The following is a 115,343-nucleotide window of genomic DNA, read 5'->3' as shown; positions in this document are numbered from 1 at the left end:
CCTTTTTAAGAAATGAGAATATGCAGCCAATGACTCTAGGAATTTACAATTTTATTGGGAAATACGGGATGCAGTGGAATTCAATATTAGCCTTTGGAACTATCACTGTTTTACCTGTCGTGTTAATATTCATATTTTTGCAGAAATATATTGTCAGTGGAATGACAAGTGGAGCTGTGAAAGAGTAATATTCAAAGATTTGAAAAGAAGGGAGAAGAATTTAATGAAATTTACAAATGGACAATGGCTTTTAAGAAAAGGCATAAATATTTTATATCCCATGCAAGTTTTTGATGAGATTATAGACGACGAAAGTCTTACTGTGTACTCTCCAACATCAATAATAAACGATAGAAGTGATACAATAAACTGTCCGATGATCACCATAAAATTTAGTTCGCCTTTAGAAAATGTCATAAGGGTTCAGATTTATCATTTTAAGGGAACAAAAAAAAGAGCTCCAGATTTTGAAATAAACGAAAATAAAAAAGGAAAAATTACTATTTTTTCAAAAGATGAGTACGTTATTTTTAAGAGTGGTGATTTGTCAGCCAAAGTTTCTAAAAATAAATTTAATATAGAATACTTGTATAAGGATAAGCTAATTACATCAAGCAAATTTAAATCTATAGGTTATATTATGACTGAAAATGGAGATAAATTTATGAGAGAACAATTATCGCTTGGTGTTGGTGAATGTGTGTACGGGTTAGGTGAACATTTTACGCCGTTTGTTAGGAATGGTCAAGTAATTGATATATGGAATGAGGATGGTGGTACTTCAAGTGAACAGGCGTACAAGAGTATACCTTTTTATATTACGAATAAAGGTTATGGTGTATTTGTAAATTACCCCGGCAATGTTTCATTTGAGGTAGCATCAGAAAATACTTCAAAAGTACAATTTAGCGTATCAGAAGAGTATTTAGATTATTTTGTCATAGGTGGAGATACTTTAAAAGATGTTATTGCAAACTATACTGAGTTAACTGGCAAACCAGCGCTCCCACCAGCATGGTCGTTTGGATTATGGTTATCTACATCTTTTACAACTGACTATGATGAAAAAACTGTTACGAGCTTTATCGACGGCATGTTGGACAGGCGTATTCCTATGAAAGTCTTTCATTTCGATTGCTTTTGGATGAAAGCATTTCAATGGTGTGATTTTGAATGGGATAAAACTGTATTCCCCGATGTTAAAAACATGTTAACTCGATTAAAGGATAAGAATCTAAAGATATGCGTTTGGATAAACCCGTACATAGCACAAAAATCACCATTGTTTGATGAAGCAATGGATAATGGTTATCTTCTAACTAAGGAAAATGGCGATGTGTGGCAATGGGATTTATGGCAAGCAGGAATGGGTATAGTTGATTTTACAAACCCTTATGCAAGAGAATGGTACAAAGAAAAACTTAGGTATTTACTGAAGATGGGTGTAGATTGCTTTAAAACGGATTTTGGAGAGAGGATTCCTACTGATGTTTTATACTATGATGGTTCAAATTCTGTGAAAATGCATAATTATTACACTTACTTGTATAATAAAGCGGTTTATGAAGTTATAGCTGAAGAAAAAGGTGAAGCTGATACAGTGCTATTTAGTAGATCTGCAACTGTTGGTAGTCAGAAATTTCCTGTACATTGGGGTGGCGATTGTTGGGCAACTTATGAGTCAATGGCAGAAAGTTTACGTGGTGGATTGTCGTTGTGTCTTTCTGGTTTTGGATTTTGGAGTCATGACATTGGTGGTTTTGAAAATACTGCAACACCAGATTTGTACAAAAGATGGGTAGCTTTTGGATTATTGTCGACTCACAGCCGCTTGCATGGAAGCTCTTCATATAGGGTTCCATGGTTCTTTGATGAAGAATCTGTAGATGTGCTAAGGTTTTTTGCTAATTTAAAGAATAGATTGATGCCATATATTTATAGTGCAGCGTGTAATGCAGCTAATACAGGAATTCCTGTAATGAGAGCAATGGTTTTGGAGTTTACTGATGATCCAGCCTGTGAGTATTTAGATAAACAGTATATGTTGGGTGACTCACTTTTGGTAGCCCCTATTTTTAATGAAGAAGGTATCGTTTCATACTATCTGCCAAAAGGCAGATGGACAAATTTTTTAACTGGAGAGATTGTAGAAGGTGGTTGCTTTAAGAAAGAAAAGCATGGTTATTTAAGTATACCTCTTATGGTACGCCCTAATTCGATAATTCCAGTAGGTAGCAGAGACGATATACCCGATTATGATTATGCTGATAATGTGGAATTCCATGTTTTTGAAATTGAAGGTGAGTCAATTGTTTCAACTTCAGTTTACAATGTACAAGGACAAAAGGAGGTTGAGATATCTGTTATAAGAAATGATAATTGTTATAGAGTGAATATAAAGAACAGTAATAAAAAGTGGAGTGTTATATTAAGAAACTATAAAAATGTAAAAGAAGTAATTAATGGAACATTTGAAGTTGTTGATTTTGGGGTAAAAATTAATCCTGATTTAAAAACTGACAGCGTGACAATATATGTTTAATTTCTAATAAATTATCTAAAAAAGATCCATGTATAATATGTGTATACAAAAATGCATATACTTTTTTATAATCATGACCACCCGTAAAACGGGTGATTTATTCTGAGGCTATAAGCCTCTATCACTAGCCAGCGTCTAAAGGCGCTGGCTTTCACTTTGTTCAAGCCACCATGCATTTGCCACTTTTGCCGCCCCTAAAGAGACTAAAGTACTACGGGCTACCCCTTAAAGGGGTTCTCATATTCTTTTACACTTAATTTGTCCAACATAATATCTCGCTTTTCTTGTTCCTGGATATATTTTTTACTGTTGCCTCATTTAGTCTTACAGTGCTTACATAATATCCTTCCGCCCAAAAATGCCTGTTGCCAAATTTATATTTTAGATTTGCATATCTGTCAAATATCATCAATGCACTCTTCCCCTTTAAGTATCCCATAAAGCTAGACACACTAATTTTTAGTGGTATGCTTCACCAACATGTGTACATAATCCGGCATTAGATGTCTTTCTATAATTTCTACTCCTTTGTATTTACATAGTTCTTTTAATATATCCCTTATACTTTCTTTGTATTGATTAATATATTATTTTTCGTCTATACTTAGGAGTGAACACAATGTGGTATTTGCACATCCATTTTGTGCGTGCCATTTCATCTCGTTTATTAGCCATTAAATCACCTTTCCTTTTGTTATATAGTGGCTTGTACAACTCTATTATAACGGAAAAAGGTGATTTTTTGTATAACTTCTGTCGCGCACCCGCATAGCGGGTGGTTTTTTGTTTCGCTCGCTTTGCGAGCTCAACAGGCTAAAGCCCATAATTTAAAAGCAGCTTTCATAAGCTGCCTTTAAATTCATCCGGCTTTTCATCCATCATACCGAATGCATATTTTATAGCACTTACTATACGCCTTGATGCATTGCCATCTCCATATGGATTTACTGCATTTGCCATCCTGTCGTATTCATTTTTATCTGTAAGTAGAAGTTTTGCTTCACTGTACACTCTATCAAAATCTGTACCTATTATCTTTACAGTACCTGCTTTAACTGCTTCAGGCCTTTCTGTAACATCCCTTAGAACCAAGACAGGTTTCCCTAGTGATGGCACTTCTTCCTGAAGACCGCCTGAATCTGTCATAACCATGTAACATCTTTTTAAAAGATTGTGCATTTCATCTGTGTCAATTGGATTAAGCAGCAATACATTTTCAATATCATCAAGAATACTAAAAACAGCACCCCTTACGATGGGATTTTTGTGAACTGGATATATTATATACGTATCTTTAAAATCCATCGCAATCTTTCTCAATGCATTGCATATACTCTCTATAGGTTCACCCCAGTTCTCTCTCCTATGAGCCGTTACAACAATTATTCTTTTATTTTCATAGTCTATATTGTTTAATCTGTCATCGCGAAATACATAATTATCTTTAACAGTGTATTTCATGGCATCTATGACTGTATTTCCAGTTACGAAAATGTCTTTTTCACATACACCTTCTCTTAATAAATTGTCCTTTGCCGTCTGTGTTGGTGCAAAATGTATATCCGTAAGAACTCCTGTAAGCTTTCTATTCATCTCCTCCGGATATGGAAACCATTTATCGTGAGACCTTAATCCAGCCTCTACATGGCCTACCTTTATCTTCTTGTAAAAAGCCGACAAAGCAGAAACAAAAGTTGTAGTTGTATCACCATGTACGAGAATTAAATCAGGTTTCTCCTTTTCTAAAACTTCGTCAAGGCCTTTTAAGACAGATGACGTTATAGCAGACAGTGATTGATTTTTCTTCATTACATCAAGATCGTACTTAGGATTAATATTAAAAAGCCTCAGCACCTGATCCAGCATGTCCCGGTGCTGAGCTGTAACACAAACTACCGTTTCTATATCGCTGGCACTTTCCAACTCTTTTACAAGTGGTGCCATTTTTATTGCTTCTGGTCTTGTACCAAAAATCGGCATAACTTTTAGCATGTCTTCAGCTCCTTATATTTACACATTCATATTTTTCGCCTTATGTCCATACAATCCCATTTTATCTGCTCCCCATAAAACTGCTAAAATTGCGATAATCAATATTATATAGCCTTTTGCGCCATTGGTAAAAGATATGAGTATTGCGCTTAGCCCTAAGAATAGACTTACACCATACATGACAAAAACAGCTTGTTTTTGTGTAAGACCCAATGCTAAAAGCCTGTGGTGCAGATGTCCTTTATCTGCCTCCATAATAGGCTTTTTATTTGCTATACGCCTTATTATCGCAAATGCTGTATCAAATACAGGAACTCCTAAAGCCAAAATCGGCACAGCAATTGCTATCGCCGCAGCAGATTTTACAGCACCTTGAATAGATACTGCCGATAAAATAAAGCCTAAAAACATGGCACCTGTATCTCCCATAAATATCTTTGCAGGATTAAAATTGTATGGTAAGAATCCCAGTGCAGCACCTGTTACAGCAGCAGTAATAAGGGCAGTCGCATACCGGCCGTTTAAAAGAGACACTACAAATAGGGAGCCAGATGATATGGATGCTATTCCTGCAGCAAGTCCATCAAGCCCGTCAATAAGATTCATAGCATTCGTAATGCCTACTATCCAGAATATACTGAGGGGTATTGCAAAAACTCCTATGTTTATCATGCCATCTCCAAATGGATTCGTTAACCAATCAATTCTAACACCACTTAGGACAACTACAAATGATGCCAAAAGCTGTCCTAAAAGTTTTACTTTCGCCTTTAATTCATATTTATCGTCAAATATTCCAAGTACAACTATAATTGTACTTCCTGCAATTATTCCAAGATTAGTCTGAGATTTTGGCAGAAATAAAAGTATGCTAAGAATTGTACCAAGGTAAATGGCTAATCCGCCGATAAGTGGTACTGGCTTCTTATGAACACGCCTTTTATCCTTTGGTATATCAATGGCTCCAATTTTGTAAGCCAATTTCTTTGCCGCCGGTGTAGCCATAAGTGCAACCACAAAAGCCACAACAAACGACAAGATGTATATTCCCATTTTAACACTCCCCTGAATGTTTATACATACTTATATAATATGCCACAATTGACCTTATTGTCAACTACATCTTATCTATCTATTTTTACTACTTCAATAGTGGCTTCTTTAAAATACTCAAAAGATAGCTTATCAGGGTAATCCCCTTCATAAACCACCCTTTTTATTCCTGCATTTATAATCATCTTAGCACACATAGAGCAAGGACTTGCACTTACATAAATTGTAGCATCTTTAGTGCTGACACCATTTAATGCTGCCTGTATTATGGCATTCTGCTCTGCGTGTGTCCCCCTGCACAGCTCATGTCTTTCACCTGATGGTATGTTTAGGTTTTCTCTCATGCATCCTACTTCTTCACAGTGTTTAAGGCCAGTAGGTGCACCATTGTATCCTGTCGATATGATATGCTTGTCCTTGACGATGACGGCACCTACCTGCCTTCTCAAGCAGGTAGAACGGGTCTTTACCACATCCACCACCATCATAAAGTACTCATCCCATGAAGGCCTCATCATTACATTCCTCTTACTTCGTCCCGAAAAGCCTGTCCCCAGCATCTCCAAGGCCCGGTACTATATAGCCGTGCTCATTTAACCTTTCGTCGATGCAAGCAACATAAATAGGTATATCGGGATGATCTCTGTGAACTGCTTTTATTCCTTCTGGTGCAGCTATGAGATTAACAAGTTTTATGCTTTGTGCACCTCTCTCTTTCAAAAAGTGTATAGCAGCACATGCAGAACCACCTGTTGCCAGCATAGGATCAACAACTATTAAATCTCTCTCATTTATATCTGATGGCAGTTTACAATAATATTCTACAGGTTTCAATGTCTCAGGATCCCTGTATAAACCTATATGCCCTACCTTTGCTGCTGGTATAAGCTTCAGCATACCATCTACCATTCCAAGTCCAGCCCTTAAGATAGGCACTATACCCAGCTTTTTACCAGCGATGACTTTAGTCTTCGCCACAGCAATAGGAGTCTTTACTTCTATCTCTTCAAGCGGAAGATCTCTTGTTACTTCATATGCCATAAGCATAGATATCTCTTCCACAAGCTCTCTGAACTCTTTTGAACCAGTATTCTCATCTCTTATCAAACTGATTTTGTGCTGTATAAGTGGGTGATCTAGAACATAAACATTTTTATACATTTACTTACCTCCTATGTTATTTTGAATACTTCTTTTCAATTTCTGTAATCTTATCAAGTCTTTTTTGATGTCTTCCACCTTGAAATTCCGCATTAAGCCATTCATCAACTAAAACAGCTGCAAGGCCTGGTCCTACAACCCTTCCCCCCATGCAAAGCACATTTGCATTATTGTGCTCTTTTGAGTATCTTGCTGAAAATGCGTCAGATACGTGAGCCGCTCTGATTCCAGGTACCTTATTGGCAGCAATTGAAATGCCCACACCAGTTCCACAGAGAAGTATACCCTTTTCAAACTGGCCACTGGCTACTGCCTCCGCTATTTTTAATGCGTAATCAGGATAATCTACTGATTCCTCGCTAAATGTACCAAAATCTTTGTATTCAATTCCTTTCTCATCCAAATGCTTCTTAATAGCTTCTTTAAGCTCATATCCGCCGTGATCAGAACCTATTGCAATCATTAAAATGCTCCTTTCTACAATTTTTCAATTATGCGCAAGATGGCTTCATATATATCTTCAGCCGTTTTCTTGTACGCATCTTTTCCTCGGCCAAATGGGTCATCTATGTCACCTTTAAGATCTGCAAATTCATTTAACGTAAAAATCTTGTCTGCAAATTCTGGATATTTTGTAATAAGAGATTCTCTCTGCATGTCAGTCATAGCAAACACAAAATCAGCATTTTCCAAATATTCTCTTTTAATACTGCGAGATCTGTGATTTGATATGTCTATATTATATTCCTCTTTTAAAACCTGGATTGCTTCATCTGTAGCAGGCAATCCATCATAAGTCATAATTCCTGCAGACTCTGCTACATGTTCTGTGCCTTTTTCTTTAGCGATGTGGTTAAATATTCCTTCCGCCATGCTGCTTCTGCACGTATTTCCAGTACAGACAAATAACACCTTCATATTAACTATTTGCTCCTTATGCAATGATTTCCTTATATCCTGCAGCTTTTTCAAGCCTGTTCATTATGGCAAGTCCAATTTCATCATAGTCAAATCCCTCGGCGTAGACTACATCAACACCTTTTTTGTCGAATTCCCTAAGACACCTAAACAGATTTTTAGCGATAGTCTCAGGTCTTTCTCTGTCTCCAACTACCAAAACTACCCCATTTTGATATTTTTCACATGTTTGCTCTGTTGCCATTATACCAACTTTTTTACCATTATTCAATTGAAATTCTGTCAACTCTTGTATTTTTTTTATAACATCCCCTAGTTTTCCCTTGACAATGTAAACCTCCGCATCAGGTGAATAGTGTTTATACTTCATGCCAGGAGCTTTTGGCCTTAGATCTTTTGCAGGTTTTTTATATACTATTGGGTCCACCTCAACATGGCCTATGGCATTCATTATCATCTCTTTCGTTATTCCACCTGGCCTTAATATGATTGGAATCTCTCCCGTCATATCTACAACAGTAGACTCCACACCAACATCGCAGCTTCCACCATCTATTATCATATCAACTCTACCATAAAGGTCATTTATAACATGTGAAGCATCAGTTGGGCTTGGTTTTCCAGACAGATTGGCGCTTGGAGCCGATACTGGTATGCCAGCCCTTTTTATTAGAGTATGTGCTATAGTATTTGATGGCATTCTTATTGCTACGGTATCCATCCCAGCAGTATTTATTGGCGGAACAATATCAGATTTCTCAAATATCATAGTAAGGGGCCCTGGCCAAAACATCTCCATCATCTTTAAAGCATTGTCAGGTACATTTTTTGCGTATTTAAAAAGATCCTGAAACTCTGCAATATGCAAAATAAGTGGATTGTCTTGTGGTCTTCCCTTGGCGATAAAAATTTTTGCAACTGCATCTGGATTTAGCGAATTTGCTCCAATGCCATAAACCGTCTCTGTAGGAAAAGCCACAAGGCCTCCACTTATAAGTATATTTGCAGCTTCGTCAATAAGATTTAAGTTTGGATTATCTCTATCAAGTTTAACTACCTTTGTCATTTGTCACAACCCTTTCAATCATTTCATAAAACTCTAGTAATTATTATACCACTAATGATTCCAGCAATCATTCCAAAAACAGAAATCCTTCCTCTATATAAATCTCTCGATTCAGGTATCATTTCGCCACATGTTACATAAAGCATAGCTCCTCCTGCAATCCCTAAATTAAGGGCTATGAAAAAAGGAGATACTTCCCCCATGTAAACACCTGCAATAGTGCCTAAGCCTGTCGGTATACCAGCTAAAATAGCATAAAGCATATTTTTAAAAGGCGTAACACCTCCAATAGATAAAGGTGTAGACATGGCAATCCCTTCAGGTATGTCATGTAAGGCAATAACCAGTGCAATACTTAATCCAAATGAGCTGGATGACATGAATCCTGAACCAACAGCTAGCCCTTCTGGAAAATTGTGTATTGCAATGGCAAAACCCATGATTATTCCCTCTTTTAAATAGTTATTTCTCTTGCCCTTCTCCGGCAGAATATCTTCGAAAAATACAACAATCAACACACCCGCTATAAGTCCCAGCATACCAACGTTTAGCCCACCGATTTCAAATGCATGTGGAAGCAAATCAAAAGTTACCACAGATAGCATAATTCCACCTGCAAAGCCCAGTATCGTGCTTAAAAATCTATTTGTAGGTTTCCTGTAAAGATATGTAATTGCACCCCCAGTGCCTGTACCTATTATGCCGATAAAAAATCCCATCAACACAATATAAAAATTATTCACAATATCACCTCATCTTTTAAAATTTATTCTGCAAATAAGAATAATATGATATGAGGCAAAATAAAATCTACCCGGATGGTAGGAGGTCCATCCGGGTAGAAAAGCGTCCTCAATGAGGACAGCTGGGGGGCAATATTTATAATTTCATAATGTAAATCATTAAAGTGTTTTTATTATTATAAATGAGAAACCAAATATGGGTCAAGTTAAAAAAGTTTAATAATTTAAAAAAATATATAAGTTATCTAAATAGCAGGATTGTACTATTTTTTATTCATTCTACATAAAAATATTTCAATTTAAAGTGGAAAATCAGCAAAATAAAAAGGCTTGTTCACAGCCTTACTGCATGCTTTCAAGCCTTTCTGCCTGATCTTCTGCCAAAAGTGCATCAATTATCTCATCCAAATCGCCGTCAAGTACCATCTGCAATTTATAAAGAGTAAGTCCAATCCTGTGGTCTGTAACTCTGCCTTGAGGGAAATTATACGTTCTGATTCTTTCGCTTCTATCGCCTGTGCCTACCTGCAGCTTTCTAGTCATGGAAATTTCTCTTTCTTTTTCTTCCCGTGCCATCTCATAAAGCTTAGCCCTCAATATCTTCATAGCCCTTTCCCTGTTTTGAAGCTGAGATCTTTCATCCTGACATGATATGACAATACCTGTTGGAATGTGGGTAAGCCTCACTGCTGAGTCAGTCGTATTGACACTTTGCCCGCCATGACCTCCTGACCTAAATACATCTATCTTTATGTCATTTGGGTTTATCTCTACATCTACATCTTCTACTTCCGGCAACACTGCAACAGTGGCCGTCGATGTGTGAATCCTTCCACCTGCTTCTGTGGTAGGAATCCTCTGTACGCGATGAACACCACTTTCAAATTTAAGCCTGCTATATGCACCTTTACCAGCTATGCTAAATATGACTTCCTTAAATCCACCAAGCTCTGTAGCATTGGAGCTCATTATCTCGTACTTCCAATGCTTTTTCTCAGCGTACATTGTGTACATTCTAAAAAGATCATACGCAAAAAGCGCAGCTTCTTCGCCACCAGCCCCTGCCCTTATTTCCATTATGACATCTTTTTCATCATTTGGATCCTTAGGAAGCAGCAAAAGCTTTATCTCATTTAACAACTTATTTTCTTTCTCTTCAAGGCTCTTAAGCTCTTCCTGAGCCATATCTTTAAGATCATCATCCATCTCAATTATCTCTTTTGTAGATTTTATATCATCTAATACTTTTTTATACTCACGATATTTTTGCACAATCTCCTCAATACTGGCATGCTCTTTCGCCATCTTTTTCCATTCGTCCATATCCTTCATGACTTCCGGGTCGCTTAATTTCTGGCTAAGCTCTACATATCTATTTTCAATTGTCTTAAGTTTATCTATCATCATCTCACCTCAAATGCTGATTATACCATATTAATTTAATTTTTAAAAGTATCAAAGCAGTTACAACCGCTTTCCCAAAACTACCCTATCGATTCCCTGCAAGTCCTTCACCACTTCAATATCGGAATAACCACTATCAATGAGAATGTCCTTAACATCCCATGCTTGATTAAATCCAACTTCAAATGCTATAATGCCACCAAATTTTATATAATTTATTGAATCTTTCACAATCCTTCTGTAAAATGTAAGCCCATCTTCACCTCCATCAAGGGCAATTTTAGGCTCCCTTTTTACTTCCTCCTGCAATTCATTTATTTCATTACTTCTTATATAAGGGGGATTGGATACAATTAAATCAAATTTTATATCTTTTGGTATTGAAGAAAATAAATCGCTTTTTATAAAGATAACTTTATCAGAAACACCATTTTCGCAAGCATTTTCTTTTGCAACTTCTAAAGCCTCATCGCTAATATCTACAGCATAGACTTTTACATCTTTGTACTTTGCTATGCTTACTGCAATGGCACCACTGCCTGTCCCTATGTCTAAAACAGTATCACCGCTTTTAAGTCTTTTTAAGACTTCTTCCACAAGTATTTCCGTATCATTTCGCGGTATCAAAACTGAAGGGCTTACATTAAATATAAGCCCCATAAAGTGCTTTTCCCCCACTATATACTGATACGGCATGCCACTTTTTCTCAAATCCAAAACTTCCATGTACTTATTAAAACTATCATCCGTTATTTCCTTATCCCTGTTTATCAGTAAATATTCCTTACTAACTTCTAATGTAAACGATAAAAGTCCTTCTGCCTCCAACCGCGGCTCTGACACATGGGCCTTTAAATATTTTGTGCCAAAATTTACTGCATCAAATATCTTCAAAAGCTTTTCCTCCCTCATCCTCAAGGACGCTTTTTAAAGATGCAATTGCAACCTCCAACTGGCTGTCATCAGGCTCTTTCGTCGTAAGTTTTTGAAGAAGCAAGCCTGGATATACTAATGCTGCAATAACTTTATTGTCGCTATGACCAGCTATCTTTATGACTTCATATGATATACCAGCAACAACAGGTAGTAATAGTATTCTAGATATTATCCTTATATAAAGTGTAGGCCATCTCAAAAATGAAAATACGATAATTGAAACTATCATAACTATAAACAAAAAATTAGTGCCACATCTAGGATGAAGTGTCGTATACTTTCTGGCATTTTCAACAGTAAGTTCCTCTTCATGCTCAAAACAATGTATCGTCTTGTGCTCTGCGCCGTGGTATTCAAAAACCCTTCTTATGTCTTCCATACGAGATATCAGCACGAGATATGCGATAAATATGGCAACTCTAAATACGCCTTCAAATAAATTTATCAAAAACGTATTTTCAGTATACCGTTTTAAAAAACCCGCCACATATGTTGGACCAATAAAAAATATGATTATAGATATGGCCAGCGACAAAGCCACAGAAAAATACATGATTACGTCATCAAGCTTATCGCCAAAAACCTTTTTTAAAAAAAGTTCAAACTTAGTTGGCTCTTCTTCACTTTCACCTTGTACTAATTCTGCAGAGTAAGTTAAGGTTTTGATTCCTATAATTAAAGAATCTATAAGTGCCACCGTGCCTCTTATAAACGGTACAGATAAAATCTTGTATTTTCTTGTCAAAGGCTTTACCATGTCTTTTTTTACAATTATGTCATTTCCACATCTCACAGCCGTCGCAATGCTGTTATGACCTCTCATCATCACACCTTCTATTACTGCTTGACCGCCTATATCAGTTTTTTTCATCGCTACACCTCCTATAAGCAATAAATTATACTACGTACGAGGAACTTCATGACACTTCCTGCACCTTGCTTCGTATGATTCCTTCGCTCCAACCATTATTATGGGATCATCGTAATTTGCCGGTTTCCCATTTATAAGCCTCTGAGTGCGGGTAGCCGGATTGCCGCACTTCATACATATTGCAGTAAGCTTGTCGACAAATTCTGCAATAGCCATCAAATCCGGTGTTGGTCCAAAAGGCTCACCTCTAAAATCCATGTCAAGCCCCGCACAGATTACCCTCTTGCCGCTGTCTGCTATTTCCTTTACAATGTCAACTATTTCGTAATCTAAAAATTGAACTTCATCTATCGCAAATACATCCGTATCTTCTTCCGCATAAGTTAGTATTTCAGATGCCTTTACAATGGCTATAGCATGCATATTATCGCCATTATGTGAAACAACTCTATCTATAGAATACCTGTCATCTATAGCAGGTTTAAAGACTTGGACTTTTTGTTTAGCAATCTTAGCTCTTTTTATCCTTCGAATCAGTTCTTCGCTTTTTCCGCTGAACATTGGGCCTGTAATAATCTCTATGTATCCATGGTCTTTAGGACCGTACATTATAATCCACCTCTTAGATAAATAGTTTAAAACAACAAAAAAGTGCGTTCCATACAATAAAAGGTTAGAGCAACAACTCTAACCACTTCATTATTTTGCATCAATGTTATATTTTCTCTTAAATCTTTCCACTCTACCACCTGTATCAACTAACTTTTGCTGTCCAGTAAATAGTGGATGACATTTTGAGCATATTTCAACTCTAAGTTCTTTCTTTGTAGAGCCTGTCACAAATGTATTGCCACATGCGCATCTTACAACTGCATCATGATAATAAGTTGGATGTATTCCTTCTTTCATCGCCTTCACCTCTTTCAAACCGAAATTACACTTAAATGATTATATCATACATAATATATAATATCAAGATTTATAAAGCTGGGATCTTATGGCCTCTATAAACTCAGCATTTGTCCTTGTCCTCATAAGTCTATCGATTAATACTTCAGTCACTTCATTAGGTGCTATGCTGCTCATTGCCTTTCTAATCATCCACATAGCTTCCAGCTCTTTCTGTGAAAGTAGCAGCTCTTCTTTTCTTGTACCGGATTTGTATATATCAATTGCAGGGAATATACGCCTTTCCTGTAATTTTCTATCAAGATGAAGCTCCATATTACCTGTCCCTTTAAACTCTTCAAATATGACATCATCCATGCGGCTTCCTGTTTCAATAAGTGCAGTTGCAAGAATAGTCAAGCTCCCACCTTCCTCTATATTTCTTGCGGCACCAAAAAATCTCTTTGGTGGATGAAGTGCTGATGGGTCAAGGCCACCAGATAATGTCCTTCCAGATGGTGGTGTAACAAGATTATAAGCTCTTGCAAGCCTTGTTATACTATCCATAAGAATGACAACATCTTTGCCGTATTCTACCAGTCTTTTTGCATATTCCAACACCATCTCTGCCACTTTTGTATGATGCTCTGGAAGTTCATCAAAAGTAGAGTAAACAACTTCACCTTTTATAGATCTTTTCATGTCTGTAACTTCTTCTGGTCTTTCATCAATTAGAAGTACAATCAAATGAACTTCAGGATGATTTATAGATATGCTATTGGCTATTTTCTTCAATAGAGTTGTCTTTCCGGCCTTTGGCGGAGCAACTATCATTCCCCTTTGACCTTTCCCAATAGGCGCAATAATATCCACAAGCCTCATGGCAAGTTCTGTTGGAATCGTTTCAAGTCTTAATTTTTCATCCGGGAAAATAGGTGTAAGCTCGTCGAATGGGATTCTCTTCTTTGCAAGATCTGGACTCTCACCATTTATCGACTCCACATATAAAATTGCAGAATACTTTTCCCCTTCTCTTGGAATCCTTGTAATTCCTTTTACTTTATCACCGACTTTAAGCCCAAAACGCCTAATCTGTGATTGTGATATATAAATATCTTTATTGCCCTGTATAAAATTCTCAACTCTCAAAAATCCATATCCATCAGGCATTATATCAAGGACGCCTTCAGCCACCACGTCTCCCTGCGTCTCTATAAGTTCTTTTAAAGGCTCAGATACATCGCTTATAAGAGGGAGGCCTTCTTTTATAAATATGCTGTGGCCTTTTTTTGTCTCTTTTTCTTTATCTTCAACCTCTTTTTCCTCTTGTACGTCTTCTTCTACTAAATCTTCAGCCACATTTTCTTCATCTTCAACGGCTTCATTTTCATGCTTAACCTTTATCGCCTCATCAATGTCCTCTTTCGCTTCCTGAACAGTTTCTGTAATATTTTCTTTACTTCTTAAGCGCATCCTTAGCTTTCTTCTAAGTTCTTCATAATCTGCATCCGACTTTTCCAGTTCTTCAACAGGTATGCTTATCTTTCCAATGGTCTTTTTCTCTTCTTTTTTTTCTTCTAAATCACTTTTTTCATTCGCTTCATTTGTATCTTCTGAAGCGTCTTTGCTTTCTTCTTCTGAGGCATTATCACTTTTCGCCTCAGTACCACTTATCAGATTTTCTTCACCATTTTCATCACTTTCCTTATCTGATACTTCTGATTCAATCGCTTTTTCAGCAACTCTTAAATTTGATGATTCACCTTTCTCGTCTTTAAGTTTTTCATCAGCCTTTTCATCTAAGTGTAACTCTTTGGCTTCATTTTCTTTATCAATTTTTTCAACAAGCTCAATCTGTTTTGACTTTTCTACAATAAGCTCCTTTAACTGTTGCTTTCTGTACTTTGTAATACTTTTTACACCATATCTTTTCGCTATCTCCCTAAGCTCTGCAAGGGATTTCCCTTCTAAATCATTAAAATCCAAAAAAAGGCACCTCCTGAATGTAATAATTATTTATTTTTAAAATGGGATTTTATTAAAAAATTTATAAATCAATATTTTTAATAAAAAGAATTTGTTTAAGATTGGTCTTAGAATACACGGTTATAATATTTGTAAATAGTCAATGATGTATTCTTGAGCCCTTCAAACGTTATACACTATTTATATTTTATTATACCTTTTAAAAAAGTCAAGTAACATAGTGTAATTTTAATAATTTTTTAACATCCTGTTAATATTATCGACACATTTAATAAAAATATTCAGCATTTGTAATTTTTTTCTTAAATTATATTAAAAAAAGTCAGAGGAAAAATCCTCTGACTCACCTTTATTTCTTTGGAACTGTCTCCCAATCCTTTAAGAATCTCTCAATACCTATGTCTGTCAATGGATGTTTTATCATCTGCATGATTACTTTATATGGAACTGTTGCGATATGTGCTCCAACTTTTGCTGCTTCTAAAACATGCATTGGGTGCCTTATGCTTGCAGCAATTACCTCTGTTTCAATTCCATATATATCAAAAATTTGTACTATATCTGATACAAGTTGCAAGCCATCAGTTGAGATGTCGTCAAGTCTTCCAACAAATGGGCTGACGTATGTAGCACCTGCCCGTGCTGCTAAAAGTGCCTGTGTTGCTGAGAATATAAGTGTTACATTTGTCTTTACGCCTTTTTCTGTAAGTATCTTAACTGCTTTTAGTCCTTCTGCTGTCATAGGTATCTTTATTACGATATTCTTGTGTATTTTGGCAAGCTCTAATGCTTCTTTTACCATTCCGTCATGATCTTCCGATACAACCTCTGCACTTATAGGACCATCTACGATTGTTGTGATCTCTTTCACAACTTCTATGAAGTCTCTGCCTTCCTTTGCTATGAGGGAAGGATTAGTTGTAACGCCACATATAACCCCAAGCTCATTTGCCTCTCTTATCTCATCGACATTGGCAGTGTCAATAAAAAACTTCATATTGCACATCTCCTCCATCACATATTCATCCCATAGGGGCGAAAACCGTCCCTTATGCATCTAAAACTTAAGCTCTTCCTTCTGAGCCAAACATCCTCATCTTATTCTTAACAACTTCTTTCATCGCTTCTTTACATGGACCTAAAATCTTCCTTGGATCGTAGACTTCTCCATCTTCTTTTAAAAGTTCTCTCAACCTTGCAGCAAAAGCTTGTCTTAAATCAGTATCTATGTTGATTTTATTTACACCTAAGCTTACTGCCTTTCTTATATCAGCTTCTGGAACTCCTGATGCACCATGAAGTACAATAGGCATCTTTAGCATCTCTTTTATCTTTTTAAGCCTGTCAAAGTCAAGTTTAGGCTCACCTTTGTATGGACCATGGGCAGTACCGATAGATATTGCTAAGTAGTCAACACCTGTCTCTTTTGCAAACCTGTACGCTTCATCAGGATCCGTCATAGATGCTTCTCTTTCATCAACAGTTACGTTGTCTTCTGTACCGCCAATCTTACCTATCTCAGCCTCTACAGAAACACCCATGCCATGAGCTATCGTTACAACGTTTTTCGTCACTTCTATATTTTTCTCAAGGGGTAACTTAGATGCGTCCATCATGACTGAAGTCCAGCCATTTCTCAAGCATTTCATGACGTTGTTAAAATCTGTACCGTGGTCTAAATGTAATGCGATGGGAACTGATGCTTTAGTTGCCAGTGTTCTTACGATTGCAGAAATTGTCTCAATGCCAGCATATTTTAAACCGCCTTCACTAACCTGAATTATGGCAGGAGATTTCATCTCTTCTGCAGCCTCAACAATGGCTTGGGTTATTTCAAGATTGCTAGTATTAAAAGCACCTACTGCATAGCCTTCTTCATTGGCCTTTTTTAATAATTCTATACCTGTTACTAACATCATAACACCTCCTTAATATATTTTAACCAAATAGCGTATATAAATCAAGAAAAAAAGGTACTATAAAGTACCTTTACACTACCAATCTGTCATTTAAAATTTTATTTATGTATTCCATGACTTTAAAAATGTCAAAAGGCTTTTTTATAAACTTTTGTTCTTTAAAACATTCATCAGGGTCATCCGCTGACATGAAAATGATTTCCATCTGCGGATATAACCGCTTTAGACTTTTTGAAAATTCCAAAACATTGCATTTACCAATATGTATGTCAAAAATGCTTAAATCCGGCTGAAAATTTTCCAGTTTCTCATGAACTTTTTCGATTTCATTGCATGTCTTAGCATAATGGCCTTCCATTGTAAAAATTTCTTTCAGCAGTGAACACACACCTTTGTTGTCATCAACAATCAAAATCCTCCCCAATTTTACACAAGCCCTCCCTCATTACTAACTTCTAAGGGCAATAAAACTACCTAGCAATTCATTCAAACGCTTTTCCCTTGATTACACACACAAATATATATATTCTACATAAATCTAAATATTCCTTTTTTTATTTGAAAAAAATTACACAGTTATGCATAGTAAAACATAATATTTTTTTGAAAAAGGTTTAAAAATAAAACAAGGGCGATATTAATATTATTGCATATTAATTTCGTCCTTGTTTTATAAATGCGCTTAAATATCATTTTTATTTTATTTGTCAATATGTGTCATTATGAAATAGTTGACTTTATTGTTCCATTCTTAAGCTCCGTAAAATATTGAACTAAGCCATTGTAAATGCCCTGCGCAATTTTCCATTGAAAATTGTCATCTGTCAAAAGCTGAGCGTCTGTAGGACTTGTGACAAATCCTGTTTCTACCAAAACTGCTACCATCTTAGTCTGATTTAAAACTACCAAATTAGGTCTTTCAGATAAACCTCTATCTGTTGTATTTATTTCTTTCATCAAATTATCGTGTATAATTTGCGCAAATGTCTTGTCATCTCTCGTATCGCCATTATATCCATTCGGGTAGTAGAGGACTGTCGTTCCGTTTGCAGAGGATGAATCAAAGGCATCACAGTGAATACTTACAAATGCATCTGCACCAGCATTATTCGCTTGATCTGGCCTATCATAAAGTCCTACGTACGTATCAGTAGTCCTAGATATCATCGTCCGAAATCCGCCATTGTCTAAAAGCGTCTTTAACTTTAATCCAATAGCAAGAGCTATGTTTGCTTCATGTATCCCGCCAACACCAATAGCTCCTGGATCAGAACCTCCATGACCGGGATCAATATAGATTAAAGGTCCGTTATTAGAGCTGGAACTATTATTTCCAATGTTAAATGATATATCAAATTCTTTTTTATCTTGTGATTGCGTAATCGTATATGGCAGACTGGTAGTCATGCTTATAACAAGCCTTGTGATGGCAGGCTGAAGCTGATTTTGTCCAATATACGTCATATTAAGACTACCTTGATTTATAACTATTTGCTTATTTGTAACAGCATTTATAGTATTGCTAAAGTCAAAATAAACTCTTACACCAGAGCTATCATTTATCGTACCCTGCTTGTACGTCAATGGTCCATCTGCTTTTACAGTTATTTTATATATGCCGTTTGCATAAGAAGAACTGAAATCCGTAATATTGACATTACTGGATGTAGGAGGAACTGTCACCTTTGATGTAACTTGTATAAGGTATTTATCTCCTATCCACTTTACATCATAGCCTAAGCTTTCAAACAAAAATCGCATAGGAACATATGATGTATTATTATTTATAAGCCTTGCAGGTGCTGGAAGCTGAACCTTACTGCCATCTACAGTCGCATAATTTTTCCCTATAAAAAATTTGAAAACTTTCCCTTTCGTAACAGTTATAGTCTGGGTCGAACCATCCCAGTCAACGCTGGCACCTAAGCCCTGCCCAATTGATCTTAATGGCACAATTGTATTTCCATCCAATATAAGGGGTGGATTATTACCTGTATCGAATTTATTCCCATCTACAGTTATAGTGATATCAGGTACATTGTAATTTACTACTTTGCCATCAACGATAATATTTCCCTTATACGCATATGCAGATACATAAAATGTAGACAATAGAAGCAAAAGAACAAAAAACGTTACGACTTTTTTCAATGCTCTACCCCCCTTTTTCACGTAAATTTTATTATTTTTAAACATAAATATATGATAGTTTACTTTTATTACAGACAAGTTACAAAAACATTACAATTTATTAACTTATTGATTAGATTTGAATTTATAGGCTTTTTATATATACAATTTATCGACATTTTTCGCTATTATGAACAAAAGTAAAACCCTAACAGCGCATGATGTCTTGTCTAACAAGCAGAATAAATTGATGATATAAAGCATTGATAAATTTTTTAGCATTATAAAAAATTATAAAAATTAATATGCTTTCTTATTGGGTATAAAAAATACCTGTTTCCAGGTATCATGATTGAGCAATTATTTTCACTTGCTTAAAAATTTGTATAGAGAAAATGTCATGTCATAGGCATCCTGCCTCTTTACATATCCACTTTTCTCTATATCATTATATGATTCATCAGATATCAATCCCTTTTCATGTGCCAAATTAAATAGCTTTCCACTGTTTCCACTTATTTCATCTCTAAATCCTGCGTATGTCAAAAGCATTTCTGCTGCTTCTTCTTTTGTTAATGGTTTGTCTATAATATATTTTTGCAAATACTGATAATTATCACTTAGAAGCTGTACTTTGCTGGGAATAGCCCTTTCAATCATTTTAGACGTCATGTGATAAAATGAGATACTGGCTAATTTTTCATTAAGCTTGTAATCATTGTTGTATCCAGGTACTATAAGCCCCCAGTGAAGGACAAATTTTAGTCCATCGAAGGCCCAGCTTTTCTCTACACTGTTTTCAGCTTTAAACGGTGTAAGGTATGCTCCCTGGCTTACCAATATGGACTGTATATTCTTTATATCTTCTTCGCTTCCTATTATGTCAGCAAATGATTTATTCTTGGCTATTGAATATGCAGATGCTACACCTGCTGCATCTCCTTCTGCCATACCTATCGGTATTGTCCTGGCAGAGCCTGCTGCTAGATGGCTGTAGGATGCTGACCGTCCAACTACAAGTAGGTTATCTACTTTCTCCGGCACTATGCACCTAAATGGCACTGCATATTCTACAGGCTTCCCATATACAAAGCCAACATCTTCTGGTGATGTTGCTTGTACATCTACAGGATACGACCCTATTGCTATCCTATCTTTAAAATCTCTATTAAATACAACATCGTTTATGTCAAGTGTATAGTATCCTTTTATGTGCCTCGTCTCTCTTACATAAAGTTCGTCTGCTGTGCCGTCAAGCTCTGCTTTCTCAAAGCCAGGGATGTTTTCTCTAAAAAACTGGACTATCCTTGGAAGCTCTTTCTTTGCTAGTTCCATTCCTTTTTCTATTGATGTCTTATTAAGCCCATCTACGCCGTATATCAAAAGGGCATTTACTAATACTGTGCCGTCATCTTGCCTGCCGAGATTAAGACCTCTTAGCCTAAGCATAGGCGTTGAAGGCTTGTATTTTTTTGTTATGGATAAAAATCCACTTGCTGATGTGTCGTTTATATACGTTGCTGGTATCTTTTTTTCGTATTTTATTATTTTTATAAGGTTGTCCCAATCTAATCCTTTTAATCTGAAAATAAGTGTTGATGCTTGTACTTTTCCTTTTACACCCATGTCTTCAGCTGCAACTGTGTATGGTACTCCTGCTGATACTGCAATATCCGCATCCTGCGTTGCGTCGATTATCCTTTTCCCATAGAAATTTACTTCTTTTCCGTCTTTTAAAGCCGTTATGCCTATTATCTTATTTCCATCCATTATGGGCTTTTCAAATACTGTATTGTAAGACTGTGTTATTTTTGGCGAACTTAAAAGCTTTAAAAATACTTCTTTAGCCTTTTTCACATCAAATGAGTTTTTTGAGCCTATGCCTTTAAAAAACTCTTTGAATGTACCTTGTGTAAGCAATGTGCCATCGGGGCCTTTGCTCATATCAATTGTGTTTAACATGCCGTACGTCATAAGGCCGCCAGGACCATCGTGCTTATCAATTATTAAAACTTTTGCATCATTTTTAGCTGCTGATCTTGCAGCAGCAACACCTTCTGGTTCCGCTCCCACAACGATAACATCATATTGGTTGCCATCATCAGGTAGATTAAGCTTAATTGGCTTAGGAAGATTCTGCTTTTCTTCTATGACCTTTGATGTAGTGTTTTGCGGTGCTTTTTTGTACTTCTCCACATAAAAGTAGCCACCTATTGCTGTAATTATTGATACAGATACAATAAAAAGCAAAATAATAATTATCAAATATTTTTTAGGCAAAAAAATCACCTCAACATATTCCTCATATGTTGATTATATCATGATTTTGCTGTTTTTGAATACGCTTTTTAGTAAAAATATTGTTGAACAATGTATATTATGTCATTATCTCTCTCAATCTCTCTTTTACTTTACGATTACGTCTTAATTCCTTTAGCGTATTGTTTTGTATCTGCCGTATCCTTTCCCGTGTCAATCCAAAGATATTCCCAATCTCCGCGAGTGTTTTTAAATTGCAGCCAAATCCAAAACGCATTTTTAATATCATGCTCTCTCTTTCAGGTAAGCTATCCAAAATTTTTCTGACTTCTTCTTTAACCTCTTTTTCTATAGCCATCTCTTCTACATCAATTGTATCATCTTGTATAAAATTGATAAGTTCTGCATCTACTTTTTCATCGTTAACGTATTGATTTAAGCTTATGACATCTGTAGCGTATGCTAGATAACTTTCTACTTCTTCTTCAGTATATCCCGTCAATCTGGATATCTCTTCAGTTGTAGCAAAACATCCTTTTTTCTGCTCTATTGAATACCTTGCTTTTAATATACGGTTTATTTTTTCATTAACATGAATTGGCAGCCTTATGATTTTACCAAAATTTCCTATGTACCTTCTTATGCTTTGCTGTACATACCATGTGGCATACGTAGAAAATTTGTAGCCTTTAGTGTGGTCAAACTTGTCTATTGCTGTAAGCAACCCTATCAATCCTTCTTGAACAAGGTCGTCAAATTCCACGCCAGGCCTTACAAATCCAGCGGCAACTTTGTCAACAAGTCTTATGTTGCATTCCACCAATACTTCTTTGACACTTTCATCGCCATTTCTCAGCCTTTCAAATAAACTTTTCTCTTCTTCTTTCGTCAATAACTTTGGCATAACATTATCCCCCATCATTATCACTTTCTATAATCTTGTAAAAAATACTACAACGGGACTTTATAATTTTGATGTGAAAATTTTGTGAAATTTATGTGAATAATAAAAAATATGGACAATCCAACAGAAATTTCAACTATTCTCACTGAATTGCCCGAATTTATAAGCGCAATATTTAATATTTCTTATTTAAGCTCCTTCGCTCAAAAATCTGTACTGGGACATGTAGAGATCGTAATAAAGGCCTCTAAGATTCATAAGCTCGTCATGCGTCCCTACCTCTACAATTCTGCCACCATCAACAACCATGATTCTATTTGCATCCCTTATAGTTGACAACCTGTGAGCTATGACAAAGGATGTTCTACCTGTTAGAAGCCTTTTTATACCTCTTTGAACAAGCCTTTCTGTTTGAGTATCTATATTAGATGTAGCTTCGTCCAGAATCAATATGCGGGGATTTGCCAAAAGTGCTCTTGCAAATGATATTAGCTGCCTCTGTCCCACAGAAAGCCGTGATCCTCTCTCATTCACTTCTGTATCATAGCCCTTTTCCATCTTCATGATAAAGTCATGGGCATTTACCGCTTTTGCTGCTGCTATAATTTCTTCATCTGTTGCATCCAGCTTTCCGTACCTTATGTTTTCCTTTATTGTAGCTGAAAACAAAAATGTATCTTGCAGCATGATGCCCATCTGACTTCTTAGTGACTCTAGCTCTACGTGTTTTATGTCTTTGCCATCTATTAAGACAGCCCCTTTTGAAGGGTCATAAAAACGACTGATTAAATTGACAATTGTCGTCTTGCCTGCACCTGTAGGACCTACAAGTGCCACAGTTTCTCCTGGATTTACTTTAAAACTGACATTGTCTAGAACTATGTTTCCATCGTCATAGCTGAATGTAACATTTTTAAATTCCACTGTTCCCTTTATCTTGGGCATCTTTATCGCATTTTTTATATCCACTATATCCGGTTCAATGTCCATAATCTCAAATATTCTTTCAGCAGACGCAAAAGACATGACCAAGCTGTTGTAGAAATTGCTTATATCGAGTATAGGTCTCCAAAACATGCCTATATACATTGTAAATGCAATTATTGTTCCTATCGTAAGTCCACTTCCAATAAGCTTTGCACTGAAATAATACAGTATAACCGCACCAAGACCGTAAGATGCATCTACCATCGGCCAAAACAGATCGTTTAATTTTACAGCATGAACAAAACTTCCCATCATGTCTTTAACAAGTTTAAAGAACACTGAAGAAGTCTTATCTTCATTAGCAAATTCCTGTACAACTTTTATCCCTGAAAAATCTTCGTGAGTGTAAGCATTAAACGTAGACCTCTTCCTTCTAAATTCTTGCCATCTTCTTCTTGATAAAGCCTCTATTGAAAAAAGCCCAATCACAAGCAATGGAAGCAGTGTCATAGATGCCAACGCCAATTTGCTGTTTAAATAAAACATCATGGCACCAACACATATTACAGTCAAAATCTGTGGAATAAAGTTTGTAACGCTGTTGTTAAAAAGATCCTGCAGTGAATTAACATCACCTATGACTCTTGCCAAGATTTTACCAACTGGCCTTGAGTCAAAAAACGAAAATGAAAGCTTCTGTATATGGCTGTAAAGTTCATGCCTTATATTGACAAGTATGTCATTTGTGACAGAAGCCATTTTAACTATCCTTGTCCTTGATGCCATCATAGCCAGGAAATTTAGCGATACCATCAAAAGCCCGATTATAAGAAGTCCATTAATATCGCCATTCTTTATATTTTTGTCAATGGCCGTTTTCATAAGAACTGGATTTATGAGACTTACAATCATCTCAAAAATCAAAAGCATTATTACAAGAAATACCCTAAATTTATGTTTCGTAAGGTAACTAAAGAGCCTCTTTAATATGACGAAATTTGACATGTACCTCAAATCTTCATCTTGCTTTACCATATTTTTAGCCATCTTCGTGCCTCCCTTCATCGTACGACAAATATTTTAGCTGCAAACATCTGGAATGCTGTACTCTTCATCACTGAAATCTTTAAACTGTTCTAAGTAAATCTCGTAATACCTTCCTCTTTTTTGAAGAAGTTCCTCATGTGTACCTCTTTCAACGATTCGGCCATCCTCCATATAAAGTATCATGTCTGCATTCTTAACCGCCGATATTCTATGGGCAATGATAAACGTCGTAGCATTTTTCCGCCTTTCGCTTAAATTCTTTAAAAGCCTAAATTCTGTGTCCATATCCAATGCAGATGTGGCATCATCAAGTATCAATATCTTTGCATCCCTTATAAGAGCTCTCGCAATTGATATCCGCTGTTTTTGTCCACCAGATAATCCTATGCCCCTTTCACCCACTATCGTGTCGTACTTGTCGTCAAACTCTTCTACAAAATCATCTGCACAAGCAAGCTTTAATGCTTCTTTCACTTCTTCAAACGTAGCATTTTCCTTTCCAAACTTTACGTTTTCTTCAATGCTTTCTGAAAACAAAAATGTATCCTGCTGCACGACAGCCATCTGGCTTCTCAAATCATGAAGGTTTATGTGTCTTACATCGTATCCATCGATATAGACAGCACCATCCGACACATCATAATACCTGCCGATGAGATTTACCAGCGATGACTTGCCAGAGCCAGTTGTGCCCATTATAGCAACTGTCTTTCCTGCATCAACTTTAAAATTAATATTCTTTAAAACCAATTCATCATTATATTTAAATGAAACGTTTCTAAACTCCACATCACCTTTTAAGTTTTTTATCCTTATTGATTTATCACTATCCCTTATAGACGGCACCACATCCATTATCTTCATTATCTTCTTTGCTGATGCATCAGCTTGAGCTATTAAATTTGTCAAAAATCCTAGCATCCTCATGGGCCATATAAGCATATATATATAACCACTAAAAGCCACCAATTCACCAATAGACAATGAATTTTTTACAACAAGTATGCCGCCAAAAACTACCAGTATGACTATAGAAAAATTCGTCAAAAAATCTATAGGCGGAAAATACTTAGCAACTATCCTGTTTTGCTCCATGCTAAGCTCAAAATTCTCATTATTGAGGTTTAAAAATTTCATTATCTCATACTTTTCTCTCGCAAATGCCTTCACAAGCCTTACGCCTGCTATATTTTCCTGTGCCGCCGTATTCATAAGCACTCCTTGGTCGCTTAACTTGCCATAAGATATGCCGATCTTCTTTTCAAACTGCAGTGCAAGATAGCCAATGATAGGCATACCAAGAAGGCTTACTATTGTAAGCTTCCAGTTTATTAGGAAAAGTATCACTGATGCTGTTATAAAATATATCATGTTTTCAATAAACATCCTTATGCCAAAAGAAACACTTCTCCACACGTTGTCAACGTCTTCCCCTATCCTTGACATAAGCTCACCTGTATTCATACCGTCAAAGTAACTGAAAGGAAGGCTTTGTATGTGATCGAAAAGGTCTTTCTTTATATCTATACTTATCTTTGCTGAAAGTACATCAAATATATACTCCTTCACATATCCAAATATAGCCCTTAAAACCGTAATTGCAATAAATCCCCACAGTATAGGCCATAATAAGCTTTTATCGCCGCCTATAAATACCTTATCGGTAATAAGTTCCTGAAGATATGGATTAAACATATCAAGAGCAATTGCAAGTATCATGGCAATAGTTGGTATTATAACGTGCCACTTGTACCTTAAGACGTATTTTAAAACTCTCCTCAAAAAAATCCCCCCTAAAAATTAAAAGACTGCACAAGAACATAGTCTTATACAGTCTTTTTAAGCAAACTTTGATACACAATAATTAGCGTCAATTATTGCGTATAAAGGCAAAGATCGTGTTGGACCGTGTTCTTAAACAATTTAAAGTATGACAAACAAAGCCAATAAATCATCAGAAATTTACGGTTCAAAACTTAATACGTCATACTTATTCTGCCATTTTTAATCTAATGGCTTATTTAAGAACACCTTTAAGCATCATACTCTTTCCTTTCAAAGAGAAACTATAGATATTATACCATTTAGGACAAAACGATTGCAACAAATTTTAGTAAAAAATTCTTAAAATGTACCAAAGCTTAACAAGCATTAAAAAAGCAGGAATCAAGCCTGCTTTTTTAATTTTTTAGTTTTTATTATTTTTTAATTTAACAATTGGCGGTAAAACATATGGTTGTTTTAACATTTCATTAGTAATAAAGCTAACAATAAAACTCATTTTATCCGCCATAAAATTCAAAATATCTATTATATTTTCTTCAATTTTTTTATTGTTATAGTTTGTTTGAAATTAAATTTTCCTATTAATTCAATTTCAATATTAAATATTGTCTTTGGTTCAAATCCTATTTGACTTATTAATTTTATTTCAGCATAATTATCATCAACATGTAATATTTCATATTCAAATTCTTCTACAGGTTTAATGTCCTCATCATTTTCAAGAATAGTATTAGATACTATTTCACCAGCAACTTTATTAAGTATAATCTCATTGTTTTCAATTTTTTCAATAATACTTTCTTTTTTTTTCTTAGACATAATTTCACCTCATTGCTAATTTTTCTATTATATCAATATTTGAATTTATTCTCTCATGCCATTTATCTTTAGATTTTTTGTTTATTTTACTTGTAACTACTACATTGTAATTTATATTCACGTTTCTTCCTCCTTTTTTATATCCAATAGCAAACGAAAGTAAATTCTGAATTAAGTTATTTAAACTTATTTCTTCTTTTTCGGCCATTTCAGAAAGTATTTTATGCATAGTTTTTGGCATTCTTAAAAGAATTTTCCCACTATAATCATTTTCATCCTTATATTCATCAAATTCAGGAATTGCTCTGTTTAATTCTTTTGCAGTTTCTACCCAGCATTTTATAGCGTCTTGAACGTTTTTTAAAGCTTCTTCTGGAGTCTCACCATCACTCATACAACCCGGCAATTTAGGTACATGCGCTAAATAGCCACCACCATCTTTTTCAGAAAGTTTAACAAGTTCAACTTTATAATTTAATTCGTTTGCCATTATTCTAACACCTCTCCAATCAACACCAATTTAATCATAACATCTAATATCCTGAATCATCTTTAAAGCTTTTTTAACATAGATCTCTTTGACAAAAGGTCTATCTTTAGGCACTGTCAATATATCCACTAATTTAGGATGAAAATATGTTACATGACTAGAACCACTTTTTGGTTCTCGCACACCAAAACCAAAATGCCTCAAAATTTTATCAAGTTGTTCATACCTGACATTCTTAGGATTCTTCTCCATCTTTTCAAAGAGTTTTTCTATTTGACTCATTGAAATCCTCCATATATAAGCATTCCCAAAACGAAATTATCTTATACATCTTGATACTATATATAATATCATTTTTGATTAAGTAATTCAACATTTTTATAAAAAATTCTTGAAATGATTAGAAGCTTAACAAGCATTAAAAAAGCAGACATCAAGCCTGCTTAAAATAAGAAAATAAATTATTAAGATCACTTAATTTTTATATAAATAAATAAACGGATAAATTCCAATACAGAAAACAAGTCTCTCAAACTATAATTAGGCAATCTCTTTTTATCCAATATAGTAGGAATATGAATATGAAAAGGTTCAGTATCTGTTTGATATTTCTTGTCTTTATGGCTTTCACTATGAATCTTTAATATCAAATTCTTATTTTGTGAATACCAATCATAAAAATAATAATCTATTTTTCCATCTTTTAAGTATTCTGTAATTGATAAAGAAGAACCATCTATAAAAACGAATGTTTTTCTTTGGCATATAGAATCCGACTTTCTTCCACTTTGATCACAGTCATAGTCTTCTATAATAATGTCTCTGTATACCCTCTTTAAAAATTGAAAATTTGAAGGGTACAAATTTGTCATTTAAGTTTCCTCTTTAATAAATATTTCCATTCTTCTTTATCTCGTTGCTCTTCATCATTTAGGTCTACTTTATTCTCAAATATTTTTTCATATGTTCCACCATACTTACTTTCAAAATATTTAATTACATTCTCCACTTCACTTATTTCTTCTTGAGGCGAAACATTTCTACGAATATTATTTTGTTTCCATAAATCAACAATTTCTCGTACAGACATCAATTCTCCATTAGGTGAACGCCATTTTGTATTTTCAGATATTTTTATTTTTTCATTAATCGTATTTCGCTTTACACCTATAAATCTATTTTCATTTATCCAATTATTAATGGTTGTAATAGAAACTCCAAAATATTTTGCTAATTGCCCCGTTGTATACATTTTAGGCGGATTTTTTTCAGCAGCAACACTTACCATATATTTAATTAATTCTGCTAAATTGTATTCCATTTCTTTGCTATTATTAGGATGCTTTATTTCTAATCTATTAGTTGGACAGGATTTTTCTACAAAATTAGATATCACTTTATAAAACAATGAACCGTTATTTGTATTTATAAGTAATGAAGCTATATCATCAGCCTGATTAATAGCTTCTTTTTTTTCATATTCACTAATCATAAACATACCTCCTATTTCACCTCCTATTTTAGCACAACTGCAAGTTGACTACAAGTTAATGATATGTATTTAATATAAAAATATTCAGCTAAAAGAAGAGGAAAAATTGGATGGATTTTATGGGAAGTAAAAAAAATGACATTTCAACTACAACTTATTGACAAAAACAAAAAGCCCAAAAGCCTTCATCTTAAAGGCCTTAAAGGCTTTTTTTATCCCTTTTTACTGCAAAAGTCAGGTTATATCATATCAAGCAACTAAATTATGCTTTAATTTATACGCCAACAAAAAATCGCCCCATATTCTGGAGCGATGTTTTGTATCAATCACGATACTTTCTTTTTTAAAAGACCTATCATGAAGGCTGTCACAACCATGCCGACAAGTATAGCAAGGATGTATAAGAGCGGGTTTGATACAGCGATTGGTATTACGAATATCCCGCCGTGGGGTGCTCTAAGTTCAATGTGGAAAAGCATCGAAAGTGCACCGGTTACTGCAGACCCCACCATGATGGATGGGATTACTCTAAATGGATCTGCTGCTGCAAATGGGATAGCACCTTCTGTTATAAATGAAGCACCTAATACCCAAGCTGCTTTTCCTGCTTCTCTTTCTTCTTGTGTAAATCTATTTCTAAAAAGGACTGTAGCAAGTGCCAAGCCTAAAGGTGGTGTCATACCAGCTGCCATTACTGCTGCCATAGGCATAAATACATTTGATGCTAAAAGACCTGTTGCAAATGTATATGCTGTCTTATTGACAGGGCCACCCATATCAAATGCCATCATCAGTCCTAGTAGTGCACCGAATATGACTGCGTTTGTTGAACCCATACCCTTAAGCCAGTTGGTAAGACCTGTCATTATCGTCTTCATAGGCGTACCAACAACGTATATCATAAGAAGTCCAACGATAAGAGTCGACAATACAGGCAATATGAGTACTGGCATGAGACCTTCCATAGTCTTAGGCAACTTTATAATCTTCTTTAGATAGTACACCGTATAACCAGCTAGAAAACCAGATATGATACCGCCTAAAAATCCTGCACCGGTTGAAACAGCCAGCATACCTCCAACCATGCCTGGTACAAGTCCAGGTCTATCTGCTATTGAATATGCCAAAAAGCCTGAAAGAATAGGAACCATCAGTGCAAATGCAGCACCGCTTCCTATCTGCATCAACGCTGCAGGTAGTGTCCCTTGCACCTGAAATGCCTTGTAGCCCCATAGAAATGAAAGTGCTATAGATATACCGCCGGCGACGACAAATGGTATCATGTAAGATACGCCTGTCATCAAGTGCTTATAAGCACCTGTCCTTTGGCTAGTTCTCTCTTCATGAATCTTTTCGACTTTTTCCACATAATTTTTCGGCTTTTCCATCTTTAATGCTTTTTCAATTAGTTCTTTAGGATTTTTAATAGCTTCCTCTACAGGGACCTCCAGTATAGGTTTACCTTCAAAGCGGGACTTGTCAACTTTTGTCGCAGCAGCAATTATTACTGCATCTGCTTCTCTTATGTCGTTTTCTGTCAGTTGATTTTCAGCCCCTATTGACCCCTGTGTTTCAACTTTGATTGCCACATTTAACTCTTTTCCTGCCATTTCAAGATTCTCTGCAGCCATATAGGTATGGGCAATACCTGTAGGACATGCAGTTACGGCAACAATCTTTTTCATCACAGAATCCCCCTTACTCATATTTTTTAAAAGCATTTACAACATCTTCGTAAGTCTCAGCCTTGTTAAGTTCTTCCCTCACCTCCTCATGCATCAGTGACCTTGAAAGCTTAGCTAAAATTTTTAGATGTAGATTGTCTGAATTCTCAGGTGCTGCAATCAGGAAAAACAGATGTGCCGGTTTTCCATCCATCGAATTGTAGTCTATCCCCTCCTTCGACTTTCCAAATACTAAAGAAGCCTTTTTCACCAAGCTGCTTTTCCCATGAGGTATAGCAACTCCCATACCTATTCCAGTTGAGTACTCTTCTTCCCTCTTTAACACCACATCCAAGAATTTATCTTCGTCATCAATTGCACCTTTTGCTGCCAACGGTTTTATAAGTTCTTTCAAGACAGATAATTTATCGTTTGACTTTAAGTCGAAAATCATCATATCTTTATCAAGTATCTCTTCTATCATTATTTATCCCCTTTCAATTATTCCAATTTCAACTTTTTCTTTCAGTTCATTTACATCTTTTAAAGAACACGCTTTTGTACCTTCCCGCATGACAACTGAGGTAGAAGCAGCAGACGCCATCTTTATCGTTTCTTCTATAGCCAGATTATTGTAGATGCCATGAGCGAATCCAGCAACATATGCATCACCTGCACCTACTGTACCTTTTACATCAACTTTTATAGGCTTTACAAAATATATCTTCTCGTCTGTCAAAACAAGGCTGCCTTTGCCGCCCATTGATACAGCAACTATTGAAACACCATTTTCAATAATCTTCATGCCTTCTTCAATTATTTCATCTTTTCTTTCGAGTTTTTTTCCTGCAATTTGTGAAAGCTCATGTACGTTAGGCTTTATCATGTAAGGTTTTGCTTCAATGCCGTATTTCAAAGCATCTCCATCAGCATCCAGTATAACTTTTATGCCTTTTTTCTTGATTTTTTCAATAACATATCCGTAAAACCTTTTGTCGACACTTGGTGGTAAACTACCAGATAAAACAATCACATTTGAGAAATCGACATGCTCATTTATGCTCGAAATTAACTTCTCCACTTCGTCACGAGAAACATCTGGCCCAGCTTCATTTATATCTGTATACGTGTGGTATTTCTCATCAATTATCTTTATATTTATCCTTATATCGCTTTCGATTGGCACGAAGTGAGACTCAATTCCTAATTTATTTAGTACATCTTCAATGTATTTCCCATTTGGCCCCATGAAGCCAAGGCACACCACATCATTGCCCAGATTTTTTAAATTCTTAGCTACATTTATCCCTTTTCCTCCAGCATCGATGATAGACCTTGATACCCTATTTACCGCACCAACCTTAAAGTCATCAATTATCAATGTTCTGTCTATCGCCGGGTTTATGGTCACTGTCGTTATCATCTGCTACATCCTTTCCAAAATTTAATACATCCACATTTACCTGCTCATACTTCTTCACTATCTCATAGTCCAGTTCATCGTCAGTTATAATGGCCGTTATATCACCGATATCGGCAAATTTCACGAAAGACTTCTTGCCAAATTTCGTATGGTCAACAACAGCGTAAACCTCATTCGAAACTTCAATCATGGCCTTTTTTGTATTTGCTTCTATAATGTCAGGAGTCATAAGGCCGTTTTCATAAGATACCGCATTTGCACCAATAAAAGCCTTATCTACTTTGAAATTTCTAATTACCATTTCAGCTATAGGTCCTACAAGCGCCTTTGTATTAAGCCTCTCTATACCACCTGTTACAATAAGTTCAATATTGTGATAACTTGATAATTCTATCGCAATTAACGGCGAATTCGTAACAACCGTAAGATGTATGTCTGGTAAAGATTTTGCAATCATCAATGTGGTAGTGCCAGCGTCCAGTATTATCGAGTCGCCTTCTTCGATTAGAGACGCAGCAATTTTTCCGATTTTCATCTTCGATGGAAGCTCATAATCCTCTTTTTCCACGAAAGATGGCTCATAATGTGTATGCGTATTCAATATGGCACCGCCGTGTGTCCTCTGTATAAAGCCGTCAAGTTCCAGCATTCTGAGATCTCTTCTTATGGTTGACTCTGATACACCTAATATTTCGCTAAGTTCTGACACTGTCATGCTTTTATCTTTGCTTAAGAGCTCTGCTATCTTCATCCTGCGCTCTTCGCCAAACATTTAATCACATCCATTCAAAATAGATGATAATTTTTGATTATTTATGCTCATTTATGATTATATAATGAAAATGTTTTTTTGTCAATTGTTTATATATAACATTTTCACTTTTTTACTATATTATAAGTATAAACTTGGAAAATATTATTAACGCTCACAAATTCCGCTTATCACATATATCATCGATTCTCTTCACTTGTTTGGCTAACGCCGTCTATGCGTTGTGACGGCTTTCGCTTTCGCTCATACGCCAAACTGCGCTACATTCATCGTGATATATTACGAAAGCTTCATTAATTGTTCGCTTTTAATAATATTTTCCAAAATCAAAAAATGAAAATGGGGGTTGAAAAAATGAATGGTTTCTTAGAATTACCAGTAAGTTTTTTTGAAAGTCTATCTTCAATACCTGGCTCACAGTTAAAAATCATAATGTACATTGCAAAGCATACAATAAAGAATGGACGTATTGAACCAGTAAAGCTTACTATCGATGAAATTCAGAAGGGAAAATATGAAAGTGGCAAAAGAATAGACGATGGCACAGGTCTATCAACAGGCATCATAAGTAAAAGCTTGAAAAATGCTATAAAAGATGGGTTTTTAGTCTGTTTCGTCGACAATGAAGATAAATTGCGTCAAAAGAAATATTACATGATAAGACAAAATACATCCATTGATGGCGTCACGTACAAATATGACGAATATGGTAGAATAACAGAATTTTGTGATTGGCAAAAAATGACATGTAGTGATTTTAATGATATTCCTTACATCGACAAAAATGAATATGCGGATAAAAAAACTGAAAGCCGTGTTTCAGATAGTGAAAGAAGAGATGATGCTAAAAACATTGATAAAATTACATTTTCAAAAAGTGAAGGCAATATGATCATATCAGATATGAATGATATGATAGATATTAATTGTGATAGTATATCTATCAATCATATCAATGATATGATGCATCAAAAAAGTGAAAATACGCCTAAGTACATAGACAAAGATATGCTTAAAGACAAGTATCATCTTACAGAAGACGAAATGAGCTTGTGTATAGCCCGCATGAAGGGAAAAGACATAAAATATCCTGCAAAATTCCTAGAAAGAGTCATCCAAAACTACTTAAAAGACAAATCAATACTAAAAGATGCCGCATCGTCAAATACGGCACCAAGAAACTACTTTAATTCATATCCACAGAGGAAATACGACGTAGATGAGCTGGAGAGAAAGCTATTGGAAGTATCAAGAAGGAGGACTAGGCCTTCTTAAATACCCAAAGCTTGCTGCCTACAAAGTTTATCATCATTGAGAACAATGTGGCAATAATCTTAGCAGAAAGTACGCCGACGGCCGGCTTTAGCGGGTACAGAATCGAAAGAGACACCGCTAATGACACAGCATTCACAGCGATAAATTTGAATACTTCGTAGCCATGTGGTGATGATTTGTCGCCAAATGTCCAGTATTTATTCATCACAAAGCTGTTTGCGACACCGCAGCTATACGATATGACTTGTGCTACCATGTAGTACATTCCAAAAAACGTAAGGACGGTAAAAACCGAAAAATCCACTAAAGTATTTACGATGCCTACCAGATTAAACTTTACGAACTGTATTAGCCCCATTTTGCTATTGTCTCTTTTCTCCTGTCTTTCCATCATCAAACCCCACCTTTCTCGCTATAATGTAAAGCGGTCTGTCTCTTACCTCGTCGTATATTCTGCCAATATACTCACCAAATGCACCTAAAACTAAAAAGTTTGCGCCAAATAAAATCATATTTACAGCTATGACTGTGTTTAAGGTTGATACATCAACGCCTGCAATCTTTAAAACAAGCTCTACAATCAAATACACAAAACCCGCCGCTGTCAGGAAAATTCCCAAATTCAACGGTAATTTCAGCGGTACGTAGGAAAACGACGTTATACCGTCCATAGCAAGCTTAAGCATTTTCTTTAGCGTGTACTTGGTCTCACCAGCAAGCCTTGGGTCTCTCACATATTCAACGCCAATCTGCCTAAAGCCTACCCAACTTACAAGACCTCTTATATACCTGTTTTTTTCCCTTATGGAGTTAAGTGAATTCATCACGTCGCAGACTTTCCTGTCAATAAGCCTGAAGTCTCCCGTATCAACTGGTATATCTACATTCGTAAGACTTTTTAAAATCCTATAAAATAATCTGGCTGTAAAGAGCTTAAAGAAAGACTCTCCTTTTCTTTCCGCCCTTTTGCCGTATACGACGTCGTATCCTTCTTTCCACTTCTCAATCATCTTTAGTATCACTTCAGGTGGATCCTGTAGATCTGCATCGATGACAACAACAGCATCACCTTTCGCATTATCCATGCCAGCGGTTATGGCTGTCTGATGCCCAAAGTTCCTTGAAAAGCTTATAAGTTTCACATTTCTATCATTCAGGCTTATCCTACTTAGAATCTCCGCTGACTTGTCATGGCTTCCGTCATCTACAAATATAAGCTCGTAAGTCTCATTAGTTGAGTCCATGACTCTTTTTAGCCGCCTGTACGATTCTTCAATAAGAAGTTCTTCGTTGTACACAGGTATAACAACTGAATACTTTATATCAGACACATCTATCCCTTCTTTCAAAATATTTATACTAAGTGTCAATGTCAGTTGACATTGACACCTTTAAGATCATAAAGCTCTCCAAAATCTCTTCCTCCAAATCCTCCGAAGCCATTGACATTTTGCGTAGCACTTGTGCTGCTCCATTCACTTGTTGGCACAAGCTTTCCATTTTCTCTTACCCAGTTCATTATCTCACTATTGGAGCCTCTATCCATGCCGCCAGTCATCACGTATCTTACTTCACCTTTTTTGACAAGCTCTTTAAATTGACTTAGGGTCAAAATATTGTCTGAGCCTGAAAAGCCTCCTAATGCCATCACAGGTTCGCCTGTCTTTATAATTATGCTATCGGCACCGGCACTTTGTGATGATGATACGACTAAAAGATACTTTGCGCTGCCTTTGTTTTTCTCAAGGAAGCTTATAAGCTTAGAATCTGCATTGCTATTTATATCTCCGCCTCCGAAAACAAACCTATTTCTACCTGTCGCCAGCTCTAATCCTGCAGATGGCATAGTGCCGTTCATTGGATAGAAAAGCGTTGTGGCAGACCAAACTGCAGGTGCTATCAAAAGCCCTATTACACCAACTATAAGCATCGCCTTTTTGACTTTAAATCCGCCATTCTTTGCAAAAGTCATCAATGACAAAACTATCGCTGAACCGATAGAAAGCACTGCAACAGCTAACATGATGTACTTTGTGAGATTAGACGTATTGTAATGATAGTACAATATGAGAAGCTCAACTAACCCGTCAGCTATAAGCGACAGGGGCAAAAGCCATGACTTTGCACCGCCTTCTTGGTACATTTCCCACATTGAAACAATACCTATGCCTGTTAGTGCCGCTATAGGTTGGGCCATCATCGTCAAATAATACGGATGGAACATGCCTGTAGTAAAGCTGAAGTATATAAATACGGGCACAAGCCATGAAATCCACAGTATCAATGAAAGCTTCCTGCCATCATCAAATGGCCTTTTAAGCCTTTTTCTTAAAAGTTCTGCTAAAATTCCGAAGATAGCCATCGGGAAAAGCCATATTATCTGGTCAGACAAGCTGTTGTTTGAAAAAAGCCTCAATATGCTGGCTTTTTCATCTCCACCGAAGGCACCGCCCATGCCACCTCTATTGCCGTTTGGCCTTTCAAAATTGCCACCTGCGAAGTTTGGATTTGTCCCATTTTGCCCGTAGTTGCCTTGGCTTGCAGATGGTGTATTATTTTGACTGCCATTTGAGCCGTTGCCATTCTTAGTAGCGCTTGATACAGCATCTACTGATGTCCTTTGTGTTTGTGTCACTTGTGATGTACCTTGATTAAATTGACCGTTGAAATTGCCAAAATTTCTTCGGAATTCTCCACCATTGAAATTTCCTATGCGACCACCGCCAAAACCTGTATTTCTGCCAAGCCCAAGTCTTTCAAGCCCATTGTGGCCTATTATGAGTTCCAGCTCTGAGTTGTCTGTACTGCTGCCTACATAAGGCCTCATGCTTTGTGGAGTCATGTCAACAATGATAGCCCACGAAAGCGATACAATAAGTAGCACAACAGTAGCCAATGACAAATAACCTATTCTTTTCTTTAAACTTATCTTTGACGCCAAAACGTACGTGATATACACTGCTGGGATTATCATGTATGCCTCCAGCATCTTTACATTAAAACCAACGCCCACTAAAAATAAGCTTAATAGCAAATACTTAAGTTTACCTGTGTCTAAGGCTTTCATAAGCGCTAAAACCGCAAACAAAAGCGTCATAAGCAGCATATTGTCAATGGTATTATTTCTGCTGTCTGCCACAAATACAGGTGTAACAGCCAAAACCAGTGCAGATATAAGCCCCGCTGTCTTGCCAAAATACCTTTTTACTAGGATGTATATAAGCGCTACGGATATGACACCTGCTATAGCCTGCGGAAGCAATATGCTTATGCCATTAAATCCAAATATCTTGACAAAAATAGTCTGTATCCAAAATCCTAATGGCGGCTTGTCTATCGTGACAAATCCAGCCGGATCGTATGAAACGAAGAAAAAGTTTTTAAGGCTCATGCTCATGCTTTTTACGCCTGCAGCGTAATACTGGTTTGCATATCCTTCAATACTTAAATTGGTAAAATTCAATATTGCTGATAATAGTAAAATTAAATATAACCCAATAGAATCTTTGTTAAACTTCAATTTTTTCATAGTCATCCTCCAATCCTTTTTTTGCTGCAATTTAATTAATAAATTTTTCATATTATAAATTCACAATTCTACTCTAAATTCTTGTTGTCTTAAATATACCCTTAAAATATCTTATAAGTTTCAAATAGTTGTGTGAATTTCGTGTGATTTCATGCCTTCATCAGCAGTGTAAATCTTATTTAATACAGCCACATCATAAGATACTTTTGCAAGATAGACTGCCATCACCACATTTGCCAACGAAACTATCATAGGTATAAACCCAAAAGAATTTCTCAAACCTCCAAACAGGACGTAGTACATATTTAGAAAGCTTGTTATGCTAAATAAAACATACAGCCCAAATAGCCTTATGTCTTTTACATATAAAAATGCTAATATAGCTAATGCTGCAGCAGGAAATAAGTACCTCTCATGCATCCCTGTTGAAAATGTAAATACACCTGCGATCTGAATTAAAGCTGATAAAAATGACAATTTGCTGTTTTTTCCTTTAATGTATATAAACCACGAAAATGCAGTCGTTAAAACTATGAAGATAAATCCCCAAGTGCTGTAGCTAAACACAAACAATTTTGTACCAGAATTCACATAGTTTGCTCCCAGCAATCCATAGAAGTTGAAGCCATTTACTGATGCGTATGGATACTCTGAAATAGTCTTTTCATACAGCTTAAATATCCACAAAGGATCTTGACCTATGGCAAACGGCACTAATACTATAACTGCCGTAACCAGTGACGCCACAAAAGCTTTTAAGAAATTTTTCAAACTTCTCTCATTTACAATCTCAAAAAACAGGACTGGCGCAAATATGATTCCCTGTGGCTTCATAAGCACTGCCGCGGTGAAAAACACTGATGAAAGCCACAACTTTTTCTCTGACAAAAAGTACACCGCTATTATTACAAGCATTGTGAAAAATGAGTCTACCTGTCCCCACGCAGATGAATTTATAAATACGGCCGGATTGAAAATGTACAAAGCCGATATGAATGCACTGATGTTTTTGGAAAAGTATCTTTTAGCTATTTTATATATAATGTACGATGTGGTAATATCAGCCACAATGGACGGAAGCTTTAAAAGTACCGTGTAGAAATGAGAAAGATTGCCGATTGCAGCTATTTTGCCTACAATGTAAAGCACATAGATGTAAAGTGGTGGGTAATCACAGCTTGGAGTATTTTTATAAAAGTTTAAGAGGTCTTGTGCCGCTGACTGTGCCCAGCTTCTAAAAAGCCCTATATCTCCTGAAAAACCTTCAATAGTTGCAGCTATGTAAAGCCGCATAAAAAATCCTATCAAAAATAGTGCTATTATTATGAATTTGTCGCTTTGAAAGTCAAGCTTAAATTTTTTATTCTCCAAAGCGTAGTAGCTTAAAATAAACAGCAAAAACACGATTGCCGCGTATGCCATTATATACACGCCGTACTTTGATGATGTTCCCCTAAATCCCCCAAAATCTCCTCTACTGCGGGGCATCTGCCATTGGGATTGCCCACTTTGTGCATTTCCTTGAGGAAAGTTGCCTCTCTGCCAAAGACCTTGATTTGTGTTTCCACTTCCCCAACTTCTGTTTGTGCTGCCTTGTGTAAAATTATGCTGAAAATTTCCTCTAAACCCCTCTGTACTTCCACTGTAATTGTATAGTGAGTATATGCTTAGAATCACTGACAAAGCCAAGACAAATGCCAAGCTGTATTTTAGCACCTTTTTACCCATCGCCTTTTCTCCTTTTCTTTTAATGTGTCTATAAAAATTATAAGACTTAAATGTTGCAAAAAAATTAAAAAAATGTGTGATTTCTGTGTGAAAAAAAAGCAATCAGCATATGCTGATTGCTTTTTTTAAAGGAATATACAATCATATTTCAACAAACATCAGATAATTTCCCCTTGACATAGTCGTACATAGCTAATTCTTTTATAAAATCATCCATAGACTCTTATGCCTTCTTTCTGAACATTTTTGTAGAATGGAAGCATCTTCACATACTTATTATAATTCTGAACACTTTGAACATATAAGGAAATGACAATATCATATTTTAATGATAAATCAACCATAATATCCGTTATTTTATCATCATGCTTTTTAAGATCGTCCTCTTTTTCATCAACTAACACCATAATATCTACATCAGAATCATACGTAAAATCTCCGCGAGCATAAGAACCGTACAAAATAATTGCATCGAGCTTTTGATAAAATAAATCTCTCATTCTTTTCTCAACATCAGCAAGCATTTGCTTTATTTTTTTATCATCATATACATTCTTCACAAAAACCACACCTTACATTTAATTCTGAAAGATATCCTTCAATTGGATTTCCAATGATTTAAAAATCCTGACCTTTATATTATCTTCTTCTGAATATACTTCAGGTCTTTTGTATTTGCCATCTTCACCTAAATAGTAAGACAGTACAGTTTTTTCATCAGCAAATACGATCCAATACTCTTTTACCCCTGCTTTTTCATACAAATAGAATTTTTCCTTTAAGTCTCTCTTTAATGTTGAAGGAGAAACTACCTCTATAATCATATCTGGGCTTCCTTTACAGCCTTTATCATCCAGCTTACTTGGATCACACACTATCACTATGTCAGGCTGAACTACATTTGTCACATCATCATCACTAACGTTTTCAGCAAACAATCTTACATCAAATGGAGCGCTGTAAACTTCACAAGTTTTTCCTTTTAGATAATTATGGATAGAGGCAAACAATTCTCCTACAACTTTCTGATGTTTCCGCGTCGGTGATGGACTCATATTATACGGAACTCCATCTATAAGCTCCCATCTCTCATCATTAGCCCAGCTCAAATAATCTTTATATGTGTATTTTATATGTTCATCTTTATCTGCAACTGCCATTTTTTTCACCTCTTTTAATAACAAAACTATCCGAATACTTTATAATAATTATACCACTTATCGTAAATTATATAATAAAAAAGCATGATGATTTCTTACCTATTACACATCATGCTTTTTAAAAGCATAGTAAAATATTTCTAATTCATCAATTTTTTTATCTCATCTTCTGATAATTCTGTGATCTCTGCTATCTTGTCGATAGGCATACCATTTTTTAATAATTTTTTAGCTATTGCAATTTTCTCTTCCTTTGCACCCTTTTTAATACCTTCTTCTATACCTCTTTCAATGCCTTCTTTGATACCTTTCTCTATGCCTTTTTCTATGCCTTTCTCAATTATCATTTTGTATGTTTCTGATTCTTCAATCCTAAACATCTTTACCACCTCCGAAAAAACTCTCTCAATAACTTCTTTTTTAAATATTATCCCTGACAATATCTCTGCTTTAAACGCTATGTCTTTCTTCTTGTTTATGTCTATAGGAATATCTTTAATTGCTTCAACACACCTTTCAAGATATTTTTCTCCTTCTTCCTTCCTTCTATTTTGGTCCATCAATGGTAGAAGTGAATATAAATCATAATAATCTGTCTTTAAAACATCAGTAAATTTAATGTCACCAACGTTTATTATCTTGTATTTATAGTCTAATGTGTTTTGCTCTCCAAAGTTGTAGCTTAAGCCATTTTCCATTTTCATATTGTCTTTTCCTATATATATGACTACTTGATATGGTAAGAGATTATGCTTTTCCATTATCTCCAGGGAATATCTAAGCATTCTGTAAGGCATTTTTCCGTCATTTTCTGATTGAAATTCTATGTGAACAGCCACATTTCCTTTGTCAGTAGTGCATTTGAATATCATGTCGCTGTCTCTTCTCTCGACTCTTGCAAATTCTATATTTAGTTCATCAATCTTTGTGTATTGTAGCCCCAGAAAATAACTCATTATGTCATCTGCCATATCCGAAAAAATATTTTTCATCGTAATATCGTATTTTTGGCTCATATTCTTCCTTCCATTTCTTTAGTTTCTCATAATCATTATATCATATAAAACTAAAGAAGAATAGATTTGCATCAAACTCCATTTTTTATTTTAGAGGATATTTTATTATGAAGCTTACACCTTTTTCTCTATTTACTGCTTTTATCTCACCTTTATAGAAGTCAACAATTTTTTTCGATATAGCAAGTCCTAAACCAAAGTTTCCCGTCTTGTCCTTGTACATTCTGTCAAATATACGGCCTACATGCTTTTCATCTATATTAGGTCCATCATTGTATATGTCCAGCACCGCATACTTATTATCTTTCTTTAAAGTTATTCGTATCAACTCATTTGCATACCTTATAGCGTTGTCAAGTATGTTTTCGATGCATACCTCAATCTTATCCCTGTCACCTTTTATTATTATATCATCTACATCCAAATCCCACTCTATACTGCTTTTTATGATTTCAAACCTGCTTATTATTTGCGTCAAAAGATCCTTCATATTTATATAATCATTTCTGCTGTTATTTTCCAGTACATAATCAAGTGTATTCAGGTAAAGCATCTGATTTATTTTCTTCTGAAGCCGTATCGCCTCATCTTTTATTATCTCAGCCGTCTTCTCCAAAGACTCTATATACACACCATCTATTATGGCATCCGCATGGCTCATAATAACCATTACTGGCGTCTTTAAGTCATGTGATATGCTTTGCAAAAACATCTTTTCTTCTTCGTCTGCCAGCTTCAATTCCTTCTGCATCTTATTCATTGATCTTGCTAGCATGCCTATCTCATCATCACTTTTAACTTCTATAGGCTCTTTCCAGTCTTTGTGTGCTATCCTGACTGTGTATTCCTCTAGTTCCTTTAAAGGCTTCGAAATATGACCTGCAACTATTATCAAAGCAAAAAAGCCAATGATTATAAATATGATTCCTATTGCTATAACCAAATAAAGAATAGTATTGTCAACAATGTTTGGTACATATGATACAAGATAAGCTTTATTAAATGAATCATAATTTACAGTGCTTATTATGAAGAAATATTGCATATTGTTGTAGACTTCTTTATACAGCTTCTCTTTAATAGTACCACCTTTTATGAAGCTGGACATCCAAAGCTTTACGCTCATTGTATTAAATGAAGGCGAATGTGGATCAGGTGGAGGTTCTCTGTGGTTTATGTCTATGATTAAAGGTCTGTTGGCTGTATCAAAATCTACAATGAAGTTGTCTCCGCCTCTTAGATTTCTAAGCCTTGAAAAATTGTTGTAGTTGCCGCTGAAATTATCATTTTTGAGAAGCATCTCATGTGAAACCTTTAAATCCTGTATCTTATTGTTTTCTTCAACTCTCCTGTAGGCAAAGATGTAAAGCATCGATAAACTGCACACTATGATAAGTATGACAGCAGTAAATGTCATCCATATTCTCATTGCCAGCGAACGAAATCTAAATATCTTTTTCATGATTTACACACCAGTTTATAACCGTAACCATATACGGTCTCTATATTTAACTTATCTACTTTCTTCCGAAGCCTTCTTATGGTGTCGTCAACAACCCTGTCAGAGCCAAAGTAGTCTTCACCCCAGACATTGTTCAAAATCTGGTCTCTCGACACGACGATATTTTTATTCTTCACAAGGTAGCAGAAAAGCTCATATTCCTTATTTGTAAGCTGTATCTCGTCTTCACCTAAATAAACAGTCCTTTGCTTCTCACTCAATGTATAATCGCCTACTTGTATAATGTCATCGCTGCCATCCTCTTCTATTCCGTGTATCCTCTCCATAAGCTTGTTTGTCCTAATGACAAGCTCCCGAGGCAGAAATGGCTTAGAAAGATAATCATCACTTCCAAGCTCTAAGCCTACTACCCTGTCAAGCTCTTCATTTCTGGCAGACATGAATATGACAGGCGTCGATTTGTTATGGTCCTTTATAGCTTTTATAAGCTCATATCCATCTACATCAGGAAGCATTATATCAAGTATCCATAGATCTGGCAAATCTTTTATCCTATCCATAGCAGTACTTCCATCAAAAAATGTCATAACGTCGTATCCTTCCCTCTCGAGGTACTTCTGCAAGAGAAGGTTTAGGCTCTTCTCATCCTCTACAAGATATATATTTCTTGACAATTTTACCACCTCATGACTATAAGCCATATCTGTAAAGACACATTACATCTTATTTTAATTACTATTTTATCATAAAATTATTGAGAATTTTTAAAGAGATTATGTGAAAGATATGTGAAACATTAAAACTCTCAAAATTTAACGTTAGCTTATCACCCTTTTTAAAATATGACTTATGAAATTTAGCGCCTCTTTTAAAACATCAAACTTTGATGTATCTTTAAAATATCTAAAAGCTAAAAATGTCACCATCATTAGAAATAATAGCCCTAATAAATTATCTACAATTCTCAATTTCATTTGCTAATCCCTTTCTCAATATATAAAATTTCGATGATTATCTTATTTAATTAATCTATAAACATCATGTTGCTTACCATTATATACTAACGTAAACTTTCTGTCATTTCTTAGGTACTTATTATAAATTGAACCCTTGGCAACTATTGCGTAATCAATTTTATTTTTATCAATGTATTCTTTAAACGATGATTCATTTTTAACATTACCTAGATAGAAAAGGTTATTTGAAAGCCTTTCACCATATAATGGATAAATATATGCGTGAAGAAAATATGCAATATTTTTGTTTCTCACGCCTTTTAAAAATGACATATCATTCCCATAAAATGGGTTTGCCATATAAGTGCTTCTATCAAGAATAGGTGTTTTTCTCAATTCATAAAATGTCTCTCTTGATGATATATTTACTGGCAAATAACCTTTTATAGAAACTACAAAGCTAAACGTAACTAGCGCAATGATTATCGGCACAACAATTCTCGTAAATTTAACATTTTGTACAATATAAGATATAGCAACATATCCTAGTGCAACAATAAATATAACATATCTAGACCACCAGTTTTCTGATGAAGCTAAAAATAGTATTACGGTAGAAATAGCGAAAAAAATATTAACCCATTTTCTATCTATTATTGATTTTAAAATAAATATCAAAATGGCAGGCATCACTATAATGTACCATATCGCCCCAAATCCTCCTATACGAGTATCGTAAGAATATCCCTTTAAAAAATTGAAATTTTCATACCAAGAAAAATATATTCGCTTGAAATACCCCATATCCTTCATCTGCGGCAACAGATTTGGGTCAAATATGATTTGCTTAGCTGTGCCAAGACCTTTAAATATCGTTATCCCGTGAAAACTTAGTGTAAATGGATAAATAGGATTTTCGTAAAAATACCATGTCCTGTAGTACCAAAATGCACCAAGCGTTATTGAAAACAATATGTATATAGATAGACCGTATGCTAAGTCCTTAAAGCTAACATCATATCTATGTTTGATTAAGACCACAAATAATAAAGTCAATAGAATAACTGCGTAAATAGGTCCAGAACCTTTCATGCCGCTCATAAATGCAACAGTCAGTGAAAACAAGTATACATACTTTAGGCTAAATTCCTTATACAAATGTATAAGAAAATTTAAAGACAAAATCACCATAACCGAAAATGCAACATCAATATAAGCTGTTTTTGATTGTATAAATACAATCGGTGTCAAGAAAAATAATAACCCTGCACATAATGAGTAATATTTATTAAGTCCAATTTTTCTTCCTATCCCATAAATTCCTATAATACCAATCAGTGCAAATATTAGTTGCGTTCCATCAACAATAACATCGTTTTTAAAGAATATCATATTCCATAAGAATAATATCTCCGTATTTTTTGGATACCAATTTATCCACTGAGATATGTAATCTTGATGAATATTGAATATCATGCCGTGTTTCATCCATTCAACAGGACCTACAAGATGATACATAAGCTCATCTGTGCCATATGGCGGATAAATCAATGTAATATAAACCACCCATATCACACCGATTATTGTCATAAATGATAATATTATTAGAAGAGGTCCAAATTTGACATCCCTAAAAAAATTTATTATGGATTTTAGCTTTATATTAAAAGACCAATCCTTCAAATAGAAGCATGTAGCTATAAATAAAACTGCAACAAAAATAAATAAGTATATGGGATAAAGCATTTTAAGCAATATTCCTAGAACTATATTTATTAAAAGAATTTCTGTTATTGAAAAAAGAAAAGACGTAAGTATTTCATCAGAAGTATTACTTAATTTAATCCATTTCGTCCATTTAACAGATGTCATTGTTACCAGCAACGTCGAAACAACGTATAATATAAGGCCTAATGTAAAGCTCATGATATCCTCCTTTTTAGATATACAATATCAAAATAACAGTAATGCAATATAAAATCCCATTTATAAGAAAAGGTTTGTCCTCAAAAAATGCCAATTCTGGACTGCCTCCAAATGTTTTACTGTCAACAAGATACTGATATCTGAATATACCATATATCACAAAAAGTATCGTTATCATCATGTAATAACCCTTTTCAGCATAAAAAGTATAAAGGGAATACGCTATTATGGTTGATGACGTCACTATAGATAACATATTGTCAAGAAGTTTCACACTGTATTCATCAAGAACATTTCTATGGCTTTTTGCATTATTATCAAGGACGATAACCTCATTTTTCCTCTTGGTAATTGCAAGAAATAATGACAATAGAAGTGTACATAGCAGCAACCACGGTGAACTTGCAACGCCTATTGCCTCTGCACCAGCAATTACCCTCAGTACAAACCCAATAGCAATAACCATTACGTCAATAATGATAATGTTTTTAAGATAAAATGTATAAGCAATGTTAATTATGAAATAACTTAAAACAATTATGCCAAAATTTACATTAAGCATAAATGATAATGCTGATGATGTTAAAACAAGTATTAAAAACAGAATAGCTGCATCTTGCTTTTTTACAAGTCCTGACGGCAATGGCCTTAATCTCTTTTTCGGATGTTTCCGGTCTTTTTCAATATCAACTATATCATTTATTATATAGACGCTAGAGGATATTCCGCAAAATATGAGGAAAGCAATTAAAGCTTCCTTAAGTGATAAAACATCAAGCATTCTTTTGCTGAAAATAAGTGCCGCTAAAACAAATACATTTTTAATCCACTGCTTCGGCCTCATAAGCTTTATTAAACCCTTATATTTGTCTATTGTAGAATACTTTACAGTATGTTCCAATCTCATTTCACCCTTCTTTTAACTTAATAATTAATAATGCACATATTACTATATATGCAGTGAACATAAGGTTACGGCATTTAATATATAGGCAAAAAATATTTCGGTATTTTCATTATGCTATGAATTGAATCTAATTATTAGTCTTAGATCTAAATAATTTATTATAATACTTCTTGCCCTTTGTAAAAAAGTGCACATAAATACCACTTCTTTCAAAATGTAATTTTGCATCATTTAGATTATCTAAGAACCCATTTGGATCTTTAAAATCCTCCAATTCTACATAGGTATGCCCTATCTCAAATAAAGTATGTGCATCTGTACCACATATCTTCAGTTTACCGTATTTGTCTGCAAAATCATGTGCAAGATTATCATCGTGTGAAAATATATTCCTAGCATTAAATACTTCGACTATATCTATATCATCTATTATCCTGTACAATGCATCTAAGTGTATTTTTGACTTTCTCATCCTGTCAAATGGATGCGGGACACATACAAGTCCTCCCTGATCTTTTATGCATCTTATCGTTTTATCCATAGGAAGAAGCGGTGGTATCTCTTCACTTAAAAAAAGCCCTATAATTTCACCTTCCTGTGTTTTTATTTCTTCACATTTGATGACTCTTAAGTCTCCGCCAAACACTTTTTCCGCTTCTATCGCACCCTTTAATGTATTATGATCACTTATTGCAACTATATTAATACCCTTCTTCATAAGGCTTTTTTTTAAATCTGGAACCTTTGAAAAACCATCATTTGAATAATTTGTGTGAACATGAAATTCCAGCTTCATAATGGACATTCAATCCTTTCATAAGTCATCTATTACTAATCCTTTAATTAAGCGTATTCAAAATCTATTTTCCTCTTGCAATAAGTATTATTCCTAATGCTATAAAAAGTGTCCCTGCTATCTTAAAAGTATTTATATTCTCACCGAATAAGATTATACTAAAAAGCATCACTAAGACAAATCCGAGGCTCGTAAATGAATAAGCATAACCTACATCCACTTTTGTAAGTACATATAGCCATATAATCATACTCCCAATATAGCTCATTATCCCCAATAATACATATATATTGATATATTGTACCAATATATGAAAAACGCTACCTGTTATGCTTATATTTTTTACGCCATATTTTAAAAGGATCTGTGCCGATGCGCTTAATATAACGCTTATTATGATCAAAATAGTTACCATGATGCCCTCCATCATATCAATGTTCAACATATATTAATATTATATCATATAATAATAAAAAAAGACTTACATGCATCAATATTGTAAAAAAATGCATGTAAGTCAAAAAATTTATGTCGTACCATTTGTCACTAAAGCTACAGACATAGGGATACTTACCTTCTGTCCATTTTTCGTCACTTCTATATCGTATATATTTGAAATAGGTGTCAAATTATTTATCTTTTGTGATGTACCTTTATTAGTAATTTTAATCGATATATACCCATTCACGTTATCAATATTTAACAAATCTTTTAAGATTGTGATCTTCAAATCGTCTGTATTAATAACCAAATTTCTTTGAGCCATCTTTAATTCATTTATGACTGACACAGGTATGATAATCTCTTTTAGACGTGTATTCTCATTGCTATTAAAATTAATCACAACATCACTTTCCGCATTTTTTATTACATCTAATGATTTCGCCTCATCTACTCTATATAGTGCAATATTCCCATATGCACTAGCAGTGCCGCTTAGATAAATATAATTGTTTTTACTATCATTAGATTTTGTCGTGACACTTATCATATTGCTTGTATCCAATATTCCACCAGATGTATCAAATGCTTCTATTTTGTAAGTATAAGATTCTCCAGGTGCGCATGTCATATCTTTATAGCTCGTATTGTTGACCCTTGCTATCTCTTCGCCATTTCTTTCGACAATATAACCTGCTATATTCGGATTTACAGTACTACCGCTCCAATCTAGCAATACGCCATTGCCATCAAGATTTACTGCTCTTAACCTGCCATTTAAAGCTGTAGCTACTTGATCTAGTGAATTTGTATCAATAATAAAATTAAACTTTGTGTTAATGCCTTCTTTTATATTCAGACCTTCCTTTATATTAACTGATATATTCGCTTTTCCAAGCCCATTTATTTTTACACCACCTTTTGTAGCTTGTGCTATAGAAGCATTATCTGATGATATATCGTATTGAGATGGGTCAAGATAAATACAGTCAAGTTTATTATCACTATAAGAAGCCTCCACTTTTATAGGAACTATATTACCAATTTTCAAATCCATAGATGGTATTTCCACCTTAATATCATCTATCACATGATTTGCTTTAAAACTCTGATCAGCTATAAAACTATTAAGAATACTTTTGCATCTATTCAACTCATTAGCCATTTGGGATATGATGTTAATACTAATACCTTTTTCCAAATATATTTTATTGATAGTGCTCTCAATATCACTCATAATCCCCTTGGCATTATCTATTGTCATCGGTGAGATCGCAGAATCCGCAATGCTGTTCATCATATTTTTATATAAATCTGCCTGGCCTTTTGTCATTCCGCCAAGTTTCACATACACACCATCAATATTTGACGTTATTTCACTTAATATTGCTTTTACCGATTCAGCTGGATCTTTATCAGGGATAACTGCTGGGATGCTGAATATGCTTGATTTGAGTGCTGTATCATAACCATTTTTTAAAAGTGATTCGTATTCAAAAAGGCCTATACCGCTGGCACCGTTATTTCTCAATGATTCTATCTGATTAAGTAGGGTCACTTTATCCGTACCAACATTGGTACCAATCGCAAGTACTATATTAGAATGACCATTTGCGAAATTCATTGTATTTCTCAAATCCATAGCAACTGGTGTAACCGTAGTATAATATGACATTGGGTTCAACGTATTGATGTAGTTTTTAACTACCCAATCTTTAGAATCCTGAAAAATATCTGATGGAGCGGTATCATAATTTGGCCATACATCTGCAGCTATTTTTAGCTCTGGCTTTATCATTTTAAGCTCCGATATAGCGCTATAGGCAAATGAATTAATTATATTCATCCTGAAATAATTCCATAACCGCCACATTTCACCATCGACATTCAGATATCTCGGATCAACTCCCGCATATTGTTTAAAAAGATTTCTTGTATAATCATCATATCCGAAATCATTAGAATAATCATTTGAGTTTGGATATCTCATGTAGTCAAACTGTATGCCATCGATATCGTATTTTGATGCTATCTCTTTGTATAGATCTAACAGAAAATCCCTTGCATCGGGTATTATAGGATTAAGATAGTAATATTTTATCCCATATTTATCTAATGTGTAATTATAGCCTTTGCGACTTACCATTAGCCATTCAGGCTTTTCTTTTTTTATAGGTCCACCATTAAAGATATCAGATGTCCCTATTAAGAAATTTTCTGTCCAAGCATATACAGCCATACCTCTTTTATGGGCTTCTTTTATATATGCGTCAAGTACATCAAAACCGCCATATATAGGATTCTGACTTGTATATTTACTGCTTGTAGGATATATGGTATATCCAGACCAAAATGTATCAAGATATATAGTATTTATGTTTATACTTTTCAACATATCCAGATTTCTCACAACTTCATCAAGATTTTTCTCTTTTGGCCTTATCCATATAGCTCGACTCTCTACTTTCTCTGATGGAAAGAACATATATGCGGCTTTGTTGATGTCATCTTCAAGTGATTTTAACATATCTTCTGCATCTTTGTATGATCCTTTGTTTAAGTAATTCTTTGCATTGTCGAGCTTTATCTTCCCATTATCTATTATCGACTGTATATCATCATAGGAAATATTCTTAAACTCTTTCTTGGCATTTGCAAGATTGTCTTCAAGCATACTGAGCTTGTACTCTACTTCATCTATGTATGACACGTTAGAATGCTTAATTATTATCTCTTTATTTGTCTTGTCTATCGTGACGGTGGACCCCAGATATGCATATTTCTTAAGCCATTCTGCGCCTTTCCCATGTCCTGATATGACATAACCTCCATATGGTATCTCAGAGTCATTACCACCTGCAGAAATGATTTTCCCATCTTCACCTACAATAACTTCATATCCATAACCGTTAGTCTCTGTTCTACTACCATATGACCTGTCATATACAACAAGTTGGTCATAACCTCTAATGCTAGGATTTAACGCGTAATATTTTGTCTTCCAAACCGTAGTAGTATCGAAATTATCTAAGACAACCTCTATTTTGTCACCTTCATTTATACTCTCAAGGAGCTTATTAAAAACAGGGTTTGAATAATGTATCGATATGACTAATCCATTCTCCGGTATATATGAATTATTTGGAGTTATATAATCAGGCTTAGTGAGTTTTGTTATGACATTATCTACAACCGTTATCTCCAACCCCCACTTATTAGTCTTTGTGTATTTGCCGTATGACGGTGTATATGCTACAACTGTACCTTCTTGTCTCTCTACATTTACATCATCTATTGGCACTACCATATCGTCAATCTTAAAATATTTCTCAGGAAGATATACATCATTCATAGATGCATTTGTATCATTTACTGATGGTGTATTTGTGTCGGTTGCCGCTATCGTCAAAGCAGTATCTGCTAATATATTGCTAATACTAAAACCTAAAATAATTGATACAGAAAGAAAAAGTGATAATAATCTTCTCATTTGCTTCAAAAAAAATCACATCCTTTGTTGTTATTTTTGTATAATATATTTTAGGTTTTTATATTATTCGACAACTTTTGATAATCTTTAAGTTAAAAAAATTCCGGTATCATACGATACCGGAATTTTTCTTAATTTTTTATTGAGCGTTTGTTACTGTAACAGTACCTGTTGTTGCATCGTAGTTAACTGTATATCCTAAAGCTTCTGCTAGATATCTAGCTGGGATATATGTTCTTCCTACTGGTTTGCCATTCTGGTCATTTACTGTTGCTTGAACATCCATTGTATCAGTAACAGTTACGCCGTTCTTTGTTATTGTAACTTGGTTTGTACCAAGTACAAACTTAACAACCGTTGTACCTTTTACAAATGTTACAACTGAATGTCCATCTGCACTGTATGCAAAATAGCTTTCTGCACCAAGTGCATCTGCAAGGAATCTAGCTGGTACTACTGTACGACCTGTTGATGTAATGTATGGAGCAGCATCAGCTGTCTTGTCAACACCATTTACTGTGTATGTTGTTGAACCTGGTGTAAATACTACTGTTGCTGGTGTAGCATTACCAACTGTTAATGTCAGATCATTTGTAACACCTGAATCACTAACAGTTATTGAAGCTGGGAATGCTGAGTACAATGTAGCAGTAACTTTACCATTTGAATCAGTTTTTACTGTATTAGTTACATTTGATGCTGTTGAACCAGTACCACCTAAGAATACAACAGGTGAATTAAATGTCAATGTTGTATCGCTTATTGGATTTTTGTGTACATCATATACTGAGAATGTAACGTTCTGATAGTCATCAGCATTTAATGCTGTCTTATCAGCCGTTATTGTGCCTAATTTTGCTTGTAAATCTGCAACTACAAATGTCTTTTCATATCCTAAATCCTTTAAAGTTTTATCGTCGGCACCGATTACTCCATCGCCATTGAAGTCAAACTTATCCTCATACTTATTACCAACATAATCTGTATATGCTGCTTCAACTTTTAGATAATCATCTTTAGGAATATTAACAGTAACAGTTATCTTTCCAGTTGTTTTATCATAAGTTCCACTTATAGCACCATTGCTTGAACCAGCAAGTTTCAATCCATCATCAGTTACAGCATACCATACACCAGTTTGAATATTATGATCTGTATCAATATAACCATTGTTATTAGTATCTTTATTGACTGTATCTGATGTCGAATTATCTGATTTTAACACTGTAAATCTTACATACTTTGCAAGATCTACTTTCAAATTGCTATTTACTGATTGTGTATTGCCATTCGGCAATTTATCATCAAGTGTAAAAGTTACTGTATCATTTATACCAGCTGCTAAAGCATTGTCAGTCGGTTTTACAAGTGTTGATTTAGCTGCTTGTGGTTTTAATTCAATTGAACCCGAAGCAAAATATGTTGCCGTTTGACCTGTATAATAATTATAGTATCTTGCAGGGCCATATACTCTTAATGTATATTTGTTTGATGCAGACATAGGTGGAAGAACTTCTGAATTATACCCTGTTGCATTTGAATTTGGTGTTAATGTAAATGTAGCAATTAAATTACCATTTTCAAACAATTCAGCATTAGCAGGTTGTGTATAATCAGCATTTGATGCTGTTATCGTAGCTGTTTCTGGATATGATTCCAATGGTGCACTATCCCCACTTGCAAAGCTTACAGATGGTGTTAAGCCATTGAAATATAACTGTGCTAATGAATAATCAACTTTTTTTCCATTAATTAATGTAGCACCTATTAATTGAACCTTACCATATTTAGCTACATAAAAGCTTGGTACAGTTGTGCTCCATCCACTTGTGGATACAACTGCCAAAGAACCTGTTGAATTAGGATCTAAACCAATTTTATAAGTATCAGTAGTATAAACAGCATTATAAACGGCATTTGATGTTGTAACTTGAGTTAAAGCCTGAGTACCACCTACATTGCTGAATACCAATGTATTCTCATCAGATGTTAATGTCATTGTATCAGCTAGAGATTTTAAAAATGTAGCATCCTTTACTATATTGCCTTGATTGTCTACAACTTTAATCTCCAATGTAGTTGTAGAACCTGGTGTTACTGTATCATTTACAAATTTTACTTGATAATCCCAACTTGGAGTTGTAGTTCCTTTGTTAAGACCCGTATTAGACGATGATGTTGAAGTATTTGCTCCACCTACATAGGTGAAAGCAAAGCCAGTAACCATTGATGCCATTACCATTACGAATGTGAGCAATACTGCTACTAACTTTCTGCCTTTTAACATTTACTATACCTCCTATTTATATAAGTGTGTTTTTGAAAAAACTTAAACATATTCTTGGCCTGCCTGCCTTATCTTGCAGAACATCACTCCCCTTCCCGGTTCCTATTATGTAAGGATAACCTTTTATTCGCTATATTGTGCCTATCCTGTAGTCAACTTACAGGTGACTACGGAAAAAGCCTCTTTATCCAAAAGGCTTCTCCTGTAGTCACCTATTATCATCATGCTAAAGCTGATTATAATAAGTTACCTAGGAGGTTATGATCTACTCCTGGTTAACATTTGTGTTTTTTGTTAGTAGCAGTAGACCAATATAGACTCATCTACCTGATAAGCCGTTTGTCAAGGTTCAACTTGTAAAGCTATCTTCCTGATATAACCACAAGTTTATTATAACAGGTCATTCTCTATAGGTCAATAAGTGTTACCAATTTGTAATAAAACTGTAATATTCGCTTAACATTAGCTTCGTTACTACATTTATCCATTCATAATTTTACATTAGTGTAGATGATTTTCTATTGCACCTTCAAAAAAAGAGCTCTATACATTATGACAGCTAAATTCTCCCTTGTTATAACATCATCAGGTTTATAAGGCATATCATTTGTAAGACCAAGCTCATCTGCTTTTTGCAAGACACCATCAGGCCATTTTAAATTCTTATAATTAAGAGCATTCAATATAAAGCCTAAAGCTTGTAAATAAGTGACTTTTCCTTCAGGGTTAAACAGATTATTAGCTACTCCATGTGTAAATCCAAGCTTTGCAGCTAAATTTATGTCTCCCAATGCCCAATAATTTTTTGGTACATCTTTGAAAGTTGATGGGGTTGTCTTTAACTTTTGGGCAGCGCTGCTGTATCCCGTAAGTCTATTTATGAATACCGTCATCATGGCTCTTGTGACTGGTTGACCAACTCCAAATAGACCATTGCCGACGCCTTGTGTTATATTGAGATCTGCCAGATAATTGACAGCTTCTGCATACGGTGCATCTTGCTTGACGTCTGAAAAAGAGGCAGCGTATAAAGCATCTGCAAAGCAAATATTTATTAATATAGAAGCGATAATCATTGATAAAAGAAAATTTTTTAAAAACTTCACATTTTTCATCCTCCTTAACTACCTAGTTCAACACGAGGGATGACTTCTACCTCAAACATCCTGTCCCACGGATACGCAACATTAGCTTCAACTTTTTTTATTTTCTTTCCCAATATCATTTTGCCTTTGTATTTCATTGACAGCATGTCTAATATTGGCTTCATTTTAGTTGACAATTCATTATTTGATGATTCTACATTTATATAGTCTTTATTTATGCTATTTGCTTCAGCCCACTTATACATCTCATTTCTAACTACTGCCTGATACCCATAGTCATCAGCCATGCGTATGAAGGAAAAAGACACAAAGCTTTTTACAGCTTCATCTCTTTTGTCGTAAGGTACAAGCTTCTTATCAAGTATCTCTTTAATAGGCATCTCAGATATAACTGTGCCTAAGGCATTGCTGGGAGTATTCCACCCTGCATACATTATATCAATCGGATCATCTTTAAGCACAGCATCAACAACATTTGAATCCGCCATATTTGTATACGCCACATCAGCTATCCCGAAATTTTGTCCTATATTTTTATATTTATCTATGTCGCTTTTTATTCCTAAATTTTTATTTGTATGTATGTATAGTATTAATTCGCCATTGCTATCCGTTTTTCCTCCTATAAAATTAATTTTTTCCTCAACAATTTTTTTAAGGTCTGCACCTTCATATGGCAGTATGATATTTTCAGGATTTTTTACATCGTATATGACTCGAAAAGAAGGCTTCTGCTTGCAGTACTCGTTTGCAAGCCTTGATATTATCTCCATCCCAATTTCGTCTGCACCATGAAGTATAAACACTTTATCCATTGCGCCACGACTTTTTAGATATTGGCTCAACCTTCGTGATGTCATGTTTGTCATGCTGTACTGGGATGTATCATCATTGCCAATGACTAATGTGTTTATGTACCCATCTTTTGTCCAATCTATAAGCTTTTGGTTTATATCAGTATTCAGCCTAAAAAGAGTGTCATAATTATCTACAAGACTTTTAGGTATGCTTTTTTCTATCTGCTCTAGCTTGATCTCATCGCTTTTCCTGTGGTACAGGTCAATCATATCTTGTAACTCTGAAAACTCCACAATCTGCTGGCTGTATTTTAGATATTCTGGATCACTGAATTGTGTGGGTTTAAGCCTTGGCACTACGGAAAACACGATTAGATTTTTCTTCTTATTTTTTTTAATAAATTCATATAGATCTCTAAGCTTTTTTTGGTAGTCTGCGTAATATTTGGTATCTCTTGATGCTATAAGTCCGCCATTTATGTACTGCTGCACCGATATGACTATCGCATAGACATTATCTTTAGAGGCTTCCTCATTAAGCCATTTTTTAAGTGCCTCATGATTACCTGGCTTCGTATAATCATCAAGCACATTTTTAGGCGGCAAAATCAAGTTTTTGCCCCACATTTTTGTGAGTATTGAAACATTTTGTGTATTTACAGGTCTACTGTCCAATGGAACAAATATTATATTATCATCCAAAGCAAAACTCTTTCTAATATAGTTACAACCAGATGACAAAAGCAAAGTGCTAAAGATGAGAAAAATTGCAATTATCTTTTTCAACACGCAAATCCCTACCTATTTTTACCTAACATTATAATGTCACAAAAAATAAATTTCAACAACTTTTATTTAACATCCAATATCATAGCATCATTTGCCTATGACAACAGTCGCAAATTTGTGCTTTTTAAGAAACTTCGCAAAGAAATACGATATTGCATAGATCATAATAAATATAAACAATATATAAATATCGTATAGATATTGATTGCCTGTATTTAAAAAGTGGTTTAGCACATCTAAAAAGAGCGGATGGGACAGATATATACCAAACGAAAGCTTACCTGTGCTTGCCAATAAACCGCTTAAAGCATGGTAATTCAATATTTTCGTTGACAGCGCAAAAAAGAATAATGATGCTAAAAGCGTAAATGCATAATAATAAATATTGTACAGATTAGAATCTATCTGTTTATTTGCAAATGCCTTAAGTGATATATCAACAAAAAGATAGCCAAATACAATTACGGCAAAAAACAAATTAAGCAATTTTTTATCGTAATATTTTCCCCACTCACGCATATTTTCACCAATATACATACCTGCAATTATGAATGATATATATGTTATAAAAAGAAGGCTAGAATTTTGGTAATATCTACTTATGACATATTTAAACAAAAATATATCTGCTATCTGAAATATTACAATAGACATTAAAATTGTGTATCTGTTTTTGTTTATAAGCTTGTATATATAAAGCAGTACAGGAAACAAAACGTACAGTTGTACTATTATGACTATAAAATACAGATGGTAGAACATACCTCCAAAGAAGAGATTTTCTACTGTCAATATAGATTTCAAAGGCTCATTATATATTACATACAAGTAAATGCCATATATCATTGTCCAAACAATATATGGCAATAATACGTTTTTAAACCGTTTCTTGTAAAATAATTTCCAATTATCCCCATCGCTATAATTGTACATAAGAAGCATAGATGACGCAAATATAAATGCTGGGACAGCAAACTGTGAAAACCTATTTAGCACAGCAAATACGATATAAGATAAAGATGATTTGTCGAGATCAGATACAGCAATGCCTGTCGTATGTATGATAAGTACCGCTATAATGGATATACCTTTCAATACATCAATCTCGTCTATCCGTGATTTTGTCATTAATCTCTCTCCTTGATTTTTATCTCATTCAGTCCTTTCAAATAATCGTCGTAAAAAAATTTCATTGTTATTCCATAATCGCCGTAAAACTTAAAAACATTTTCTTTAAAATCAGCTAATTTTAAATAATCTCTGCAATACAATAGATCTCCTGTATAGATTACTTTATGTTTAAACTCAAGGGATGCTTTGTTGAGGTTTATTAAATCTATATCATCTGTGCCTAATATTTCCGAAAATTTTACTTCTAATGAAAGCTCATCATTAAGGCTTGGCATACGTTCATATAAAACGGCAAAATCAATGTCACTATTTTCATTTTGATATTCCGTACCATACGATCCAAAGATATACAAAGCTAATATATTATGATTTTCTTTTACATAATCTACAAGTAAATCAATCTGTTTTTTTATATTTGTTAAATTTCTCATAACTATCACCGTTTACTAATTTTCATTGTCATTATATCACAAAAAAGGTGCAAATCAAAAAAAGGACCCGAAAGCGGATCCTTTTATTTCATCGATAATGCTGCGGCTATAAAATCCCTGAATAATGGGTGCGGTCTTAATGGCCTCGATTTAAACTCTGGATGGAATTGTGATGCCACAAAGTATGGATGGTCTTTTACTTCTATTATTTCTACAAGTCTATCATCTGGCGACAAACCTGACAGTATAAGCCCTTTTGATGTTAGAAGCTCCCTATATTCGTTGTTAAACTCGTACCTATGTCTGTGGCGTTCATATACAAGCTCGTCTTTGTACGCTTCATAAGCCTTTGTGCCTTCCTTTAACTTGCAAGGGTATACGCCAAGCCTCATTGTGCCACCCTTCTCGTCTATATCCTTCTGCTCAGGCATAAGGTCTATGACAGGGTATGGCGTAGCGCCGTTAAACTCTGTAGAGTGGGCGTTTTTAAGTCCTGCTACATTTCTGGCAAATTCTATTACTGCACACTGCATTCCTAAGCAAAGCCCTAAGTACGGTATCTTGTTTTCCCTGGCATACTGGGCAGCCCTTATTTTTCCTTCTACACCTCTATCGCCAAATCCGCCGGGCACAAGGATGCCTTTTGCACCTCTTAAAAGCTCATCAACCGTATCGTCATTTACATTTTCAGAGTTTACCCACCTTATCTTGACATTGGCGTCGTTGTATATACCGGCATGTCTCAATGATTCTACAACGCTTATATACGCGTCGTGCAGCTCAACGTATTTACCGACTAAAGCTATCTCTACTTCTCTTTTTAGATTTTTCTCTTTTTCAACAAATGCTCTCCATTCTTTAAGATCAGGCTCACCTGCTGGCAGATTAAGCCTATTTATGACGTATTCATCTACTTTTTGCCTGTCAAGCTCCAATGGGACTTCATAGATGGAGTCTACATCGATATTTTCGATGACGGCATCTGGTTTTACATTGCAAAACATGCCTATTTTTTCTTTTATATCTTCTGTCAGAGGAAATTCTGTCCTGCAGACGATCATGTCAGGCTGTATGCCAATAGATCTCAATTCTTTTACGCTGTGCTGCGTCGGCTTTGTCTTAAGCTCACCGGTCTTGCCGAGATGTGGCACAAGAGTCACGTGTATAAACATGACATTGTCTTTACCTTCTTCAACGCTTATTTGTCTTATTGCTTCCAAAAACGGCAGGCTTTCTATGTCTCCTACAGTGCCTCCTATCTCCACAATGACGCAATCCACATTCTGTTCTTTTCCTACTCGCCTTATCCTGTCTTTTATCTCATTTGTAATGTGTGGTATTACCTGAACTGTAGCTCCTAAATAATCGCCTTTCCTCTCCTTTGATATTACTGACCAGTACACCTTTCCTGTCGTTATATTGCTGCTTTTTGTAAGGTTTATGTCTATAAATCTTTCATAATGGCCAAGATCTAAGTCCGTCTCTGCACCGTCTTCTGTAACAAATACTTCGCCGTGCTGGTATGGACTCATTGTCCCCGGATCTATGTTTATATACGGATCGCATTTTATCACCGCCACACTAATTCCGCGGCTTTTTAACAGTCTTCCTAATGACGCTGCTGTTATTCCTTTCCCTAAGGATGACACAACACCGCCCGTTACAAATATATACTTCGACATCGTCTCACCTCATCTTTTATTTTATCTTATATCGAACACAAAATGCGTTTAATTAAGTGAAAGGCATTAAAAAAATCTCTATTTCTTAAAAATAGAGACTCTTATCCCTTTAATTTTTTGATGGCTTTTTAAATTTTCTTCGATAATGACTCATTCAAAACACCCCAAAAAAATAAATACTTTTTTATTATATATGAGATTTTTTTGAATGTAAAGGGGGGGGAGTAAATTAATCATTGCTTTCCCTAACCTCATGTATTAACTCATCTATATTCTCTTCATTATATCCAAGTTCGTTTAATTTTCTCTTAGTATTGTCTAATATCTTTAGCACCTTATCTAATTTTTGTTCTCTCCTATTTATTAAAGACTTAACAAAATCATAAACCTCCACTTTCTCGTTATCTGGCATACACTTTAGCATCTCATATGTTAAATCTTCAATTTTTTTGCTTTGCATCTGCTTCACCTCAATTAGATAAAATTTTATTACATCATTTATATTATATCATGTTTGAAAAATAAAATAATATGGTATAATATATATAGACAAATTTAAAACCTGTGGACACTTTGCAAAGAAAAAGGTGAGGACGGTACCCTCACCTTTTTCTCGACTATGTACATATCACTTCGTGTACCACTTAATTATTATCTCTAATAACTTAAGCAGTATTTCTGTGACCTTGTACCAGTCTATTTGGCGGTTTTCTCTCCGCCTTTTGCTGCCTGTGGACACTTTGTCACCTCCTTTCTTGGAGGCTAATACTATTATATCATACGTTTTTACCTGTTATTGCAATGTTTTTACTAAAAAATGTTTGAAAAATAAAATAATGTGGTATAATATATATAGACAAATTTGCCACCTGTGGTCACAATGCAAAGAAAAAGGTGAGGACGCTACCCTCACCTTTTTCTCGACTATGTACATATCACTTTGTGTACCACTTAATTATTATCTCTAATAATTTAAGCAGTATTTCCATGACTTTGTACCAGTCTATTTGGCGGCTTCTTTTCCGCCTTCTTTTGCCACCAATGGTCACAATGTTCACCTCCTTTCTTGGAGGCTAATACTATTATATCATACGTTTTCTTCAGTTATTGCAATGTTTTTACTGAAAAATGTTTGAAAAATAAAATAATATGGTATAATATATGTAGACAAATTTAAAACCAGTGGTCATTGTTTATAGAAAAAGGTGAGGCTGCTGCCCTCACCTTTTTCTCGACTATGTACATATCACTTCGTGTACCACTTAATTATTATCTCTAATAACTTAAGCAGTATTTCCGTGATTTTGTACCAGTCTATTTGGCGGTTTTCTCTCCGCCTTTTGCCGCCAGTGGTCATTGTTTCACCTCCCTTCTTGGAGGCTATCTTTATTATATCATACGTTTTCTTCAGTTATTGCAATGTTTTTGTTTTGATATTATAATTAGTTTATCAATGTAAAGGGGGAAAATATATGCCATCAGATTATCACGTACACATAGAAAGAGGACCGTACACGATTGATTGGCTTAAAAAATTCGTAGATAATGCGCAAAAAAAAGGCCTTACAGAGATAGGTATATCAGAGCATGGATACAGATTTGATAAAGGATACGACGCATTTGGAAGCGACGGTTTTAGAGGTAAATGGGTCAAAGACTACAGTGGGCAAGACATCGATGAATATGTATCGCTTATAAATGAGGCAAAGGCCATGGGGCTTCCTGTAAAATTAGGTATAGAAGCAGACTATATACCAGGTAAAGAAAAAGAGCTTATGGATTTCTTAAAGCCTTATCCTTGGGATTATGTGATAGGCTCTATACACTGGATAGGTGACTGGGGTATAGATCTTGATGAATGTCTTGATATTTGGGAGTCATGTGATGTGGATTCTGTGTATTTAGAGTATTTTAATATGATTGAAAAGATGGCTGAAACAGGTATTTTTGACTTCATAGGCCATATCGATTTGGTTAAAATATTTAAGTACAGACCAACAATGATGGTTTATGATAAAATAGAAGAAAATATTAAGAATATAGCAAAGACGGGAATTGCTGTAGAAGTTTCAACAGCAGGTTGGAGGAAACCTGTAGGAGAGATATATCCATCTAAAGAGATAATGTCTATGATTAAAAAATACGATATACCTATAGTTGTAAACTCTGATGCACATACACCAGAAGATGTTGCAAGAGATTTTGACAAAGCATATGAATACGTGAAATCTTTTGGGATTGACACACTTAATTATTTTGACAAGAGAAAGAGAATACCGTATAAGATATAAAAACATAAGCTAAAAGGATAAGCGCAAGCTTATCCTTTTGCCGTATTTAAACCCCTATCCCCATTTAAAAATTAAAAAACCGCAGTATAAAGATACTACGGCCGGTTGCACCACTATCTCCGCATAACCCAGGTGCCCAAATACAGGTTATACATCATAGAATCCTATTTTATCTATTTTATTTTATATTATATTCGACATAAAACATAATTTTCCTGCATTGGTGAAAAAATTTTTATATCAAATTTTTTACTGCCTTTGCCCTCAATATGCTGTTTAGTTTGTTTAATGACTCTACAGCCTCATTAGGGATTTCTCTATCTGTGTTTACAATCATGAGAGCCGTCCCGTCATTTTTATTAGGGCTTACATGCATAGATGATATGTTTATGCCGAAATCACCCAGCACATTTCCGATGTGTCCTATTACACCAGGTATATCTTTGTTTCTAACAAACAACATGTACTCAGTCGGTTCAAAGTTAACTCTATGGCCTAAATATTCTACAATCCTTATCTCATCTCCATAAGTCGTCCCTGAAAACTTATAAGACTCTCCTTTTGTGTCAATTACATTTATTGTGACAAGGCTTGAATAATGATCTATCTCCTCTATTTTGCCTTCTATTACTTCTATGCCCATTTCCTTTGCTCTAAGCCTTGCATTCACTATGCTTATGCCTTCTTTCAATGCCGGTCTTAAAAGCCCTTTCAAGGCATGAAGTGTCACAACCTCGGTGTTTAGATTTGATATTTCACCTCTATATATTATCTCTACGGTCTTTGCAGGTACATCGTTTATCTGGTAATAAAGTGAGCCCATTGCTTCACACAGCTTCATATATGGCTTTAATTCTCCAAATTCATCAGCTTTTATATCTGGTAGGTTTACTATGTTTCCATACAGTTTGCCGTTTAAAGCAGTTATCACTTCTTTTGCAACAGAAATGCCGACATTATTTTGGGCTTCAATAGTTGAAGCACCTAAATGCGGAGTCACAACTACATTTGGAAGCTCTAAAAGCTTATTGTGGAAGTCCTGTTTTTCCCTGTCGTATGATGGCTCTACTTTAAATACGTCTAGTGCTGCTGCAGCAACAATCCCTTCTTTGACTGCATTGTAAAGAGCTTCCTCATTTATAAGACCGCCTCTTGCACAATTTACTATCCTGACGCCTTTTTTGACCTTTTTAAATTCTTCATAGCTGATTATGTCTATTGTCTCTTCTGTCTTAGGCGTATGAATCGTGATAAAGTCAGATTCACTTAAGAGTTCATCAAATGAAACTTTTTTTGCACCGAACTTTTCGAAGCGGCTATCTGGAATGTATGGATCGTAAGCAATGACTTTCATGCCAAATGCTGCAAGCCTTGTTGCAACTAATGACCCTATCCTACCAAGTCCGATTATGCCTACTGTCTTTCCATTTAGCTCGACACCTTTAAACTTGTTTCTCCTGAAATCGCCATTTAAAGCGCCATTGTAAGCCTGTGGTATATTTCTCGCTATAGATAGCATAAGCCCAATCGTATGTTCCGCGGCTGATATGATATTTCCTTCAGGTGTATTTACAACTATTATGCCCTTTTCTGTAGCAGCTAAAAGATCTATATTATCGACGCCATTGCCAGCTCTTCCTATGACTTTTAAATTCTTTCCCTTTGAGATAAGTTCTTTGTCAACTTTTGTTACACTTCTTACGACGATTGCATCATAGTCTCCTATGATTTCTAAAAGCTCCTCTCGCGGCAAATCCAATTTGAAATCAACATCAGCGTGATTTTTAAGGTACTCTATGCCGCTTTCGGCAATTCTCTCCGTCACCAATATCCTCACAATAAATCCCCCTCAAAAAATTATTTAAAACTATGATAAATCTGATAGTGCACCTTTTAGTGCATCAAATGTCAAATTAAGCATTTCATCTGTGACATATCCCATATGCCCGATTCTTATTATCTTGCCCTTCAAGTGAGCTTGGCCTCCTGTTATAAGTATTCCACGTTCTGACATGTAGTTTATTATATCTCCTGCTTTATATCCTTCAGGCACTTTTACTGCAGTCAAAAGATCTGACGATATTGATTCATCAGGGAAGAGTTTAAGTCCCATCTCTTTGATGGTTTTTCTTACCCTTTCACCGATTAAGTGCTGATTATTGTATACTGTGTCCATACCCATATTAAGAAGCATGTCTGTAGCCTTCTTTACGGCCATAATTGTGGAAACTGCAGGTGTATACGGATTGTCCGGCTTTTCCTTTTGCACACCTTTCCTCGCTTTTTTAAGGTCAAAATAGTACTTAGGAAGATTAGATTCCTCTGCCATCTGCCATGCCCTTTCGCTTAAAGCTACAAAGCTTAAGCCCGGTGGTGACATAAGGCATTTTTGAGAGCATGTTACAACCGCATCAAGTCCCCATTCATCCATCTCTAGAGGTATACCACCCAAAGAGCTTACGGCATCCACAATGACTGGCGTATTATACCTCTTTGCTACATCTGCCACCGCTTTTATGTCGTTTGTGACGCCTGTTGATGTCTCATTTTGTGTCACAATCAATGCTTTGTATTGATTTTTCTTCAATACATCTTCTAATTTGTTCAGATCGACTGCATTGCCCCATCCAAAATCGATCATATCTGAATCAAGTCCATACGCCTTTGTAATATCATAGAACCTTTCTCCAAAATGTCCGATGCTTGCAATCAGTACTTTATCTCCTCTTTTAAAGAGATTTGCAACAACGGCTTCCATGCCGCCTGTACCTGATGAAGTTAGCGTCATGACTTCCATATTTGTTTTAAATATCTTTTTAAGATTTGAATTAAGACATGAAAAAAGTTCATAAAATTCCGGCGTCCTATGGTGATACGGCTGCAGATGACACTCATCCAAAACTTCCTTCGGCACCATAGTAGGCCCCGGAGTCATAAGAATTTTGTCACTCATCATCTTCACACCTTTTTAAATATTTATTTAATATGATAAACTATTAAAGAAAAAAATGCAATAGGAAAAAACATATGTCTACTATAAATAGACATTATGGTTAATATAAGAATTTTCTTATATATCAAAAAATATTACCTCGTATAATTCTTTTTTCAACAGATTCAATAAATTGAGCTTCTAAAAATTAAAAAGATAGATAAAAAGCCTTATGTAATGAATTTGAATTACATAAGGCTTAGCTAAAAGTGTAATATGTTTCGCATCTTACGCTTTTACAGATATTTATGGTCTAAAGGCTATGCCATCAGTATGATTTATATTTTTCCGAGCTGTTTTAGCATCCTCAAAATCATTGCTGCCGCCATGGCCCTTGTTGATGTCCCTTCAGGCAACAGTGTTTCAGAATCAGTACCTTGGATAAGGCCATTCTTAACACCTATTGCCATTGAGTCCTTCGCCCAATCCTGTACTTTCCCATTGTCTCTAAACTTGTTAAGTTCTGCCGCATTTCCTGTTGGTAAAAACTGAGCTACTTTATTGACTCTTAATGCATTAACTATCATAGCGGTCATTTCTTGTCTTGATATTTCTGCATTTGGCCTAAATGTCCCATCTTCATAACCTGATGTTAATCCGACTTGTTTTGCAGCTTCAACTGCACCATAATACCAGTCACTGGATTTTACATCTTTAAAAGATGGTATATTTGCATTATTCCCATCTATGGCAAGAGCTCTAGTAAGCATTGATATGAATTCTGCTCTTGTAACAGCTTTATCTGGCTTAAATGTATTATCTTCATATCCTGATATTATGTCACGGGATGCAAGTACTTTAATATCATCCTTGGCCCAATTTAACGCAGTATCAGAGAAATTAATATCTTTTGCCATCAAAGCGTATTTTGAAAAATGAGTAAGATTTACAGTCACTGTATTATTTGTTGCATCAACTACTCCACCTACAGATTCCCAGTTTCCATCTTTATAAGTAAATACAGATATCAATCTCTCATCTATGCCATTTAAGTTTTTGTCATCATACTTAAATACTGCTTTTACAGGCTTACTTGGTTGTACACCATTTGTATCTATTTCATAGGCACTTCCTATTAATTTAATATTTGAGGTCTTATTTATATCTTCTGCTTTCAATGGTGTTATTTTTAATGTCACTTCACTGTTGAATGTGCCGTCAGTAAAAGTCATTGATAAATCTTTTGCAGCTGTTTCAACGGAAGCACCGTCAATAGGAACTTTTACAGTTTTGCTTTCTGTTGAGGTATTATCACCTGTTGTTGGTATTTCCTCTGTACCACTTGATGGTGGGTTTGTACTTCCGCCACTTGAAGGTAGTGTCGAACCGCCGCCCCCTCCACCTGGTTGTGATACTTCATTTACCTTTATATTGACAGTTGTTGAAACACTGCCATATGTTATGTCAAGGACTGTTTCACCTTTGCTTAAGCCTTTTACTAGGCCTTTATCAACAGAGGCAATACTTGAATCTTTTACAACGTATGTCGCATCATTTGTGACATCTACTGTTGTTCCATCGGAATAATTTGCGGTAATTTTTAGCTGAACTGTATCACCTTTATTCAATTCTACTTTTTCATGATCTGAAACTATATTATTCAGTGTCACACTCTTTGGTAATGCATTTACACTGACATTTATCCTCGTTAACATATTACCATCTTTGTCATTTACCACAATTAACCCTGCATAATTTGACGGTGTTTCAGGTACAGTCATCTTTGCACTCATATTACCTGTTTCATTTTGCTTTATTGTTTCGCTGCCAGTTACAGTCATATCTGACCCTTTAACAGCATCACTTGCATACAGTGCTTTCTTTGAAAGATTTACAGTTGCTTTACCAGATGGCACTGCAAATGCATTCACATCAAGTATATATGTCCCTGCTGGCAAGGCTTTAAGCTTTATACTTTCATTAGAATCTCCATCTGCGTCCATTGCATATTGTGATAGCGACTTACCATCGTCATTTAACTTAAATAGATACAAGTCAAGGTCATCAGCAGGATTGTCATCGCTAATAGATACTTCATAGACAAAATTAGGATTATCTTTTGTTACTTTAAAAATCTCAATATATCCATGTCCAAAAAGATCTGTGTCATTATCACTATTAACATCTATCACAGGATGTGTAACTTCAGGCGGTGTATTTAAATCAACCAGACCTGTTCCTACATATTCCACATCTTGATCTGCATCAGTTAAATTTGTAAGACTAAACTGCTTTTCAAGATTTGTACCTACTTCACCTGATTCACTCCAAGTATCAGGTTTTGGAACAAGTCCTGTCAGCATGAATTTCAAATCATACTGTGCAACTGGGACTGACGATGCAAAACTTTCATATACATTTACTTCCCAAACACCTGGAAGTGGATTATATACCGATCTTGTAACAGTTGGCGTATCAGGTGTTGTATATAATATTTCGTTAGGATTATATTCTATGCCATTTGGATCAAATAGTGTTGCTCTGATCCTTCCAACACCTTTTTCTGTTTCAAGTGATGTCAAATCGATCTTAAAACTCTTTACACCGTCAGGTACTCTATAGAAATGCCTTGTATAATGTGATACAGGTACTTCTCCTTTTGTATCGCTTAAATACAATGAATCTTTATCAAGGTTAGTTGGAACAACAATTGTAACGGGTATCGAACCATCTATCAACTTTGTAGCTGGATCATCAAGTGTAATTACACCACTATTTAATCCAGGCTGTAATTTTGATTTATCTATTGATAAAACTACATTACCAATCTGACCCGCTGGTATATTTAATGTAGATTTATCTAATGATATATACCCTATACTATTTGAAATGTTAAGGGTAATATCAGTGCTTCCATCGTTTTTGATATATGCATTAACAGTATCAGGTATATTGCCGTTTCTTACGTATACACCTGTTGTGTTTGTGATTTTTTCCTTGTAATCTGTAGCAACTTCTATGTCGTCCTTAGTAGCACCAAGTTTATTCTTAATATAATCATATGCGGCAACAACATCGGGAAGTCCACCACCTTCTTCGACAGGTGCATAATCGCCGATATGTCTAGCCGTCTTGATCAAGGCTTCACTTACAAGTTCTGGATCTAACCTGTCATTAGGTTCAATTAGTTTGTCTTTTCTGGCTGCTGATAATAGAAGTGCTGATAAACCAGATGTCTGTGGTGCTGCCATACTTGTTCCCTGATATAGATCATATGGTCCTCTGTATTGGCCTCCTGCCCACACATCCCATTCCGGTACACTTGATATAGCAGAACCAGGTGTTATGATAGTAGGCTTTAATCCACCATCTTCTCTTGGACCAACAGATGAGAAATACCAAAGTCCATCACCTGGAACATTATATCCATATTCGAGCCATGTATCGTGTGAAATATATGCGCCAGAGGTAATTGCCTCTGTACTGTCGCCAGGTGCACCAATTGTATTTATCCCAGGTCCTTCATTACCCGCTGATATAGAAAATATTATATGATATTTTTTTGAAAGTTCATTTGCAAGCTGTGATTCTGGTGATGTTCCATCGTTTATATCTGGTGATGATCCAAGGCTCATATTCACTATATCTGCGCCATTCTTAGCTGCATACTCCATAGCAGCCATAATGCCTGATGTTGCGCCACCGACATTCGTGCCAAGTGCTTTTAATGCCATCACCTTTGCACCTGGAGCTAATCCTCTTAAGCTTCCACTACCAGTAGATATACCTGCAACATGTGTGCCATGTGAGCCACCTGGAAAACCTAAGTTTGCAATGTAACCACCATTGTCTCCTTTGAATATGCCTGTTAAGACAAAATTCATCTTTGCTGGTGGCGCACCTTCTGGTACATTTGGATCATTCGGAAATGAAGCTACAAAGGGTGTATTAAGCTTTTCTATTCCATCTTTATATGGTATAAGAAGTGTATCATCAGCAATGTTGTTGTTTTGATTTGTGTCAACAGCTACTATATCGGGTGAACCATTTCCATCGATGTCGATACCTAAGACATAATAATTGTCAGTCTTATCACCATCTCGGTTGAAATCAAAACCTGTATTAGCTCCAGGTCTATATCCAAAATATATTTCATTAGGAAATATATTTTCATGGAGCTCTCCTACATAAACCTTTGCTCCGTCAGGAATGACGTCAGGCATCTTAATATATGTACCTGTATCTGGGATGTATACTTCTTTGTAGACTTCATTATATACTTCACCATATACAGATTGATTAACAGTATTAATAGTAGTTAGTTTTAAAGCATTTAAAATATCATTGTATGCCTTATTTTCTACATTTGGCTTTATTGTAATTGCTGGGCTACCATAGACATCACTATATACTGATTGAACTGTTGTCTCAATATTTAATGAAACATCTCCCTCTCCAGTGAAGTCCTGCCAATCGATCACCTTTATATCTCCATCTGCATTTTGAAGCATCTCATGGATAGGATCTACGCCAGTATCTATTATAGCAATTGTTACACCTTTCCCATCATATCCCATTTGGTAGAATTTATCTGCATTTGTATCATCCTCTGTTGATTCAACATCTGGTTTAAATGGAAGGTTATTTACATAATTTATTGGATTTTTTTCTTTTGGATCAACATTATAGATATTATCAAGCGATATGCCTTTGATGCCTGTCACATTCAATAACTTTGATAGGTTATTCTCATTTATATCCAATGTGAATATATTGTCGCCTATCTTTTTGGATGTACCAATTTTATTTAATTGGCTTGTCAAATCTGTTCCATCGGATAAAATAACTAAGTTATATGAATGTGAAGTAGGTAATAGACTATTCGTCAATGGACCATTTTGTTTTGCATTTTGTGGCAACCTAATTCCATTTAGAGAATTGATAAAATTAGTTACTTCTTGTTTATCATTTGAGAAAAATTTTATTGCATATTGATTTGTATTAAATGTCTGGGCATTAGCATTTGTACTAATTGTCCCAAATATCATGAGAAACGTGATGACCAGTACTAAAAGTTTTTTCCCCATTATCTTAACCCCCTTTTTATATGTTATTTGTAAAAACTATCCTCCTTTCCCTAAAATATATATGTCAAGGCATATGCCATGATATCTGTTTAATTATACTTTATTTTTTTACTGATATTGAAAGAGATAACTTTAAATATATTAATATTTATTAACCATTTATTTCCTATTTATGATTCATATTCTATAACATAAACTAATATTATGCAATAGGCATTATTAAAATTTTACTTTTTTGATTTTTCTATTATTTACATAAATAATTTTATCTATAATATATTTTTATTGTTACAACTTTTTCATAATTATACATTTTATTGAGATATACAAAAAAGCCGTCCCTAATTCTCTATTAAAAAGGGACGGTTCTTTTTGTATTATATTATATAAAAGCTAATATAGTTCGAATTATATCTTCTGCCCTATCAGATATAAGCTTTCTAGCATTTATCATCGCTTCTCGAAGCGTCATAGGTTTATCTACGATGCTGAACATTGATGTGACACCTACATCATAGAGTTCTTTATAGTTTTTACCTAGACCACCTGATAGTATCACGACAGGTTTTCCGTACTTTTTAGCTATCCTTGCTATTCCCGCTGGAGCCTTGCCGTATGCAGTCTGAAAATCTGTATTGCCTTCACCCGTTATCACAATATCACATGACTTTATCTTTTCATCTATATTTGAAGCCTCCATCACAATGTCTATTCCAGATTTTATCTTAGCATTTAAAAACGCCATTAAGGAAAAGCCCAGTCCGCCCGCCGCACCAGCACCGGGAACATCTGAAAAGTCTTTGCCTAATGTCTCTTTTACTACACTGGCATAGCGCCTTAAATTGTTGTCAAGAATTTCCACCATCTCTGGTGTTGCACCTTTCTGCGGTCCATAAACGTAAGATGCACCGTTTTCACCACAGAGAGGATTTGTTACATCAGATGCCACTATGAAGCTGCTTTCACGCACCCTTTTATCAATACTGCTTATGTCAACTTTTTTGAGCCTATATAGATTTCCTCCTCCATAAGATATGTCTTTGCCGTCTTCATCTAAGAGCTTTACACCTAATGCTTGAACCATTCCGGCGCCGCCGTCATTTGTGGCACTTCCTCCTACTCCTATTATGAATTTGCGACATCCTGCGTCAAGGGCTTCCTTTATAAGCTGACCAACACCGTAAGTCGTAGTGATTAAAGGATTTCTCATGTCATTTGGCACAAGGTTTAAGCCAGATGATGCAGCCATCTCTATAACTGCAGTGCCATCATTAAGTACGCCAAAGTAGCCTTTGACCACATTTCCAAGCGGTCCTACTACATCTACATCTATGATTTTTCCTCCTAAAGACATAATTAATGCATCTACTGTACCTTCTCCTCCGTCAGCTATAGGCACCTTTAGAATCTCAGCATCTACAACCCTTCTTATGCCTTCTGTCATTGCCTCTATGACTTCTCTCGATGACAAACTTCCTTTGTAGGAGTCAGGCGCAACTAATATCCTCACTGTCTCACCACCTGTTTAAATAGTGAAATATCTTTTTTGCTTTCGTTCGTCGATCTCGCTAAGTTTAGTTATCGCTTTCCAACAATTCGCTCACTCATGCAAAATTGTTTTCTCTCTATAATAGCACATCAATGATTTATGATATCATCTATTCCTGATTTAAAAGTTCAATGGCCTTATCAAGCTGTGCATCGTTTTTAAGTGTCAAACCATAGAAATACGAAAGGGCATCAGCAGTGCCCCTATCAAGGACGCCCGTTGCTGGTATTCCTGCGTATTTTTGAAAGCTCACAATAGCATCATACGTGTCATTGCCGAAATACCCGTTTGGCTCACCTTTGTAATACCCTAAAAGGCTTAAGTAAGACTGTAACAGTTTTACGCTATTTCCTGTATCGCCTTTTTTTATATCTTTTGTATACACCAATTCCGGCAAAGTCACCCTGCTGTCTTTTACCTCTACATCAGGTTTGAGACCTGTCCCGTCAATCCATCTTCCTGATGGAAGCAAGTATTTGGCTATAGTAAGCTTCATTCCACTGCCATCAGAAAATGAAAACACTTCTTGCACTGTTCCTTTTCCGTATGAATTTTCGCCTACTAGTACTCCTGCTTTAGTATCCTGTATGGCACCTGCCAGTATTTCGGCTGCTGACGCAGTTCCATTGTTTATGAGAACTGCAATCTTGTACTTCTGATTTTTCAAGAAAGAATAATACGTCTGATTATTTCCACCGTTCATAGCCACTGTCACAACAGGACCTGCCGGTACAAAAAAATTTGAAACAGCTACAGCTTCAGACAAGTATCCGCCGGGATTATCCCTTAAATCGATGACAAGTTTCTTTATATTGTTTTGATCCATATAGTCAAGGGCTTTTGCAACATTGTCTTCAGTATTTCCATTAAACTCACTTATGTCTATATAGCCTATACCGTTTATTATTTTATACGATACCGGGTTTATCTTTATGACATCCCTCGTTATCTCGTATTCGACTGTCTTCCCATTTACCAAAAAACCTATCTTCACTTTTGTTCCTTTTTCGCCTTTGATGAGATTTGTCACGTCGTTTACGCTCATCCCTGTCACATCTTTGCCATCGACAGATACGACAATATATCCGCTTTTTACTCCAGCTCTTTCCGCCGGCGAACCGTCAACCGTAGACACGACTACTATGTCGTTGTCCCTTTGTTCAACTACCATTCCTACGCCGGTGAAAGTGCCTGATGTAGATTCTGTAAATGAATCCATCTCATCTTTTGTGAAATATGTACTGTATTTATCAAGGGATGATAGTATCCCTTTTATTGCCCCTTCCTCCATTTGATCGTATGTTATGTCTCCTGCATAGTTGTCTTTAATAAATTGCATAATAGAGCCTAAATCATCTAAATAACTGCTTATATTGTCGCTCTCCACCGTATTCGTTGCAGCATATGTAACTGAAGCTACAGAAAAAACAAGAGTCAATACGATTACAAATGCCATAAAAATTGATAAATGCCTCTTCATAAAATAAGCCTCCTTAAGAATAATTTACCTTAATTATATCACAAAATTTTAAATACTCTTATATAAACACAAAATAAAGGCCTAATAATAGACCTTTATAAGATTCTAGCACCAGTATTATCGCATTTTAATTCGTAAATACGGCATTTAATGTTTTTTTCTTCGTAAACTTTTTTTACTGACTCTCTCACTTTGTCGGCAACGCTGACATCCGCCATTACCATCATAGTTGGCCCGGCACCGCTTAAAAATGACGCATAAGCTCCATTATCAAGCGCTTTTTCTATTACGTAGTACATCTCAGGTATAAATTCCTTGCGGTAAACCTGATGAAGCATGTCTTGTGATGCAACTTTTAATAAATCGTACCTGCCTGAAAAAATAGATGCTGTAAGTAGTGATGCTCTCCCAACATTAAAGACTCCATTTCTAAACTCTATCATTGATGGCAGTACGCCTCTGGCTTTTGACGTTAAAAGCTCTCTCTCTGGATAAAACGCCAAAAACCTTAAATTGTCATCTAATTCTTTTTTTACACAGTACGTCTTTTTGCCGTCAAATGTGGCTACATTAAAGCCCCCATTTAAAGCAGGGGCTACATTGTCCGCATGGCCTTCCATTGAAGATGCTATATCGAGAATGTCATCGCGACTTAATGAGTTCCCGCAGATGGCATTTGCTGCAACGAGACCACCTATTATGGCAGATGCACTGCTTCCCAGGCCGCTTCCTGTCGGTATATTGTTGGTAGACTTTATATAGAGGCCATTTACGGTTATGTTTAACTTATCAAAAACCTTCTTTGCTGCCTTATATATGAGGTTTTTTTCATCCCGATCTATATTTAAAATGCCTTCCCCTTCAACATCAATCACAAGTCTACTGCCTTTAAGTTCCATGTATATATCATTGTAAAGATTGAGAGCAACACCTAGTGAGTCAAATCCAGGGCCTAAATTTGCCGTTGATGCCGGAACTCTCACAAGGACAGACTTATCCATATATTGCACCTTCCAGTGAGTTCAAATCAGCATCAACAGTCTTTACACTGCTTCCTCCAAGTTTTATAGCAGTATCAGGATCTTTTAAGCCATTCCCTGTAAGTATACAGACTACCGTATCTCCCTCTTTAAATAGCCCCTCTCTGTACTTCTTTATGACGCCTGCGATAGGTGCGCATGATGCAGGCTCAGCAAATATTCCTTCGCTTTTGGCAAGGTATGAGTATGCTTCAAGTATCTCATCATCCGTAACCTTGTCGATAAGTCCCCCTGATTCATCTCTTGCTGCTACGGCCTTTTGCCAACTGGCAGGATTTCCGATTCTTATGGCTGTGGCAATCGTTTCAGGATGCTCAATTACTCTGTTTTCTACAATAGGAGCTGCACCTGCTGCTTGAAACCCTATCATCTTAGGAAGCTTATTTATAATGCCAACGCTGTAATACTCTTTAAATCCCATCCAATATGCAGTTATATTCCCTGCATTTCCTACAGGAAGTGCCAGATAATCTGGAGCTTTTTTCAGTGTATCGCATATTTCAAATGATGATGACTTCTGCCCTTCAAGCCTATACGGATTTATAGAATTAACGACAGTTATAGGATGCTTCTTTGATATTTCCCTCACTAAATTTAAGGCATCATCAAAGTTGCCATTTATTGCAATTACTTCTGCACCGTAGGCGATGGCTTGTGCCAATTTGCCTAATGCAATTTTTCCCCCTGGAATAAGCACAACGCACTTAAGCCCTGCCTTTGCAGCGTATGCAGCCGCTGATGCAGATGTGTTGCCTGTTGATGCACACACAACAGCCTGTGACCCTTCCTGCTTTGCCATGGATACAGCCACAGTCATACCTCTGTCTTTGAATGAACCTGTAGGGTTTAACCCCTCGTACTTCAAGTATATCTTAAGCCCCGGAAATTTTTTTTCAAGGTTTGTGGCTTCTATAAGGGGCGTATTTCCTTCTTTCAATGTAATTATATTTTCATCATCTATTTTAGGCATGTATTTTCTATATGATTTGATTATTCCATTCCATTCCATCATTCGTCCCCCTCCACTCTTATTACACTTGCCACTTTGTCTATCTCTTTTAAATTGCCTATCTCGTCTAAGGCCTTAAATAAATTTTTAGTCAATGCATTATGTGTAATCAAAACTATCTCTGCATACTCACCCATGACTTCTTTCTGAACGACAGACACAAGGCTTATGCCTTCTGCCCCCAGCACACCTGTTATTTTGCTCATTACACCAGGCTTATCTAGTGCTATAAGCCTTATATAATATTTGGATACAGTATCCACAATATCCTTCATCTTGGCATCTTCATAGCCATTTTGAACAGGTATGTGATTTACCACATCGATCACATCGGCAACAACCGCACTGGCTGTAGGCATCATACCTGCTCCTTGCCCATAAAACATAAGCTTTCCTACTGCATTTCCTTCCACAAGTATAGCGTTGTAAACACCATTTACTCCATTTAACGGATTTTTCTTAGATATCATGACAGGATGTACCCATGCCTCCAGCTTTCCATCATCATCAAGCCTGCCGTATGCTATAAGCTTTATAGTGAATCCCAGTTCATCTGCGTACTGAATGTCTTCTTTAGAGATGGTCCTTATTCCTTTTGTGTATATATCATCAGGCACCACGTATTTATTAAATGACAATGTGCAGAGGATGGCCAGTTTTCTTGCAGCATCAAATCCGTCCACATCATCAGTTGGATCAAGCTCCGCATATCCCTTTTGCTGTGCCTCTTTTAAGACACCTTCAAAGCTCATGCCTCTCATCTTCATTTCTGTCAGGATATAATTCGTTGTACCGTTTAGTATACCTTTTATCTCGTATATCTTATTTGCTGCAAGGCAGCTTTTTAAAGGTCTAATTATCGGTATACCACCTCCTACAGAAGCTTCATAAAGGAGGTTTACATTGTTTTCATTTGCAAGCTTTATAAGCTCCTTCCCATGTTTTGCGATGACTTCCTTATTTGCCGTAACTACATTTTTCCCTTTTAAAATAGCTTCTTTCATGTACTCCAGCGCCGGATGTTCTTTTCCCATCACTTCTACTACTACGTCTATTTCAGGATCATCCAAGATGTCTTCTGGCACTATCGTTATCTTTCCTTGTGCCTCTTTAATCCTCTTTTTTTCAGGATCTTTAACTAGTATCTTTTTAATCTCTATTTTTTGGCCTATCTTCTTCTCAATGGCATCCCCATTTTCTTCTATCAGGTGTACGACACCCGAACCGACAGTTCCAAGACCCATTAAACCTATCTTCACAGTAAAACCCTTCCTCTCCAAATAATATAAAGCTTAATATATATATAAATTTATTCGCCAAGTATCTCTACCTTCCTGACACCATGCTCCTCCTCAATCTTTTTTATAAGTGCTTCAATACTTTTAGTCATGTATTGAGTGTCTATGGAGATAGAAACACTGGCAACACCAAGGGACGGCATGCTTTGATTTATCGTAATAACATTTCCTTTCATCATAGCTATGATATCAAGTATCGACGACAGGATACCTGGCATATGCTCCAAAAGCAGCGACAAAGTTATTATCTTTCCCTTGGAAAACTTCGAATACGGAAAGATGTAATCTTTGTACTTGTAAAACGCACTTCTGGATATGCCAACTTTCTTTACTGCATCGTTTATTGTCTTTGCCTCTCCTGTTTCGATGAGCTCCTTTGCCATGAGAGTTTTTTTAAGTGCATCAGACAAGATCTCTTCTCTGATGATGTAAAACTTGCTTTCTTCCTTCAAAATTCCGCCCCCTTTCTTGTGTATCTATATGGAATACATTTATCCGTGTAATGTGTACATTTTATCACAGTAAACTAAAAAAATCAAGTACATAAAATGCACTTTAGACATAATTATACCTTAAAAAATTTATAATTTTGTAACGAATTAGTATTTCATTTGTTATATAATATAGGTAAATGTTTTTAAAGGAGAGATGAATTTGAAGAAGTTTTTGCTTTTGTTTTGTGTTTTATTGACGATATTTATGACTGCCTGTTCAAGTGGACAGTTCAATGCATATAGAGAAGATACGAAGTTTTTATTGAAGTACGGCTTTAGCCCTGAAAAAGAATCATCTTACTTCAATGTGACAATTCCATCTGATTGGAATATTCAAGGTACTTCTATGCCTGTTGGGCTTTATTGGACTGAAGTGAATTTTCTATCAAGGGATATAGGGTATAATATTGAAAAATACAAAGGCAAAAGTGTAGAAGCCGTAATATACAGATTAAATGAGAAACTGCCAGGATTAGGAGAAAGCAGCAAATACACATATCCTGTAAACGCTGTAATCTTGAGAGATGGACAGAATATAATAGGTGCATGGCTTGAGTTTAATGCATCAACACCTCTATCTCTTAAAAAGAACTACATTGAAACGCTTACGGAAAGGCCTTGGATTGACTGGGTAGCAGCCCACGGTTTTTTAAAGCAAATGTCATCTCCAGCTACAGATAGTCTTACACCTGAAGAGCTTATATACGCATTTTTTAACGGGATAAATAAAGAGGACAAAAGCTTAATATATTCAACTCTATCTATTGATATGCTGCACGACATGCTTTACATCAATAGACCAGCAAAAACCCTTTACAATACCGACTTTGAGCAAAATAGCCTCGAACTAAATACAAAAGCGGCAACTGTATTAAGCACAGAGGAAAACAAAAGTTACACGCCTATAAAAAACAAAAATATTTATGAAAGCAGAGAATTTATGGTAATAGTAAACATGACGTTAAAAAGTGAAGATAATATTTCCATAAAAAGCGGAAAAAACACATTCTTCTTCATCATATCAAAGTCTACAAAAGACTCACCTTGGAAAATAGAATCAATAGGAACAGGGCCATAAGGCCCTTTTATATTTCTACAACGTCGCTCTCTGTATACCTTAAAGCCATATTTATCTCATAATCTATTCCTTCTTCTTTCAGCACATCTGTAACCGTCTTGTATGCTATCTCAGGTTTATTGTTGTTATGGCTTAAATGCCCCAGGTACACGATTCCGATTGATTTCATCTTTATAAATTTTTTAATAGCTTCTGCTGCATCTTTGTTTGATAGATGGCCATGTTCTGAAAGAATTCTCTTCTTTAAAGGCCATGGATAAGAACCGTGTATAAGCATATCGATGTCGTGGTTGGACTCCAGCAAAACAATATCGGAATCCATTATATTTGCTGCCACGCCTCTACTTATATACCCTAAATCAGTGGCTATGGTGGCTTTATTCTGGCCACAGAAAAATGAAAAGCCTACAGGTTCCGCCGCATCATGGGATTTTTTGAAAGGCCTTATTCTGACATCTCCCAATGTAAAATCTTCACCGGTTTTGAAAAAACGCTTGTTGTCACAGTCTATCTCACCAAGAAGGTTTTCCATGGAAGCCCACGTTGCTTCATTGGCATATATGGGGATGTTGTACCTCCTTGACAGTACTCCGGCCCCTTTTATGTGGTCATTATGCTCATGTGTTATGAGTATCGCCGTAATGTCTCTAGGTGAGACATCTATATTTTCAAGACTTTTTTCAATCATGCTGCCGCTTAAACCTGCATCCACCAGTATATGTACATCTTTGTATCCAATGTATGCGGCATTTCCACTGCTTCCGGACCTCAATGAACAAAATTTCATCTCAAATACCCAAAAACGGGGATACCCCCTTTCACATCTTGCCTGTTATAATTTAAAAAGTCCCTTAATATTATATAACAATGGAGGATTATTTGCTATGGTAATTCACATAAAAGTCTGTTTTCATAACTTATCAACAGTCTTTCTGTGAGCAACTCTTTTTCATAAATAACATTAGTTGATTTTCGTCTAAAAATAGTATATCTTGAAATAAAATTTTTCACACAGGAGTTATCCACATATGCACATTTACATGTGGATAACTTTTGGAATGCTTGTAAATTGTAATGCACAGGAATTTTCATATGTAAAATATACTTATTTATAAATAATACTTTATTTTTGTTGATAATTATTTCCTATCATTAAAATAAAATACGGTCCTAATTTTCCGTTTTGGAACAATAGGGCCGTAACCACGTATCATTTTAGCTTGCTATTTCTTCATCTTCAAACTGGCTTAAGTAGAGTTTAGCGTAGAATCCACCTTTTGCCAGAAGCTCTTCGTGAGTACCTTGCTCTACAATGTCGCCATGATCCATTACAAGTATAAGATCAGCATCTCTTATGGTAGACAACCTGTGGGCGATTATAAAGCTTGTGCGGTTTTTCATAAGGTTATCCATGGCCTTCTGTATAAGGATCTCTGTACGTGTATCGACAGAGCTTGTAGCTTCATCCAGTATAAGTATCTTTGGGTCAGCAAGTATTGCTCTGGCTATAGTAATAAGCTGCTTCTGACCTTGAGATACGTTTGAAGCTTCCTCATTTAAGACCATATTGTAGCCGTCAGGCAGCATATGAACGAAGTGGTCAACGTGTGCTGCTTTTGCGGCTTTTATGACTTCCTCATCTGTAGCATTTAGCTTTCCATACCTTATATTGTCCATTATCGTACCATTGTAAAGCCATGTATCCTGCAATACCATTCCAAACAATGACCTTAGATCGCTTCGCGTAAATTCCCTTATGTCGTGGCCATCTATCAGTATCCTTCCTTCATTTACATCGTAGAACCTCATCAAAAGCTTTACTATCGTAGTCTTACCAGCACCAGTCGGCCCTACAATAGCTACCTTTTGCCCCGGCTTTATGTCTGCAGAGAAGTCATTTATGATTATCTTATCTGGATTGTACCCAAAGTGTACATGATCAAATTGCACATGTCCTTCTACATTCTCCAGTTTTATAGGATGCTCTGTCTCAGGCACTTCCTCTTCTTCATCCAAGAACTCAAATACACGCTCAGCACATGCTGCCGTCTGCTGAAGTATGTTGGAGATATTGGCAATCTGCGCCAGCGGCTGAGTAAATGACCTTACATACTGTATAAACGCCTGTATATCTCCTACTTCAATCGTCCCTTTTATAGCAAGGTAGCTTCCTAAAACGACGACACCTACATAGCCTAAATTGCTTACAGAGTTCATTATAGGCATCATAAGTCCCGTTAAAAATTGGGATTTCCAGGCAACTTTGTAAAGTTCATCATTGTACTCGTCAAATTTCTCTATGCTTCTCTTTTCATAGTTAAATGCCTTCATGACTATATGGCCGCCGTACATCTCCTCAACGTGACCATTGACGTGGCCGAGATAATCTTGCTGCTCTTTAAAGTACTTCTGTGAAAATTTTATTATTACAGCTATTATACCCATCGATATAGGTATCATCAGAAATGTCACAGCTGTCATGGATACACTGATAGTCAGCATCATAACCAATGCACCGATTACCGTGGTAACCGATGTGATTATCTGGGTCATGCTTTGGTTTAGTGTCTGGCTTATTGTATCAACATCGTTTGTTATGCGGGACAAGATTTCACCGTGATTTGTGCCGTCAAAGTATTTAAGAGGCATGCGGTTTATCTTCTCCATTATGTCTTTTCTGAATTTATAGGTCACTTTCATGGCTACATTCGTCATTATCCAACCCTGTATATAACCAAGACCTGAGCTTAAAAGGTACAAACCAATGAGAATAAGAATTATCTTGCCGATGTAGTCAAAATCTATATTGCCGGTGCCTGCTATCTTTGCCATGACACCTTCATAAAGTTTTGTTATGGCTTTGCTGAGTATTTTAGGTCCAACTATGGAAAGTGCTGCACTTCCCGCAGCAAATATTATCACAAATAGTATTGAAAATTTATAGTCGCCAAGGTATGACATAAGCTTCTTCATAGTCCCTTTAAAATCGTTGGCCTTTTCCCCGCCTACCATAGGACCGTGGCCACCCATAGGACCATGTCTTCTCATGACAGGCCGCCTTGGAGTATTTACGTTTTTTCCATCCATTATGCCAATTCCTCCTTTGAAAGCTGCGAATAAGCGATCTCTCTATATGTCTCACAGTTTTTCATAAGCTCTTCATGTGTGCCTATCCCAGCTATTTTACCATCGTCCAATACGATAATCTGATCTGCATTCATTATTGTTGAGATACGCTGTGCAACTATTATGACTGTGCTATTTCCTGTATACTCTTTCAATGCCTTCCTCAATGCCCTATCTGTCTTAAAGTCAAGTGCGGAAAAACTGTCATCAAATATATAAATCTCCGGCTTTTTGACAAGGGCACGTGCGATAGACAGCCTTTGTTTCTGTCCCCCTGAGATATTTGTGGCATCCTGAGATATTTCACTGTCATAACCATCTGGAAGCCTTTCAATAAACTCTGCTGCTTGAGCCACCTCTGCAGCCTTTTTAACTTCTTCATCTGTAGCATTTTCATTGCCAAACTTTATGTTTGACATGACAGTGCCTTTAAATAAAGAAATCTTCTGAGGTACATATCCAATCTTCTCTCTCAAATCGTGCTGCTTCACATCCCTCACATCTACACCATCTACTAAAACCTGTCCTTCTGTTGCATCGTAAAATCTCGGAATCAAGTTTACAAGTGTAGATTTCCCGGATCCTGTTGAACCAATGATAGCCGTCGTCTTCCCAGGCTCAGCCTTAAATGTTATATTCTTTATAGCATCTTCTTCTGCACCAGGGTACCTGTATGAAACATTTCTGAATTCAACGACACCTTTTTGGCTTTCATCAAACTTTTTACTTTCCTTAGGATCAACTACAGTAGGTTCAGTTTCCAGCACTTCAGCTATACGGGATGCTGATACAGATGCCCTCGGTATCATGATAAACATCATAGACATCATGAGAAATGCAAAGATTATCTGTATAGCGTACTGCATAAATGCCATCATGTCGCCAACCTGCATCGATGAATTGGCAATATCATGAGCACCTACCCACACAATAAGAAGAGTAACTCCATTCATTATAAGCATCATTGCAGGAAACATTGTTATCATGACGCGGTTTATAAAAAGCATCGTGTCTGTGATGTCGCGGTTCGCCTTGTCAAACCGGTTCTCCTCAAACTCCTGCGTATTAAATGCCCTTATAACCATCATTCCTGCTAGGTTTTCACGTGCTACAAGATTTAGCCTGTCGACTAATTTCTGCACAGACTTGAATTTAGGCAGCGCAATGGAAAACACAATTGACACAAGTCCTAAAAGTACTATGACAGCTAGTGCTATTATCCATGACATTGACGCACTCTTACCTATAGCTCTTATTACACCGCCAATCCCTATCATAGGTGCATAGAATATCATCCTTATCATAAAGACTATTAACATCTGTATCTGCGTTATATCGTTTGTTGTCCTTGTTATCAAAGATGCTGTCGAAAACTTATCAAATTCTTCACTTGAAAAGCTCTCAACTCTGGTGAACAAGCTCTTTCTAATGTCTCTTGAAAATCCTGCTGCAACTCTAGAGCCCAAGAAACCTACCAGTATCGAACAAGCTGCGCTTAAAATTGTTATCAAAAGCATGATTAAACCTGTAGTCAAAATATAATTCATCTGAATCTTGTCGGTATTTACACCAAGAGCTTTATATTCTGCTTTAACTTCTGCTGCCGCAGCCTGTATAACCATGTTGTCGCCAAGGGATGTAAACTTCTTATTCATATCGTCTGCTATCTTCTGCCTCTCAGACTCTGGAAGCTTTGCAAATAGCGCAAATAGATCCATATTTGCAGGAATCTTTGTATTATTAAATGTAATAAATCCATCTTTTACACTGGACTTCATTTTGTCAACGGCAGAAACAGCCAGAAAAGCCTTACCCATCACAGGGTTTATCTTGTCCACTTCGGATTTATCGATATTTTTAAGTACGTAAATCGGTTCTTTTTTCAAAGTTGGATATTGTTTTACGTATTTATCGTAATCTGAACTATTTTTATCTATCAATGTGTAATCATTCAAAACCTCTTTTTTGTCATCATCACTCATAAATAGCGTGAGTTTATCCATCGTGCTTTGCCTTACTGCAGAAGGCACAGCATTTACTATTCCTCCCTGCTGTATGCCTTGGTTTACTATGTTGGACATATAGTCAGGAAGGGCCAGGTCGCTCATGGCCTGAATAAATATGAACAGTATTGCAATAATAGTTATAAAGATGTAAGGCTTAAAATATTTTCGTAATTTAAGCATTAACCAAAACCACCTTTCCTTAAATATCTAGTTATAACATCTACTGCTTGTTTGACTCAATCAATCTCTTTAAAGTGTTTAATCCTTTTACTATTTCGTCGTGTTCTTCCTTTGTGGCCTTATTCATCATATCTCTAAATTTATCTTCTATTTTTTTGAAAACCTCTTTTGATTTTTCCCTAAATTCCTCATCTATACTAACATAGACAACCCGCCTGTCATCACTACTTCTCTCTCTTTTAACCATGCCTTGCTTTTCCAGCCTGTCTATTATGCCTGAGACAGTGCTGCTTGTAAGTCCCATTTTTTCACTTAAATCGCTTATTTTCATTTTTTTATGCCGCATAAGAATACCTATGATCATCCCTTGAGGCCCCGTTATGTTCAGTTCTCTAAATTCGTCTTCCATGCTTTTATGGATCATATTCATAATAAACTTTAAAGTCTTTAAAACATCTATTCTTTCGTTAAATTCATTCAAATATTGTTCACCCTCTTTCAAAATATTTCGTAATTGTATATTTAGTATGCAAACATTTCGGATGCTAAATAATTATATTCCCGCAAAGAAAAAAAGTCAATAGGTTTTTTAAAAATCCTATCGACTTTTTCATTTGTAATATTTAACTTATATTTCAGTCATCTTTCTTATGTTATTTTTTATATCAACAACTTCATTTTCGTTCCCCAGCAATACAATATAATCTCCAGATAATATTTTTGTATTCCCTTTAGGAATTATCTCTTTTCCACCTCTTTTTATCCCAACTACAAGACAATTACGAGGCCACTCTATGTCTTTTAATTTTTTCCCGTCTACAAAAGATCCGACGGCAACAGGCATCTCAAACAAAATTTTGCCAGATTCATCATAATCGTTAATATTCTCGTTCTTAGTATTTTTTATTATCCTATCAAGCAATGATTCATATATTGGCTTATTTCCATAAAAGCCTGATACAATGTAAGCAGTTATTGATACAGTGCTTAATGCAAGTAAATGACTAAACGAACCTGTCATCTCTGTAACTAAAAGACTACCAGTAATAGGAGCCCTGACAATGGCAGCAAAATACCCGGCCATAGCTAATACAATAAAATCTTTTAAGTACAATTGATCAATATTAAAAATATGTATAATTATTATGCCGTATAAATTTCCAATCAATGCCCCAATGGCTAGAAGTGGCATGAATATGCCGCCTGGTACTCCAGACCCATAGCTTACAATTGTAAACAAAAATTTTGATATAAACAGCAAAAGGACAAATGCAAAACCTAAATTTACACTGCTTATCTTATCTACGAGGCTTTCACCGCCCCCCAGCACCATAGGTATAGAAAGCCCTATAATAACCGATAGAAAAAGAGGAATAAATATCTTTAATTGAGGTATCTTTACATATTTATCATATAAGTCTTGTGATTTTAGGAGTGATTTGTTGAATAAAATTCCTCCAAACCCGATTATAACACCCAGCACTAAAAGATATATATATTGAGAAAACGGAACAATCGGAATATTGGTAATATCAAATACCGTCTTTAAACCTAAAAAAGTATCTGTAATGTATGTGGCAGTAAGTGATGATACCATTGATGATACAAGAACGATAGGGGAAAAATTTTTGTGAAGCTCTTCCAATGAAAATATAACACCTGCTAAAGGCGCATTAAATGCCGCCGCTAAGCCTGCACCAGCACCGCACGTTATAAGGTACTTCTCCTCAAAGCGCATCCTTTTTAATAACCTGCTGATACCTTGTCCTAAAGATGAACCAAGCTGGACACATGGACCTTCTCTCCCTAAAGACAGTCCAACACCTATCATCAATATAGTACCTACAAACTTCAATATAAATATTTTTAGCCAATTTAATTTAAAATAGCCTATAATCGTCCCTTCCACCTGCGGTATACCGCTGCCACTGATCATAGGCTCCAATTTAAGTATATAGTTTGTAAATATACCTACTACAGCTAAAAACAAAAACCATATAGGCAAGAGATAAATCTTCGATTCTAAAACTTTATATAAAACCAGAAGGTACATGACAGTTTTTTCTAATATAAACCTTAAAGTTGATACGACAAATCCTATAAAAATTCCAACAATTATTCCTTCTAATATCAATCTATCTTTGAAGTTTTCCCTGTTTTTAAACATTTCATATATGTGACTGTTGCCGTTCATATGACTACCTCCCATAAGCCTCATAAAAAAATTATACAACAAATTCATGTATAAGTTAAGTTATTGTAGCATTTTACCTTTATATATCTATAATATTTTAATTAACTTATCTTTTAAGTCACTGTTCATTGACTATAGATTCTTTGTAATATATAATTTAATCAAATCTTAAACAGGAGGCTTTCTTATGTCAGCAGTGGAAAAGCCAAAATATCACCAAATATCCCTTGATATAGCTCGAAAGATAATAAATGGCGATATAAAAGAGGGTGAAAAGATCTATGGGAGATCAGAACTTGCAGCCATATACAATGTATCACCAGAGACCATAAGAAGAGCTATAGCAGTGCTTAAGGACATGGGTGTAGTATCTGTGATGCATGGAAGCGGTATTATCGTAAAATCAAGAGAACTTGCATACAAATACGTAGACAGATTTAATGAAACAGACTCAATAGAGCATCTTCAAAAAAAACTAGAAAAACTTATAGATGTAAAAAGAAAGATCGATGATGATCTTAATTCTACAATAGAAAGAATAATAGAATACACCTTAAGCCTTAAAAACATAAACCCTTTTAACCCATTTGAAATAGAGATAAAAAGAGGGGCAAAAGCCATCGGAAAAACATTATCAGAACTAAACTTCTGGCAGAACACTGGAGGTACTATAATCGGCATAAGGCGCAATGGGAAAATAATATTGTCACCTGGACCATACGCTGAAATAAAACTTGGGGATATACTAGTGATCGTTGGTGATGGCGATGTACCCATGAAGACTAATCATTTCTTATACAATGATTAGTCTTTTTTATTCTATTATTTTACAAGTGACAACTTTTATGTTATAATTGAGTTGTTACTTTTAGTTTATTAACATTTGAAAATTATGCTAATCAGTATTGAAGGGAGGCTTCTCATGATAGAATTCAAAGATGTAAGAAAGTCATATGATGACGGAAAAGAAATTATAAAGGGTATAAATTTCACTATAAATTCCGGTGAACTGTTCGTCCTAATAGGCCCCAGCGGCTGTGGAAAGACAACAACTCTCAAGATGATAAATAGGCTTATTGAACCAACTTCTGGTAAAATTCTTATCGATGGAGAAGATATTACAAAAGGTGATCCTATAGAACTTAGAAGAAATATCGGTTATGTAATACAGCAAACAGGGCTTTTCCCAAACATGACTATAGGTCAAAATATAGAAATAGTCCCATATCTTAAAAAATGGCCGCAACAAAAGAGAAGAGAGAGAACTATGGAACTTTTAAGATTAGTTGGCATGGAACCAGAAGAATTTATAAATAGGTATCCAAATGAACTAAGCGGCGGCCAAAAGCAAAGAATTGGTGTCATAAGAGCATTAGCAACTAATCCAGACGTAATATTAATGGATGAACCATTTAGTGCACTTGATCCTATTACAAGAAACCAACTTCAAGATGAATTGTTTGACTTGCAGCAGAAATTAAATAAGACTATCGTCTTTGTAACACATGATATGGATGAAGCACTAAAACTGGGAGACAGAATATGTATAATGAAGGACGGCAATATAATCCAGTTGGACACGCCTGAAGAGATATTAAAGAATCCTGCTCATGGATTTGTCGAAAATTTCATAGGCAAAAACAGGATATGGAGCAATCCAGATTACATCAAAGCAGAAGATATAATGATAAATAATCCAGTCAAAGCAAACCCAAAGCGAACAGTTCTACAAGCAATAGAAATAATGAAAAGCAACAAAGTCGACAGCATATTAGTTGTAGATGGTGATGAAAAGCTCCTTGGTATTGCAACTTCAAAGGATATGTCAAAAAAAGAAGGAAGCAAAAAGTTAGAAGAAATAATGGAAACGGATGTAATAACTGCTTATAATGACGATACCATTTCAGAAATATTAAAAATAATGGATGAGAAAGGTGTAGGTTTGCTACCTATAATAAACAAAGAAAAAAGATTAGTCGGGCTAATAACAAAAAGCAGTCTTATCACAGTTTTTTCAAAATTGTACAGTTAAAGGAGTGATGATATGTCAGATTTTATTAATTTTTTCCTTTCAAGATCTAATCAAATAGGAAATCTTACGCTTCAGCATATTGAGCTTACTATAGTAGCAGTCATTGCAGCAATCGTAATTGGTGTGCCAATCGGCATCATTATAACCAGGTTTAAAAGTCTTTCAAAATATATAATAGGACTTGCAAATGTCGTTCAGGCAATACCAAGCCTTGCTTTAATGGGCTTTTTAATACCTCTTTTCGGCATAGGCAGTACACCAGCAATAGTAATGGTATTTCTGTATTCACTTCTGCCAATAATAAAAAATACATTTACCGGTATAACAAATATTGATAGTGAAATACTTGAAGCTGGTAAAGGAATGGGTATGACAAACTCACAGCTTTTAAGGCTTATAGAGCTTCCTCTATCGCTGCCTGTAATAATGGCTGGCATTAGAATAGCAGCCGTAACTGCTGTCGGGCTTATGACTATCGCCGCATTCATCGGCGCTGGTGGACTAGGTTATATGATATTTACAGGAATACAAATGTACAATACACAGATGGTACTTGCCGGTGCTATACCTGCTGCGATATTAGCATTGCTCATAGATTTTATAATCGAAAAAATTGAAATCAAAGTTACACCAAAGGGAATAAAAAAATAGAAAGGAGCATGATAATGAGAAAAAAAATTATTTCTGCTATTCTGACACTTGTAATAATATCTGCATTAATCTCTGGATGCGGAAAATCAAGCGGCACAGTCGTAATAGGATCAAAAAATTTTACAGAACAAATAATAATGGGTAACATGTTAGCAACACTTATAGAAAAAAATACAAATTTGAAAGTTGTAAGAAAATTAAATTTAGGAGGCACTGATGTTGCTTTTAATGCTCTAAAATCAGGCGATATTGACATGTACGTAGAATATACAGGTACAGGTCTTGTAAATATATTGAAAAAGCCTACCCAAAATAATTCAGATGCTGTATATAATGAGGTTAAAAAAGATTTTAAAGAAAAGTATAATCTCGATTGGTTAGAACCGATAGGATTTAACAACACTTATACTTTAGCAGTATCGCCGTCTGTAGAAGAAAAATATCACCCTAAAACAATATCAGATCTCAAAAAGATTTCAAACAATCTAGTATTAGGATGTACAATGGAATTTACAGAAAGACCTGATGGATATCCTGGACTTAAGAAAACTTACGACATCGAGTTTAAATCAGTAAAAGGGATGGACTCAGGCCTTAGATATCCAGCTATAGAAAAGGGAGATGTTGACGTAATTGATGCATTTTCAACAGATGGAATGCTTAAAGCGTACAATTTGACAGTTTTAGAAGATGATAAAAATTTCTTCCCTCCATACTATGCAGCACCTCTTGTAAGAGATGATACATTAAAAAAATATCCTGAACTAAAAGACGTATTAAACAAGCTTGCTGGCCAGATAAATGATGAAACCATGAGAGAACTTAATTATAAGGTAGATAAACTTGGCGAAGATCCACGAACTGTTGCTGATGACTTCTTAAAATCAAAAGGTTTAATAAAATAAAAGGTCCTAAATTAGGGCCTTTTTTATATAAATAGGCTTTCCCCACCTTTTTCAAGGCCTATTATCTCTCTATCAGAATACTTAGTAGTCCGCAAAGTATAGATAATAACCGAATCTTCATCTTTATTAATTATCCTTGAGATCTCACTCTTTAACTTTCTAAAATTTGCATCCGATATTTCGCCTTCTAAAACTGAATTTTGTACCCAATTAAGGTACTTCCTGCAGGTCTTTAAAACTTTATTTACTCGCTTCTCATTGACATCATATACTAGTATGATAAACATAATATCACCCTTTTACCATTGAGCAACAAATGGCTGATATTCTTCTTCACCCATAAGATGTTTTTCCAGTTTATAAAGCTCAAGCCGTATAAGCCTGCGGTATGAGACATTATTGCCTAGAGTCCTGTGCTTTATCGTCGTCTTAAGCTTATCTTCGTATTCCTCTATAAATGCCATCTTTGCCTTATCTTTAAGCACCAGCCCTTCTGCATCACCGTCAAAATCGTCTTTTTTAATAATACTTTTCCCCACAACTGTAAATATCACCCTGTCTACCACGATTGGCTTAAATATTTCTGATACATCTAGATTTAGAGTAAATCTCCTAAAGTTTGTAGAGTGTAAATACCCTATTCTAGGGTCCAAATGTGTCTTATAAACTTCGCTTAATACTGTTGTATACATAAGAGAATTTCCAAAACTTATAAGAACATTTAAAGAATTTTTCGGTGGCCTTTTGCTTCTTACATCAAACTCAAAATCACTATTTCCCAATATTTCATCAAATGATTTATAGTAATACTCCCTTATATTTCCTTCAATAGCCATAAGCTCATTTACATCGGATGTTCCAACTATTAAATCCCCCAATCTTTCTATAGCATAAATAATATCGTCTAAATTTTTGCCTCTGTTTTGATAGTATTTTAAAACTTGACGGATGTTTCTATATGCACCTTCTACAAATTTTTGCGCGATATATAACCGTTTCTTCTCGTCAATATAATTTTCTGCTTGCTTTAAAATCATATACCCAGAATTCAAATGCTCTCTTGGGTAAAATGACCCTACGTAGTAGCCGTAATGGTTGAAGAAGTGAAGTATTATCTCTGATTGAGAAATAAACTCAAGGAATCTTTTATTGAGATTGACTTCACCAAAAATCATTATTTCTGAAGTATTTTCAACCGGGATAAATTTCCTTCCATTTTCACCCTCAAAATACAACGTGTTGTCTTTTCTATGTAATTCACCATCTGAAAAAATATAAACAGGCTTTTTCATGATAAGCAAAACTCCTTATATCCACAATTTTTGCAGTAAGGTATCTTTTCAAAACTAGGCGCTTTGTCTTTGCTCATAATATCGGTTATATCTTTCATAGCATTAATAATTTCTAACTCTGCTTCACTAGTAAGATATACATCCACCTTTTTCCTCTCCTCAGGAAAGAAAAGCTGCCCTTTTGCTACTATACCGTTTTGTTTCAGCTTATATAAATAAAAGAGAAGTTGCATCTTTGCGCTCTTTTCAGCCTTGGAGCTCTTCTTTACTTCCCCAACTAGCAGGTTGCCATTGTCATTTCTCACAAGATCTATGACGACATTTTCAAAGTTTAGCTTCTTTCTATCCCTGTCATAAGATATGTCATCGATCAAGCGTCCCATCTCAATGTATGGATGCTCTTGATCAGGAATTATCTGGTGGGCCATAAGCCACACCTGCCTTTTGCATATATTATAACTTTGCATCAATGAACCTGTTACTTCTTCGTACATAAGAACACCTTCTTGTAATTACAGCTATTAAAATTGCTCTTATTCCATCAGATACATCATTTTTTAATTTAAGTCCATCTTGATCTAATATATGGAATAAATTCTTCCCTTAAGTGCGACATAATTTTCGTTTTAACAACTCTCCTAGCAATTGTATCTTAAATTTCTTAATATATATGCTAAAAACATATAGATATATTATTTTTGTTATAGCAATACATTTTATTATTAATCTAATTCATAATTTAGTGCTAAGTCAACTATTTGATTCCACATTGATGAATCAATAATCGACATCGAATATGCATTTAGAAATAAATCTTTGTATTTTTCCCCACCATCATCTTTTGTAATATCATTTGCATAAGCATCTATAAGTTTACTTTCTAACAAATACAATTTTAAATTTAATTTATTATACTCTTTTATAGATATGTTTTCGTCATTAAGAATTGATTTTAAAGCTAGATACTGTTTTTTGAGCTTTTCGTATTCAACACTATTCATAGCAATAATCCACCTCACATTTTATAAATGTTTTAATACCTTATAGGTAGGCTAAAAACAGGGATATGAACTGTGTAATTTAAGGCAGATTTTAGAGTTTCAATTCCTTATAGGTAGGCTAAAAACTTCTCTGTTTTCAAAAATCTCCTTTGCATCACTGTTGTTTCAATTCCTGATAGGTAGGCTAAAAACTTTATTGTGTCTCTCATAGTCTACTTTTTGCTTCGCAAGTTTCAATTCCTTATAGGTAGGCTAAAAACAGTATTTGCGTATTCCGAATATTAGTTTTGCCAAGGTTTCAATTCCTTATAGGTAGGCTAAAAACAGATGAATTGAACGGTGAAGAAATAAATAGTGAAAGTTTCAATTCCTTATAGGTAGGCTAAAAACGAAGGAACGCCAAGACAAAGGCTTAATGCTATGATACGGTTTCAATTCCTTATAGGTAGGCTAAAAACAAGGTACAGGTGGGGATTCAAAGTGGCATAATGACAGGTTTCAATTCCTTATAGGTAGGCTAAAAACCCCATTCTATACAGCCATATATAAGGGAGCTTGATGAGTTTCAATTCCTTATAGGTAGGCTAAAAACTTAAAATAAGGGCATGCACAAAAGACAAAGACAGCAGTTTCAATTCCTTATAGGTAGGCTAAAAACGATAATAAAAAAATTTTTAAAATACCTATTGACATGTTACCAAACATATACTAGTTTCAATTCCTTATAGGTAGGCTAAAAACTTCATCAATAGTTCTTGGATTGTATGGTGCGTTTTTGTTTCAATTCCTTATAGGTAGGCTAAAAACTCTTTACCACCTGAGTATGAAACTAATACTTTGTTTGGTTTCAATTCCTTATAGGTAGGCTAAAAACCCGCAAATAGAATTTGCAATTAAAAACAAATAGAAAGTTTCAATTCCTTATAGGTAGGCTAAAAACGAGAAAATCGAGGCAATCAAAATAGAGATAGACACGCGTTTCAATTCCTTATAGGTAGGCTAAAAACTATGAAAATGGGATGAGGGAGCCAGACATTGAAACATGTTTCAATTCCTTATAGGTAGGCTAAAAACGGAACAACAAAGGCAACTTTATCACGATATGAAAAGTTTCAATTCCTTATAGGTAGGCTAAAAACGTATATAGTACCAGGGTTGAGTTTTCAAGAAGAGTTTAGTTTCAATTCCTTATAGGTAGGCTAAAAACTTGTTATTGCTGACAACATCTCCGGTGTGTATGGAAGTTTCAATTCCTTATAGGTAGGCTAAAAACTCGTTACCTAATGCTTTTGCATCGTTCGGATTATCTAGTTTCAATTCCTTATAGGTAGGCTAAAAACGTACATGGTATCGTTGGTTAGAAAAGGGAGAACGTAGTTTCAATTCCTTATAGGTAGGCTAAAAACACTGAAAGTTTACATATGCTGTGCACTTCTTATCTTCGTTTCAATTCCTTATAGGTAGGCTAAAAACTCTATCTCTACTTTGTGCTTTTTCTCTTGTCTGCAAGTTTCAATTCCTTATAGGTAGGCTAAAAACTCGTTTGGAATAACAGATATAGAAGGAGAAGAATAGAGTTTCAATTCCTTATAGGTAGGCTAAAAACACTTTAAGGCTATTTTTAACGTTATGTCTTTTTCACGGTTTCAATTCCTTATAGGTAGGCTAAAAACCCAACGTCCTCCTTTTTTTATCCTTTTTTTGTTGTTGTAGTTTCAATTCCTTATAGGTAGGCTAAAAACTTGAGGGAAAGCGGGAATATAGAACAGGATTTCGAGTTTCAATTCCTTATAGGTAGGCTAAAAACGAATTTAGTCCAGATGACTTTATGGCAAAAGAAGCATGTTTCAATTCCTTATAGGTAGGCTAAAAACGTACTACCTCATTTACTACCCAATTAAGAATTGCTCTAGTTTCAATTCCTTATAGGTAGGCTAAAAACCCTTGATGCTGTAAATATGGTTGCACTGCATTATATAGTTTCAATTCCTGATAGGTAGGCTAAAAACGGTGCCCTAAAGGTGCCCTAATCTACAAAAACGTGCGTTTCAATTCCTGATAGGTAGGCTAAAAACTCTTTATAACACCACAAACAAAAGAAGAAAAAATGGGTTTCAATTCCTGATAGGTAGGCTAAAAACTAGCCCTCTGCATCATAAATTTTTAAATACGGAAGGGTTTCAATTCCTGATAGGTAGGCTAAAAACGTTTTAGACCCGTTCGGGAAAAAGAGAACTCCCTTCCTGTTTCAATTCCTGATAGGTAGGCTAAAAACACAAGGTAAAACTATAGGCAACAACACAAATCCAGCAAAGTTTCAATTCCTGATAGGTAGGCTAAAAACATCTACATGTGCTGGGAAGTTTGATAACATTTGTAAGTTTCAATTCCTGATAGGTAGGCTAAAAACTTTTGCAAACAAAAACAAGTGTAGAGGAGGTAAAAGTTTCAATTCCTGATAGGTAGGCTAAAAACATTTCAGGCATATCGGCTATGCCTAAACTGTGACTTGTTTCAATTCCTGATAGGTAGGCTAAAAACTAAAATTCAAGTCTGCATTGCAATATAGAAATAGAACGTTTCAATTCCTGATAGGTAGGCTAAAAACTGCCACGATAGATATTACTGACAATGGAGGGTATTGTTTCAATTCCTGATAGGTAGGCTAAAAACCTCTATCCAATTCTGATTTCTGAAAACTCAAAATACGTTTCAATTCCTGATAGGTAGGCTAAAAACCTTGGCAGAAAAATACTCTTTGATGAAGCCAAACTGTTTCAATTCCTGATAGGTAGGCTAAAAACCAGGACAACGTTGGCCAAAAGGTGTATATTTAAAATGTTTCAATTCCTGATAGGTAGGCTAAAAACTCCACAAGACGATAAAGGAATATACCTCTATGATTAGTTTCAATTCCTGATAGGTAGGCTAAAAACGCAACAGAAGGAAAGACATATGTAGACCCCACGTTGTTTCAATTCCTGATAGGTAGGCTAAAAACGCATTTTGGTATCTAGGATTTAATAATGTATTTGCAGTTTCAATTCCTGATAGGTAGGCTAAAAACTTCATTTATTGATTACCTCCTGTATTAATTTTACCTATGTTTCAATTCCTGATAGGTAGGCTAAAAACCGCCCAGGGTGCCACGAACTTGGACAGTCATGATTTCGCGTTTCAATTCCTGATAGGTAGGCTAAAAACGCTTGGAACAATCCAGAAGCGATTATGGCAAGAGCATGTTTCAATTCCTGATAGGTAGGCTAAAAACAAATGCCTGCGCTTTTTGTGCACTGCCTAACATTGTCGGTTTCAATTCCTGATAGGTAGGCTAAAAACAGTATAGCAAAGACTGGCGGAATATTTGCAGAATAGTTTCAATTCCTGATAGGTAGGCTAAAAACTATAGTCAGTCCTACTTCTATATTGCAGCGGTTGTTGTTTCAATTCCTGATAGGTAGGCTAAAAACGAGGAAAATGCATATTATTCGCAACAAGTTACGCCAGAGTTTCAATTCCTGATAGGTAGGCTAAAAACTTCTTTTTTAATTTCTTCTTTATGTTTTTCCATCTCTTGTTTCAATTCCTGATAGGTAGGCTAAAAACTATGGAAAAGATATTCTTGAATTTATTACTTCTAATAGTTTCAATTCCTGATAGGTAGGCTAAAAACAGGTGTAAAAAATGGATCTATTAAAATAGATAACAAGTTTCAATTCCTGATAGGTAGGCTAAAAACTGATGATTTAAAGTCAATATTGAATAAAGGATATTTGGGTTTCAATTCCTGATAGGTAGGCTAAAAACTCATTCTCGGGAACAAGCGCACCGCATTGCCTACATAGTTTCAATTCCTGATAGGTAGGCTAAAAACGCTTAAACTATATTTCATAAATATACCTCCTTAAAATTTGTTTCAATTCCTGATAGGTAGGCTAAAAACCACCCAACTTGTAATCATCAACAAATCCGCTTTTTTCGTTTCAATTCCTGATAGGTAGGCTAAAAACTTTATGATATTTTATAGTGGGAAGGAGATATTGAAAGTTTCAATTCCTGATAGGTAGGCTAAAAACGGATAATCTGCCTGATTAAATACAAGTTGAAAATTATGTTTCAATTCCTGATAGGTAGGCTAAAAACCGTGCCTGCAGATATGCTCCCGGAATTGAGTATGGAGTTTCAATTCCTGATAGGTAGGCTAAAAACTACAATTAGAAAGAAAAGCATACGCAGGTGGACGGAAGTTTCAATTCCTGATAGGTAGGCTAAAAACTTGGAGAAACCGAAAAAGTCGATAATAGCGAGAATTGTTTCAATTCCTGATAGGTAGGCTAAAAACCAGGCAAATAAGTTAAATATAATAATAAAACAATATAAGTTTCAATTCCTGATAGGTAGGCTAAAAACGTATTGGGTTATTAATCCTAGTTTTTTTAGTTGTGAGGTTTCAATTCCTGATAGGTAGGCTAAAAACGATCAAATAATTCAATGGTTAATGACATTAGTAATGTGTTTCAATTCCTGATAGGTAGGCTAAAAACAAGTTGCACAAGAAACAGATGATCCAGTTAAATTTGCGTTTCAATTCCTGATAGGTAGGCTAAAAACTATCGTTAAACACATAATCTTTACACCCATGTATTATGTTTCAATTCCTGATAGGTAGGCTAAAAACTTAATAGGTATGGCTTTTATGTATACTAGAAAGTAGTTTCAATTCCTGATAGGTAGGCTAAAAACTCTATTTTGTAAATCGATCAAATAGCACAAGAACAATGTTTCAATTCCTGATAGGTAGGCTAAAAACTTATATGATTACACAATAAAAGGATGTGTTTTATAGTTTCAATTCCTGATAGGTAGGCTAAAAACCGTAATATTGATTGATTGGTCCATAAACGGGTCTGTGGTTTCAATTCCTGATAGGTAGGCTAAAAACTTGTAATGCCTCTATTAAAGAAGAAAGGCATAGATATGTTTCAATTCCTGATAGGTAGGCTAAAAACATACTTTCTATTTCTGTGACATTAACGTTTTTATATTGGTTTCAATTCCTGATAGGTAGGCTAAAAACAGGTTGATTGATTTTCCACCTCCAATCACCTATGGTTGTTTCAATTCCTGATAGGTAGGCTAAAAACCCCAGTATCATCTGCAATGCAGCTTCAATTAATTTTGGGTTTCAATTCCTGATAGGTAGGCTAAAAACAAGGACGTCAACGTGTCGGATATACTGTCCGAGCTGGTGTTTCAATTCCTGATAGGTAGGCTAAAAACCCGCAACGCTCAACCTGCAAAAGCAGGAAATAAAATGTTTCAATTCCTGATAGGTAGGCTAAAAACTGTCTCAGAGAATTAGAACACAAATATATTAGAGAGTTTCAATTCCTGATAGGTAGGCTAAAAACGGCCCTAAACGGCGAATCGTGGGTAGATTTTGGAAATTGTTTCAATTCCTGATAGGTAGGCTAAAAACCAATTAGCTGCGGTAAAGCCTGTGTCAACCCCTGTACGTTTCAATTCCTGATAGGTAGGCTAAAAACTTTACTATGTCATCATTCATATATGTTTCTTGTATGTTTCAATTCCTGATAGGTAGGCTAAAAACCCAGTTACGGCAGGCAAAAACAGCATAGCTTCAGCAAGTTTCAATTCCTGATAGGTAGGCTAAAAACCAATTCATTTACTATCGCATTTAATTCCGAGCTCGTGTTTCAATTCCTGATAGGTAGGCTAAAAACCTCTTTTGTTTGAAGCCAATATTCAATATATTTGCCGTTTCAATTCCTGATAGGTAGGCTAAAAACTATGCTTGCGTTAGTGTGCCTTAGACCGTGTATCGGTTTCAATTCCTGATAGGTAGGCTAAAAACTTATCATGGCAGAAGAAAAAAAGAAAAAGCCTTTTTAGTTTCAATTCCTGATAGGTAGGCTAAAAACCCTGATGGCGTACGTTTCAAAGGGTGCCCTTGTAGTGTTTCAATTCCTGATAGGTAGGCTAAAAACTGGTACAGTCAAGGCTTACATAGGAAGGGGATAAAAAGTTTCAATTCCTGATAGGTAGGCTAAAAACCATACAAGCGGTGAATGGATAGAAAGCAGTCCACTTAGTTTCAATTCCTGATAGGTAGGCTAAAAACCACCCAACCTTTTCTTTTTTATACCCATATGTAATCGTTGTTTCAATTCCTGATAGGTAGGCTAAAAACGTGTCCAATATTTGTATTGGACGCAAGAACTTTAAATAAGTTTCAATTCCTGATAGGTAGGCTAAAAACAATACTCATGTCTATATGCTTTCTCATTAACTTTTTGTTTCAATTCCTGATAGGTAGGCTAAAAACAAGCACAGGCAGCATTGCAAACTATGGACGCCAAGGGTTTCAATTCCTGATAGGTAGGCTAAAAACTGACGAAGATTTACCATTCTAAGGAGGTAAGAACAAAGTTTCAATTCCTGATAGGTAGGCTAAAAACCCCCTCCGAGCACGCCAATAACATAATTTTACAATGGTTTCAATTCCTGATAGGTAGGCTAAAAACGAACACAGCCAAAGGGATTCACGAATTATAAAGACTTGTTTCAATTCCTGATAGGTAGGCTAAAAACTCTTGACGCACAAAAGGCATATTAAAAAATACAACGGTTTCAATTCCTGATAGGTAGGCTAAAAACTGACTTTTAAAATTTTATTATGTATAATAAGTGTATAAGTTTCAATTCCTGATAGGTAGGCTAAAAACTTATTTTTGCTACTAGGCGTTTACTTGGAGGTGCTGAAGTTTCAATTCCTGATAGGTAGGCTAAAAACCTCTGCCTTTGTAGATACTGCCGTCTTTTCGCACATAGGTTTCAATTCCTGATAGGTAGGCTAAAAACAATCGAATTGATTGAGTTTATCGAAAAGGTAAAAAAGTTTCAATTCCTGATAGGTAGGCTAAAAACCGGGTATCAGAAAGAAAAAGATAGAAAAGGAAAGTAAGTTTCAATTCCTGATAGGTAGGCTAAAAACAAAGACGCTGGAACACTTTTTATACAACTACTACAAGTTTCAATTCCTGATAGGTAGGCTAAAAACACGAAAGTTTAGTTTCGTATAATAGAGGTGATGATAGTTTCAATTCCTGATAGGTAGGCTAAAAACTTCCAATATTGCGTCCACTGGCCTTTTGCCTCTTTCGTTTCAATTCCTGATAGGTAGGCTAAAAACGCAGAAAGGCTCTCCCAATCAAATACTTTTGAGGAGGGTTTCAATTCCTGATAGGTAGGCTAAAAACTTTTGAATTGGCCCAAGCGATTGTCGACACTTTGGGCGTTTCAATTCCTGATAGGTAGGCTAAAAACAATCGTGATTATGAAGGCGAGATAAGAGCATACGGGTTTCAATTCCTGATAGGTAGGCTAAAAACATTCCCCCTTTTAATTTTTCGCCTTATTAATACCTAGTTTCAATTCCTGATAGGTAGGCTAAAAACTTTACTTTTGCTGAAAATATGATTGATATTGTTTATGCGTTTCAATTCCTGATAGGTAGGCTAAAAACTTTTTGTAGTCGTGGCTTATATAAACCTATAGAAATATAGTTTCAATTCCTGATAGGTAGGCTAAAAACATATAAACCTATAGAAATATATGATTCAAATAAAATAGAGTTTCAATTCCTGATAGGTAGGCTAAAAACGGTATTGGCACATTAGGTGTCGATATTTTTTTAGGCAGTTTCAATTCCTGATAGGTAGGCTAAAAACCAGTGGCAAAGGAAAATGGCATCTTAAAGCAAAGGGCTGCGTTTCAATTCCTGATAGGTAGGCTAAAAACATATGTTGGCTTCCCGTATGCGTCTTGACCTGTTTTTGTTTCAATTCCTGATAGGTAGGCTAAAAACATTTCATAAGAGCGAACTGGAATATATTTGGGCCATGTTTCAATTCCTGATAGGTAGGCTAAAAACCTAAAGGCCAGTATCTGTATGCCGTATTTGTCACCGTTTCAATTCCTGATAGGTAGGCTAAAAACTTGTTTTGGCGCACAGATTTCGCATGTTGGATAATGAAAGTTTCAATTCCTGATAGGTAGGCTAAAAACGTTTGTTCTATCCATTGCTGTGTATTGCTATCGAGTGTTTCAATTCCTGATAGGTAGGCTAAAAACTATTCTCTTAATGTATTTTGGCATCTTTCTTTAACAAGTTTCAATTCCTGATAGGTAGGCTAAAAACTCTTACCCAAATTTACTATCATTTGCCACAGATTATGCGTTTCAATTCCTGATAGGTAGGCTAAAAACTTATAAAACTATAACATTAGAACCAAATACACCATTGTTTCAATTCCTGATAGGTAGGCTAAAAACTAACTGCATACGCCAGAATGCGTTTATGGAATTTTAGTTTCAATTCCTGATAGGTAGGCTAAAAACAAACTGCCATTAAGGAGATGGTAAAATGAAAGGATTGTTTCAATTCCTGATAGGTAGGCTAAAAACTCGTTAAAATGCCTAAAATTCAACAAAGTCTTAAAATATAAAATACTTTTTATGTAAAGTTTACAACCTTATTATATCATAAAACACAGATAATTCAACGTGTCTAAAAAATAAAAATGTCGTCGATCTCCAGCACTTTTTGCACTATTGGACATCGACGACATCTTATTACCAGATGCTTAAAACACCTTTTGTTATAAATCCCATCTCCTTATCATAATATTCATTTATTGAATCACTGTTTACATATTTAAAACCTTCTACATCCGCCGGCATGTTTTCAGTTTTCTCTGGAATTGAAATTACATATTTATAAAAATCAGCTTTAAACTCATTAAATATGTTTCTTCTTTTAAAAAGATTTTTTACATTTTTAAGTTCTAAATATCTTTGCCATAGTTCAATTGCCTCATCATTATATTCTATATATGCATCAACTTTGTAATATCCGTCATCAATAAGCTTAAATTTGCTTATGCTGGGTGTACCGTCATCACTATCATATTTTAATTTGTATACCGCATTTAAAATATCAATTGCTGCATCTGATGAAAGATTCTCTGATATAGCGGTATAATAGCGATCTATTATATTTAAAAAATCTTTCTCACATATTTCACCATATTGGGACAGTATTTTTTCAGTGATGTTAATCATCACTTTATCATAGATTCTAGAAGAATATTTTTTATCATTTTCATCAATTAATGATACTACATATACTTCCCCTGATCTTTGCCAATTCCTATTGCATCTTCCGGCTGATTGATTTATTGAGTCAAGCGGAGCTATATCTCTAACCACCACATCAAAATCAATATCAACACCTGCTTCTACCAGCTGTGTTGTAACTGCGTATTTGACCTTTTTACTCTTTATCATTTCTATTCTTTCAAGCCTTTCAAATGGAACGATGTGTGTAGACATGTATACTATTTCTTCATCTGGCAATTTTTGTTTTAATAATTCATAGAATTGTTTTGCAGATGCTATTGTATTCAATATAAATAAGTAACTTCTCCCGTCTTTTAAATCAAACATATCCACAAGTTCACTTAGATGAATATTTTTATCTAAAACTGGTTTTATTACGACTCTGTCCATTTGGTTAAAATATTTTCTTTTGTCAGTAAGCTGCTTTATCTCGTCATTTCCAAATATCATTGGCTGTGTAGCTGTTACAAATATCACGTATGAATTCAATTTAAATGCAACAGCCTGCAATATTTCTTTTACAAGTTTCCAATAGTAAAATGGTATTGATTGTATTTCATCAAGTATGATTATAGAATTGGCAATTCTATGAAACTTCCTCAATGATTTGTTTTTGTTAGATAAAAGTGTATGAAAAAGCTGAATAAATGTAGTCACTATGATTTCAGAATTCCAACCCTCAATCATAATCTTTGAGCTGTCTGTATCAAATTCGGTATCATCGTCTGTATACTTCATCTCAGAAAGATGGTGATGTTTAAGTAATACATTCGTGCTGGTATTTATGTTATTTCCCTTTAATATCTTTTCAAATTCTTGAAAGTTCTGTTCTATTATGCTTAAAAATGGTAGTGAATATATTATCCTGTAATTTTTGTTAAAAGTCTTATAAAGTTTTTCTCTCAATCTTAAAGCAAATGATATCGACGTCAATGTCTTTCCAAGTCCAGTCGGCAAATTTATTGATAAAATTCTATCGTCAAAATTTATTTCACTGCTATTTACTTCTCTATACGCATCTTCCCTTAAAGAATTAATTTTGTTTTCTTTGTACAGCATTTGCGATTTGTATTTATCAACTAAATCTGATGACAATTCTACATAAGATCGCGAAAAGTCGCTGCCAATTACGACTTCGCTTTTATCCGAATCGATAAGCAGTGAAAATATGTAATTTATAAGTATGTAATAAGATAAATCGTTTTTTTCATTGATTCTCCTAATATATCTTTTAACATTTCTCAATTCGTTTTTTATGTTTTCTATGTAGTAATTAATAGTGTTTTTATCTAGTTTGACATCAAGACCTGCTTTTACCAAATTATCACTTAAAATGCTGAACCTTTTTTCATCTATGCTTTGAAGCTGAGACTTCATCGTATCAATGTCGCTATCGTCTAAAGACGCTTCAGTTACAACATCATTGAGATTTCCATGATGTTTTTTAACAACTATATATGCAATAAATGGCAACAATGTTTTAACATCATTATAAGCGGCATGTTTACTTATTTCTTCTTTTATGACGAAAAAAGCTATCACCGCCGATATCAGCGAATGGTGAGTTTCTTTCATTGATTTCATGTCCTTCTTTTTACTGTCATCAGCAAACAAATAATCTTGAAAATAGCGTGTCGACTTACCAAGGTCATGGCATAAAGCTATGACTTTGGTAAGTCTTGATATTAATTTATCGTCTAAGAGATAAGTACTGCTCTCATCCGAAAACTTCTCTATCAAATGTGCACTGCCTGATAGATGGTCTTCTAAATACTTATTAGGATGAGAATAAAGGCTAGAAAAACATGACGTATTCATCATCGATCACCCAACTTTTTGATACGTATGACCTAATGCTTTTGCCATTTGCCTCATAGACCACATCTGAATAGTCTAGCACGACTCTATCTTCGTCCATATCAAAAGGTATCTTTTCTTTAAAATATTTCTTTCCGTCTTCAAAAACTATTTTATTGTCTAAAATGTACTTATATGGCAACACTGATGATATCTCAGTCTCAACATCTCCCGTCTCAAAAGCATCTTTGACGTCAACAAATCTGTAATCTGCTATCATTTCGCTTAAGCCTAAAGATAATGTGTAAACATTGTGATGGTTTCTCACTTTTTCAACAATGTCATTAAAAAGTTCGTCATCGTCATGAGAGAAGTATATCCTGTACATAGGATCTTTTAAAAGCTCCATCTTCACCTGTGTACGTGCCTCGTGATTCTTCTTTTTAAACGGAATCCAAAAATTGTCCTTTGTATTTATAAGGTTAAGACCCATCCTTATCTTTTTTACTGGTCTTAGAATTCTAACAGCGATTTTGCACTTATCAGATCTAAAAGTCTTTAAATATTCTGTTTTGCTTATGCCACCTATTGCCCCTAGCATCCCTTTGATTGTAGGAGGTGGCGGAAATGAAAATGTAAGCGGTGACGATGTGGTATAATACTTCTTAAAATGTCCAAAATCGCCATATATATCGAATATCAATGATTTCATCTTAAAAACATTCCTTTCTCAAGAACTCTGTCCATATAATATGTCCTGAGACTTCCTACATATCACTAATGTTATTTAAAAGCTTAATTTCTCGGCGTAGAAGCCTTTTAGCACATCGTCGATATCACAAACTTCACCATTTAAAGAGAAAACTGCCCTTTCATCGGCCACATACCTTACCGCGCTTATCTTGTCTTTGTTTGCATTTAGGCTTTCGACTAATTCTTTTATTTCAATCTTGCCATCTTTAATGTCCCTCAATTCCTCATCTTCTACATCGTGAACAAATTTTATCCTTTTATTTAACTCACCTATCTGGTAATTTTTTTCTTTCATAACTACTTGAAGCAAAAATCTCGGCATATGGCCCATCTTTGAATTTGACATGAGGTTTTTGGTGCCATTCCACATTGCTTCCAGCATCAAGTCTATGTCTTCATCTGTAAGTGGTATATTTTGATTTTTTGCTGCATTTTCATTTACAATTCCATAAAATGATATAAGTGAATATGGAAGTATATATTTCTCTGTAAATGTGCCCTGCTCTTTTCCAACTCCTGCAGGCATTACAGTTGTACCTTTTATATACGTCATATTAACCTTGTGAAGTGACCTTCCGTATCCAAATTGAACAGGCCCTGTCAAAGTCATGGTTTTATCTTTTACCGCTGTTGTAGCACCAAACAGTCTTACATCTATGCATCTATTTATGATGTCTTCATTAGAACCAAAGTCGCGCATCCTGTCATCCTTTGTGCGCAGTTTACCACTTTCATCCCTTGTCTCCAGTATGAAGACATCTTTTCCCTTGTATTCTGCCAGGTAATCTCTTATAGTCCTTTTAAGTCTTACATCTGTCACAATGTTTATACCTGTCTCTTCGTCGATCCTTGGCTTGTTTTCATCTACAGGATCTCCATTTGGATTTGCAAAGCTTACATCATAAAGGAAAAGTATCTCTGAGCGATTTTTTATTGTGTTATTCATTGTAATTCCCCCTCTTTATTATAAATTATAGCTGCTATCTCATCTGTGAGATTTATGCCGCAGGCAAAATAGAAGTTTATTTCATCTACTGGCATGTGCCAATTGTCTCCAGCTAGAAGGAGATAATTTGATACTTCTTTAGCCAGTAGCCTTTTACCTTTGTCAAACGAGTCGTACTCTTCAAGTTTATTTTGTACTTTTGGAAGAAGTCCTTTTATGTCCTTTTCATCCATCTTAAGGCTTTTTAAATTTTTCATGAAAGGCTTAGCCCCTCTATCCTTATACTGCTTTCTCAAAAGCAACTCTGTAAGGGCGCCTAATAGTACAAGCCCTCTTTTTATGGGTGTCTCAAAGTTTTTGTCGTACTTCTTGAAGAAATCTGATAATTGTCTTTCTTCCATTTCATGAACCTCCATCTCTATTAAACCTAATTTTTCTAAAAATGTTATTGCCATAATTCCGTCCTTTGTGGCACTTGCATAATAACGGTCTTGAATAAATTCATCTCTCACCCGCTTCATGATAAATTTTAAAAGTAGATTTAAATCAACTTTTCTTCCTCTAAAGATTCTGTCTGTTATGTCCAGAAAGTATCCGTCAAGGTCGCTGTCTCTCTTATTTATATCTGACTTTGATAAAAAGTTTCGTATATTCCTAAATGTAAAGTTATCTCCAAACATCTTTTCAACAAAGTCTTTAGCGCTGAATATCTCTCTTAAATGGGATGGAAATACATCTTCTATCAGTAACAAAATTCTCTCAGCTGAATTTTGTTTTTGTATAAAAAGATAATTTAAAGACAGGGAATCGTCAGCATCTTTTAAAAAGTACGTTATATCATCTTCATCGCCAATGACTCTCTTCGCTGTGCTGTCTTTTAATGTTACAAGCTTAGTCGTATCCTTAAATATGTTGATGATATCTTCTCTTATGAAATCTTCACCTATCAAAAATTTTGGTATTAATTGATATCTAAGTCCATAAAATCTAAACGTCAAATTGTTTTCTATATACTTTTTCCCTTCCTCAAGTTTAAGCCTGCAGTCAGGACATACCGGGAAATTGCGCCATGACTTTTTCTCGTCAAAGCCGCCTACTATATATCCAATTTTATCAATGGTGTAAAATGCATATGTATCAACCTTTCCAAAGACTAAGTCCTTTTTCTCCCCACATATGGAACACACTTTATCCGTGGCAGACAACTTATTGTACTTATCATTGTCAGAATCGATAAGGAGTTTTCTAAATACAGGAATATCGCCAATGTACTTGTTCACATTGTTCTCTATGAATTTAATCATCAGCACAAGGCCTTCTTTTTTAGGGAATTCCCCTCTAAACTTTATAATGTCATCTAGTATCCTATCTTTATTTTCTTGAAGCGACTTATTGAGATTTTCTAAAAATTTCTTCTCATCGTTGTCAATTTTTAAGCCTTTTTTGCTTAAGATCTTAAACCAGCTTAATATCTTCCCATTAAATGTCTTTTCAGGTTCTGTTATCTTTGCAACCGGCATGTACCCAGGTCCATTTCCGCCAGAGCTGGAATAAAGATACCTCGCTACCTTTGAGCTGTCTGTCTGTTCAATTGTAACATCTCTAAATGTTACATCATTTCCATCAATCATAAAATTTATTGCTATGATGTTTTTGTATGCTCCATTTTGATTAGGATCTTCTATTAAAACATCTAAAAGACTTTTGTTCGCGGCCTTTATAGCCATCTCTCCTATTTCTTTTACAGCATCCAGCATTATCTGCACCTCCTTCTACAATATTTCAAAGCAGCCAAACCCTTGCGAGTTTTTAGCTCCAAGGCCTGAGTAGTATGCAACCTTCAAAAGATCAGGGTTGCATTCAACATCATAAATCCCCATCCAGCCCTTTATGACTGTGTTTTTGTACTTCATAACTTTTTGATACTTCATATTTTCTCTGCCTATGGGATAAAGTTTAAAATATGGATCTCTTACACCCTCCCCATATATGACTTCATACTTCTTAATAAGGTTATTAAGCAAAAGATCAGAAAAGTTGTCATTCCAAGGGGAATAGTAATAAGTATACTTAATCCCTTTATCTTCAATAGTAGAATACATTACTACAGGCGACAAAAACTTTATCCTAGCCCTATCTCTAAATACAGGAGGATTTTCTATATTTATAGAGCTTAGCTGAAATGTTTGACTGTTAAAAGTGCAGAAATCCTTCTTAAACATATTTTGAGAAATATCAAATATGAATTCGTCAATTGGAGATGATATTGTAAGCCTGAAAGGCGGCTTTAATACAATCTTTTCTTCCTTTTTTAGAAGCCTAAATTCTCCTTCTAACCTAGAATACGTAAATAATTTAAACTTCCTTTTGCCATGCTTAAATCCTTCATCGTGCATAAATGCGCTAAAATCTCCATCTGTCATGTTGTTGTATATGAATCCCTGCACTATGTGGTTGTACTGTATCGGAAGATGTAAGTCTTTGTCACCTATAAACTCCAAAACTACCCTCATTTTCATGCCTCCATAACTTTATACTAACACAATATATTTCCATAATATGTCCTCTAACAAAAAATCTTTTTAAATCTTTTTAAGTAATATATTCTTCAAAGCCCTACATTTTCCTTCTAAACTTTTATAAATAATTTTAAAAACTTTTAGAAAAAACTTTAGTATTTGTAAACTAAAATAACAAAATAATAAGCGGCAAAGCCGCTTTTCTATTGATTATTAAGTTAAATTACACTTTATATATCTATTTGCCAATCCTAATACGTAAAGCATCTCATCTGGTGTAAGACTTGCAAACTCTCTATTGTGGCATTCTGCATTTTTAAACTTAAATACTATGGATAAATAACCTTCTACAAACTTTTTAAACGCTATTTTATATGAGTTTCCACCAGCCAACATAAAAGGATTTTTGTTGGCAAGATAAAGCATATTAAAAAATTTCATTTTTGCTTCTTTTTCATGGTTGCTTACTTCCTTCGCACTTTCGCAAAAATTTATAACTGTATCTAATACATTGGTCATTCTGTTTTTTACAAAGTATTTTCCTATTTTAACTGCCATATCATAGAGACCATCTTTCACATTATCACCGCCTTCAATATCCTCTTTGATTGTTTACAGTACGCCATACACTCTTTGTATGCCTCTTGTCCCATGAAAGCAACTCTTTCAACCTTTTTACATTTTTAGCTACGTCATTATCATTCATTCCATACCTGCTGGCTCTTTTTGATGCATCAATCTTATCGTCTATTGATCTCATTTTTACAGAACCATAATAAGCAGGCTTTCCATAACCTAACTTAAGATAGATGTCTCCACCTAATCCCAGAGAAAAACAGAGGAGATCTAATTGATTATCGTCTAAATCTTCGTAAAACACGTTTCCCTCAAAAATGCTTCCGGGCATCACAAATTCACACGGCATTGTACCTTTTTCTATTATATTTTCATCTCCATGGCTGTAAAATTTTATGCCCTTAAATTTTCCATCGGCAGCATAATAGTTCTCGTTCTCTGGCCTTGGTCCGTAAAATGTTGGAATATTTATTATATCTACACCGTTATTTTTCACAAGCTCCAAATCAGCAAACCTTAACCTGCTTTTCTTGCCTAATGAGCCAAACATGTCGCAAATTATGCAGTCATTTCTGTCCCTTACGTTCTTGCCAATCTTATACAAGTTCTGGCTGGTGCTTATACAGCTCCTTGAAACACTTTCAGCTATCGTCCTTACACATCCTTTCAAAGATGAACCAGGTATGATGTATTTGCCATTGTATTTTACAAATTCTTTATATACCATATTCCCATTTTCGTTGTAATACCCTGAAAATATATGAACTGGTGTCACTACCTCAATGCTTATTCTAAGCTTACCACTTTTTACATCTGGCGATTTTATATATGTTTTAGCACCTAATATAGGTACGAAGTTATAAGGTTTCATCAAACTCCACCTTCCCAAAACACTCATCATCCAATGCCAACTTGGACAACTTTTCTCTTAACATTTCCCTGTCAAACTTTCTTTCTATGTAAAATCCATAATCTTCATAACCTGATATGTTTTTTCTATCGTAGTATCTCATTGTAAACTGAACATTTTGTACAGCCATACGGCCAAAACCCCTGGATGTTATGCCTCCAAAGACCACATACCCATCGTCAATTTCATCTAATATTTCCATCAGTACCTTGATCTGCCAGTTAAATATGTTTTCCATTTTTATTTCACATTCAAATGTACCATCTTCTACAACTTCAGGCTCAAATAACGCATTTCTTTTCGATGCCCCTGTTATTCTATCAATAGCTACATTCTTTCTTTTGCCCATCTTAACTTCCCCTATTGGATAAGCATCTTTAAACAGAATTCGGCTCTTTAAAGCAGTATTGCCAAACATTTTACATGCAGGACAGCTTTCTTTATACCGCTCTTTTCCATCCATACTGCTACTAAGCTTCTTTCCGCAATATTCAGATCCAAATATATCACAGCCTTTTAACTTTTTCTCTGCCCTACTTCTAAATACACCTTTTATACTGCTACCAGGCATTACTACCGACAACTTACCATCTTTATAAGACCTTAAAAATTTGTTATCAGGCACCGTTGGATCAAAATCATTGTTGTCAGCCGCTTTTATTGAAAGAGGGCTCATGGTCTTTAAATAAAATTTGAAATATCCTTCATTGTGTAGTTCTTTAAACATCATTCCACCTCATTTCTTCACTTAAACCATTAGATACGTACTCTTTTAGATTGGATTTATCGACTTTGTAGATCTTCTCGTCAATAAGCTTAATAGTTCCTAAACCTCTGCTTGTCATTCCTCCTACTGATATCTGCCCATTTTTAAGCACATTTAGGCAAAGTTTTAAAAGTTCTAAATCGTCGTCATCCAAATTATCCCCTGTCATATAAAGCTCGAACTTCGTACCTGATGGAGTGATCTCGTAATTGTACTTCTTTCCATCTTTTGCAGTGCCTGTATCTCTGTCTATCCCAACGCCATCCCTCATGTCAAAAAAAGTCTTTTCATCTATCGAGTTTAAATCTTTTATAGTAAGTTTTGCTGCTAAATTGTTTGAGCCAAACAGTCTGCAAACATTGCACGACCTTTCATATATTTCTTCAGCAATTTTTTTATAATCTTTGTCGTACTTATCTTTTAACTTTTTAACATAATCACCATTTACACAAGGTTCATCATTAACTATTAGACATGACCTGTAACCTTCAAAAGCACCGCTTGAAAGCACTCTTTCAACAAAGCTTCTAAGGACTCCTTTTAAACTTGAGCCAGGTATTAAAGGTCGCCCATTTTCATCTTTTATTACTGGTGAATCAACTTCAGTCGGATCCATGCTTTCTTGGCCTTTACCTATGTGAATAGGCTTTAAAGCTACAATTGTACCTTTCACAATGTATCTATTTTCAAATTTATCAAACATACAAATCACCTCTCATTGCCGTTATAGTTATTTATTCCCATTTTTCGAATTCTTGTTTTGTTTTCCAAATCCATTGTTCTTTTGACTTGCATCAGATCTTATTAGCTTTACTCTGTAGGATGATTGCCAGTACAAATACCCGAAAAATAGGCTTAAAGCCTTTGGCAAAATATCTTCAGTTGCATCATTTTTTATTTTCCTCATGTATTCTATTATCTTGTCTCCATACTTCATGCCATCAAAGATGTTATCCCAGCCATTGCGCCTTGATTCCTTGTACTTTATGTAAAGTTCAAATTCATCATAAGAATCAATATTTGAGGCAATCTCAGCTAATGTCCTGTATTGGGATATGCCAATCTTGTCTTTTTCTCTACCTTTTTCATCATTTGTGTGAATCGATAAAAAGTCTTTTTTTGACGCTATTTCGTCTGAATATTTAATGAGCTTTTGTTTTAACTCTTTACTTATATTCATGGCTTAATTACCCCCATTCAAACGTATTTCATCGCAAATCTTCACATAGCCATATCCATTTGCAGTATTTTGGCCAATGCCTGACTTCTCCACAGAATACAGCTTATCTTTAATATCATTAATATCTTCATCTGTACCGATTAAAACAACAGAGCCTTTTTCTATATAAACTGATGGGCTTTCCCTCATGTCTTCCACTGGCTTTGATGTATCATAACCTCTGTATAAATTGCTTTCTGAGTAAACTTTTATCACGTCATAATCAAACCCAAGATTTAATATTTTCTTCCACAATTCTTTGTAATCATCTGTCGTCTTTAAAGGAATATTATAGTCTATATCAGGTATCATGTCTGAATAAAAATCAAGTGTTATAAGCGACTTATATGTCTTACCACCGTACTGCCTTTTGCCAACAATTTTATTTAACTTTTCGATTCTTTCTATCAAATCAACTTCATTCCTTGCACCTTCACTGCATATTTCGATCTCGCATTTACCGAATCCACTTGAAGTATCTGCACCAATCCTAAGCATTTTGAATTCTTCAAGTTCATTTGTTCCATCTACATACCCTTCAAATGTTGAGCCTTCCTCTATTGCTAATATGCTGTACAATCCTCCATCTCTTGCTGTCTTCGTATACGGATCGATTGCTGTTCTTGTAAAAAGTCTTTTAGGAACATCTACCATTTTCCCATCTTTATAATACCCAGTGGCAAACTCTATTCTCTCTTTGCATCTTGGACATTCACTCTTTCTATCAAAAAGCACATCTACAAGACCATGGTCATTGTGATACTTGCATTTCATTGCAGAAAGTGGAAACGGCCTTGCACCATCATAATAGAAGTTGTAAAATCTTATATTGCTAAAATTCCTACACCAATCTTTATACTTACATCTGCTGCACTTTTCATCATCTCTTATGTATATCCAGTTGTACCTGCCATCTTTATCTGGTTTATCTACATCGTACAGTGGACAATTCCTCAAAATCTCCCTTGCAATAGCTGCCCTTATAACGTCACCAGGAATATAATCCTTAGTGCTTAGAAAATTGCCGACTAAGTTTCTGCCACCTACTATAAGAGGTGAAATCAGGTTTAGCTTTACCTTTACCATTCATCCCCCTCCTTAACATCAACATGGACCCATCCATATCCTCTGCTTTTACCTGCCCCAATGCTTTCTATAATTTTTAAAGATATCAAAATGAGTTCTTCATATTTCTCTGTACTTTCATCCAAGTATAAGTCCATTGTCCCTTTGAATATACCGCCTTCATAGACTTCCATTGAGGTTAACGAATTGTCTTTTGCCACTTTTCTATACCTATCAACAGACGTTGAATGCCTTACAGTTCTACTGCCAATGTTAGCCACATCATCATCTAATAATAAGTCATCTATATATAATTTAGATGGGTTATACCCAGGTGAACCAAAAACCTTGCATACAGGACACATGCACTTCATATCATCATGATGCTCTTCATCGACTAAAGACATGAAGTTTTGCCTCATGATTCCCTTTATTGTGGATGCAGGTATATAAGGTTTTCCACTTCTATCTTTTACAAAGTATTTATCTACAAGACTACCAATGCTACTGCCTGTAGCAATGCACATTGGAGATTTTAATTTTACGACTATATCAAATCTCTTTTTCAAAATATCACCTCAATCCTATACATAATCCCAAATCTCGGTAATGTCATACCACGGTGAGTGGTATTCCATGCCGTTTTCACCTGAAAGCCTAAAAAGACCCTCTTCAAAACAGCCATTGGCAATCTCCACAAGTCCTTTTTCAATATCTTCTATATTTGACCTTGACCTGTCGTACATGTAAAAAAGCTTAAACTCCAATGGCAACATCATGCTTGCAGCATCCCTAAGTTTGTATATGTAGTTTTTCATCATCTTTTTGCTTTCTTTCATTTTCAGTACCAAGTTTATAAGCTTAGTCATGTCAATCCACGTGTAATTTAAAATACCTTGATGTATAAAGTCATAATTGCTGCCTTTATCCCTATCCAATTCCAAATACATATTGCTTTCTAAAACTGCAAATGAAACAGTCCCAATTTTGTTGTCCATCTTTTTTGAATATGATTTAGCTTTTTTCAAAAGCTTATTGGCCAATTCAAACATATTTCTTATAGGTGTGGAATATTTGCTTATTGCAACACCAATAGACATTGTCACATTTGCACTTTTGTTAATATCCGACTTGTTTTGAAATTCTTTATCAAATGTTTCAATAAGCTTTGACGCCATTGCTAAACTGGATTTTGCAGGGGTTATTATAAATATATCATCGCCTCCAAGCTCAATAACTTCAAATGGGATCTCCTCTCCCTCTGCCTCATACCCTTTACGTATAGCCTCCAATGTTGATTTAAAGGCAGAACTTTCCGCTTTTCTGCTAAAATACATCATCTCGTATACATTTTTTATATTCTTTATTATGTTTCCAAAATTATTGCCATCTCCGTATATTAAAGCCATGTATCCATTGTTTTTAAAGGCCCCAATCTCGTCTAAGCCTTGAACTTTTTTGCCACCGTATTGTCCTTGTCCAAATTTTTTTAAATGCATTCTTTGAAAATCTTCATGAAATCCACTTTTAGCATGAGTTCCTGCTTCAATTTTGTGAAGGCAGCTTAAGCATACACCTTTCTCTCCTTCACTTGTCTGAATTGTATAGTGTGCATCTCTCAAATTACAGAATTTACATATCAATTTGGCTCCGCTTTCTATCGGTTTGTGCATTATCTCATTTATCACCATGTCTTTGTCTTCTATTCCTTTATTTATATCACCATTATGCGGATCAACATTTAAGTATAGTTTTAATTTTTTCCTATCTTCCAGCATTTCTTCACAATCTCTTATGACATCTTTATAATCATTCAGTAGATCTTTTAAAGTTGTTTTATACGATATAAAGGCGCTCTGAGCTGTTATCGTCACATCTTCATAAAGTCTTTCTAAATCATACTCTATATCAATATCATTATCAGGCACCACGGCAAAGACATTTCCTCCACCACAGTAGATAATGGCCTCTGGTATAAACTTCTCTTTGAAGTAATCAGGTATCCTTACTCTGTTTATGTTATCTAAAAGATAGCTAGAACCTCTCAAGCACTTTATATCATTGTTCTCAACGATATACTTTTTTGTCTTATATACACCGCCTTTTATTATCTTTATATCTGCATTTCTGATGGAATCTTCAAATTTTTCCCCAAGGGCAAGCATGTCTACCATTTTTAATGCGGTATTTATGCTTTCACTTTGAGATTTTTCTATCTCAAAAAAGTGATGATACATCTCGAGCCTTACATCATTTGAATTGTCCATGGCATATGCAAAGCAAACGGCCAACGTAGCAGCATCTTTTAAAGAAGGTGCCTTAACATCTTTTTTGTCTTTGTATGGTCTAATGTACGGTATTTCATCTACCTCGTTTTTCAAGTACTCGTATATTTCGTCACTATTCATCACGGATATATTTTGAGCTATCTTCTTAAATTTCTTTTCATAATCATCCATCTTCATGCAGTAATTTGTGCCAGTAACAATGTCTACCCAGCTTATATATCCACCGGGAAGTTTCTCATATCTAACTTTTTCATCTGCAAAATCTATATACACGTTATCACCTCACTCTATAATTTTTTCTACATCATCTATAAAGGCATTAAGCTTTTTTACAAAAGTGTCATACGACATGCTGTTATTTCTCCATCCAGCATGATTTATGTCATTTCTGACATTTTTTATATCGTAAATCAATTTAGCCAATTTCTCACTATCTTCTCTATCTAATATTTTATTTACAATATCTTCATGAAGTCTTGCTTCATCTTTCCATTCATCCTTGGGAGCATTTTTAATCTTTATGTAAAATGCTTGTCCTATAGCAGTTCTGATTTCTTTATTATATTTGTCAACTCCAAACTTGTTGCAGAAATATGTTATTATGCCTTCCTCCAGTATCGTAAGCCCTTGCTGTATCATGTTGTGGTCTCTGCACCATTTCACCACCTGTATCATGTTTTTGTCTTCATCATCAGTAAAATTATCAAAGTGATTCTTTATATTCTCTATTAATGGTGTCATTGGCTTTATGTAACTTTCTTCTGATATATTAAGAGCATTATTTACATTTTCTTTTAGCTCTATGCCATCGTCTGATATTGATTTCCCTCTGCATACAGCTAGATTATTTGTATACTTTTTTATTGATTTGCCAAGCTTTTCTAAAATATCTTTATCATCTTTCATGCCTTTTTTAAATAATTCATTTTTCCCATGCTCTATAAGCTTATTTATATACCTTGAATCGCCATCTTCTATGAAACGATCGATTCCAACTGTCCAATCAAGAAGGTTGACAAAAGGAGTGAGATTAAATATAGGCGCATTTCTATCTTCCAATTTTAATTTTTTTTCAATTTCATTTGATGGGACTCCAAGAGCCTCTATAGCCCCGTAGTACATGCCTTTTATCTCGCATTTCTTTACGAATTTGGCGTAATTCAATATTATAAGTGCTAAGACAGGCAGTGATCTAAATGAATGCGTTATGTCAAAGATTATCTCATCTTTGTAGTTTATCTTTCCTAATACTTTGTCAAATATATCCCAAAGTTCTTCTTCTATTTCCCCAGATGGGATATCTACGGCTTCAATAGTATTTACTATGCCTTCGTATTTTTTAAGCACACCAGAAAGCCCACTTTTCTCAGGATGCTTTGCATTTGAAAGCCAATTAGCTGTAGTCGCTTCTTTTGTCTTGAAGATATAAATGCCATCTATTTTGATGCCTTTTTTTAAAAAAATATCTATAAGTGCTTCTTGAACATAGCAAATCGCGTCGATTTTTATGCCATCCAGCGAATAATTGCATTCAGCATATTTGCCTGTACCTAAAAAT

At 35.2% G+C, this 115,343-nt stretch carries 94 protein-coding genes, 1 pseudogene, 1 CRISPR repeat array and 1 riboswitch (2 of these 97 cut by a window edge); of the genes and pseudogenes, 9 read left to right on the top strand and 86 right to left on the bottom strand.

Going from position 1 to position 115,343, the window contains the following annotated elements; translation table 11 throughout:
- On the top strand, nucleotides 1-188 hold the 3' portion of the coding sequence (locus Q2T46_RS09680) for a carbohydrate ABC transporter permease (RefSeq protein WP_303265657.1). Its footprint begins 658 nt before the window's first position; 188 of the gene's 846 nt are visible here — the last part of the coding sequence; its start codon lies beyond the left edge, outside the window; it ends in the stop codon at nucleotides 186-188.
- Between the two features lie 35 nt (nucleotides 189-223).
- A complete protein-coding gene (yicI, locus tag Q2T46_RS09675) occupies nucleotides 224-2,542 on the top strand; it encodes an alpha-xylosidase (RefSeq protein ID WP_303265658.1) in 2,319 nt (772 codons plus the stop codon).
- 218 nt (nucleotides 2,543-2,760) lie between these two features.
- Here yicI and tnpA read toward each other — a convergent pair.
- The 32 genes and pseudogenes from tnpA to Q2T46_RS09515 form a co-directional block, all read right to left on the bottom strand.
- A pseudogene (gene tnpA / locus Q2T46_RS09670) lies at nucleotides 2,761-3,217 on the bottom strand (IS200/IS605 family transposase).
- A 165-nt stretch (nucleotides 3,218-3,382) separates the two neighbouring features.
- Nucleotides 3,383-4,534 (bottom strand): non-hydrolyzing UDP-N-acetylglucosamine 2-epimerase, encoded by a 1,152-nt coding sequence (gene wecB / locus Q2T46_RS09665; RefSeq protein ID WP_303265659.1) that lies wholly within the window; start codon nucleotides 4,532-4,534, stop codon nucleotides 3,383-3,385.
- Nucleotides 4,535-4,552: 18 nt separating this feature from the next.
- The gene (locus tag Q2T46_RS09660) at nucleotides 4,553-5,587 is read right to left on the bottom strand and encodes an MraY family glycosyltransferase (protein WP_303265660.1); all 1,035 of its coding nucleotides are present in this window, start codon (nucleotides 5,585-5,587) and stop codon (nucleotides 4,553-4,555) included.
- Between the two features lie 71 nt (nucleotides 5,588-5,658).
- A complete protein-coding gene (locus Q2T46_RS09655) occupies nucleotides 5,659-6,102 on the bottom strand; it encodes a dCMP deaminase family protein (RefSeq protein ID WP_013298941.1) in 444 nt (147 codons plus the stop codon).
- 13 nt (nucleotides 6,103-6,115) lie between these two features.
- Entirely contained in the window at nucleotides 6,116-6,748 is a 633-nt protein-coding gene (gene upp, locus Q2T46_RS09650; RefSeq protein WP_303265661.1) for a uracil phosphoribosyltransferase, read from the bottom strand.
- A 16-nt stretch (nucleotides 6,749-6,764) separates the two neighbouring features.
- Nucleotides 6,765-7,211: a ribose 5-phosphate isomerase B gene (gene rpiB / locus Q2T46_RS09645; RefSeq protein WP_303265662.1), complete on the bottom strand. Its 447-nt coding sequence runs from the start codon at nucleotides 7,209-7,211 to the stop codon at nucleotides 6,765-6,767.
- A 14-nt stretch (nucleotides 7,212-7,225) separates the two neighbouring features.
- Nucleotides 7,226-7,666: a low molecular weight protein arginine phosphatase gene (locus Q2T46_RS09640; protein WP_303265663.1), complete on the bottom strand. Its 441-nt coding sequence runs from the start codon at nucleotides 7,664-7,666 to the stop codon at nucleotides 7,226-7,228.
- Between the two features lie 16 nt (nucleotides 7,667-7,682).
- Complete coding sequence (locus Q2T46_RS09635; protein ID WP_303265664.1) at nucleotides 7,683-8,732, bottom strand: L-threonylcarbamoyladenylate synthase; 1,050 nt, start codon at nucleotides 8,730-8,732, stop codon at nucleotides 7,683-7,685.
- A gap of 23 nt (nucleotides 8,733-8,755) precedes the next feature.
- Nucleotides 8,756-9,475: a ZIP family metal transporter gene (locus tag Q2T46_RS09630; RefSeq protein ID WP_150201477.1), complete on the bottom strand. Its 720-nt coding sequence runs from the start codon at nucleotides 9,473-9,475 to the stop codon at nucleotides 8,756-8,758.
- Nucleotides 9,476-9,817: 342 nt separating this feature from the next.
- The gene (gene prfA / locus Q2T46_RS09625) at nucleotides 9,818-10,879 is read right to left on the bottom strand and encodes a peptide chain release factor 1 (RefSeq protein ID WP_303265778.1); all 1,062 of its coding nucleotides are present in this window, start codon (nucleotides 10,877-10,879) and stop codon (nucleotides 9,818-9,820) included.
- A 60-nt stretch (nucleotides 10,880-10,939) separates the two neighbouring features.
- A complete protein-coding gene (gene prmC, locus Q2T46_RS09620; protein ID WP_303265665.1) occupies nucleotides 10,940-11,773 on the bottom strand; it encodes a peptide chain release factor N(5)-glutamine methyltransferase in 834 nt (277 codons plus the stop codon).
- Nucleotides 11,760-12,686, bottom strand: a complete 927-nt coding sequence (locus Q2T46_RS09615) for a DUF1385 domain-containing protein (RefSeq protein WP_303265666.1) — start codon at nucleotides 12,684-12,686, stop codon at nucleotides 11,760-11,762. Before Q2T46_RS09615 ends, prmC begins: the two co-directional genes overlap by 14 nt.
- Before the next feature lie 30 nt (nucleotides 12,687-12,716).
- Entirely contained in the window at nucleotides 12,717-13,295 is a 579-nt protein-coding gene (locus tag Q2T46_RS09610) for a thymidine kinase (protein ID WP_303265667.1), read from the bottom strand.
- Nucleotides 13,296-13,385: 90 nt separating this feature from the next.
- Nucleotides 13,386-13,595, bottom strand: coding sequence for a 50S ribosomal protein L31 (gene rpmE / locus Q2T46_RS09605; RefSeq protein ID WP_013298951.1), 210 nt, complete (start codon nucleotides 13,593-13,595; stop codon nucleotides 13,386-13,388).
- Nucleotides 13,596-13,658: 63 nt separating this feature from the next.
- Nucleotides 13,659-15,560 (bottom strand): transcription termination factor Rho, encoded by a 1,902-nt coding sequence (gene rho, locus Q2T46_RS09600; RefSeq protein WP_303265668.1) that lies wholly within the window; start codon nucleotides 15,558-15,560, stop codon nucleotides 13,659-13,661.
- Nucleotides 15,561-15,909: 349 nt separating this feature from the next.
- Nucleotides 15,910-16,557: a fructose-6-phosphate aldolase gene (gene fsa / locus Q2T46_RS09595; protein WP_013298953.1), complete on the bottom strand. Its 648-nt coding sequence runs from the start codon at nucleotides 16,555-16,557 to the stop codon at nucleotides 15,910-15,912.
- A 67-nt stretch (nucleotides 16,558-16,624) separates the two neighbouring features.
- A complete protein-coding gene (locus Q2T46_RS09590; protein WP_209453482.1) occupies nucleotides 16,625-17,476 on the bottom strand; it encodes a class II fructose-1,6-bisphosphate aldolase in 852 nt (283 codons plus the stop codon).
- 73 nt (nucleotides 17,477-17,549) lie between these two features.
- Nucleotides 17,550-17,903: a response regulator gene (locus tag Q2T46_RS09585; RefSeq protein WP_303265669.1), complete on the bottom strand. Its 354-nt coding sequence runs from the start codon at nucleotides 17,901-17,903 to the stop codon at nucleotides 17,550-17,552.
- A gap of 296 nt (nucleotides 17,904-18,199) precedes the next feature.
- Nucleotides 18,200-19,630 carry an N-acetylmuramoyl-L-alanine amidase gene (locus tag Q2T46_RS09580; RefSeq protein WP_303265670.1) on the bottom strand — a complete coding sequence of 477 codons (1,431 nt, stop codon included), beginning with the start codon at nucleotides 19,628-19,630 and terminating at the stop codon, nucleotides 18,200-18,202.
- A gap of 345 nt (nucleotides 19,631-19,975) precedes the next feature.
- The gene (locus Q2T46_RS09575) at nucleotides 19,976-21,889 is read right to left on the bottom strand and encodes an FAD-dependent oxidoreductase (protein ID WP_303265671.1); all 1,914 of its coding nucleotides are present in this window, start codon (nucleotides 21,887-21,889) and stop codon (nucleotides 19,976-19,978) included.
- A gap of 97 nt (nucleotides 21,890-21,986) precedes the next feature.
- Entirely contained in the window at nucleotides 21,987-22,772 is a 786-nt protein-coding gene (locus tag Q2T46_RS09570; RefSeq protein WP_303265672.1) for an RNA polymerase sigma factor RpoD/SigA, read from the bottom strand.
- 189 nt (nucleotides 22,773-22,961) lie between these two features.
- A complete protein-coding gene (locus Q2T46_RS09565; RefSeq protein WP_303265673.1) occupies nucleotides 22,962-24,746 on the bottom strand; it encodes an ABC transporter ATP-binding protein in 1,785 nt (594 codons plus the stop codon).
- A gap of 33 nt (nucleotides 24,747-24,779) precedes the next feature.
- Nucleotides 24,780-26,528, bottom strand: a complete 1,749-nt coding sequence (locus Q2T46_RS09560; RefSeq protein WP_132775406.1) for an ABC transporter ATP-binding protein — start codon at nucleotides 26,526-26,528, stop codon at nucleotides 24,780-24,782.
- A 528-nt stretch (nucleotides 26,529-27,056) separates the two neighbouring features.
- Nucleotides 27,057-27,350: a hypothetical protein gene (locus Q2T46_RS09555; protein ID WP_303265674.1), complete on the bottom strand. Its 294-nt coding sequence runs from the start codon at nucleotides 27,348-27,350 to the stop codon at nucleotides 27,057-27,059.
- Between the two features lie 4 nt (nucleotides 27,351-27,354).
- Nucleotides 27,355-27,840 (bottom strand): type II toxin-antitoxin system HicB family antitoxin, encoded by a 486-nt coding sequence (locus Q2T46_RS09550; RefSeq protein WP_132775405.1) that lies wholly within the window; start codon nucleotides 27,838-27,840, stop codon nucleotides 27,355-27,357.
- Nucleotides 27,841-27,870: 30 nt separating this feature from the next.
- The gene (locus tag Q2T46_RS09545) at nucleotides 27,871-28,122 is read right to left on the bottom strand and encodes a type II toxin-antitoxin system HicA family toxin (RefSeq protein ID WP_132775404.1); all 252 of its coding nucleotides are present in this window, start codon (nucleotides 28,120-28,122) and stop codon (nucleotides 27,871-27,873) included.
- A gap of 188 nt (nucleotides 28,123-28,310) precedes the next feature.
- Nucleotides 28,311-28,712 carry a DUF6516 family protein gene (locus Q2T46_RS09540; protein ID WP_132775403.1) on the bottom strand — a complete coding sequence of 134 codons (402 nt, stop codon included), beginning with the start codon at nucleotides 28,710-28,712 and terminating at the stop codon, nucleotides 28,311-28,313.
- Nucleotides 28,709-29,332, bottom strand: a complete 624-nt coding sequence (locus Q2T46_RS09535) for a helix-turn-helix domain-containing protein (protein WP_303265675.1) — start codon at nucleotides 29,330-29,332, stop codon at nucleotides 28,709-28,711. Before Q2T46_RS09535 ends, Q2T46_RS09540 begins: the two co-directional genes overlap by 4 nt.
- Before the next feature lie 326 nt (nucleotides 29,333-29,658).
- Entirely contained in the window at nucleotides 29,659-31,017 is a 1,359-nt protein-coding gene (locus Q2T46_RS09530) for a PTS fructose transporter subunit IIC (RefSeq protein WP_303265676.1), read from the bottom strand.
- A gap of 13 nt (nucleotides 31,018-31,030) precedes the next feature.
- Complete coding sequence (locus tag Q2T46_RS09525; protein WP_094397132.1) at nucleotides 31,031-31,480, bottom strand: PTS sugar transporter subunit IIA; 450 nt, start codon at nucleotides 31,478-31,480, stop codon at nucleotides 31,031-31,033.
- A gap of 3 nt (nucleotides 31,481-31,483) precedes the next feature.
- Nucleotides 31,484-32,419: a 1-phosphofructokinase gene (gene pfkB, locus Q2T46_RS09520; protein ID WP_013298964.1), complete on the bottom strand. Its 936-nt coding sequence runs from the start codon at nucleotides 32,417-32,419 to the stop codon at nucleotides 31,484-31,486.
- Nucleotides 32,367-33,191 carry a DeoR/GlpR family DNA-binding transcription regulator gene (locus Q2T46_RS09515; protein WP_099252941.1) on the bottom strand — a complete coding sequence of 275 codons (825 nt, stop codon included), beginning with the start codon at nucleotides 33,189-33,191 and terminating at the stop codon, nucleotides 32,367-32,369. The genes pfkB and Q2T46_RS09515 overlap by 53 nt, the downstream gene beginning before the upstream one ends.
- 354 nt (nucleotides 33,192-33,545) lie before the next feature.
- Here Q2T46_RS09515 and Q2T46_RS09510 point away from each other — a divergent pair, with 354 nt between their 5' ends.
- Complete coding sequence (locus Q2T46_RS09510) at nucleotides 33,546-34,466, top strand: hypothetical protein (RefSeq protein WP_303265677.1); 921 nt, start codon at nucleotides 33,546-33,548, stop codon at nucleotides 34,464-34,466.
- Here the strand turns inward: Q2T46_RS09510 and Q2T46_RS09505 are convergent.
- From Q2T46_RS09505 to Q2T46_RS09400, 22 genes are all read right to left on the bottom strand, one after another.
- On the bottom strand, nucleotides 34,453-34,860 hold the full coding sequence (locus Q2T46_RS09505) for a GtrA family protein (protein ID WP_303265678.1): 408 nt from the start codon (nucleotides 34,858-34,860) through the stop codon (nucleotides 34,453-34,455). The two genes, Q2T46_RS09510 and Q2T46_RS09505, sit on opposite strands and share 14 nt — an antisense overlap.
- Nucleotides 34,829-35,797, bottom strand: coding sequence for a glycosyltransferase family 2 protein (locus Q2T46_RS09500; RefSeq protein ID WP_303265679.1), 969 nt, complete (start codon nucleotides 35,795-35,797; stop codon nucleotides 34,829-34,831). Before Q2T46_RS09500 ends, Q2T46_RS09505 begins: the two co-directional genes overlap by 32 nt.
- Nucleotides 35,798-35,838: 41 nt before the next feature.
- Nucleotides 35,839-37,995, bottom strand: a complete 2,157-nt coding sequence (locus Q2T46_RS09495) for a glycosyltransferase family 39 protein (protein ID WP_303265680.1) — start codon at nucleotides 37,993-37,995, stop codon at nucleotides 35,839-35,841.
- A gap of 120 nt (nucleotides 37,996-38,115) precedes the next feature.
- Complete coding sequence (locus Q2T46_RS09490) at nucleotides 38,116-39,723, bottom strand: glycosyltransferase family 39 protein (protein WP_303265681.1); 1,608 nt, start codon at nucleotides 39,721-39,723, stop codon at nucleotides 38,116-38,118.
- Nucleotides 39,724-39,932: 209 nt separating this feature from the next.
- The gene (locus Q2T46_RS09485) at nucleotides 39,933-40,283 is read right to left on the bottom strand and encodes a nucleotidyltransferase domain-containing protein (protein WP_094046331.1); all 351 of its coding nucleotides are present in this window, start codon (nucleotides 40,281-40,283) and stop codon (nucleotides 39,933-39,935) included.
- 18 nt (nucleotides 40,284-40,301) lie between these two features.
- On the bottom strand, nucleotides 40,302-40,883 hold the full coding sequence (locus Q2T46_RS09480; protein ID WP_013298972.1) for a Uma2 family endonuclease: 582 nt from the start codon (nucleotides 40,881-40,883) through the stop codon (nucleotides 40,302-40,304).
- A 140-nt stretch (nucleotides 40,884-41,023) separates the two neighbouring features.
- Entirely contained in the window at nucleotides 41,024-41,899 is an 876-nt protein-coding gene (locus tag Q2T46_RS09475; RefSeq protein ID WP_015312612.1) for an Rpn family recombination-promoting nuclease/putative transposase, read from the bottom strand.
- 85 nt (nucleotides 41,900-41,984) lie between these two features.
- Nucleotides 41,985-43,361 carry a HAMP domain-containing sensor histidine kinase gene (locus Q2T46_RS09470; RefSeq protein WP_303265682.1) on the bottom strand — a complete coding sequence of 459 codons (1,377 nt, stop codon included), beginning with the start codon at nucleotides 43,359-43,361 and terminating at the stop codon, nucleotides 41,985-41,987.
- Nucleotides 43,358-44,035 (bottom strand): response regulator transcription factor, encoded by a 678-nt coding sequence (locus tag Q2T46_RS09465; RefSeq protein ID WP_303265683.1) that lies wholly within the window; start codon nucleotides 44,033-44,035, stop codon nucleotides 43,358-43,360. Before Q2T46_RS09465 ends, Q2T46_RS09470 begins: the two co-directional genes overlap by 4 nt.
- Nucleotides 44,036-44,179: 144 nt before the next feature.
- Nucleotides 44,180-44,335, bottom strand: a complete 156-nt coding sequence (locus tag Q2T46_RS09460) for a hypothetical protein (protein ID WP_013298975.1) — start codon at nucleotides 44,333-44,335, stop codon at nucleotides 44,180-44,182.
- A 42-nt stretch (nucleotides 44,336-44,377) separates the two neighbouring features.
- Nucleotides 44,378-46,243: a hypothetical protein gene (locus Q2T46_RS09455; protein ID WP_303265684.1), complete on the bottom strand. Its 1,866-nt coding sequence runs from the start codon at nucleotides 46,241-46,243 to the stop codon at nucleotides 44,378-44,380.
- 13 nt (nucleotides 46,244-46,256) lie between these two features.
- Nucleotides 46,257-47,150 carry a decaprenyl-phosphate phosphoribosyltransferase gene (locus tag Q2T46_RS09450; protein WP_303265685.1) on the bottom strand — a complete coding sequence of 298 codons (894 nt, stop codon included), beginning with the start codon at nucleotides 47,148-47,150 and terminating at the stop codon, nucleotides 46,257-46,259.
- A gap of 127 nt (nucleotides 47,151-47,277) precedes the next feature.
- Nucleotides 47,278-47,946: a PHP domain-containing protein gene (locus Q2T46_RS09445; RefSeq protein ID WP_303265686.1), complete on the bottom strand. Its 669-nt coding sequence runs from the start codon at nucleotides 47,944-47,946 to the stop codon at nucleotides 47,278-47,280.
- A 64-nt stretch (nucleotides 47,947-48,010) separates the two neighbouring features.
- On the bottom strand, nucleotides 48,011-48,361 hold the full coding sequence (locus tag Q2T46_RS09440; RefSeq protein WP_303265687.1) for an EamA family transporter: 351 nt from the start codon (nucleotides 48,359-48,361) through the stop codon (nucleotides 48,011-48,013).
- A 111-nt stretch (nucleotides 48,362-48,472) separates the two neighbouring features.
- The gene (locus tag Q2T46_RS09435) at nucleotides 48,473-51,877 is read right to left on the bottom strand and encodes a glycoside hydrolase family 10 protein (RefSeq protein ID WP_303265779.1); all 3,405 of its coding nucleotides are present in this window, start codon (nucleotides 51,875-51,877) and stop codon (nucleotides 48,473-48,475) included.
- Between the two features lie 139 nt (nucleotides 51,878-52,016).
- Nucleotides 52,017-54,164 carry a stalk domain-containing protein gene (locus Q2T46_RS09430; protein ID WP_303265688.1) on the bottom strand — a complete coding sequence of 716 codons (2,148 nt, stop codon included), beginning with the start codon at nucleotides 54,162-54,164 and terminating at the stop codon, nucleotides 52,017-52,019.
- 518 nt (nucleotides 54,165-54,682) lie between these two features.
- Nucleotides 54,683-55,270 carry an S-layer homology domain-containing protein gene (locus Q2T46_RS09425; RefSeq protein WP_303265689.1) on the bottom strand — a complete coding sequence of 196 codons (588 nt, stop codon included), beginning with the start codon at nucleotides 55,268-55,270 and terminating at the stop codon, nucleotides 54,683-54,685.
- Nucleotides 55,271-55,284: 14 nt separating this feature from the next.
- Nucleotides 55,285-56,856, bottom strand: a complete 1,572-nt coding sequence (locus Q2T46_RS09420) for a DUF4127 family protein (protein ID WP_303265690.1) — start codon at nucleotides 56,854-56,856, stop codon at nucleotides 55,285-55,287.
- An 87-nt stretch (nucleotides 56,857-56,943) separates the two neighbouring features.
- Nucleotides 56,944-57,984, bottom strand: a complete 1,041-nt coding sequence (locus Q2T46_RS09415; RefSeq protein ID WP_013298994.1) for an acyltransferase — start codon at nucleotides 57,982-57,984, stop codon at nucleotides 56,944-56,946.
- Complete coding sequence (locus Q2T46_RS09410) at nucleotides 57,984-58,418, bottom strand: type VII toxin-antitoxin system MntA family adenylyltransferase antitoxin (protein WP_303265691.1); 435 nt, start codon at nucleotides 58,416-58,418, stop codon at nucleotides 57,984-57,986. Before Q2T46_RS09410 ends, Q2T46_RS09415 begins: the two co-directional genes overlap by 1 nt.
- Before the next feature lie 83 nt (nucleotides 58,419-58,501).
- Nucleotides 58,502-60,100 (bottom strand): CTP synthase, encoded by a 1,599-nt coding sequence (locus Q2T46_RS09405; RefSeq protein WP_303265692.1) that lies wholly within the window; start codon nucleotides 60,098-60,100, stop codon nucleotides 58,502-58,504.
- 229 nt (nucleotides 60,101-60,329) lie between these two features.
- Complete coding sequence (locus Q2T46_RS09400; protein WP_303265693.1) at nucleotides 60,330-60,560, bottom strand: hypothetical protein; 231 nt, start codon at nucleotides 60,558-60,560, stop codon at nucleotides 60,330-60,332.
- A gap of 1,012 nt (nucleotides 60,561-61,572) precedes the next feature.
- Between Q2T46_RS09400 and Q2T46_RS09395 the strand changes: the two genes are divergently transcribed.
- On the top strand, nucleotides 61,573-62,391 hold the full coding sequence (locus Q2T46_RS09395; RefSeq protein ID WP_303265694.1) for a histidinol-phosphatase: 819 nt from the start codon (nucleotides 61,573-61,575) through the stop codon (nucleotides 62,389-62,391).
- A 91-nt stretch (nucleotides 62,392-62,482) separates the two neighbouring features.
- Nucleotides 62,483-62,565, bottom strand: a riboswitch (cyclic di-GMP riboswitch).
- Nucleotides 62,566-62,626: 61 nt separating this feature from the next.
- Here Q2T46_RS09395 and serA read toward each other — a convergent pair.
- From serA to Q2T46_RS09350, 9 genes are all read right to left on the bottom strand, one after another.
- The gene (serA, locus tag Q2T46_RS09390; protein WP_303265695.1) at nucleotides 62,627-64,228 is read right to left on the bottom strand and encodes a phosphoglycerate dehydrogenase; all 1,602 of its coding nucleotides are present in this window, start codon (nucleotides 64,226-64,228) and stop codon (nucleotides 62,627-62,629) included.
- Nucleotides 64,229-64,258: 30 nt separating this feature from the next.
- A complete protein-coding gene (locus Q2T46_RS09385) occupies nucleotides 64,259-65,344 on the bottom strand; it encodes an alanine--glyoxylate aminotransferase family protein (protein WP_303265780.1) in 1,086 nt (361 codons plus the stop codon).
- Between the two features lie 317 nt (nucleotides 65,345-65,661).
- The gene (locus Q2T46_RS09380) at nucleotides 65,662-70,410 is read right to left on the bottom strand and encodes a S8 family serine peptidase (RefSeq protein ID WP_303265696.1); all 4,749 of its coding nucleotides are present in this window, start codon (nucleotides 70,408-70,410) and stop codon (nucleotides 65,662-65,664) included.
- A 382-nt stretch (nucleotides 70,411-70,792) separates the two neighbouring features.
- Nucleotides 70,793-71,920 (bottom strand): glycerate kinase, encoded by a 1,128-nt coding sequence (locus Q2T46_RS09375; protein ID WP_303265697.1) that lies wholly within the window; start codon nucleotides 71,918-71,920, stop codon nucleotides 70,793-70,795.
- Nucleotides 71,921-72,068: 148 nt separating this feature from the next.
- A complete protein-coding gene (locus Q2T46_RS09370) occupies nucleotides 72,069-73,439 on the bottom strand; it encodes a S41 family peptidase (RefSeq protein WP_303265698.1) in 1,371 nt (456 codons plus the stop codon).
- Between the two features lie 95 nt (nucleotides 73,440-73,534).
- Nucleotides 73,535-74,440: a homoserine kinase gene (gene thrB, locus Q2T46_RS09365; RefSeq protein WP_303265699.1), complete on the bottom strand. Its 906-nt coding sequence runs from the start codon at nucleotides 74,438-74,440 to the stop codon at nucleotides 73,535-73,537.
- The gene (thrC, locus tag Q2T46_RS09360) at nucleotides 74,433-75,488 is read right to left on the bottom strand and encodes a threonine synthase (protein WP_303265781.1); all 1,056 of its coding nucleotides are present in this window, start codon (nucleotides 75,486-75,488) and stop codon (nucleotides 74,433-74,435) included. Before thrC ends, thrB begins: the two co-directional genes overlap by 8 nt.
- Complete coding sequence (locus Q2T46_RS09355) at nucleotides 75,488-76,747, bottom strand: homoserine dehydrogenase (protein WP_303265700.1); 1,260 nt, start codon at nucleotides 76,745-76,747, stop codon at nucleotides 75,488-75,490. Before Q2T46_RS09355 ends, thrC begins: the two co-directional genes overlap by 1 nt.
- A gap of 50 nt (nucleotides 76,748-76,797) precedes the next feature.
- Nucleotides 76,798-77,238 (bottom strand): ACT domain-containing protein, encoded by a 441-nt coding sequence (locus Q2T46_RS09350; RefSeq protein WP_303265701.1) that lies wholly within the window; start codon nucleotides 77,236-77,238, stop codon nucleotides 76,798-76,800.
- Between the two features lie 202 nt (nucleotides 77,239-77,440).
- Here Q2T46_RS09350 and Q2T46_RS09345 point away from each other — a divergent pair, with 202 nt between their 5' ends.
- A complete protein-coding gene (locus Q2T46_RS09345; RefSeq protein ID WP_311062234.1) occupies nucleotides 77,441-78,358 on the top strand; it encodes a DUF4830 domain-containing protein in 918 nt (305 codons plus the stop codon).
- Between the two features lie 7 nt (nucleotides 78,359-78,365).
- Here Q2T46_RS09345 and Q2T46_RS09340 read toward each other — a convergent pair whose 3' ends face one another.
- From Q2T46_RS09340 to Q2T46_RS09320, 5 genes are all read right to left on the bottom strand, one after another.
- Complete coding sequence (locus Q2T46_RS09340) at nucleotides 78,366-79,145, bottom strand: MBL fold metallo-hydrolase (protein WP_303265703.1); 780 nt, start codon at nucleotides 79,143-79,145, stop codon at nucleotides 78,366-78,368.
- Nucleotides 79,146-79,573: 428 nt separating this feature from the next.
- Nucleotides 79,574-81,445: an ABC transporter ATP-binding protein gene (locus Q2T46_RS09335; protein WP_303265704.1), complete on the bottom strand. Its 1,872-nt coding sequence runs from the start codon at nucleotides 81,443-81,445 to the stop codon at nucleotides 79,574-79,576.
- Nucleotides 81,445-83,670, bottom strand: a complete 2,226-nt coding sequence (locus Q2T46_RS09330; protein ID WP_303265705.1) for an ABC transporter ATP-binding protein — start codon at nucleotides 83,668-83,670, stop codon at nucleotides 81,445-81,447. Before Q2T46_RS09330 ends, Q2T46_RS09335 begins: the two co-directional genes overlap by 1 nt.
- Nucleotides 83,671-83,710: 40 nt before the next feature.
- Nucleotides 83,711-84,151, bottom strand: a complete 441-nt coding sequence (locus tag Q2T46_RS09325) for a MarR family winged helix-turn-helix transcriptional regulator (protein WP_303265706.1) — start codon at nucleotides 84,149-84,151, stop codon at nucleotides 83,711-83,713.
- A 147-nt stretch (nucleotides 84,152-84,298) separates the two neighbouring features.
- Nucleotides 84,299-85,864 carry a ClC family H(+)/Cl(-) exchange transporter gene (locus Q2T46_RS09320; protein WP_303265707.1) on the bottom strand — a complete coding sequence of 522 codons (1,566 nt, stop codon included), beginning with the start codon at nucleotides 85,862-85,864 and terminating at the stop codon, nucleotides 84,299-84,301.
- Nucleotides 85,865-86,051: 187 nt separating this feature from the next.
- On the opposite strand from Q2T46_RS09320, the gene Q2T46_RS09315 reads away from it, so the two are divergent.
- The 4 genes from Q2T46_RS09315 (at nucleotide 86,052) to Q2T46_RS09300 (ending at nucleotide 89,452) form a co-directional block, all read left to right on the top strand.
- Nucleotides 86,052-86,672, top strand: a complete 621-nt coding sequence (locus Q2T46_RS09315) for a TrkA C-terminal domain-containing protein (RefSeq protein ID WP_303265708.1) — start codon at nucleotides 86,052-86,054, stop codon at nucleotides 86,670-86,672.
- A gap of 114 nt (nucleotides 86,673-86,786) precedes the next feature.
- Nucleotides 86,787-87,896 carry an ABC transporter ATP-binding protein gene (locus Q2T46_RS09310; protein WP_303265709.1) on the top strand — a complete coding sequence of 370 codons (1,110 nt, stop codon included), beginning with the start codon at nucleotides 86,787-86,789 and terminating at the stop codon, nucleotides 87,894-87,896.
- Between the two features lie 12 nt (nucleotides 87,897-87,908).
- Nucleotides 87,909-88,547, top strand: coding sequence for an ABC transporter permease (locus Q2T46_RS09305; RefSeq protein WP_209453529.1), 639 nt, complete (start codon nucleotides 87,909-87,911; stop codon nucleotides 88,545-88,547).
- A 14-nt stretch (nucleotides 88,548-88,561) separates the two neighbouring features.
- Nucleotides 88,562-89,452 (top strand): glycine betaine ABC transporter substrate-binding protein, encoded by an 891-nt coding sequence (locus tag Q2T46_RS09300; protein WP_303265710.1) that lies wholly within the window; start codon nucleotides 88,562-88,564, stop codon nucleotides 89,450-89,452.
- A gap of 23 nt (nucleotides 89,453-89,475) precedes the next feature.
- Here the strand turns inward: Q2T46_RS09300 and cas2 are convergent, their stop codons facing one another.
- From cas2 to csx2, 18 genes are all read right to left on the bottom strand, one after another.
- Nucleotides 89,476-89,739, bottom strand: a complete 264-nt coding sequence (gene cas2 / locus Q2T46_RS09295) for a CRISPR-associated endonuclease Cas2 (RefSeq protein ID WP_209453531.1) — start codon at nucleotides 89,737-89,739, stop codon at nucleotides 89,476-89,478.
- A gap of 12 nt (nucleotides 89,740-89,751) precedes the next feature.
- Nucleotides 89,752-90,744, bottom strand: a complete 993-nt coding sequence (cas1b, locus tag Q2T46_RS09290) for a type I-B CRISPR-associated endonuclease Cas1b (protein WP_303265711.1) — start codon at nucleotides 90,742-90,744, stop codon at nucleotides 89,752-89,754.
- Entirely contained in the window at nucleotides 90,741-91,238 is a 498-nt protein-coding gene (gene cas4 / locus Q2T46_RS09285) for a CRISPR-associated protein Cas4 (RefSeq protein WP_303265712.1), read from the bottom strand. The genes cas1b and cas4 overlap by 4 nt, the downstream gene beginning before the upstream one ends.
- Before the next feature lie 228 nt (nucleotides 91,239-91,466).
- Nucleotides 91,467-91,745 (bottom strand): hypothetical protein, encoded by a 279-nt coding sequence (locus Q2T46_RS09280; protein WP_303265713.1) that lies wholly within the window; start codon nucleotides 91,743-91,745, stop codon nucleotides 91,467-91,469.
- 29 nt (nucleotides 91,746-91,774) lie between these two features.
- Nucleotides 91,775-100,232: direct repeats of the CRISPR family, unit length 30 nt; unit sequence GTTTCAATTCCTGATAGGTAGGCTAAAAAC.
- 168 nt (nucleotides 100,233-100,400) lie between these two features.
- A complete protein-coding gene (gene cas3 / locus Q2T46_RS09275; RefSeq protein WP_303265782.1) occupies nucleotides 100,401-102,764 on the bottom strand; it encodes a CRISPR-associated helicase Cas3' in 2,364 nt (787 codons plus the stop codon).
- A complete protein-coding gene (cas5b, locus tag Q2T46_RS09270) occupies nucleotides 102,742-103,455 on the bottom strand; it encodes a type I-B CRISPR-associated protein Cas5b (RefSeq protein WP_015312651.1) in 714 nt (237 codons plus the stop codon). The genes cas3 and cas5b overlap by 23 nt, the downstream gene beginning before the upstream one ends.
- Nucleotides 103,456-103,530: 75 nt before the next feature.
- Nucleotides 103,531-104,442 carry a type I-B CRISPR-associated protein Cas7/Csh2 gene (cas7b, locus tag Q2T46_RS09265; protein ID WP_303265714.1) on the bottom strand — a complete coding sequence of 304 codons (912 nt, stop codon included), beginning with the start codon at nucleotides 104,440-104,442 and terminating at the stop codon, nucleotides 103,531-103,533.
- The gene (locus tag Q2T46_RS09260; protein ID WP_303265715.1) at nucleotides 104,439-106,199 is read right to left on the bottom strand and encodes a TIGR02556 family CRISPR-associated protein; all 1,761 of its coding nucleotides are present in this window, start codon (nucleotides 106,197-106,199) and stop codon (nucleotides 104,439-104,441) included. Before Q2T46_RS09260 ends, cas7b begins: the two co-directional genes overlap by 4 nt.
- A 15-nt stretch (nucleotides 106,200-106,214) precedes the next feature.
- Nucleotides 106,215-106,955, bottom strand: coding sequence for a CRISPR-associated endoribonuclease Cas6 (gene cas6 / locus Q2T46_RS09255; RefSeq protein WP_303265716.1), 741 nt, complete (start codon nucleotides 106,953-106,955; stop codon nucleotides 106,215-106,217).
- 219 nt (nucleotides 106,956-107,174) lie between these two features.
- On the bottom strand, nucleotides 107,175-107,540 hold the full coding sequence (locus tag Q2T46_RS09250; RefSeq protein WP_303265717.1) for a hypothetical protein: 366 nt from the start codon (nucleotides 107,538-107,540) through the stop codon (nucleotides 107,175-107,177).
- 13 nt (nucleotides 107,541-107,553) lie between these two features.
- A complete protein-coding gene (locus tag Q2T46_RS09245; RefSeq protein WP_303265718.1) occupies nucleotides 107,554-108,408 on the bottom strand; it encodes an RAMP superfamily CRISPR-associated protein in 855 nt (284 codons plus the stop codon).
- Nucleotides 108,395-109,174, bottom strand: coding sequence for a CRISPR-associated RAMP protein Csx7 (gene csx7, locus Q2T46_RS09240; RefSeq protein ID WP_303265719.1), 780 nt, complete (start codon nucleotides 109,172-109,174; stop codon nucleotides 108,395-108,397). Before csx7 (Q2T46_RS09240) ends, Q2T46_RS09245 begins: the two co-directional genes overlap by 14 nt.
- On the bottom strand, nucleotides 109,167-109,916 hold the full coding sequence (csx7, locus tag Q2T46_RS09235; RefSeq protein WP_013299035.1) for a CRISPR-associated RAMP protein Csx7: 750 nt from the start codon (nucleotides 109,914-109,916) through the stop codon (nucleotides 109,167-109,169). The genes csx7 (Q2T46_RS09240) and csx7 (Q2T46_RS09235) overlap by 8 nt, the downstream gene beginning before the upstream one ends.
- A 27-nt stretch (nucleotides 109,917-109,943) precedes the next feature.
- Nucleotides 109,944-110,393, bottom strand: a complete 450-nt coding sequence (locus Q2T46_RS09230; protein WP_303263192.1) for a hypothetical protein — start codon at nucleotides 110,391-110,393, stop codon at nucleotides 109,944-109,946.
- A gap of 3 nt (nucleotides 110,394-110,396) precedes the next feature.
- Nucleotides 110,397-111,518 (bottom strand): RAMP superfamily CRISPR-associated protein, encoded by a 1,122-nt coding sequence (locus tag Q2T46_RS09225; RefSeq protein ID WP_303263194.1) that lies wholly within the window; start codon nucleotides 111,516-111,518, stop codon nucleotides 110,397-110,399.
- Nucleotides 111,512-112,066, bottom strand: a complete 555-nt coding sequence (locus Q2T46_RS09220) for an RAMP superfamily CRISPR-associated protein (RefSeq protein WP_303263196.1) — start codon at nucleotides 112,064-112,066, stop codon at nucleotides 111,512-111,514. Before Q2T46_RS09220 ends, Q2T46_RS09225 begins: the two co-directional genes overlap by 7 nt.
- 15 nt (nucleotides 112,067-112,081) lie before the next feature.
- Nucleotides 112,082-114,058: a Cas10/Cmr2 second palm domain-containing protein gene (locus Q2T46_RS09215; protein WP_303263197.1), complete on the bottom strand. Its 1,977-nt coding sequence runs from the start codon at nucleotides 114,056-114,058 to the stop codon at nucleotides 112,082-112,084.
- Nucleotides 114,059-114,067: 9 nt separating this feature from the next.
- A protein-coding gene (gene csx2 / locus Q2T46_RS09210; protein ID WP_303263198.1) for a TIGR02221 family CRISPR-associated protein crosses the window boundary here: on the bottom strand, nucleotides 114,068-115,343 show its 3' portion. It continues 20 nt past the right edge of the window; 1,276 of the gene's 1,296 nt are visible here — the last part of the coding sequence; the start codon falls outside the window, past its right edge; it ends in the stop codon at nucleotides 114,068-114,070.

This window comes from Thermoanaerobacterium sp. CMT5567-10, assembly GCF_030534315.2.
Taxonomy (GTDB): Bacteria; Bacillota; Thermoanaerobacteria; order Thermoanaerobacterales; family Thermoanaerobacteraceae; genus Thermoanaerobacterium.
The sequence above is the reverse complement of the archived record's forward strand: the minus strand, read 5'-3'. Positions and strand labels throughout refer to the sequence as shown.

Excerpts from the sequence above, each read along its gene's own strand:
- yicI (WP_303265658.1), top strand. The coding sequence starts at position 224 with ATGAAATTTACAAATGGACAATGGCTTTTAAGAAAAGGCATAAATATT.
- wecB (WP_303265659.1), bottom strand. The coding sequence starts at position 4,534 with ATGCTAAAAGTTATGCCGATTTTTGGTACAAGACCAGAAGCAATAAAA.
- Q2T46_RS09660 (WP_303265660.1), bottom strand. The coding sequence starts at position 5,587 with ATGGGAATATACATCTTGTCGTTTGTTGTGGCTTTTGTGGTTGCACTT.
- Q2T46_RS09655 (WP_013298941.1), bottom strand. The coding sequence starts at position 6,102 with ATGAGGCCTTCATGGGATGAGTACTTTATGATGGTGGTGGATGTGGTA.
- upp (WP_303265661.1), bottom strand. The coding sequence starts at position 6,748 with ATGTATAAAAATGTTTATGTTCTAGATCACCCACTTATACAGCACAAA.
- rpiB (WP_303265662.1), bottom strand. The coding sequence starts at position 7,211 with ATGATTGCAATAGGTTCTGATCACGGCGGATATGAGCTTAAAGAAGCT.
- Q2T46_RS09640 (WP_303265663.1), bottom strand. The coding sequence starts at position 7,666 with ATGAAGGTGTTATTTGTCTGTACTGGAAATACGTGCAGAAGCAGCATG.
- Q2T46_RS09635 (WP_303265664.1), bottom strand. The coding sequence starts at position 8,732 with ATGACAAAGGTAGTTAAACTTGATAGAGATAATCCAAACTTAAATCTT.
- prfA (WP_303265778.1), bottom strand. The coding sequence starts at position 10,879 with ATGATAGATAAACTTAAGACAATTGAAAATAGATATGTAGAGCTTAGC.
- Q2T46_RS09615 (WP_303265666.1), bottom strand. The coding sequence starts at position 12,686 with ATGAAAAAAACTGATATAGGCGGTCAAGCAGTAATAGAAGGTGTGATG.
- Q2T46_RS09610 (WP_303265667.1), bottom strand. The coding sequence starts at position 13,295 with ATGTACGGTCCTAAAGACCATGGATACATAGAGATTATTACAGGCCCA.
- rpmE (WP_013298951.1), bottom strand. The coding sequence starts at position 13,595 with ATGAAAGAAGGAATACATCCAACTTATTATCATGATGCAGTTGTAAGA.
- fsa (WP_013298953.1), bottom strand. The coding sequence starts at position 16,557 with ATGAAGTTTTTTATTGACACTGCCAATGTCGATGAGATAAGAGAGGCA.
- Q2T46_RS09590 (WP_209453482.1), bottom strand. The coding sequence starts at position 17,476 with ATGTTAGTAACAGGTATAGAATTATTAAAAAAGGCCAATGAAGAAGGC.
- Q2T46_RS09570 (WP_303265672.1), bottom strand. The coding sequence starts at position 22,772 with ATGCCAAAGTTATTGACGAAAGAAGAAGAGAAAAGTTTATTTGAAAGG.
- Q2T46_RS09565 (WP_303265673.1), bottom strand. The coding sequence starts at position 24,746 with ATGGCTAAAAATATGGTAAAGCAAGATGAAGATTTGAGGTACATGTCA.
- Q2T46_RS09555 (WP_303265674.1), bottom strand. The coding sequence starts at position 27,350 with ATGTCTAAGAAAAAAAAAGAAAGTATTATTGAAAAAATTGAAAACAAT.
- Q2T46_RS09550 (WP_132775405.1), bottom strand. The coding sequence starts at position 27,840 with ATGGCAAACGAATTAAATTATAAAGTTGAACTTGTTAAACTTTCTGAA.
- Q2T46_RS09545 (WP_132775404.1), bottom strand. The coding sequence starts at position 28,122 with ATGAGTCAAATAGAAAAACTCTTTGAAAAGATGGAGAAGAATCCTAAG.
- Q2T46_RS09540 (WP_132775403.1), bottom strand. The coding sequence starts at position 28,712 with ATGACAAATTTGTACCCTTCAAATTTTCAATTTTTAAAGAGGGTATAC.
- Q2T46_RS09535 (WP_303265675.1), bottom strand. The coding sequence starts at position 29,332 with ATGATTAGTGAATATGAAAAAAAAGAAGCTATTAATCAGGCTGATGAT.
- Q2T46_RS09530 (WP_303265676.1), bottom strand. The coding sequence starts at position 31,017 with ATGAAAAAGATTGTTGCCGTAACTGCATGTCCTACAGGTATTGCCCAT.
- Q2T46_RS09525 (WP_094397132.1), bottom strand. The coding sequence starts at position 31,480 with ATGATAGAAGAGATACTTGATAAAGATATGATGATTTTCGACTTAAAG.
- pfkB (WP_013298964.1), bottom strand. The coding sequence starts at position 32,419 with ATGATAACGACAGTGACCATAAACCCGGCGATAGACAGAACATTGATA.
- Q2T46_RS09515 (WP_099252941.1), bottom strand. The coding sequence starts at position 33,191 with ATGTTTGGCGAAGAGCGCAGGATGAAGATAGCAGAGCTCTTAAGCAAA.
- Q2T46_RS09510 (WP_303265677.1), top strand. The coding sequence starts at position 33,546 with ATGAATGGTTTCTTAGAATTACCAGTAAGTTTTTTTGAAAGTCTATCT.
- Q2T46_RS09505 (WP_303265678.1), bottom strand. The coding sequence starts at position 34,860 with ATGATGGAAAGACAGGAGAAAAGAGACAATAGCAAAATGGGGCTAATA.
- Q2T46_RS09495 (WP_303265680.1), bottom strand. The coding sequence starts at position 37,995 with ATGAAAAAATTGAAGTTTAACAAAGATTCTATTGGGTTATATTTAATT.
- Q2T46_RS09490 (WP_303265681.1), bottom strand. The coding sequence starts at position 39,723 with ATGGGTAAAAAGGTGCTAAAATACAGCTTGGCATTTGTCTTGGCTTTG.
- Q2T46_RS09480 (WP_013298972.1), bottom strand. The coding sequence starts at position 40,883 with ATGGCAGTTGCAGATAAAGATGAACATATAAAATACACATATAAAGAT.
- Q2T46_RS09475 (WP_015312612.1), bottom strand. The coding sequence starts at position 41,899 with ATGAGCCAAAAATACGATATTACGATGAAAAATATTTTTTCGGATATG.
- Q2T46_RS09470 (WP_303265682.1), bottom strand. The coding sequence starts at position 43,361 with ATGAAAAAGATATTTAGATTTCGTTCGCTGGCAATGAGAATATGGATG.
- Q2T46_RS09460 (WP_013298975.1), bottom strand. The coding sequence starts at position 44,335 with ATGAAATTGAGAATTGTAGATAATTTATTAGGGCTATTATTTCTAATG.
- Q2T46_RS09455 (WP_303265684.1), bottom strand. The coding sequence starts at position 46,243 with ATGAGCTTTACATTAGGCCTTATATTATACGTTGTTTCGACGTTGCTG.
- Q2T46_RS09450 (WP_303265685.1), bottom strand. The coding sequence starts at position 47,150 with ATGAGATTGGAACATACTGTAAAGTATTCTACAATAGACAAATATAAG.
- Q2T46_RS09445 (WP_303265686.1), bottom strand. The coding sequence starts at position 47,946 with ATGAAGCTGGAATTTCATGTTCACACAAATTATTCAAATGATGGTTTT.
- Q2T46_RS09440 (WP_303265687.1), bottom strand. The coding sequence starts at position 48,361 with ATGGTAACTATTTTGATCATAATAAGCGTTATATTAAGCGCATCGGCA.
- Q2T46_RS09435 (WP_303265779.1), bottom strand. The coding sequence starts at position 51,877 with ATGAGAAGATTATTATCACTTTTTCTTTCTGTATCAATTATTTTAGGT.
- Q2T46_RS09430 (WP_303265688.1), bottom strand. The coding sequence starts at position 54,164 with ATGTTAAAAGGCAGAAAGTTAGTAGCAGTATTGCTCACATTCGTAATG.
- Q2T46_RS09415 (WP_013298994.1), bottom strand. The coding sequence starts at position 57,984 with ATGACAAAATCACGGATAGACGAGATTGATGTATTGAAAGGTATATCC.
- Q2T46_RS09410 (WP_303265691.1), bottom strand. The coding sequence starts at position 58,418 with ATGAGAAATTTAACAAATATAAAAAAACAGATTGATTTACTTGTAGAT.
- Q2T46_RS09405 (WP_303265692.1), bottom strand. The coding sequence starts at position 60,100 with ATGTCGAAGTATATATTTGTAACGGGCGGTGTTGTGTCATCCTTAGGG.
- Q2T46_RS09400 (WP_303265693.1), bottom strand. The coding sequence starts at position 60,560 with ATGCAAAGCAAAAAAATTGAAGATTTAACATATGAGATGCTAAAGTGT.
- Q2T46_RS09395 (WP_303265694.1), top strand. The coding sequence starts at position 61,573 with ATGCCATCAGATTATCACGTACACATAGAAAGAGGACCGTACACGATT.
- Q2T46_RS09385 (WP_303265780.1), bottom strand. The coding sequence starts at position 65,344 with ATGAGTGACAAAATTCTTATGACTCCGGGGCCTACTATGGTGCCGAAG.
- Q2T46_RS09380 (WP_303265696.1), bottom strand. The coding sequence starts at position 70,410 with ATGGGGAAAAAACTTTTAGTACTGGTCATCACGTTTCTCATGATATTT.
- Q2T46_RS09370 (WP_303265698.1), bottom strand. The coding sequence starts at position 73,439 with ATGAAGAGGCATTTATCAATTTTTATGGCATTTGTAATCGTATTGACT.
- thrB (WP_303265699.1), bottom strand. The coding sequence starts at position 74,440 with ATGGATAAGTCTGTCCTTGTGAGAGTTCCGGCATCAACGGCAAATTTA.
- thrC (WP_303265781.1), bottom strand. The coding sequence starts at position 75,488 with ATGGAATGGAATGGAATAATCAAATCATATAGAAAATACATGCCTAAA.
- Q2T46_RS09340 (WP_303265703.1), bottom strand. The coding sequence starts at position 79,145 with ATGAAATTTTGTTCATTGAGGTCCGGAAGCAGTGGAAATGCCGCATAC.
- Q2T46_RS09335 (WP_303265704.1), bottom strand. The coding sequence starts at position 81,445 with ATGGATGGAAAAAACGTAAATACTCCAAGGCGGCCTGTCATGAGAAGA.
- Q2T46_RS09330 (WP_303265705.1), bottom strand. The coding sequence starts at position 83,670 with ATGCTTAAATTACGAAAATATTTTAAGCCTTACATCTTTATAACTATT.
- Q2T46_RS09320 (WP_303265707.1), bottom strand. The coding sequence starts at position 85,864 with ATGAACGGCAACAGTCACATATATGAAATGTTTAAAAACAGGGAAAAC.
- Q2T46_RS09315 (WP_303265708.1), top strand. The coding sequence starts at position 86,052 with ATGTCAGCAGTGGAAAAGCCAAAATATCACCAAATATCCCTTGATATA.
- Q2T46_RS09310 (WP_303265709.1), top strand. The coding sequence starts at position 86,787 with ATGATAGAATTCAAAGATGTAAGAAAGTCATATGATGACGGAAAAGAA.
- Q2T46_RS09305 (WP_209453529.1), top strand. The coding sequence starts at position 87,909 with ATGTCAGATTTTATTAATTTTTTCCTTTCAAGATCTAATCAAATAGGA.
- Q2T46_RS09300 (WP_303265710.1), top strand. The coding sequence starts at position 88,562 with ATGAGAAAAAAAATTATTTCTGCTATTCTGACACTTGTAATAATATCT.
- cas2 (WP_209453531.1), bottom strand. The coding sequence starts at position 89,739 with ATGTTTATCATACTAGTATATGATGTCAATGAGAAGCGAGTAAATAAA.
- cas1b (WP_303265711.1), bottom strand. The coding sequence starts at position 90,744 with ATGAAAAAGCCTGTTTATATTTTTTCAGATGGTGAATTACATAGAAAA.
- cas4 (WP_303265712.1), bottom strand. The coding sequence starts at position 91,238 with ATGTACGAAGAAGTAACAGGTTCATTGATGCAAAGTTATAATATATGC.
- Q2T46_RS09280 (WP_303265713.1), bottom strand. The coding sequence starts at position 91,745 with ATGAATAGTGTTGAATACGAAAAGCTCAAAAAACAGTATCTAGCTTTA.
- cas3 (WP_303265782.1), bottom strand. The coding sequence starts at position 102,764 with ATGAATACGTCATGTTTTTCTAGCCTTTATTCTCATCCTAATAAGTAT.
- cas5b (WP_015312651.1), bottom strand. The coding sequence starts at position 103,455 with ATGAAATCATTGATATTCGATATATATGGCGATTTTGGACATTTTAAG.
- cas7b (WP_303265714.1), bottom strand. The coding sequence starts at position 104,442 with ATGAATAACACAATAAAAAATCGCTCAGAGATACTTTTCCTTTATGAT.
- Q2T46_RS09260 (WP_303265715.1), bottom strand. The coding sequence starts at position 106,199 with ATGCTGGATGCTGTAAAAGAAATAGGAGAGATGGCTATAAAGGCCGCG.
- cas6 (WP_303265716.1), bottom strand. The coding sequence starts at position 106,955 with ATGAGGGTAGTTTTGGAGTTTATAGGTGACAAAGACTTACATCTTCCG.
- Q2T46_RS09245 (WP_303265718.1), bottom strand. The coding sequence starts at position 108,408 with ATGAAACCTTATAACTTCGTACCTATATTAGGTGCTAAAACATATATA.
- csx7 (WP_303265719.1), bottom strand. The coding sequence starts at position 109,174 with ATGTTTAAAGAACTACACAATGAAGGATATTTCAAATTTTATTTAAAG.
- csx7 (WP_013299035.1), bottom strand. The coding sequence starts at position 109,916 with ATGTTTGATAAATTTGAAAATAGATACATTGTGAAAGGTACAATTGTA.
- Q2T46_RS09230 (WP_303263192.1), bottom strand. The coding sequence starts at position 110,393 with ATGAATATAAGTAAAGAGTTAAAACAAAAGCTCATTAAATATTCAGAC.
- Q2T46_RS09225 (WP_303263194.1), bottom strand. The coding sequence starts at position 111,518 with ATGGTAAAGGTAAAGCTAAACCTGATTTCACCTCTTATAGTAGGTGGC.